At 35.7% G+C, this 115343-nt stretch carries 126 protein-coding genes, 1 tRNA gene and 2 pseudogenes (1 of these 129 cut by a window edge); 120 read left to right on the forward strand and 9 right to left on the reverse strand.

Going from position 1 to position 115343, the window contains the following annotated elements; genetic code table 11:
• The 3 genes from DWW68_RS06235 to DWW68_RS06245 form a co-directional block, all read right to left on the reverse strand.
• Positions 1 to 897: the 5' portion of a toprim domain-containing protein gene (locus DWW68_RS06235; protein ID WP_067536870.1), read on the reverse strand. Its footprint begins 84 nt before the window's first position; the window shows 897 of its 981 coding nt (coding positions 1–897); its start codon is at positions 895 to 897; the stop codon falls past the left edge of the window.
• 77 nt (positions 898 to 974) lie between these two features.
• Complete coding sequence (locus DWW68_RS06240) at positions 975 to 1847, reverse strand: DUF6017 domain-containing protein (protein WP_005361053.1); 873 nt, start codon at positions 1845 to 1847, stop codon at positions 975 to 977.
• A gap of 29 nt (positions 1848 to 1876) precedes the next feature.
• Positions 1877 to 2398: a DUF5720 family protein gene (locus DWW68_RS06245; protein ID WP_005361050.1), complete on the reverse strand. Its 522-nt coding sequence runs from the start codon at positions 2396 to 2398 to the stop codon at positions 1877 to 1879.
• A 257-nt stretch (positions 2399 to 2655) separates the two neighbouring features.
• Here DWW68_RS06245 and DWW68_RS06250 point away from each other — a divergent pair.
• From DWW68_RS06250 to DWW68_RS06295, 9 genes and pseudogenes are all read left to right on the forward strand, one after another.
• Positions 2656 to 2982, forward strand: a pseudogene (locus tag DWW68_RS06250) (site-specific integrase); the annotation flags it as partial.
• Positions 2966 to 3955, forward strand: a complete 990-nt coding sequence (locus DWW68_RS06255) for an AAA family ATPase (RefSeq protein WP_117468399.1) — start codon at positions 2966 to 2968, stop codon at positions 3953 to 3955. The pseudogene DWW68_RS06250 and the gene DWW68_RS06255, both read left to right, overlap by 17 nt.
• A 115-nt stretch (positions 3956 to 4070) precedes the next feature.
• A complete protein-coding gene (locus tag DWW68_RS06260; RefSeq protein WP_330384890.1) occupies positions 4071 to 4304 on the forward strand; it encodes a complexin-2 in 234 nt (77 codons plus the stop codon).
• A gap of 150 nt (positions 4305 to 4454) precedes the next feature.
• Positions 4455 to 4682: a DUF5348 domain-containing protein gene (locus tag DWW68_RS06265; RefSeq protein ID WP_117754055.1), complete on the forward strand. Its 228-nt coding sequence runs from the start codon at positions 4455 to 4457 to the stop codon at positions 4680 to 4682.
• Positions 4683 to 4902: 220 nt separating this feature from the next.
• Positions 4903 to 6324: a plasmid recombination protein gene (locus DWW68_RS06275; RefSeq protein ID WP_118224604.1), complete on the forward strand. Its 1422-nt coding sequence runs from the start codon at positions 4903 to 4905 to the stop codon at positions 6322 to 6324.
• Between the two features lie 3 nt (positions 6325 to 6327).
• Entirely contained in the window at positions 6328 to 6702 is a 375-nt protein-coding gene (locus tag DWW68_RS06280) for a TnpV protein (RefSeq protein ID WP_118589737.1), read from the forward strand.
• A gap of 98 nt (positions 6703 to 6800) precedes the next feature.
• Positions 6801 to 6992, forward strand: a complete 192-nt coding sequence (locus tag DWW68_RS06285; protein ID WP_008373533.1) for a DUF6019 family protein — start codon at positions 6801 to 6803, stop codon at positions 6990 to 6992.
• Positions 6993 to 7029: 37 nt separating this feature from the next.
• The gene (locus tag DWW68_RS06290) at positions 7030 to 7350 is read left to right on the forward strand and encodes a DUF3784 domain-containing protein (protein ID WP_008373534.1); all 321 of its coding nucleotides are present in this window, start codon (positions 7030 to 7032) and stop codon (positions 7348 to 7350) included.
• Positions 7351 to 7500: 150 nt separating this feature from the next.
• Positions 7501 to 8442: a helix-turn-helix domain-containing protein gene (locus tag DWW68_RS06295; RefSeq protein WP_033126102.1), complete on the forward strand. Its 942-nt coding sequence runs from the start codon at positions 7501 to 7503 to the stop codon at positions 8440 to 8442.
• Between the two features lie 649 nt (positions 8443 to 9091).
• Here the strand turns inward: DWW68_RS06295 and DWW68_RS06300 are convergent.
• From DWW68_RS06300 to DWW68_RS06315, 4 genes are all read right to left on the reverse strand, one after another.
• Complete coding sequence (locus tag DWW68_RS06300; protein ID WP_118589736.1) at positions 9092 to 10147, reverse strand: site-specific integrase; 1056 nt, start codon at positions 10145 to 10147, stop codon at positions 9092 to 9094.
• Between the two features lie 489 nt (positions 10148 to 10636).
• Positions 10637 to 11008 carry a hypothetical protein gene (locus DWW68_RS06305; RefSeq protein WP_118589735.1) on the reverse strand — a complete coding sequence of 124 codons (372 nt, stop codon included), beginning with the start codon at positions 11006 to 11008 and terminating at the stop codon, positions 10637 to 10639.
• 12 nt (positions 11009 to 11020) lie between these two features.
• Positions 11021 to 11245, reverse strand: coding sequence for an ImmA/IrrE family metallo-endopeptidase (locus DWW68_RS06310; protein ID WP_118589734.1), 225 nt, complete (start codon positions 11243 to 11245; stop codon positions 11021 to 11023).
• Positions 11246 to 11407: 162 nt separating this feature from the next.
• Positions 11408 to 11794, reverse strand: coding sequence for a helix-turn-helix transcriptional regulator (locus tag DWW68_RS06315; RefSeq protein ID WP_118589733.1), 387 nt, complete (start codon positions 11792 to 11794; stop codon positions 11408 to 11410).
• A 159-nt stretch (positions 11795 to 11953) separates the two neighbouring features.
• Here DWW68_RS06315 and DWW68_RS06320 point away from each other — a divergent pair, with 159 nt between their 5' ends.
• The 62 genes and pseudogenes from DWW68_RS06320 (at position 11954) to DWW68_RS06610 (ending at position 56601) form a co-directional block, all read left to right on the forward strand.
• Entirely contained in the window at positions 11954 to 12205 is a 252-nt protein-coding gene (locus DWW68_RS06320) for a helix-turn-helix transcriptional regulator (protein WP_243053098.1), read from the forward strand.
• A gap of 87 nt (positions 12206 to 12292) precedes the next feature.
• Positions 12293 to 12514, forward strand: a complete 222-nt coding sequence (locus tag DWW68_RS06325) for a helix-turn-helix transcriptional regulator (RefSeq protein WP_118589732.1) — start codon at positions 12293 to 12295, stop codon at positions 12512 to 12514.
• A gap of 469 nt (positions 12515 to 12983) precedes the next feature.
• On the forward strand, positions 12984 to 13199 hold the full coding sequence (locus DWW68_RS06330) for a helix-turn-helix transcriptional regulator (protein ID WP_118589731.1): 216 nt from the start codon (positions 12984 to 12986) through the stop codon (positions 13197 to 13199).
• A 416-nt stretch (positions 13200 to 13615) separates the two neighbouring features.
• Complete coding sequence (locus DWW68_RS13595) at positions 13616 to 13789, forward strand: hypothetical protein (RefSeq protein WP_186840534.1); 174 nt, start codon at positions 13616 to 13618, stop codon at positions 13787 to 13789.
• A 19-nt stretch (positions 13790 to 13808) separates the two neighbouring features.
• Positions 13809 to 14036: a hypothetical protein gene (locus tag DWW68_RS06340; RefSeq protein ID WP_118589729.1), complete on the forward strand. Its 228-nt coding sequence runs from the start codon at positions 13809 to 13811 to the stop codon at positions 14034 to 14036.
• A 35-nt stretch (positions 14037 to 14071) separates the two neighbouring features.
• Positions 14072 to 14209 carry a hypothetical protein gene (locus DWW68_RS13420; RefSeq protein ID WP_158576817.1) on the forward strand — a complete coding sequence of 46 codons (138 nt, stop codon included), beginning with the start codon at positions 14072 to 14074 and terminating at the stop codon, positions 14207 to 14209.
• Between the two features lie 9 nt (positions 14210 to 14218).
• Positions 14219 to 14476 (forward strand): hypothetical protein, encoded by a 258-nt coding sequence (locus DWW68_RS06345; RefSeq protein WP_118589728.1) that lies wholly within the window; start codon positions 14219 to 14221, stop codon positions 14474 to 14476.
• 11 nt (positions 14477 to 14487) lie between these two features.
• Complete coding sequence (locus tag DWW68_RS06350) at positions 14488 to 14781, forward strand: hypothetical protein (RefSeq protein ID WP_118589727.1); 294 nt, start codon at positions 14488 to 14490, stop codon at positions 14779 to 14781.
• Positions 14782 to 14784: 3 nt separating this feature from the next.
• Positions 14785 to 16098, forward strand: a complete 1314-nt coding sequence (locus DWW68_RS06355; RefSeq protein ID WP_118589726.1) for an AAA family ATPase — start codon at positions 14785 to 14787, stop codon at positions 16096 to 16098.
• Positions 16098 to 17237: an ATP-binding protein gene (locus tag DWW68_RS06360; RefSeq protein WP_118589725.1), complete on the forward strand. Its 1140-nt coding sequence runs from the start codon at positions 16098 to 16100 to the stop codon at positions 17235 to 17237. The genes DWW68_RS06355 and DWW68_RS06360 overlap by 1 nt, the downstream gene beginning before the upstream one ends.
• A gap of 18 nt (positions 17238 to 17255) precedes the next feature.
• Positions 17256 to 17720: a DUF669 domain-containing protein gene (locus DWW68_RS06365; RefSeq protein ID WP_118589724.1), complete on the forward strand. Its 465-nt coding sequence runs from the start codon at positions 17256 to 17258 to the stop codon at positions 17718 to 17720.
• Complete coding sequence (locus tag DWW68_RS06370) at positions 17720 to 19297, forward strand: DEAD/DEAH box helicase (RefSeq protein WP_118589723.1); 1578 nt, start codon at positions 17720 to 17722, stop codon at positions 19295 to 19297. Before DWW68_RS06365 ends, DWW68_RS06370 begins: the two co-directional genes overlap by 1 nt.
• 12 nt (positions 19298 to 19309) lie before the next feature.
• On the forward strand, positions 19310 to 21529 hold the full coding sequence (locus DWW68_RS06375; RefSeq protein WP_118589722.1) for an AAA family ATPase: 2220 nt from the start codon (positions 19310 to 19312) through the stop codon (positions 21527 to 21529).
• Positions 21530 to 21859: 330 nt separating this feature from the next.
• Positions 21860 to 22084 (forward strand): hypothetical protein, encoded by a 225-nt coding sequence (locus tag DWW68_RS06380; protein WP_118590276.1) that lies wholly within the window; start codon positions 21860 to 21862, stop codon positions 22082 to 22084.
• Entirely contained in the window at positions 22074 to 22481 is a 408-nt protein-coding gene (locus DWW68_RS06385) for a RusA family crossover junction endodeoxyribonuclease (protein ID WP_243053115.1), read from the forward strand. The genes DWW68_RS06380 and DWW68_RS06385 overlap by 11 nt, the downstream gene beginning before the upstream one ends.
• Positions 22474 to 22683: a hypothetical protein gene (locus DWW68_RS06390; RefSeq protein WP_118590279.1), complete on the forward strand. Its 210-nt coding sequence runs from the start codon at positions 22474 to 22476 to the stop codon at positions 22681 to 22683. Before DWW68_RS06385 ends, DWW68_RS06390 begins: the two co-directional genes overlap by 8 nt.
• Positions 22684 to 22725: 42 nt before the next feature.
• Positions 22726 to 22902: a hypothetical protein gene (locus DWW68_RS13330; RefSeq protein WP_158576818.1), complete on the forward strand. Its 177-nt coding sequence runs from the start codon at positions 22726 to 22728 to the stop codon at positions 22900 to 22902.
• Positions 22903 to 22906: 4 nt separating this feature from the next.
• A complete protein-coding gene (locus DWW68_RS06395; RefSeq protein ID WP_118590282.1) occupies positions 22907 to 23224 on the forward strand; it encodes a DUF551 domain-containing protein in 318 nt (105 codons plus the stop codon).
• The gene (locus DWW68_RS06400; RefSeq protein ID WP_118590285.1) at positions 23214 to 23513 is read left to right on the forward strand and encodes a hypothetical protein; all 300 of its coding nucleotides are present in this window, start codon (positions 23214 to 23216) and stop codon (positions 23511 to 23513) included. Before DWW68_RS06395 ends, DWW68_RS06400 begins: the two co-directional genes overlap by 11 nt.
• Positions 23506 to 23877, forward strand: coding sequence for a hypothetical protein (locus tag DWW68_RS06405; protein WP_118590288.1), 372 nt, complete (start codon positions 23506 to 23508; stop codon positions 23875 to 23877). Before DWW68_RS06400 ends, DWW68_RS06405 begins: the two co-directional genes overlap by 8 nt.
• A complete protein-coding gene (locus DWW68_RS06410; protein ID WP_118590291.1) occupies positions 23870 to 24058 on the forward strand; it encodes a hypothetical protein in 189 nt (62 codons plus the stop codon). The genes DWW68_RS06405 and DWW68_RS06410 overlap by 8 nt, the downstream gene beginning before the upstream one ends.
• A gap of 6 nt (positions 24059 to 24064) precedes the next feature.
• Positions 24065 to 24373 (forward strand): hypothetical protein, encoded by a 309-nt coding sequence (locus DWW68_RS06415; RefSeq protein WP_118590294.1) that lies wholly within the window; start codon positions 24065 to 24067, stop codon positions 24371 to 24373.
• Complete coding sequence (locus DWW68_RS06420; protein ID WP_118590297.1) at positions 24351 to 24662, forward strand: hypothetical protein; 312 nt, start codon at positions 24351 to 24353, stop codon at positions 24660 to 24662. Before DWW68_RS06415 ends, DWW68_RS06420 begins: the two co-directional genes overlap by 23 nt.
• Positions 24637 to 25116: a hypothetical protein gene (locus DWW68_RS06425; protein ID WP_118590300.1), complete on the forward strand. Its 480-nt coding sequence runs from the start codon at positions 24637 to 24639 to the stop codon at positions 25114 to 25116. The genes DWW68_RS06420 and DWW68_RS06425 overlap by 26 nt, the downstream gene beginning before the upstream one ends.
• 157 nt (positions 25117 to 25273) lie before the next feature.
• On the forward strand, positions 25274 to 25657 hold the full coding sequence (locus tag DWW68_RS06430; protein ID WP_118590303.1) for a hypothetical protein: 384 nt from the start codon (positions 25274 to 25276) through the stop codon (positions 25655 to 25657).
• A gap of 82 nt (positions 25658 to 25739) precedes the next feature.
• A complete protein-coding gene (locus tag DWW68_RS06435) occupies positions 25740 to 26180 on the forward strand; it encodes a hypothetical protein (protein ID WP_118590306.1) in 441 nt (146 codons plus the stop codon).
• A gap of 191 nt (positions 26181 to 26371) precedes the next feature.
• A complete protein-coding gene (locus DWW68_RS06440; RefSeq protein ID WP_118590309.1) occupies positions 26372 to 27301 on the forward strand; it encodes a hypothetical protein in 930 nt (309 codons plus the stop codon).
• A 3-nt stretch (positions 27302 to 27304) separates the two neighbouring features.
• Positions 27305 to 27754, forward strand: a complete 450-nt coding sequence (locus DWW68_RS06445) for a hypothetical protein (RefSeq protein WP_118590312.1) — start codon at positions 27305 to 27307, stop codon at positions 27752 to 27754.
• 80 nt (positions 27755 to 27834) lie between these two features.
• Positions 27835 to 28641 (forward strand): terminase small subunit, encoded by an 807-nt coding sequence (locus DWW68_RS06450; RefSeq protein ID WP_243053116.1) that lies wholly within the window; start codon positions 27835 to 27837, stop codon positions 28639 to 28641.
• Complete coding sequence (locus DWW68_RS06455) at positions 28622 to 29881, forward strand: PBSX family phage terminase large subunit (RefSeq protein WP_347497921.1); 1260 nt, start codon at positions 28622 to 28624, stop codon at positions 29879 to 29881. The genes DWW68_RS06450 and DWW68_RS06455 overlap by 20 nt, the downstream gene beginning before the upstream one ends.
• 11 nt (positions 29882 to 29892) lie before the next feature.
• Positions 29893 to 31275 carry a phage portal protein gene (locus DWW68_RS06460; protein ID WP_118590318.1) on the forward strand — a complete coding sequence of 461 codons (1383 nt, stop codon included), beginning with the start codon at positions 29893 to 29895 and terminating at the stop codon, positions 31273 to 31275.
• Positions 31275 to 33137, forward strand: coding sequence for a phage minor capsid protein (locus tag DWW68_RS06465; RefSeq protein ID WP_158576819.1), 1863 nt, complete (start codon positions 31275 to 31277; stop codon positions 33135 to 33137). The genes DWW68_RS06460 and DWW68_RS06465 overlap by 1 nt, the downstream gene beginning before the upstream one ends.
• A 6-nt stretch (positions 33138 to 33143) precedes the next feature.
• Positions 33144 to 33329, forward strand: coding sequence for a hypothetical protein (locus tag DWW68_RS06470; RefSeq protein WP_118590324.1), 186 nt, complete (start codon positions 33144 to 33146; stop codon positions 33327 to 33329).
• A gap of 52 nt (positions 33330 to 33381) precedes the next feature.
• Positions 33382 to 33702: a YjcQ family protein gene (locus DWW68_RS06475; protein ID WP_118590327.1), complete on the forward strand. Its 321-nt coding sequence runs from the start codon at positions 33382 to 33384 to the stop codon at positions 33700 to 33702.
• A 281-nt stretch (positions 33703 to 33983) separates the two neighbouring features.
• Positions 33984 to 34526: a phage scaffolding protein gene (locus DWW68_RS06480; RefSeq protein ID WP_118590330.1), complete on the forward strand. Its 543-nt coding sequence runs from the start codon at positions 33984 to 33986 to the stop codon at positions 34524 to 34526.
• Between the two features lie 17 nt (positions 34527 to 34543).
• Positions 34544 to 35737 carry a phage major capsid protein gene (locus DWW68_RS06485; RefSeq protein ID WP_118590333.1) on the forward strand — a complete coding sequence of 398 codons (1194 nt, stop codon included), beginning with the start codon at positions 34544 to 34546 and terminating at the stop codon, positions 35735 to 35737.
• 13 nt (positions 35738 to 35750) lie between these two features.
• On the forward strand, positions 35751 to 36122 hold the full coding sequence (locus tag DWW68_RS06490; RefSeq protein ID WP_118590336.1) for a hypothetical protein: 372 nt from the start codon (positions 35751 to 35753) through the stop codon (positions 36120 to 36122).
• A gap of 1 nt (position 36123) precedes the next feature.
• Positions 36124 to 36474 (forward strand): hypothetical protein, encoded by a 351-nt coding sequence (locus DWW68_RS06495; RefSeq protein ID WP_118590339.1) that lies wholly within the window; start codon positions 36124 to 36126, stop codon positions 36472 to 36474.
• A complete protein-coding gene (locus DWW68_RS06500) occupies positions 36475 to 36930 on the forward strand; it encodes a minor capsid protein (RefSeq protein WP_118590342.1) in 456 nt (151 codons plus the stop codon). It begins immediately after the preceding gene.
• Complete coding sequence (locus DWW68_RS06505) at positions 36927 to 37376, forward strand: hypothetical protein (protein WP_118590345.1); 450 nt, start codon at positions 36927 to 36929, stop codon at positions 37374 to 37376. Before DWW68_RS06500 ends, DWW68_RS06505 begins: the two co-directional genes overlap by 4 nt.
• A gap of 1 nt (position 37377) precedes the next feature.
• Positions 37378 to 37887, forward strand: coding sequence for a hypothetical protein (locus DWW68_RS06510; protein WP_118590348.1), 510 nt, complete (start codon positions 37378 to 37380; stop codon positions 37885 to 37887).
• Positions 37888 to 37949: 62 nt separating this feature from the next.
• Positions 37950 to 38360 carry a hypothetical protein gene (locus tag DWW68_RS06515; protein ID WP_118590351.1) on the forward strand — a complete coding sequence of 137 codons (411 nt, stop codon included), beginning with the start codon at positions 37950 to 37952 and terminating at the stop codon, positions 38358 to 38360.
• Positions 38357 to 38917 carry a Gp15 family bacteriophage protein gene (locus DWW68_RS06520; RefSeq protein ID WP_118590354.1) on the forward strand — a complete coding sequence of 187 codons (561 nt, stop codon included), beginning with the start codon at positions 38357 to 38359 and terminating at the stop codon, positions 38915 to 38917. Before DWW68_RS06515 ends, DWW68_RS06520 begins: the two co-directional genes overlap by 4 nt.
• Complete coding sequence (locus DWW68_RS06525) at positions 38907 to 42248, forward strand: hypothetical protein (RefSeq protein WP_118590357.1); 3342 nt, start codon at positions 38907 to 38909, stop codon at positions 42246 to 42248. Before DWW68_RS06520 ends, DWW68_RS06525 begins: the two co-directional genes overlap by 11 nt.
• Positions 42249 to 42269: 21 nt before the next feature.
• On the forward strand, positions 42270 to 42680 hold the full coding sequence (locus DWW68_RS06530) for a DUF6711 family protein (RefSeq protein ID WP_118590360.1): 411 nt from the start codon (positions 42270 to 42272) through the stop codon (positions 42678 to 42680).
• A gap of 12 nt (positions 42681 to 42692) precedes the next feature.
• On the forward strand, positions 42693 to 44528 hold the full coding sequence (locus DWW68_RS06535) for a hypothetical protein (protein ID WP_118590363.1): 1836 nt from the start codon (positions 42693 to 42695) through the stop codon (positions 44526 to 44528).
• Between the two features lie 8 nt (positions 44529 to 44536).
• Positions 44537 to 45310 (forward strand): collagen-like protein, encoded by a 774-nt coding sequence (locus tag DWW68_RS13425; RefSeq protein WP_158576820.1) that lies wholly within the window; start codon positions 44537 to 44539, stop codon positions 45308 to 45310.
• Positions 45303 to 46139: a leucine-rich repeat protein gene (locus DWW68_RS06550; protein ID WP_118590366.1), complete on the forward strand. Its 837-nt coding sequence runs from the start codon at positions 45303 to 45305 to the stop codon at positions 46137 to 46139. The genes DWW68_RS13425 and DWW68_RS06550 overlap by 8 nt, the downstream gene beginning before the upstream one ends.
• Entirely contained in the window at positions 46136 to 46312 is a 177-nt protein-coding gene (locus DWW68_RS13430) for a hypothetical protein (protein ID WP_158576821.1), read from the forward strand. The genes DWW68_RS06550 and DWW68_RS13430 overlap by 4 nt, the downstream gene beginning before the upstream one ends.
• Positions 46309 to 46815 (forward strand): hypothetical protein, encoded by a 507-nt coding sequence (locus DWW68_RS06555; RefSeq protein WP_118590369.1) that lies wholly within the window; start codon positions 46309 to 46311, stop codon positions 46813 to 46815. The genes DWW68_RS13430 and DWW68_RS06555 overlap by 4 nt, the downstream gene beginning before the upstream one ends.
• A gap of 106 nt (positions 46816 to 46921) precedes the next feature.
• The gene (locus DWW68_RS06560) at positions 46922 to 47392 is read left to right on the forward strand and encodes a phage holin family protein (protein ID WP_118590372.1); all 471 of its coding nucleotides are present in this window, start codon (positions 46922 to 46924) and stop codon (positions 47390 to 47392) included.
• A gap of 3 nt (positions 47393 to 47395) precedes the next feature.
• A complete protein-coding gene (locus DWW68_RS06565) occupies positions 47396 to 47980 on the forward strand; it encodes a peptidoglycan recognition family protein (RefSeq protein WP_118590373.1) in 585 nt (194 codons plus the stop codon).
• Between the two features lie 839 nt (positions 47981 to 48819).
• Positions 48820 to 49284, forward strand: a complete 465-nt coding sequence (locus DWW68_RS06570; RefSeq protein ID WP_021951835.1) for a DUF2798 domain-containing protein — start codon at positions 48820 to 48822, stop codon at positions 49282 to 49284.
• A gap of 79 nt (positions 49285 to 49363) precedes the next feature.
• Positions 49364 to 49576: a hypothetical protein gene (locus DWW68_RS06575; RefSeq protein WP_347497910.1), complete on the forward strand. Its 213-nt coding sequence runs from the start codon at positions 49364 to 49366 to the stop codon at positions 49574 to 49576.
• A 40-nt stretch (positions 49577 to 49616) separates the two neighbouring features.
• Entirely contained in the window at positions 49617 to 50018 is a 402-nt protein-coding gene (locus tag DWW68_RS06580) for a DUF2752 domain-containing protein (protein WP_118589804.1), read from the forward strand.
• A 221-nt stretch (positions 50019 to 50239) separates the two neighbouring features.
• Positions 50240 to 51961 carry a leucine-rich repeat protein gene (locus DWW68_RS06585; protein ID WP_158576822.1) on the forward strand — a complete coding sequence of 574 codons (1722 nt, stop codon included), beginning with the start codon at positions 50240 to 50242 and terminating at the stop codon, positions 51959 to 51961.
• Positions 51962 to 52078: 117 nt separating this feature from the next.
• Entirely contained in the window at positions 52079 to 52255 is a 177-nt protein-coding gene (locus DWW68_RS13435; protein WP_158576824.1) for a hypothetical protein, read from the forward strand.
• 160 nt (positions 52256 to 52415) lie between these two features.
• The gene (locus DWW68_RS06590) at positions 52416 to 52913 is read left to right on the forward strand and encodes a GNAT family N-acetyltransferase (protein WP_199641192.1); all 498 of its coding nucleotides are present in this window, start codon (positions 52416 to 52418) and stop codon (positions 52911 to 52913) included.
• Positions 52914 to 52929: 16 nt separating this feature from the next.
• Entirely contained in the window at positions 52930 to 53733 is an 804-nt protein-coding gene (locus DWW68_RS06595) for an MBL fold metallo-hydrolase (RefSeq protein WP_118589802.1), read from the forward strand.
• Positions 53734 to 53739: 6 nt separating this feature from the next.
• Positions 53740 to 53859, forward strand: a pseudogene (locus DWW68_RS13710) (xanthine phosphoribosyltransferase); the annotation flags it as partial.
• Between the two features lie 51 nt (positions 53860 to 53910).
• Positions 53911 to 54885 carry a choloylglycine hydrolase gene (bsh, locus tag DWW68_RS06605; protein ID WP_118589801.1) on the forward strand — a complete coding sequence of 325 codons (975 nt, stop codon included), beginning with the start codon at positions 53911 to 53913 and terminating at the stop codon, positions 54883 to 54885.
• Between the two features lie 117 nt (positions 54886 to 55002).
• The gene (locus DWW68_RS06610) at positions 55003 to 56601 is read left to right on the forward strand and encodes an MBL fold metallo-hydrolase (RefSeq protein ID WP_118589800.1); all 1599 of its coding nucleotides are present in this window, start codon (positions 55003 to 55005) and stop codon (positions 56599 to 56601) included.
• Between the two features lie 88 nt (positions 56602 to 56689).
• On the opposite strand, the gene DWW68_RS06615 is transcribed toward DWW68_RS06610, so the two are convergent.
• Positions 56690 to 57568 (reverse strand): DegV family protein, encoded by an 879-nt coding sequence (locus DWW68_RS06615; RefSeq protein ID WP_118589799.1) that lies wholly within the window; start codon positions 57566 to 57568, stop codon positions 56690 to 56692.
• A gap of 160 nt (positions 57569 to 57728) precedes the next feature.
• Between DWW68_RS06615 and DWW68_RS06620 the strand changes: the two genes are divergently transcribed.
• The 17 genes from DWW68_RS06620 to radA all read left to right on the forward strand — a co-directional run bounded on the left by DWW68_RS06620 (position 57729) and on the right by radA (position 77156).
• Complete coding sequence (locus DWW68_RS06620) at positions 57729 to 59561, forward strand: DUF2079 domain-containing protein (RefSeq protein ID WP_118589798.1); 1833 nt, start codon at positions 57729 to 57731, stop codon at positions 59559 to 59561.
• Positions 59562 to 59669: 108 nt separating this feature from the next.
• A complete protein-coding gene (locus DWW68_RS06625) occupies positions 59670 to 60953 on the forward strand; it encodes a dihydroorotase (RefSeq protein ID WP_118589797.1) in 1284 nt (427 codons plus the stop codon).
• Between the two features lies 1 nt (position 60954).
• Positions 60955 to 61872 carry an orotidine-5'-phosphate decarboxylase gene (gene pyrF / locus DWW68_RS06630; protein WP_021951847.1) on the forward strand — a complete coding sequence of 306 codons (918 nt, stop codon included), beginning with the start codon at positions 60955 to 60957 and terminating at the stop codon, positions 61870 to 61872.
• A gap of 27 nt (positions 61873 to 61899) precedes the next feature.
• A complete protein-coding gene (locus DWW68_RS06635) occupies positions 61900 to 62667 on the forward strand; it encodes a dihydroorotate dehydrogenase electron transfer subunit (protein ID WP_021951848.1) in 768 nt (255 codons plus the stop codon).
• Entirely contained in the window at positions 62667 to 63569 is a 903-nt protein-coding gene (locus tag DWW68_RS06640) for a dihydroorotate dehydrogenase (RefSeq protein WP_118589796.1), read from the forward strand. The genes DWW68_RS06635 and DWW68_RS06640 overlap by 1 nt, the downstream gene beginning before the upstream one ends.
• A 30-nt stretch (positions 63570 to 63599) precedes the next feature.
• Entirely contained in the window at positions 63600 to 64280 is a 681-nt protein-coding gene (gene pyrE, locus DWW68_RS06645; protein WP_118589795.1) for an orotate phosphoribosyltransferase, read from the forward strand.
• Between the two features lie 14 nt (positions 64281 to 64294).
• Positions 64295 to 64750, forward strand: coding sequence for a VanZ family protein (locus DWW68_RS06650; protein WP_243053104.1), 456 nt, complete (start codon positions 64295 to 64297; stop codon positions 64748 to 64750).
• Positions 64751 to 64784: 34 nt separating this feature from the next.
• A complete protein-coding gene (locus DWW68_RS06655; RefSeq protein ID WP_021951852.1) occupies positions 64785 to 65132 on the forward strand; it encodes a DUF6142 family protein in 348 nt (115 codons plus the stop codon).
• Between the two features lie 12 nt (positions 65133 to 65144).
• On the forward strand, positions 65145 to 67145 hold the full coding sequence (locus tag DWW68_RS06660) for an aminopeptidase (protein WP_118589794.1): 2001 nt from the start codon (positions 65145 to 65147) through the stop codon (positions 67143 to 67145).
• A 94-nt stretch (positions 67146 to 67239) separates the two neighbouring features.
• The gene (gene purE / locus DWW68_RS06665; protein WP_118589793.1) at positions 67240 to 67740 is read left to right on the forward strand and encodes a 5-(carboxyamino)imidazole ribonucleotide mutase; all 501 of its coding nucleotides are present in this window, start codon (positions 67240 to 67242) and stop codon (positions 67738 to 67740) included.
• A gap of 22 nt (positions 67741 to 67762) precedes the next feature.
• Complete coding sequence (gene purM / locus DWW68_RS06670; RefSeq protein WP_118589792.1) at positions 67763 to 68788, forward strand: phosphoribosylformylglycinamidine cyclo-ligase; 1026 nt, start codon at positions 67763 to 67765, stop codon at positions 68786 to 68788.
• Complete coding sequence (purN, locus tag DWW68_RS06675) at positions 68782 to 69375, forward strand: phosphoribosylglycinamide formyltransferase (protein WP_118589791.1); 594 nt, start codon at positions 68782 to 68784, stop codon at positions 69373 to 69375. The genes purM and purN overlap by 7 nt, the downstream gene beginning before the upstream one ends.
• A 106-nt stretch (positions 69376 to 69481) precedes the next feature.
• The gene (purD, locus tag DWW68_RS06680) at positions 69482 to 70753 is read left to right on the forward strand and encodes a phosphoribosylamine--glycine ligase (protein ID WP_118589790.1); all 1272 of its coding nucleotides are present in this window, start codon (positions 69482 to 69484) and stop codon (positions 70751 to 70753) included.
• A gap of 74 nt (positions 70754 to 70827) precedes the next feature.
• Positions 70828 to 72546 (forward strand): cadherin-like beta sandwich domain-containing protein, encoded by a 1719-nt coding sequence (locus DWW68_RS06685; RefSeq protein ID WP_118589789.1) that lies wholly within the window; start codon positions 70828 to 70830, stop codon positions 72544 to 72546.
• Between the two features lie 138 nt (positions 72547 to 72684).
• A complete protein-coding gene (locus tag DWW68_RS06690) occupies positions 72685 to 75168 on the forward strand; it encodes an ATP-dependent Clp protease ATP-binding subunit (RefSeq protein WP_118589788.1) in 2484 nt (827 codons plus the stop codon).
• 113 nt (positions 75169 to 75281) lie between these two features.
• Positions 75282 to 75695: a hypothetical protein gene (locus DWW68_RS06695; RefSeq protein ID WP_021951860.1), complete on the forward strand. Its 414-nt coding sequence runs from the start codon at positions 75282 to 75284 to the stop codon at positions 75693 to 75695.
• A gap of 105 nt (positions 75696 to 75800) precedes the next feature.
• Complete coding sequence (gene radA, locus DWW68_RS06700) at positions 75801 to 77156, forward strand: DNA repair protein RadA (RefSeq protein ID WP_021951861.1); 1356 nt, start codon at positions 75801 to 75803, stop codon at positions 77154 to 77156.
• A gap of 60 nt (positions 77157 to 77216) precedes the next feature.
• Here radA and DWW68_RS06705 read toward each other — a convergent pair.
• Positions 77217 to 77287, reverse strand: a tRNA-Trp gene (locus tag DWW68_RS06705).
• Positions 77288 to 77471: 184 nt separating this feature from the next.
• Here DWW68_RS06705 and DWW68_RS06710 point away from each other — a divergent pair.
• The 32 genes from DWW68_RS06710 (at position 77472) to spoIIID (ending at position 114899) form a co-directional block, all read left to right on the forward strand.
• Positions 77472 to 80495, forward strand: coding sequence for a glycoside hydrolase family 76 protein (locus DWW68_RS06710; protein ID WP_118589787.1), 3024 nt, complete (start codon positions 77472 to 77474; stop codon positions 80493 to 80495).
• A 223-nt stretch (positions 80496 to 80718) separates the two neighbouring features.
• A complete protein-coding gene (locus tag DWW68_RS06715; RefSeq protein WP_118589786.1) occupies positions 80719 to 81027 on the forward strand; it encodes a hypothetical protein in 309 nt (102 codons plus the stop codon).
• Between the two features lie 9 nt (positions 81028 to 81036).
• Positions 81037 to 83049 (forward strand): V-type ATP synthase subunit I, encoded by a 2013-nt coding sequence (locus DWW68_RS06720; RefSeq protein ID WP_118589785.1) that lies wholly within the window; start codon positions 81037 to 81039, stop codon positions 83047 to 83049.
• Between the two features lie 2 nt (positions 83050 to 83051).
• Positions 83052 to 83546 (forward strand): V-type ATP synthase subunit K, encoded by a 495-nt coding sequence (locus tag DWW68_RS06725; protein WP_021951865.1) that lies wholly within the window; start codon positions 83052 to 83054, stop codon positions 83544 to 83546.
• Between the two features lie 40 nt (positions 83547 to 83586).
• Positions 83587 to 84189, forward strand: a complete 603-nt coding sequence (locus DWW68_RS06730) for a V-type ATP synthase subunit E (protein ID WP_118589784.1) — start codon at positions 83587 to 83589, stop codon at positions 84187 to 84189.
• A gap of 11 nt (positions 84190 to 84200) precedes the next feature.
• Entirely contained in the window at positions 84201 to 85163 is a 963-nt protein-coding gene (locus tag DWW68_RS06735; RefSeq protein WP_118589783.1) for a V-type ATPase subunit, read from the forward strand.
• On the forward strand, positions 85156 to 85476 hold the full coding sequence (locus DWW68_RS06740) for a V-type ATP synthase subunit F (RefSeq protein ID WP_021951868.1): 321 nt from the start codon (positions 85156 to 85158) through the stop codon (positions 85474 to 85476). The genes DWW68_RS06735 and DWW68_RS06740 overlap by 8 nt, the downstream gene beginning before the upstream one ends.
• Positions 85477 to 85517: 41 nt before the next feature.
• A complete protein-coding gene (locus DWW68_RS06745) occupies positions 85518 to 87290 on the forward strand; it encodes a V-type ATP synthase subunit A (RefSeq protein ID WP_021951869.1) in 1773 nt (590 codons plus the stop codon).
• 1 nt (position 87291) lies between these two features.
• Positions 87292 to 88665, forward strand: coding sequence for a V-type ATP synthase subunit B (locus DWW68_RS06750; protein ID WP_021951870.1), 1374 nt, complete (start codon positions 87292 to 87294; stop codon positions 88663 to 88665).
• Between the two features lie 39 nt (positions 88666 to 88704).
• Positions 88705 to 89367 (forward strand): V-type ATP synthase subunit D, encoded by a 663-nt coding sequence (locus DWW68_RS06755; protein ID WP_021951871.1) that lies wholly within the window; start codon positions 88705 to 88707, stop codon positions 89365 to 89367.
• Positions 89368 to 89488: 121 nt separating this feature from the next.
• Positions 89489 to 90478 (forward strand): 2-hydroxyacid dehydrogenase, encoded by a 990-nt coding sequence (locus tag DWW68_RS06760; protein WP_021951872.1) that lies wholly within the window; start codon positions 89489 to 89491, stop codon positions 90476 to 90478.
• 240 nt (positions 90479 to 90718) lie between these two features.
• Entirely contained in the window at positions 90719 to 91960 is a 1242-nt protein-coding gene (locus DWW68_RS06765; protein WP_118589782.1) for a glycoside hydrolase family 16 protein, read from the forward strand.
• A 141-nt stretch (positions 91961 to 92101) separates the two neighbouring features.
• Positions 92102 to 93994, forward strand: a complete 1893-nt coding sequence (locus tag DWW68_RS06770; RefSeq protein ID WP_021951874.1) for a tetratricopeptide repeat protein — start codon at positions 92102 to 92104, stop codon at positions 93992 to 93994.
• An 11-nt stretch (positions 93995 to 94005) separates the two neighbouring features.
• Positions 94006 to 95310: a transglutaminase domain-containing protein gene (locus DWW68_RS06775; RefSeq protein ID WP_118589781.1), complete on the forward strand. Its 1305-nt coding sequence runs from the start codon at positions 94006 to 94008 to the stop codon at positions 95308 to 95310.
• A gap of 282 nt (positions 95311 to 95592) precedes the next feature.
• Positions 95593 to 97398: a hypothetical protein gene (locus tag DWW68_RS06780; RefSeq protein ID WP_118594978.1), complete on the forward strand. Its 1806-nt coding sequence runs from the start codon at positions 95593 to 95595 to the stop codon at positions 97396 to 97398.
• Positions 97399 to 97415: 17 nt separating this feature from the next.
• Positions 97416 to 97559, forward strand: a complete 144-nt coding sequence (locus DWW68_RS13440) for a hypothetical protein (RefSeq protein WP_021951992.1) — start codon at positions 97416 to 97418, stop codon at positions 97557 to 97559.
• A 335-nt stretch (positions 97560 to 97894) separates the two neighbouring features.
• On the forward strand, positions 97895 to 99910 hold the full coding sequence (locus DWW68_RS06785) for a hypothetical protein (protein ID WP_118589778.1): 2016 nt from the start codon (positions 97895 to 97897) through the stop codon (positions 99908 to 99910).
• Between the two features lie 15 nt (positions 99911 to 99925).
• Positions 99926 to 100069: a hypothetical protein gene (locus DWW68_RS13445; protein WP_158576826.1), complete on the forward strand. Its 144-nt coding sequence runs from the start codon at positions 99926 to 99928 to the stop codon at positions 100067 to 100069.
• A gap of 388 nt (positions 100070 to 100457) precedes the next feature.
• Positions 100458 to 100727: a hypothetical protein gene (locus DWW68_RS06790; protein ID WP_118589777.1), complete on the forward strand. Its 270-nt coding sequence runs from the start codon at positions 100458 to 100460 to the stop codon at positions 100725 to 100727.
• A 90-nt stretch (positions 100728 to 100817) separates the two neighbouring features.
• Positions 100818 to 101027 (forward strand): hypothetical protein, encoded by a 210-nt coding sequence (locus tag DWW68_RS06795; protein WP_021952228.1) that lies wholly within the window; start codon positions 100818 to 100820, stop codon positions 101025 to 101027.
• A 148-nt stretch (positions 101028 to 101175) separates the two neighbouring features.
• Complete coding sequence (locus tag DWW68_RS06800; RefSeq protein ID WP_118589776.1) at positions 101176 to 102057, forward strand: YitT family protein; 882 nt, start codon at positions 101176 to 101178, stop codon at positions 102055 to 102057.
• 70 nt (positions 102058 to 102127) lie between these two features.
• On the forward strand, positions 102128 to 102931 hold the full coding sequence (proB, locus tag DWW68_RS06805) for a glutamate 5-kinase (protein WP_118589775.1): 804 nt from the start codon (positions 102128 to 102130) through the stop codon (positions 102929 to 102931).
• A gap of 50 nt (positions 102932 to 102981) precedes the next feature.
• The gene (locus DWW68_RS06810) at positions 102982 to 104220 is read left to right on the forward strand and encodes a glutamate-5-semialdehyde dehydrogenase (RefSeq protein WP_118589774.1); all 1239 of its coding nucleotides are present in this window, start codon (positions 102982 to 102984) and stop codon (positions 104218 to 104220) included.
• A 132-nt stretch (positions 104221 to 104352) separates the two neighbouring features.
• Positions 104353 to 105231 (forward strand): diacylglycerol kinase family protein, encoded by an 879-nt coding sequence (locus tag DWW68_RS06815; RefSeq protein WP_021952232.1) that lies wholly within the window; start codon positions 104353 to 104355, stop codon positions 105229 to 105231.
• A 25-nt stretch (positions 105232 to 105256) separates the two neighbouring features.
• A complete protein-coding gene (locus DWW68_RS06820; protein WP_118589773.1) occupies positions 105257 to 106618 on the forward strand; it encodes a citrate/2-methylcitrate synthase in 1362 nt (453 codons plus the stop codon).
• A 2-nt stretch (positions 106619 to 106620) separates the two neighbouring features.
• Positions 106621 to 107118, forward strand: a complete 498-nt coding sequence (gene greA, locus DWW68_RS06825) for a transcription elongation factor GreA (protein WP_118589772.1) — start codon at positions 106621 to 106623, stop codon at positions 107116 to 107118.
• A 5-nt stretch (positions 107119 to 107123) separates the two neighbouring features.
• A complete protein-coding gene (locus DWW68_RS06830) occupies positions 107124 to 107747 on the forward strand; it encodes a hypothetical protein (RefSeq protein ID WP_118589771.1) in 624 nt (207 codons plus the stop codon).
• Positions 107748 to 107749: 2 nt separating this feature from the next.
• Positions 107750 to 108682, forward strand: coding sequence for a DMT family transporter (locus tag DWW68_RS06835; protein ID WP_021952236.1), 933 nt, complete (start codon positions 107750 to 107752; stop codon positions 108680 to 108682).
• A 49-nt stretch (positions 108683 to 108731) separates the two neighbouring features.
• Complete coding sequence (locus DWW68_RS06840) at positions 108732 to 109280, forward strand: inorganic diphosphatase (protein ID WP_021952237.1); 549 nt, start codon at positions 108732 to 108734, stop codon at positions 109278 to 109280.
• A 99-nt stretch (positions 109281 to 109379) separates the two neighbouring features.
• Positions 109380 to 111158, forward strand: a complete 1779-nt coding sequence (locus DWW68_RS06845; RefSeq protein WP_118589770.1) for an aminopeptidase P family protein — start codon at positions 109380 to 109382, stop codon at positions 111156 to 111158.
• Positions 111159 to 111267: 109 nt separating this feature from the next.
• Positions 111268 to 114486, forward strand: a complete 3219-nt coding sequence (locus tag DWW68_RS06850) for a CotH kinase family protein (RefSeq protein WP_118589769.1) — start codon at positions 111268 to 111270, stop codon at positions 114484 to 114486.
• Positions 114487 to 114638: 152 nt separating this feature from the next.
• Positions 114639 to 114899: a sporulation transcriptional regulator SpoIIID gene (gene spoIIID / locus DWW68_RS06855; protein ID WP_021952240.1), complete on the forward strand. Its 261-nt coding sequence runs from the start codon at positions 114639 to 114641 to the stop codon at positions 114897 to 114899.
• Positions 114900 to 115343 lie beyond the last annotated feature (444 nt).

The following is a 115343-nucleotide window of genomic DNA, read 5'->3' on the forward strand; positions in this document are numbered from 1 at the left end:
GTAATCTTTTCCCATCCGGGGAGGGTTGACACTTACCCGGATATGACGGAAACGTTTATCCTCGTGAAGCATGGTCTTGATTTTCCGGGCATTGACAAATCCGGCAAGGTCGTGGTCCATATAAAGGGTAACACGCCGTATCTCCGGGTGGCGTTCCAGGAAAGAAGTCAGCGCCACATGGGAAGTACCGCCCAAAGACAAGCGATAACCATTCCATTTCCATCCCTCCAGCTCTTGAAGTGTCGCATGGGAAAGCGCATCAATAGGAGCTTCAAAGACTGCCACATGCCGGCTGCCCGGACTTTGCGGGGGATAACAAAAGTTATATCCTTTGTCGCTGCCATAGACATCCTTTTTGAGATTGCCGCTGATACTGCGCATACAGGCAAACTTCGCTTTCCCGGAATCATCTTTCCCAACAAACACACAAACCGGTTCTCCATGATACCGGGCTTCGTAAAAAATCCCGGCTTGTAAACACTGGCGAATGACTTCTGAGCTGATCCCCCGTTTCTGCAAATAGAAGACCGCAGCGGTCGCGCAACGTCTGGCCCAGGGGAGAGCGAATGTTTTCTTTTCCGGCTCTTTTGATACCTGTATTTCTGCCGTACTTCGGTAAGCCGGTTCCTGTGGGATTTCGCCACCTACCAGAGCATGAACCGCATCCACAAGACCATATCCCCGAATCTGGATCAGGTAGTCCAGCGCATTGATACTCCGTCCGCGGCTGTTCCAGTACCAGTACCTTTTCCCGGTCACATATACCAGACTGTCATGCTCCTTATGCCGGAAATTAGGTCCATCCTGTTTCAGCACGCCGGGTTCATGGAATTGCAGGTAAGTAAACAAGTCAGCTTCCCGCGCTGCCTGAATCTGTTCTTTGGTTACGCCGGGCATAGTACCGGCACAGTGTTTCTTTTCATTGTGCTTTGCCTCCTTCCTGTGATGAAATGAAAAAAGACACCCAAAGGTGCCTAACAGCCGTACAGGTCGTGATTGACCTCGGCACGGTAATAGCTGTCCATTGTAGCCGGGGCATTATACAGCGCCGCCAGCAGATACGCTTTGATGTTTCCGACCTTCGTTGTGTTCTTGTCGATACAGTCAAAGACATACTCTAAGTGGCCGGAATTGATCTTCAGGAACCGGCTCTTGACGATTTCCCTCGGAAAATCATCTCCGGCAATGCGAATGTAAGGGCGTTTCGACAAAATCACTTCAAGCATAAGTTCAAGGGCTTCATCCAAACGTTCCCTGCCATACCGTAAGACCAGTAAGTCATATTCAATATTTTCTTTGATGATTTCACGATAGGCTTCTATCAGCTCTATCCGATCCATCCCATCCGTGCGGTTTGCCGCTTCCGGCTCTGCCGGATAGATTGATGGATAAGTTATTGATTTATCTTTTTTTGATTTTTTTGTTTTTAATGGATTAGTATTTAATTGTGCCGGATTTTCCTGTTCAGGTTCCGCCTGTTTAGGTTTTGCCTGTTCTGGTTTTACCTGTCTTGGATTTTCCCGTTTAGGTGAAAGCCCTGTGTTTTCGGTACTTACAGGCTGCTCATGGATCGTATATTCAATGTCTCCCAACTGCCCGTTATCATAGCGGAGGCGCTGTCTGGTGAGATAACCATGCCGCTCCAGTTCCTTCAGGGCAGTAGTGATAGAATCCACACCATCCTTGCAGATATGGGCGAGTCCCTTTGTGGTATAATCCCAATCTTCCGGCAGCGACAACATAAGTGATAAAAGCCCCTTTGCCTTTAAGGACAACTCCGTATTGCGCAGATGGTGATTGCTCATTATCGTAAAGTCCTTTGTTTTCTCTACACGGAATACTGCCATTGTACCGCCTCCTTTCTTCGACTATTCCGTTACAAGGCATGATCCCTGCGGTCATAATGGAGATGACCGTCAGAGACCTTCGCATGGTTTTTCAGTTTCACTTCGCCCCGTTCCTGGCTCTCTAAAAATTTCTGATAGCCGGCATCTGTAAGGAACAAGCGCATCTTATCGCCTTTGTCGCCAACAGGGGAATCGTAAGACAATACATCAAAGACGATCATGTGCTTTACTTCTGGATCAAAGCGTTCAAGTGCCATGATGTCATGCCCCTTCAATTTTTCTGCCCCTGATTGTTGTCTGGCCTCGGCGATCTTTTCTCCAATCGTCCGGGCTGGATAGGGCAGACGGTAATTCTTCTGAATATCTTTTACCAAGTCCATGCACTCTGCATTTGACAGAACACGAAGTTTTGCCATAAGACCTTCTGCCGCCTCCCGCTGTTCGGAATTATTTGAATACCGCACGGTCATATAAAGTTCATTCAGGATCTTTGTCTGATAATCGCCCTCCACTTGAAAGAGCAGCTTTTTTTCCATTTCGTTTAATTCCATGTGGATCTCCTTTCTCTCGAAAATGAGTATGAAAAAAGGGCGTCCACCTATAAAAGTGAAACGCCCACGGCAACCAGCGGTCAGACATAAAGCCGGACCGCTGGCACTATTAAATTTTGTCGTTAATAAAACAGCCTCCTTTTTTCTTTATAGTTTTCGTCAATTTTCAACTTGGAAAAGGAATTGAATAAAAGACGACAAACGCTCAAACCCCTTGAAAATAAAGGCTTTTTCTGTTTGTCGTTATTATACCGTAACGGCACAGTCATGCGGCATTTCTGATCAATAAGGGAGTGCAACCATTGATGATTAAAGAAAGGTTTGGACATACGGACATTCGCATTACATTGAATACTTATGGGCACTTATATCCAGATCAGCAGAAAGTGGTGGCAGATATGCTGGATGATGAAAATATAAAAAGCTCCGGAAGTACGAACAACCGGAGCAATGTGACAAATGGGGACGAATCCACAAATGTCAACCCTAGACAAGTTGATTATATCAGGGATTCTTCCAGAGAACAACAGATAATTGGCGAGAATAGTTTGAAAAATGGAGGAATTTATGGAACAGAGAAATGAGAATAAAACAGAATTGAAAATGATAAAGATGTCAGATGTCCAGTCCCAGACAGTGGACTGGCTCTGGTATCCATTTATCCCTTATGGGAAATTAACGATCATTCAGGGTGATCCGGGCGATGGAAAAACTACGCTGATATTAAATATTGCAGCGAGATTGTCTAAAGGAGAAGGTCTGGATAACGATATGAAAGTAACAGAACCAGTAAAGATTATTTATCAGACAGCGGAAGATGGGCTGGCAGATACGGTAAAACCCAGACTGGAGCTGGCAGAAGCGGTCTGTGAAAGAATCATGGTTATAGATGAAACAGAAAAATCACTTTCCATGATAGATGAGAGACTGGAAACTGCTATCAAACGGACTGGTGCGAGAGTGCTTATTTTAGATCCGATTCAGGCATACCTTGGAGGAACAATGGATATGAACCGGGCAAATGAAGCAAGGGATATGACAAAAAGATTGAGCTTGTTGGCAGAAAAGTATAAATGTGCAATTTTATTAATCGGACATATGAATAAAGCTGGTGGAAATAAAGCTGCATATAGAGGAATGGGTTCGATTGACTTTTTTGCAGTAGCCAGAAGCGTATTACTGGTAGGAAGAATAGAGGGAGAACCGGACTTAAGAGCAGTGGTTCAGATTAAAAATAATCTGGCTGCATTTGGACATTCCAAAGCATTTCGCCTGACAGAAACCGGATTTGAGTGGATAGGTGACTATGAAATCACAGCAGATGAGGTGCTTGGTGGAATTGCTCCAAAGGTAAATAAACTGGAACAGGCAAAAAAGATGCTGAGGGAACTGGCAGAAACATCAACTTCTGTGCAAAGCAGTGAAATCTTTGATATGGCAGAAGATTTGAATATTTCTAAAAGAACACTGGAAAATGCAAAAAAGGAACTTGGAATTAAGGCAAGACGAATCGGTAATTCCTGGTATTGGGATTTAAATAAAGTTAAGCCGGAATAAATTAAGGGTGCAACATTGCAGAGTATATAGAAAATGCGGAATTAAAATGCAAGGTTGCAATCTGTAAAGACATTGCAGTGTTGCGTCCTTACATAAATTGTAAGAAGGTGAGAACTTGAAAAACGTTATGATTCCAGAGGAGTTATTTGGAAAGATTATAAAATATCATTTACTGGATCAGGAACAGGAAGCAGATGATATAAGAAAAGGTCTGGAAAAAAAGCTGGATGCAATGGTAAATCGTGAGGCATACAGTAAATTCAAAACTGCGCCAACAGAAGAAGAACGGGAAAAGTTCCGGCAGGAGTATCTGGACAGAAAAGGAATGCAAGAGAGCTTTCGATGGTAACAGTTCGTGTTGATTACCTTTTTACAGGAGCGTGTCACGCCCCTGTGAGAAGTAAACAAGAAGAAAGTTGGTAAGGCGCATACGGAAAGCTGAGGCTAGACGGTGAGGTTGCTGTAAATTTGATAGTTGTGAAGAAGGGAGAACGATTCGATGAAGCAGGGAAGATTAGGATATAACAGTAGCAATGACAAATATGGGTTATTAGCCTCGGACTTATGGATTGATACGGGATTTCACTGTGGAGAAGGTCTTGAGGTGCTGGTCGATGATAAGTGGGTAAGGACAAGAATGGAGATGAATCCAGCAAGAGAATGGTATCTGGTTGGAACGCCATACTGTGGAGATCTGGAATATGTGCAGGCAAGAATATCGGAATAATTTAGTCGAGAGAGTAACGAAAGAGATAAAATAGCCCCCGGCAGGGCGCAAGGGTACTTTTGATGGACGGAACGGCTGTCGAAAGTGCTTTTTGCGTTACTTTTGACAAAAGTAACAAAACTGCCGTATCCGGCGAAGATTTCTTTTTATACTATAGCTGGTAAAGATACAAATTTATGTGCCATGTCTGGCACTGGTTTTAGAAAGTGGGGTGACGAACATGACGCTGAAACGAACAATTAGTGGTATGATCGGGACAGGTTCTCTGGCTCATAACAGAAGGGAATTTATAGCAGAAAATGTTGATTCAGACAGAGTGCAACTAAATATTTGCTATCAGAATGAGAATTTAAAAGAAGTTTATAAAGAACTGTTTGATGAAGCTGTAGAACGATATAATATCGGGAAAAGAAAAGATAGACAGATTACAAATTACTATGAAAAAATCCGGCAGGGAAAACAAGAGAAGTTGTTCCACGAAGTAATTTTTCAAATTGGAAATCGAGAAGATATGGCTGTCGGAACAGCAGAAGGAGATCTGGCTGTAAAAATACTGGATGAATATGTAAAGGACTTCCAGAAGCGGAATGCAACGTTACGGGTATTTGGGTGTTATCTACATCAGGATGAGTCTACTCCACATTTACATATTGATTTTATTCCTTATGTGACTGATTGGAAAGGAAAAGGAATGGACACCAGAGTTTCGTTGAAACAGGCATTAAAAAGTCTTGGATTTCAAGGTGGAAATAAGCATGATACAGAGTTGAACCAGTGGATGAACCATGAAAAAAAGGTCCTGGCAGAGATTGCAAAACAGCATGGCATTGAATGGGAACAGAAAGGTACTCATGAGGAACATTTGGATGTTTATAACTTCAAGAAGAAAGAGCGAAAAAAGGAAGTACAGGAGCTGGAGCAGGAGAAAGAGTATCTAACTGCAGAAAACGAAGAACTGACAGCACAAATTGCGGAATTCAGAGCAGATATCCAGATTTTAAAAGACGATAAGGAACAGGCAAGCAGGGAGAAACAAGAAGCAGAACAAAGGGCAGAGGACGCAGAAAAAGAAGTAAAAAGTCTGGAAGAGCGTCGAGATGTGCTGCAGCCGATTATGGATAATGCCAGTAAAGAAATAAAAGAATATGGAATGATTAAGACGTTTTTACCGGAGGCAGGAACATTTGAACGTGCAGTACCTTACAGAGAAAATAAAATCAAGCCATTGTTTATCAAGATGAAGAATCAGATTGCTGCATTAGCTGGAAAGGTTGTAGAACTTAACAAAACGATAGAAAGCTGGAAAAACAAATATCAAAAATCTACGGAGAAATGTGATGATATCCAAACGCAGTTAGATGATGTGCGTAAAGAAAATGGAAAATTATCAAATGATAATCAACGTTTACAAGAGATTTCGGACAGATATGACAGAGTGGTGCGTATTCTGGGAATGGAAACTGTAGAGGATGTGGTGCAGCAGGACATTAAAGAACAAAGGGCACTGGAAGAAAAACGGCGAATGGAGCAAATGCCAAAGGGAAGCGTTCTGAAACAGTTGGAATGGGCAACTCAAAAGAGCCAGATTGAAAACCAACAACGTAAGAAAAATAAAACAAAATACAAAGGATTGGAGATTTAGACTATGAAAAAACAGATTTATGATGAGAAAAATGGAATGAGCTATACGTTGCATGGAGATTACTATTTGCCGGATCTGGTTTTAAGAGAAGAAGAACCGACATATGGAAAATATGGAATGTTACGAAAGCAGTTCTTAAAAGAACACAGATCAGCAAGATATCAATACATGTTATTGACCGGAAAATTGAATGAACATCTGAATCAGATCGATCAGGAAGTCAGAGAACAGGTGGAAACGCTTATGGAACAGATGACAGAAAAACAGGGTGTAACTGAAAAATTAAAGGCACAGGATCAGATGAAGTGGGTTAGGTTAATGAATAATATAAAAGCCAGTGCAGAAGAGATTATATTGAAAAACATGGTATATGTGTGAGATCGTTCTTTTACACTTTTGTATATATTAGAATAGCACTTTAGAAAGCACTATGGTAAAATAAAGTGAAGGTAAATCGGAATTTGGAGGATTGAATTATGTGGAATGAATTAGGTATAAGTGGAGGAACCGCAATTGTTATTTTGATTGCGCTGTATTTCGTTATCAAATGGGCAGTGAAAAATGGCATCAAAGAAGCTTACAGTGCAATCACTGGAAAGAAAACTGTTGAAGATATCCAAAACGAAAAAGAGCTGAAAGAACTTGGATTGGATTCAGAAGATCAATAACTTCAAGTTTGTGGAATCGACTGAAAGGAAGCATTATATGTTCTATATTTATATTATTTTTGATTTTGCAATGGCAGTAATTATGCTTTTATTTGGAATATGGTTTTATAGGTCAAAAGGACAAGCATCCAACTTCTTGTCTGGTTATAATATGAAATCTGCAGAAGAACGAAAAAAATATGATGAAAATGCTATGTGTAAGGCATATGGGAAGAGAATGATGCTTATGTCACTTCCTTTTATTGCTGGAATGATTATAGATATTTGGTATATAGGAACTGGTTGTTTAATTGCATGGGCGATATGGTTTGTTATGTTTATTCTGTTGCTTATAGATAGACATAAAAGAGAAAGTTAATTTATAGAAAAATAGAATGTTTTCGGGGTGAAAATACCGTTTATTTGTTTTAGACATATGATGTCCGATTGAAAATTAGCGGATTCTCGTTTTATGTCGTGGTAATTTTGCTATATATTGGTAAGCTGTAAGTGGAAGAGAGGTAGAGACATGGATACAAAAAAGATTGGAGCTTTTTTAAAGCAATGTCGTAAAGAAAAGAATCTTACGCAAGAGCAGCTTGCCGAGAAGTTTGAGGTATCTGCAAGAACAGTTTCCAGATGGGAAACAGGAATAAATATGCCAGATCTCAGTATACTTGTTCAACTTGCTGAGTATTACGATGTTGAGATAAGAGAGCTCCTGGATGGAGAAAGGAGCCAGACTATGAATAAAGAGATGAAAGAAACACTGGACAAAGTGGCGGTGTATGAAGAATGGGTGAAACAAAAAGCATTAAAGGCTGGAAATCTTGCATTTGCATCAATGTTTGTGATTAGTGTGTTAGCGATTATTATTCAGATGTTATTAACGGTGGATATTCGCTTGGTTTTAGGAGAGACAGCAACTGCTTTGGTAGGAGGAATTCTGTATGCTTCTATTATGGTGTACAATGGAATATGGGATAAATGTTTGCCCAAAAGTGCTACTATATGGCGCGATTTTTTCACCAGTGTGATATGTGCAGGAATTTTTACAGTCATCTATGGCATATGTTTATTTAGAATGGGAGCTACAGAAACACAGGTAACACGATTAGCAGTGGGATTTCTGATTGGTATTACTATTGTGGCATTTATTGTTCTTAGGCTCTTGGCATTTATTAATCGAAAAAGAAACCAGAATTCGTCAAATGTTCAGGAGAAAAAGGAAACTTCCATATCTAAGGCAGAATGGACAAAAATTTATAATGCACAGAATATAGTAGAGACAGAACAACTCGTAGAAATGTTAAAGCAAAATGGAATAGCAGCTTTTTCACAGGAAGCAGGTGCGAATGTTGCAATGCATGGGGCACCTGGATTTGGAATATATGGTGTGGATATATTCGTGAAAACCGATGATGCAGAGAAGGCAGTACAGTTGATCAAGGAGATTAATAACCAAGAATGAAGAAAATTTTTGACATTTTCACACATGCGTGCTAATATGATTATAGAAAAAGAGTGCTACCGATAGACGGTTAGTCCGATATATGTTTTGACAAAAATTGCCGCTTAGTTTACCAGACCAGGGCGGCTATTTTTGTGGTTTATTATTATCCTTGCCAAAGGTATATCCAAGACCAAAGCAGGTTAAGCCGAAGCTCACTACTGCTATAAAATCAACAATACTCATGGCTTAGCCCTCCTTTCCAGTGGATTCTCTTTCGAGTTTCTATGTAATCAGAGGGTCACAGTCCCTCTGCTGAAGGACTAACCGCCTACCGTTATGATAGCACCCATGTTTCGATTATAACAGTCAAGGTGGGAATCTGCAACCGGAAAGTTGACAGCTCATGAAAATCTGGCTGTGATACCGTTTTGATACTAAAAAATGAAGAGAACAGAAATATAGCGTAGAAATCCTATAACACAGGACAATAAAGACACGAAAATCACAGAAAATAATGAGATTTTAAGAACCTCACAAACGTGAAGGTGGTAGAACAGTAGGTTCAGGTAAGGTTGCTACAATTATCGAATAATACGATATGTTGGCGAATAGCCTATAAATAAAGGGACTTAGGAGCTTTTCCTAAGTCCTTTTTCTTTTAGTGGTACTAAAATGGTACTACTTTGTTTAACTTTTCTGCTAACTCATCAGCTCTGGAAGGGTATAAATGACTATAAGTGTTAAGGGTAGTTTCAACTCGTTCATGCCCTAATCTTTCAGAAATCAGTAATGGATTAATACCCATATCAATTAGTAAACTTGCATGTGAATGTCTAAAATCATGTACTCGTATCTTTTTTAGTCCTGCCTGTTCACTTTTCTTTTTGAGTTCCTTATAAAGAATAGCTTTGGTATATGGAAAGACACGGTCGGTCATCTTATAGCCATAAATTCTTTCAATATAATTACTTAAATCTTTAACCAGTAATTGGGGAATAGTTATTTCTCTGTTACTCTTAGGTGTCTTGGGTGAAGTAACATTGACTTTTCCACCTTTGAAATTTACAGTCTTATTAATTCTAATTATCCCATTATCTAAATCCAAATCATTATATGTTAGTGCTAATAGTTCTCCTATACGCATTCCGGTGTAATATAAAGTTTGAAACATTGTATACTTTGTAATATCATCAACAAGTGCAATAAACTTAAAATATTCTTCTTTAGTCCAGAATGTTATTTTGTTTCGTTTTCTTTTCCCCATACTTCCAGCTAAATGACATGGATTTTCTTTTAAATTATAAAATTTTACAGCAAAGTTTAAAGTAGCAACAAGCAGGTTGTTCATTCGTTTAAGGTATGCATCCGAATATCCCTGGGAAATCTGTTTATTTTGCCATGCCCTTATATCAGCAGGAGTTAATAAATTAATTGGTTTATTGCCCAAATATGGAAGTATTCTATTGTTCAATAAATGTTTATGACCATCATAAGTTACTTCTTTTAGTCTGGTTTTTATGTCTTTTAGATATAATTGAGCTAGTGAGTTTAAAGTCATATCAGGTTCGCCCTGCATTTGCAGCAAAAACTCACGTTCCCAATTAACAGCATCTTTTTTTAGTTTGAAGCCACGTTTCTTTTTTTGCTTTTTTTCTCCTGTGTAATCAATGTAATAAGTTTTCACATAGTAAGTGTTTCTAGTTTCATCTTTAAAAACTGCCATATTGTATCTCCTTTCTTCCCTAAAAAGGATATAAAAATAACACCCAGCATTTGACCAGGTGCTCCAAAAATGATACAATACAACTTGTCTAGGGTGGTATTTATATCACTTGTGGAGCTGGTCGTTAGCGGCTGGCTCTTTTTTATGTAGTTTGAATTATTTATTAGATAACGAAAAAGACCCCACATTACTGTGAGGTCCCAAATTTAATAATCAATAACAATTAATGCCCTATAGGCTACATTTTAATTGTAACTAGATTATACTATATTGTATGCTCACAGTCAAGAATCCTTAAACCCCTCGAATTCGAGGGGGTAAAAGAAAAAGGCAGGTAACCGAAGCTACCTGCCAACGTTAGACCAAATTATAAGATGGGCGGCGTATCCATCATCTCAGGTACTCTTACGAGTGCGTCGGGAGCCTTTCCGACCTTTATAATTCAGTTTCAGTCTTATTTTATGTAACTCGATTATAAATTATTAAATACTATTTGTCAAATTTTTTTAATCTTCCGTTTTTTAATCTATGTTGCAGTTTGGAATTTGTTATCGTATGTAAAGTTGCAACATATAAATAGTCTTTGGAGACATCAAGTTTGATACCAATCTGAATATTTGCATCAAAAATCTTTACTAACTCAAAACTTTTTTCCTTTTCGTTAGGATTAATACCTATATAGTCGGGAAAGGAAATGATTTCTTCAAGTTTCGATAAGTAATCTATACATTCAGGGTGTCTTTTTTCTATATGCTTGACTAAGCCCTCCGATTTGTATATATAATCATAACCAGATATAAATTCATAATATTCCGAAAATATATTAGGAGTGTTAATAATAGGTTTTATATTATTGTTCATATATTATTTCCTTTAATGAGCTATTAACTCTAAATAACCAACGTTTAATCCCTTGTTTAGAAAATCTCCATTTTCAATATGTTTAAGTTCGTGGAAATAAGTAATTAACCACTGACTTTGTGAATGACGACTGTTTATATAGATTGTGTAGTAATCGTCCGCAGGGTCGTAACCAACAAATCCTTTTATACTAATTGGCATATCAACAAAAAGAACTCTAAAGTTATCACCTCTCATTTGTATCTCACCCCTTTTTCATTTATGTCCTTGATTGAAAAACTCATTGCAACAACTTTTCAGAAATCACAATGATTTTGTTGCGTTAACTTTTTCAATTAAGGGTTTTCATTTATGTGATATGTTAATTTTAATATTTATGCTGTCCAATAATCAGGACTTCTATAATTCTCCTTTAAAAGCCTTAACCATAGATATTACTTTTTTCATATCTTCTGGTGAGCAATCTTTTGTTGTGTCAAACAGTATTTTTAAATCAGGATTATCAAATATCTCCTGAGCTAATTGCTGCGTTTCAGGATTGGTATAGTAGGATTCTTCCTCCTGGTTGGATTTATCTTCAATTAAGTCGGATTTATTTATGTGAAAATAATCAGCAAGAGCTTGAACCTTCCCCATACGAGGAATAGCGATTCCTTTACACCAGGTATTAAATGTTTGTGGTGAAACACCTATTTTAGTAGCTATTTCAAGTTGCGTTTTTCCACTTTTCTGAATATAATTATTTAAATTTTTTGAAAAAATTATTTTTTGCATATCTTCACTCATATAAATCACTTCCTTTCGTTTTATATATTAACATAATACAATTTAATTTTATTCTAGTCAACAAAAAAACAAAAAAAATTTGATTTCGGTATTGACATCAAATTAAATTTGATTTATTATATAGGAGTAGCAAGGAGATAGCAGGAAAGGAGAAAAGAAATGGAACATGAAGAAATGAATTTAAAGGAAGGAGTGAAAAAGGTGGCTGAAATACAAATAAGCCTTGCAGCAGCTAGAGTAAATGCTGGGATGACACAGGAAGATGTGGCAAGAGAAATGCACGTTTCAAAAAATACAATAGTAAATTGGGAAAAAGGAACTTCTGAACCATCAATTAATCAGGGGAAAGAGTTAGCGTCTTTATATAATATTCCATTAGATTATATTTTTTTACCTTGCAAATCAAATTAAATTTGATTAAAGCAAAAATATTCAGTAAGAAATTTCCAGAATATAGCATTGAATATCTATTTAAAACAGAGTAGGAGGTAATCGAAATTGGAAGTTGGAGTGAAAATCAAGGAATATTTAGAAGAAAAAGGAATAACACAAACGTTTATTAGCAGAAAAACTGGTATTGAACTTCCGAAGTTAAATTTGGCACTTAATGGGAAAAGAAGAATTACACTTGAAGAATATTCATTAATTTGCGGTGTGTTGAAATTGAATACTGATTTTTTCTTAAAACCACGTTTACCTGATGAAACAAAAAACTGCTAGGAGCTCCATTCCTAACAGTTTGATGCTAAATTTTTTAACCCTATGTACTTTGCAGGTTTTCACCACACTTAATGGAGCTAAGCGTTTCTATTAAGTACTCCGTCACTTATGCAGTTTTAGTTCAGCAATAATTTTGTAATAAGATTAGTGGCCCATTAGTTGACGGATTGAGAGGAATATCCAGTACGGTGAAGCATTTTTAACGAGTGCCGTCTCTTGCGTTTAACCTCTTCTCTGAGTAAGTAACGCCGTACTAATTATTGCATTTAACGCCAGTTTAAAATGTTTTGGCTACCATTTTTGCGACCTCAAATTTCGGGAACAGGGCAAAGTCAAAAGCTTGGTCAATATGATCAACTCCTTTCTTGCCCGATATGGGTAAGAAAATATTAACATTATCTAAATAAAAATTCAAGTTTTCAAAATAAAGAAAAAAGTGTCTTAAAAAGACACAAGAAAGGAGAAATTAATGAGGTATTCATTAAAAGAACTACGTGCTAGAAAGGGATTAAGTCAGTTAGAAACGGCAGAAAAACTCGGTGTTTCTGTACAAACTTATAATGCTTGGGAAGCTGATTTTGGTATGGTTAAAGTACGTAATGCCGTAAAAATAGCTAATTTATTCGGAGTAAAGGTTGATGATATTTTTTTTAACATAGAACCCGAAAATAATTCAAGTAAATAAGAAAAAGGAGTAAAGATGAAGCAAGGAGCAACAATGGATAGTCAAAAAGAAATCATAATCTATGGGTTGTGCTAGGACGTAATTAATAATTGTGATGGATTGCTTCATCAAAATGTAAGTAGGAATAGGATTGCTTAAAAAGTAAGAAATTGAAACAATCTTATATCCATTCTTTTTAAGAATTTGCATCTCTTTTAAAGAATTAACATATTTTCTATCCATGATATCACCTCCTCTCGAGGTTTAGTCACAGCCCATATTAATATCAAAACGAAAGGAGCAAAGGAAGGATACAGACAACCATTAGGATACCAACAGAGCTACACGTAAATCTTAAGGAATTGGAGAAGAAAAGAGGTTTGACAGTTAATGCGTTAATTATTCAGGCTTTATGGAAATTATAGGAGGTGAGTAATATGCCTGAAAAACAATTTATGGGAGCAAAGGATATTGCTCAAACAATGGAGTGTAGTCTTTCATTTGCATACAAAATAATTAAGCAGATGAATGCAGAATTGAAAGAGAAAGGCTACATTACAATGTCAGGCAAGGTTCCAACTAAATATTTTAATGAAAGATTTTATTCATAGAAGGGAGTGATTGAATTAGTTGAAAGTAATAGATTTAATCAAAGGTATAACAGACAGTGAAACATTATCGTCAATGATGATTGATTTAGTTAATGAAGCACCAACAATTGATAAATTAACACCGATTTTGGAAAGAGAGTTAACAGAAGAACAGCTACAGACAATTAAGTCCATAGCTGATTCTGGAAATTATCCATTATCTTTGATAAAGGGAGAAATAGCAAAAGACAACAGACAAGTAGTGTAAATCATAATATATAGAAAGGAGTGATGGAGGAACATATGGATGTGTTAATTTATGTGAATTATCAGGGCAAGGAATATTGCTGGGATGATTTGTCAAAAAGTCAACAGAAAGAATTTACAGAAAAGTTAAACCAACAGACAGCAAATCAGTTGGGATATGTAAAAAGTAATTAGGAGGAAAAAATGATAAAAGCAGATGGAGCAGAGGTAATTATTAAAGGCACTCCAGAAAAAATAATGGCAGAAACAGTGTTGATATTGAAATCAGTTAAAAGTGGTCTGGTTGAAGTGCTGGGTGAAACAAATGGTGAGAAAGCATACAAAGATATGTTGGAACTTTCAAACATGACAGAGGATGAAATTGAGGAAAAAGTCAAAGGAGCAAAGAGAAAGCTTTCCAACATGATAGCGGAAAATTTTTTGAAGTCTTTAATGGAATAATGGAGGATACAATGCAGCAAAGATTAGAAGTAAGAGAAATAAAAGAAGAGCCTGACGTACAAAATATACGGTCAAGCTCTAACAAAAATAAACCAATTACAGATTATCACAGATTGAGCGAAAAGTACAGAGTTGCTAACAGATACAAAAATATAATGATAGGAATTGTTACTGCACTTGTGATGTGGTACAACGACTGGATTTGTGTTGAAAGTATTCCACTAAGACTTCTATATGCAGGTGGAATAGTGTTAGTAATGAGTTTTTTGTGTGGAGCAGTTGATGAAATATTAATGGAGGAATAATAGATGGATAGTATAAAAATAAACAGTTTGGAATTGGAAAATGTAAAGAGAATTAAGGCAGTTAAATTAGAGCCAACGGAAAACGGTTTAACTGTAATAGGTGGAAACAATGGCCAGGGTAAAACATCAGTACTTGACAGTATAGCATGGGCTTTAGGTGGAAACAAATTTAAACCATCAAGTCCTGAAAGAGATGGTTCGGTCATTCCGCCAAATTTACATATTGAGTTGAGTAATGGTTTGGTGGTTGAAAGAAAAGGAAAGAACAGTGACTTAAAGGTAACGGATCCAAATGGAAACAAAGCAGGTCAGTTGTTGTTAGACACATTTATTGAAGAATTAGCATTAAACTTACCAAAGTTTATGAATGCCAATGATAAAGAAAAAGCAGATACATTATTAAAAATTATTGGTGTTGGAGACACTCTTTATGCATTGGATGAAGAAATTAAGACATTAGTAAACGAAAGGCTCTTGATTGGGAGAGTTGCTGATCAGAAAAAGAAATACGCTGATGAACAGCCATATTATGATAATGTCCCAAGTGAATTAATTTCACCTCAGGAGCTTATCAGACAGCAGCAGGAAATACTCGCCAGAAATGGAGAAAATCAGAAAAAACGTGAAAAGGTAAGTTTATATGAAGCACAGGTAAGCTTAAAGGATGCATCTGTTAAGCAGCTTGAAGGACAGATTACTGAACTTAGTATTAAAATTGAAGAAGTAAGAAAAGAAAAAGCAGAGTTGGAGCAGAACCTTGCAATAGCTAAAACTGATGCATTAACACTTCAGGATGAATCAACAGCAGAACTGGAAAACAATATTGCAAACATTGAAGAGTTAAATCGTAAAATAAGAGCAAATATGGATAAGGAAAAAGCTGAAGAGGATGCAAAAGTCGAAAAGACCAAGTATGATGCATTAACCACACAGATTGAAGACAAGAGAAAGGAAAGAATTAATCTGTTAAATAATGCGAGTCTTCCACTTCCTGAATTATCAATTGAAGATAATGCATTGACCTATAAGGGACAGAAATGGGATAACATGTCAGGTAGTGAACAGTTGAAAGTAGCTACTGCCATAGTAAGAAAATTAAATCCTAATTGTGGTTTTGTTTTAATAGACAAGCTTGAACAAATGGATGTAAACACTTTAAAAGAATTTGGACAGTGGATTGAAAAAGAAGGCTTGCAGGCAATTGCAACAAGAGTTGGCGCAGGAGACGAATGTTCAATCATTATAGAGGATGGATATTCAAACAATATTGACAAGAAAGAAGAATCCGTACCGAAATTTCAGGAAGGAGTATTTTAATGGAAATTATCAGAGGAAAGATTAAAAGTGCAAAAAAAGTAGTAATTTACGGACCTGAAGGAATTGGTAAATCCACATTTGCCGCACAGTTTCCGGAGCCACTATTCATAGATACAGAAGGCAGTACGGCAGAATTAAATGTTGCAAGAACAAAAAGACCCTCAAGCTGGACCATGATTATTGAACAGATAAAGGAAGTAATGAATACACCCGGTTTATGCAAAACATTAGTCATTGACACTATTGACTGGGCAGAAAATCTTTGTGTTGAGCATGTGTGCCAGGCAAGAGGCAAAAAGGGAATTGAAGATTTTGGTTATGGTAATGGATATGTGTATAGCAAAGAAGAATTTGGAAGATTTCTTAATCTTTTATCTGATGTTAAGGATAAAGGAATCAATGTTGTATTAACAGCCCATGCGCAGTTAAGAAAATTTGAACAGCCGGATGAACTTGGAGCATATGACAGATGGGAGTTGAAGCTGGGGAAGAAAACGGCATCTCAGACGGCACCATTGATTAAAGAATGGTCGGACATGTTATTGTTTGCCAACTATAAGACAATTGTGGTTGCCACAGACGACCAGGGAAAGAAGCATAAAGCGCAGGGTGGAAAAAGAGTGATGTATACAACCCATCATCCTTGTTGGGATGCAAAAAACAGATATGATTTACCTGAGGAGACAGCATTCGATTATTCAGTTATTGCGCCAATTATTGAATCTTCTTCATCTGTAAAGGAAGAAAATACTGTATCAACACAGAATGTTAATATCAATAATTTAAATATTAATAACACAAATGTGTCAAAGGCAAATGATAATAAAGTAAGCGAACCTAAGAAATCGACATCAGTACCCGCAAATGAAAATAAAACAGCTGACTTAGGCTCAGATGCCATGAGAAAGTTGAATGATTTGATGGTGGCTTATAACGTTAATGAAAAGGAAATTCAGGAAGCGGTGGCAAGCAGGGGATATTACCCGATTGATACACCAATACAGAATTATGATGAAGGTTTTGTTAATGGCTGCCTGGTTGCAGCATGGAATCAGATATATGCAGTTATTAAAAAAACAAAAGAGTCCAGAGGAGAATTTGTTAGTGCAGAACAAAGTGAATTACCATTTAATTTTTAATAAAAGGAGGAAAGAGAAATGTCAGAAGTAATTGAAAGAGAATTAGGATGGGATGATGAAATAGAAAAGGATGGTCCGGAGTTTGTTTTGCTTCCCGAAGGTGATTATTCTTTTGAAGTAGTAGGATTTGAAAGAGCAAGACATAATGGAAGTGAAAAATTGCCAGCGTGTAACAAGGCAGTTTTAACAATCAGGTTGACATCTGATGATGGAGAAAAATCAACAACAATTAAACATAACTTATTTTTACATAGTAAGACAGAAGGAATGTTATGTGCCTTTTTTACTGCCATAGGACAGAGAAAAAAGGGAGAAAAAATAAACATGAACTGGAATCTCGTAATTGGCTCTAAAGGTCGTTGCAAGGTAGGTATTCACAGTTGGAAAAATGATAAAGGTGAAATCAATCAGTCAAATCAGATAAAACAGTTTTATGAGCCAACACCTGAAACAGCAAGCGGATGGAAGCCGGGACAGTTCTAATGGAATTAAGACCGTATCAGAAAGAATCTATGGAGTCTGTTTTTGAACAGTGGGAAGAAGTTGATAGAACATTATTGGTTCTTCCCACCGGATGTGGCAAAACAATAGTGTTTGCAAAAATTACTGAACAATGTGTAAAGGGTGGAAAAAGGGTTCTTATTTTGGCTCACAGAGGGGAGCTATTAGAACAGGCGGCAGATAAAATAGCAAAAACAACAGGACTTGGATGTGCAACGGAAAAAGCAGAGCAGTCAAGTTTGAACACATGGTACAGAATTGTAGTTGGCTCAGTGCAGACATTAATGAGAGAAAAGAGACTTAATCAGTTTGATAGAAACTATTTTGATGTGATTATCATTGATGAAGCACATCACTGTATATCAGACAGTTATCAAAAAGTATTGCAATATTTTAGTAATGCAAAAGTTTTAGGAGTAACAGCAACTCCTGACAGAGGAGACATGAAAAACCTTGGTTCTTACTTTGAATCACTGGCATATGAATATTCACTGCCAAAGGCTATTAAGGAAGGTTATTTATGTCCAATTAAAGCACAGACTATACCACTTAAACTTGATTTGTCAGGTGTAAGTCAGCAGGCAGGAGATTTTAAGACGAGTGACATTGACACGGCATTAGACCCATACTTATATCAAATTGGTGATGAAATGAAAAAATACTGTATAAACAGAAAAACTGTAGTGTTTTTACCTTTGGTTAAAACAAGTCAGAAGTTCACACATATTTTAAATGAATTGGGATTTAGTGCAGTTGAAGTAAATGGTGGAAGTGATAACAGAACAGAGGTTTTACAGGACTTTGATAACGGAAAATACAACGTGTTGTGCAATTCAATGCTATTAACAGAAGGTTGGGATTGTCCAAGTGTAGACTGTGTGGTTGTATTAAGACCAACAAAAGTAAGGGCATTGTACTCACAGATGGTTGGACGAGGTACAAGACTTTATGAAGGAAAGACGGAATTATTGCTTCTGGATTTCCTTTGGCATTCTGAAAGACATGAGTTATGCCATCCTGCACACTTAATCAGTGAAAGTGAAGAAGTAGCAAACCAGATTACAAAAAACATTGCTGAAGCAGGTTGTCCGGTAGATTTGGAAGAGGCAGAAGTTAAGGCACAGGAAGACGTTGTGGCACAGAGAGAGGAAAGCCTTGCTAAACAGCTGAAAGAAATGCGAAACAGAAAAAGAAAGCTGGTGGATCCACTGCAATTTGAAATGTCAATACAGGCAGAGGACTTAACCAATTATGTTCCGGCTTTTGGCTGGGAAATGGGACCCGCTACAGACAAGCAGGTAAAAACATTGGAAAAATTGGGAATATATCCTGATTCAATAGATAACGCAGGAAAAGCAGCAAAAATTTTAGACAAACTGGATAAGAGACGAATGGCAGGATTAACTACTCCTAAGCAGATTAGATTTTTAGAGAGTAGAGGATTTTTACATGTTGGAACATGGCAGTTTGATACAGCCAAACATCTGATAGACAGAATAGCGGCAAATGGTTGGAGGATTCCAAATGGAATTGTACCACAAGAGTATATTCCACAATAAGAGGATTTAGTGATGGAACAGCGATATGATTTATTAGAATTAATTAAATATATAAATCCGGCAGATTTGGAATACCAGGAATGGGTAAACGTTGGCATGGCTTTGAAAGAATCAGGTTATACAGCTAATGATTGGGATTCATGGAGTAAAGCTGACAGCAGATATCACCATGGAGAGTGCTTTAGAAAATGGCAGTCTTTCCATGGTAGCTCCAGTCCTGTTACAGCAGGAACTATCGTTCAAATGGCACGTGAAAACGGATGGGAGCCTAAAAGAAATGATTATGAACTTGATTGGGATGGAACTATTGGCAGCAAAGAGGATATGGTTGTTATCCAACAGGGATGGGTTGAAGGTAAAGAAATAAAGGAACCTAAAAACTGGAATCCGGTTAAGGAGCTTACAACGTATCTTGAAACATTGTTTGATTCTACCGAAAACGTAGGATATGTAACACAGACTTGGGAAAAGGAAGGCAAATTTTTGCCGACTAAGGGGTGCTGGGATCGAACTTCAGGAAAGTTGATTCAGGAACTGAACAAGTGTAATGGTGACATATGTAAGGTAATTGGTGATTATAACGATAAAGCAGGTGCGTGGATAAGATTTAATCCACTTGATGGAAAAGGTGTAAAGAATGATAACGTATCAGATTACAGATATGCCTTGGTGGAGTCTGATGTAGTGGAACTGGAGAAACAAAATGCAATCATTAGAGAATTGGAATTACCCATTGCCTGCCTGGTATATTCAGGTGGGAAAAGTCTTCATGCAATAGTAAAAATTGAAGCCACTGACTATACAGAATACAGAAAAAGAGTTGAATATTTATATGCGGTATGCAAAAAAAATGGACTTACTGTAGATACACAAAATAAAAATCCAAGCAGACTGTCAAGAATGCCCGGAGTAATCAGAAATGGCAAAAAACAGTTTTTAATTGATGTAAATATTGGAAAGGAATCATGGGAAGAGTGGAAGGAATGGATAGATGGAATCAATGATGATTTGCCAGACCCTGAAAGCCTAAGTGAGCAATGGGATAACATGCCCGAACTTGCACCACCTTTGATTGACAATGTATTAAGACAAGGGCACAAAATGTTGATTGCAGGTCCATCAAAAGCAGGAAAGTCTTTTGCATTAATAGAAATGTGTATAGCAATTGCTGAAGGCAAAAAATGGCTTGATTGGAAGTGTGCAAAGGGAAAGGTAATGTATGTGAACCTGGAGTTGGACAGAGCCTCATGTCTTCACAGATTTAAAGACGTATATCAGGCATTAGGATATGAGCCCCAAAATCTGTCAAATATAGACATTTGGAACTTAAGAGGTAAATCAATACCTATGGACAAACTGGCTCCTAAACTGATAAGAAGAGCAGCTAAAAAGAACTATATAGCCATTATTATTGACCCTATTTATAAAGTTATAACAGGTGATGAAAACTCAGCTGATCAGATGGCTAAATTTTGCAATCAGTTTGACAAGGTATGCAATGAATTGGGATGTGCGGTTATATATTGCCATCACCATTCAAAAGGTGGCCAGGGAACTAAAAAATCAATGGACAGAGCTTCAGGCAGCGGGGTGTTTGCGAGAGATCCTGATGCATTATTAGACCTGATTGAATTGGAAACTAATGACGATTTGATATTAAACAAAACCAATAATGCCATGTGTGATGTTATTGTACAGTATTTAAACGAAAAAGTTGATAACTGGGAAGATTTCATTTCACAGGATGATATGTGCAGTAGTGCACAAATGAAAGCAAAAGCGGAAAGACTATTAACACCGGCACAGTGGAAAGAACTCACAGAAAAATTGACTGTAAGAGTAAGTCAGGTGGAGCATATGAGTGCTTGGAGAGTGGAAGGAACTTTGCGTGAATTTAACAAGTTCCAACCTGTTAATCTATGGTTTGATTATCCAAGGCATGTAGTGGATAAAACAGGAGTTTTAAAAGATATTAATCCGGACGATGTTAATCCTAAACAGACATGGAAAAAGAACTTTAATAAAAACAAAAAAACACCGGAAGAAAGAAAAAAGGAAAGAATACAATCATTAGACCAGGCATTTGAAAGTTTAGCAACGTTTAATGAGGATAATACAGTTGACATAACATCATTGGCAGATTCAATGGGAGTAACTGAAAAGACCATCAGAAACAGACTAAAAGAACATGGTGGATTTTGGATAGACGAAGGGAAAGTTGGCAAAAAATAGGTGTCAGGGAAAGGAAAATCTCGGAGAAATTTCCCGAGAATTTCCCTGACCTTTTGGAGGGAAAAAGTCGATAAACACCGAGAATTTCCCTCAGAGGGAAAAAGTCGGTAAATTCCCGAGAATTTCCCTCAGAGGGAAAAAGTCGGTAAATTCCCGAGAATTTCCCTCAGAGGGAAAAAGTCGGTAAATTCCCGAGAATTTCCCTAGGGAAATATATATTACTACGTAATACGCGAGAAAAATTTCCCTCGTCAATGGGGAAAGTAGTTGTGCGTTAGCTTTCGCACAACAACTCCTTCCCCTGACATTGACAAAAAGGAGTTGAGTAGAGTGAGAAGTTTGGACTACACATTTTTGAAAACGGCAAAGGTAATGCCACCACTAAGACATAAAAACAGAACCGGTGATTTTGATGTGATGAACAGTGACGTGTGCGAATGGCTTATTAACATTCCTGAAGTAAGGCAAAAAGTTTTTGACATGGCAATTAATAAAAAATATATCAAGTACAATAGCAGCACGGGAAAATGGGAGGGTGCGGACTATGGCAAATAAATGTGAGTTTTTTATGCCAATGGTTCCACCGACTAAAACTTATCAGGAACATAAAGTTGCAGTGGTTAATGGTAAGCCTGTTTTTTATGAACCACAGGAACTAAAAGAAGCTAAGAGTAAGCTGATGGCATATCTGGCAAAAAATGTTCCGGATAAAAAATTTAACAGAGGAGTAATGTTGGTTGTTAAGTGGTTATTTCCCAAAGGTAGTCATAAAAACGGTGAGTACAGAACAACAAAGCCTGATACCGATAATTTACAGAAAATGTTAAAAGACTGCATGACTAGTTTGAATTTTTGGGAAGATGATTGTTTGGTGGTATCAGAACACGTTGAAAAGTTTTGGGCAGACCTTCCGGGAATATATATCCTGATACAGGAGGTGCAAAATGAATAAATTTATAACAGTTTACAACATTATGCTATTTGTTTGGCATGCGGTGTCAGAATACAAAGATAGGGATATATCTGATGATGCAGTATGTGAAGAAATGGTAAGAGAGTTGAATGGCATTTGTAGAGCGTATCCAGAAGAACATGAGAAATCATTGGTTAGGACAATTGCAACAGCAATAATGGAATACATATACGAAAAATAGACTAAGAGATAAAAATGTTAAGAAATGTTAAGGAGTGAGAGAATGACAAATGGTGAAAGAATCAGAAAGATGACAGATGAAGAATTAGCAGTAACATTAATGTGTCCAGCAGAGTATGATATGGCATTCAATAGACGAGAGGTCTGTGAAGGCAATATGAATAGAAATTGTAGACAATGTACATTTGATTGGCTAACAGCAGAAGAAAGCGAGGAATAAATAAATGAAAGAAGAATATTTCAATAAAACAGTGGGAGTGGTCATGGCATCACTCCTGCCACAAAACGAAAAAAGAGAACTGATTGATTCAATTAGGGCAATGGAAAAAGAAACAAAAAACAACGGATGGATTCCGTGCAGTGAAAGACTGCCTGAAGACGGAACAAGGGTTATAGCTTGTTTTAAGCACGGACTTGTAACGGAATTGAAGTATAAATCAGCCGGAATATTTGAAGGAATAAATGAATATGTGGCAGAGGTTATAGATGCCTGGATGCCACTACCAGAGCCATACAGAGAGGAGCAGGAAGATGGAAGATAGATTAAAAGAATTAAAACGTGAATTATGGAGTGAAGCTCAAGACGTGCTTGGTGATGATTATGTAGATTATTATTTAGCAGAAGAATGTTGCGATAAGGCATATAGAAAAGCAATAGATGATATGTTTGCTAATATCATGAACATTACAGAAGCAATGTACAAGATAAATGAAGAGAAATTTTATAATTTACATCAGAAAAAATACAAACATTACAACAGTGCAATTAAAGATATTTGGAATGAATTGGATAAGTTGAAAGAGGAACTGAAAGGAGAAGAGGATGAGTGATAATTTAGAAAATGCTATATCTAAGAAACCGGATAAAATTAAAGTAGATGAGTTAGGAATAATAGTCACTGGCAGTGTCGAAGAGCCTTATTATAGCTTAAAATATCATATACCAGGTAATAACTATTATAATATAGGGTTTAGTTCCTATTGTTTACAGACAGTGATTAGATTTAGGGATGAGTACTTTATCTTAGTTCCAAAGGAAGAAGTAGAAGTTGTAGATGTGAAGTTATTTAAAGAGAAGCTGGAGGAGTATGCAGTAGGTCAATGTACTTCATTGAGAATGGAACAAGTAGAAATAAGTATTGAAAGAGTGTTAGACCTTTTAGAAGAATGTAAGGAGGAGCAGGAAGATGAATGAGGAAGTAAAAAAAGAAATTAACCTAATTCTAAATCTGCTAAAAGGCTCATTGACACAGAATGAGGTGTCTATGGGATTTGATAACGAAACGGAAAGCCTAATGTTTTTTGATACAGCAACTTACATTAAAGAACGTAGATTTGACGGATTTAGGGTTAAGTTAGAGGAGTTAGTGAGGTGATTAGGAATGAATATTCTTAGGCTATTAATTGGATTATTTACAGGCATTGGAATAGTTGTTGTACTTTGTATAATTGAGCAGATAGTAATTAATATCAAAAACGAGATAAAAGATTATAGAGCAAACAAAACAAGAATTAAATGCTTATGCAGACCCCATGTTTATGCATTACATTCAATTTGGGCGGGCGAGGAAGCAGAATTCATATGTACAAAATGTGGAAAGGAAAAGAGGTTAATTGTTGAGCCAAAATCTTTTTATGAATTTTTCAGGAAAAAGGAGAGTGAACAGAATGAGATTAATAGATGCAGATAAAATAGACTTTAATGAAGTATTTGTGGGAGCAAGTAAGTTTGCAGAAGATACAAGACAAGCAGGAAAAATGCTTATTGATGCACAGCCAACAGCCTATGACGTGGATAAGGTTGTATACGAAATCAATAATAAAATACAGGAATTAGACGATAAGCAAAAACTTTTTATAGAAAATGGATTGTTTAATATGGCTGATAAAATGGCAAGCAAAATAGGGATATACATAGAATGTCGGGAAATAGTGGAAAAGGCAGGTGAAGAAGATGTTAGTACCCGCAATTTTATATAAAGAGCAAATTACAAAGGAATTTCAGAAATATCTATACACAACCGACATGATGTATGTGACTGGCTGTTTAGAGAACTGGATTCCTAATATAATTGAATGTCCGGATGAAGGTAGGTTTCAGTATGCAATAGTAGATGAAAATGAAAAACTAATTGGATATTTAGGTTATTCAATAGATTACTACGCGTCAAGAGCATACAACTTCGGACTATTTTCATTCGATAGAGGAAATCTTACTGTTGCAAGAGATACATTTGATAAGTTAGAAGAATTAGTAAATACATTACATAGAGTTGAATGGAGAGCTATTAGTGGCAATCCAGCTTGTAGAGGATATGATAATTTTATCAAGAAATATAATGGTAAGAAGCATATATTAAGAGATGCCATTAAGGATAAAGACGGTAATTATCATAACGATATTATTTATGAAATTGTGAAGGAAGGTGATTAGATGAGAGCAATAAACATACTGCTTATAGCTTGGGTTATGGTCTTATGGATCTTAATTAAGTCTAAGGGCAGAGATTAAGAAGAAAGGTACATTGACAATTGAATATTGGTAGTTTGGATGGTATAATCTAGGTATTAATTGCGAAAGAGGGGGAAATATGTCATTAATAGAAAATATTAAAAGCATAACAAAGACAGTATCTGATGCAGGGAACCATGAGTTGTATCAAAAACTTGAAGAGGTTAGTAAAGAAATATATGAGTTAAGTTTGGAAAATATGCAACTCAAAGAAGAATTGAGGATATTAAAACAAAAGCAGGATGAAAATATGGAAAAGGTTTTCAAAGATGGGGCGTATTATTTTGGAAACGAAGGACCTTATTGTACAAATTGTTATGACGATTTAGGCAAGAAGATTAGAGTACATGAAGAAGATGATAACATGGGAATAATATATAATACTTGTCCAAAGTGTAAATTTCGTTCTATAAAACAAAAATATCCATGCAAGCCTGTTCTCCTTGACACAATAACATTTTAATAATCATTATAACTGATAAATACGCAACCAACTACCAGTATTCGGTGGTTGGTTTTTTTATGCAGAAAAATAAGAGAAAGGATTGAAGAGGTTGGAAGATAAGAAAATAACAGCAAAGGAGTACCTGGGGCAGGTTAGACATATGGAAATGCAGATAAGAGACCTTCAGGATGAAATAAAAAGGCTTAAGGAGCTTGCAGTGGGAATTAGTGCATTGAATTGTGATGAAAAGGTTTTAAGCAGTGTTTCACAGGATAAAATGGCTAATACCGTGTGCGAGATAGACGAAAAAGTACGTGAACTGGATGAAAAGGTAAGGGAATTTGTGAGAATACGTTCAAAGGTTATGGAGACTATACATATGCTTAGAAACGACGAATATGAGCACATTCTGTACAAACGCTACTGCCTGATGAAGAAATGGGAAGAGATAGCATTGGAAATGAACATTTCATATAGGCATGTTCTAAGGCTGCATGGATTAGCCTTGGTTGAAATCGAGGAAATATTAAAGTTGTCATAGAATGTCACATTGACCCGTGCTAAAATAGTATTGTGATAATTTGATAGATGACATTTTTGTTTCGTCTTGATGGTTTCCCCCTAGTATTTTATATTTTTTTCATGAAGGAACGGTCTTTTGGCTGTTCTTTTTTGTTGTATTTTGTCAGCTTATGGGATATGATGAAAGAAAATACTGGGGAGGGATTCAAAATGGCAAAGGAAAAGAGTACAGTATCTAGAAGTATATATTATTATGATGCAATAATGTACCATAGAGATTCAAAAGGAAATTTGCAACGTTCAAATAATAAGGCAGGTAGTATAATAAGCAGTGTTTTTTCGCAAATTAAAAAAATGCAATTAGATAACGATGATGACATTATGATAAAAGTAAAATCAGGAAATAAATTGTTTATGATTATCGATAATGATTCAGAAAATAGGATTGATTTTAGGATTGTTTTAAGTAGAAGGGATATTATACCGTTCGTAGAAAAGGATGGAAAGTTAGAGAGTTTAACGAACTATATAGATAAAAATCAGAATATAGCAGAAATAACGCATGGTGTATATTTTAAGGAGTATGGAGTATTTGGAATTGAATATAATTTTAATGGAGCCAGATCATCAGCAATACCTCAATATTTTATGGAACAATCTAATTTAATAGAATATATGCAACTATCAAATATATTGAATATGGATGCATATTTGAAATTGAATACAAAAAAAGACTATAGTTTGTTTGATATTACAATAAGGAATAATTCTATACTTCACAATAAATTAATGGAAAGGACATCTATATTTGCTGTGAAGGAAAAATTTGATGAAGTTGAGACATATGAAATTATATTGCGAAAGAGGAAAACAAAAAAGAATGGATATAAGGGATTTAATTTACCTATGTCGTATGGTTTATTAGAAGAAATATTAAAAAAAGATAGAGAAGATATAGAAAAATTTAGAGTTAGTCAAGATAAAATATCAGAAAATATTGATTTACTATCAGACAAATTTGTAAATAAAGTAACATTTGTTAAGGAAAAGAATCGATCTATTGATTCAAAAAATATGTATGAAAATATAAGTTCATATTTTGAGTTGGTAGTATCAGAAAATTGTGAAAAGGTGGAATAAATTATGAGCAAGTCTAGATGCATCCATATTATGGATAAGCTTTTGATAAGTTTAACACCAATTGTAGTTGCTTTAGTAAGTGTGAGTATGTTAATACCAAAGAACAAGATAGGGTTAAAAGAAGGTATTGATAATTGTAAAATGATGCTCGATATATGGGGCGTGATGTTAGGATTTGTGATTACAGCATTATCAATTTTATTAACCATTCATGAAAATAGATATGTTAAAATGTTAATTGATACAAAGCACTACTCAACGGTTTTATTCTCGTATGCCTTTTGTTGCATATACTTGTTTATTGCAGTTATTGTATCTATTATTTTGATTTATGGGGGAATATGGAATGATGAGATTTATATATTGTTTAAGATACTAATTGTAACGACAATTACAAGTTTAGGAATTGCGTTGTTTTTTATGTTTAAAATAATTTTTAAAGAAAATAACTGAAGATTAATTGGCAAAGTTGAAAGACACCTTAAAGGTGTCTTTTTTGATGCGTAAAAATTTGAAATGAGAGAGGTGGTGTTGTGAGCAATGAATTAAAAAAATATGAACAGGCAGAAACAGACTATATGAATGGTCTGAAATATAAAGAAATAGCAGAAAAATATAGTGTATCAATTAGCACTGTAAAATCTTGGAAGACAAGATACAACTGGAACCGAAAAGGGCAAAAAAGTACGCGTACAAAAAAGAAAAAAGTATGCATACAAAATAATACCTCTTTTGAAGAGGTGGAGCAGGTAGTTGACAGTGATAATTTAACAGATGAACAGAGACTATTTTGTATCTATTATATCCGGTGTTTCAATGCAACCAAAGCATATATGAAAGCCTATGGTGTTAAATATAATGTTGCAGCAGTTTCAGGTTGCAGGTTGTTGCAAAAGGAAAAGATAAGAAAATGTATTACTGAATTAAAACAAAACAGATTAAACAGGGAAATGTTATCAGAAGAGGACATTTTTCAAAAATATATGGATATTGCTTTTGCAGATATTAGTGAATATTTGGATTTTGGAAGTGGAGAAGGCATAAACTTTGGAACATTAAAAAATTCTCAGGAAGTGGATGGAACGCTTATAAGCGAAATTAAAATGTCCCATGGGAAAACAGAAAGTGTATCAGTAAAGTTATTAGACAGAATGAAAGCATTAGACTGGTTATCGGATCATATGGATATGGCAACACCGGAACAAAGAGCCAGAATAGATTTATTAAATGTTCAGGTAGATAGAGCTACAGGTAGAACAAATCAGGGAGAACTATCCAAAGTTGATGAATTGTTAATGCAAATTAAGAAGCAGGCAGGTGATGTTGATGGTTCTAAGTGATAAACAGATGGAGTTTGTTAGGAACGCATATCACCGATACAACATAAAGACCGGAGCAACACGTTCAGGGAAGTCATATATGGATAACCTGTATACTATTCCATCAAGAGTTAGAGAAAGAATAGGCAAAGATGGACTGAATGCAATCATAGGAGTTTCCAAAGGAACTATTGAAAGAAACGTTCTGCAACCAATGAGAGAAATATATGGGCCGAACATTATTGGAGACATAGGCTCAAATAACATTGTAAGCATATTTGGAGATTATGCTTATTGCCTGGGTGCTGAAAAAATAAGTCAGGTATCAAAGCTTAGAGGTTCGTCACTAAAATATGTTTATGGTGATGAAGTTGCAGAGTGGAACAAAGAAGTATTTGAATTATTAAAGTCACGTATGGATAAGCCTTACAGCTGCTTTGATGGTGCATGTAACCCGGATAATCCAAATCATTGGTTTAAGAAGTTTCTGGATTCTGATGCAGATATATATTGTCAGCAATACACAATATTTGATAATCCTTTTCTACCAAAGGAATTTGTTGAAAATCTGTGTAATGAATATAAAGGCACTGTTTATTATGACAGATACATAAGAGGTTTGTGGGTTGCAGCAGAAGGGGCAGTATATAAGTTGTTTAATGATGCACAGGCACAGATACCTAATCCATTTAAGATTTATGAAAAACCATTGAACATAATGGAAATCAACATAGGTGTTGACTTTGGTGGAAGTGGTTCGGGACATGCGTTTTGTGCCACAGGTTATACAAGGGGGTACATGAACATTGTGCCATTGGTATCCGAATGGGTGGACTGTTCACAGAATGATATAGACCCGGAAAAGCTTGGAAAGTTATTTGTTGACTTTTGCTTAAAGGTTTTAAATCTGTATGGATTTATTACACACGTGTATTGTGATAGTGCAGAGCAGACATTAATAGCAGGCTTAAGAAGTACAGCAAGAAAGAATGGATTAGGCTGGTTAAGAATAGAAAATGCAATGAAGATACCAATTAATGACAGAATAAGATTTGTTCAGAGAATGATGGGACAGGGCAGATTAAAATACATGGGACAGCATTGCAGGTCATTGGAAAATGCTTTATGTGGAGCATTATGGAATCCGAAGAATTTAACAGAAGATGAACGATTAGATGATGGCACAAGTGACATTGATTCACTAGATGCCTTTGAATATACATTTGAAAGAGATATTAGTAGATTTATCAGATATGAATAGAGGTGTAAGGTATGAGATTTTCAAATATGGTTTCGCAAATAGGAAAGGTATTAAATAAAAATTCCCAAACACCGGTTGATTTATCCTATCTTACAGCAATGGCAGGATACATTGAATTATGGAGTGCAATGTATGAGGGTAAATCACCCTGGTTAAAAAAGAATGATGAAAATTGTAATCTTCCTGCAAGTATAGCACAGGAAATAGCAAGATTAGTTACTCTTGAGCTTAAGAGTGAGTGTACCGGAAGTGAAAGAGCAGACTACATAGAAAAATATTATGCAAAGGCTTTAGAAAGCTTAAAAAAGTATGTGGAATATGGATGTGCTAAAGGTAGCTTAATATTTAAACCATACGTAACTGCAAATGGTTTAGCAGTTCAGTACATACAAGCTGACTGCTTTTTCCCTATATCATTTGATGATTCAGGAAACATAACAGACTGCATTTTTACAGAGCAGTTTAGAAAAAACAAGAAAATTTATACAAGGCTAGAAAGAGACATTATAGAAGATGATACTTTAACAATTGAAAATATGGCTTTTGTAAGTTCAAATCCTGAAATATTGGGAACACAGGTTGAAATTACAGCAGTTGATAAGTGGAAGATGCTGGAGAATGAAGTCAAGTTCAAGAATGTAAGCAAGTTACCATTTGGCTTTTTTAAAGTACCTTTGGCAAACACAGTAGATTCCACATCACCAATTGGGGTTTCTGTGTATTCCAAGGCAATTGATTCAATAAAATTGGCAGATGAAAGATATTCACAGATTGATTGGGAGTTCGTTTCAAAGGAAACAGCAATACATATTGCAGAAAGTTTATTAAAACTTAATAAGTCTACAGGCAAATTTGAGTATCCAGGTGGAAAAGACAGATTATATAGAGAAGTAGAATACAGTTCAGGGGCAACAGATAAACCATTGCTTGACGTATATTCTCCTGACATAAGAGACCAGAGTTTTTACAATGGATTTAACAATCAACTAAAGCGTGTAGAATTTGATTGTAATTTGGCTTATGGAACGCTTTCAGATCCAAATAATGTGGATAAGACAGCAGAAGAAATAAAAACAAGCAAGCAACGCTCTTATTCAATGGTTTCAGACACACAACTTGCGTTGCAGAATGCTTTAAATGGTTTAATAGTCGCTATGGACTTCTGGGTAAGCATATATGGATTAGCTCCTGAAGGGAAAATTAATACTTCATTTGAATGGGACGACAGCATTGTTGTGGACTCAGAAAAAGCACGTTCTACAGATAGAGCAGATGTGGCAATGGGTGCAATGTCATTGGTTGAATACAGAATGAAATGGTATGGAGAGACAGAAGAGGTGGCAAAGCAAAAAATAGCCGGTCAGCAGGAAGGCACAACAGGAGATGATGAATAGTGTACAAATCAGATGAATTGGAACTTTTTCCGAAAAATATCGAGAATATATATACAGCATTAGAAAATGAAATAATGTCGGATATATTAAGACGAATAATTGAAACCGGGGAAATAACAAGGACTGCAGATTGGGAGTTAAGCAGACTGTATGGTATGGGAAAATCAAAAAGTGAGATAAAAAAGCACATTAAAGAAGCTTTAAATATGACAGATAGTGAAATAGAGGTGCTTTATTCGGATACCTTGAAAGAGGGATATTTAAGGGATAAAACTTTATATGAAGCTGTAGGTCAGGATTTTATCTCATTTGATGATAATGTGACTTTGCAACAGCTAATAACTGCAACTAAGAAACAGACAACAAATGAATTAAAAAACATTACAAAGACAATGGGATTTTCCATTCAGCAACCAAACGGAAAGAAACAGTTTCAGACAGTTGATGATTACTTTAAGAAAACAATGGATAATGCTGTAATGCATACATTAAATGGAACTTTTGATTATAATTCCATAATTAGAAAAGTAACTGATGAAATGACGAAAAGCGGAGTGAGAAGTATCAATTATGATTCAGGAATATCCACAAGAATAGATGTTGCAGCAAGAAGAGCGGTTCTTACAGGATTAAATCAGGTAACAAGTAAAATAAGTGAGGATAATGCAAAAAAACTGGATACAAAATTTGTTGAAGTAAGTTGGCATTCAACCGCAAGGCCTACTCATCAGGTATGGCAGGGAAGAGTATTTTACTGGGACAAGGATAATCCGAACGCTGAAAAACAGAAAGACGGAGTTCTTTATAAGTCATTTATTAAGGAAACAGGTTACGGTGAGGTGGATGGACTTTGTGGAGCAAACTGCCGACATACATTTTATCCGTTCATTCCCGGCATTTCAGTTAGAACATACACGGATGAACAATTGGAAGAATTAAACAGGCAGGAAAACGAGAAAAAAGAGTACAATGGCAAGGAATATAACAAGTATGAAGCTACTCAATATCAACGCAGGCTTGAAACATTGATGAGAAAATACCGTCAGGATATTAAGTTATTAAAAGAATCAGGATTAGCAGACGATTCGGATGAAGTAATAGCTGCACGGTGCAGATACCAGACAGTATCGCAAAAATATAGTGATTTCAGTAAAAAAATGGGATTGCGGGAGCATAGAGACAGAGTTAATGTTGATGGACTGAAGAATATTGGAAATACAAAAATAAAAAAGGATAGTTCTGGGGAGCAATTATTTAAACCGGTAAATTTAGATAAGAATAATGTTTTTGAGGTAGATAGAGGCAGAGTTAATATATCAACTTATAAAATTTTAACTGCGGAAAACAATATATATGTTTCTAATAATGTCAGACTTAAACCTAAAGAGCTGCATACAATTGATTTGAGTATAACTGAATCATTACAAAAATTAAACATAGCAGATCAGGATAATTTGCCAAGAGTTTTAATTATAAATAGTTCAGAAATGCAAACAGGAGCCTTGGCATCATATAATCCGGTTAAAAATGAACTTTATGTTGATAGAGCAGTAGGTAACAGATTAAAACTGCTGGAATTACAAAAAGATGCTGCAAGCCCTAAAAATGTATTAAGTACATATGTGCATGAATACATACATTGGATGGATGCACAATCTTATAGAATAGGACATGGTGAAATAATTGATAGCAGTGAATATCTTTATTGGATTAGGCATAAATCAAAGAAAAAGATTGATAAACTTATTGAGAAAGGTTACAATGTTAATAACATAAGTAATTATGCTTCGGACAACTTTGATGAAGGAAAGTATGATGAAGTGTATACGGAATACAGAGTTAAGCAGTTATTAGGAGAGTGATTCTATATGATATTACCAAAAACACCAGAGATGGAAAGAATATGGAGTGAAATAGAACAATATCTGTGTTTTTCTAATGAAAAAGGCTATGAAGTTATTGAAGGCTCACCAGAGGGAACATCTGAAAAGTTAGAGGAATACAGGCGTTTAAGGAAAGAACAATGGGATTTCGCAGAAAGCCTAAATTCCTAGATACCACCAAGCAAAAGGCTGGGTGGTATTTTTAGTTTCAAAAGGAGACAATATGGATAATTTCAAAGCAGTATACAAGATTCTGTCAACATTGGAAAAAGCAATGGATTTGCCTGAATTTGACATATCAGTAATTGACCATAAAGCAATTGGAGTATCAAAGGAACGTTGGTCACGTTACATAGAGATGATGGCTGATGTTGGTTATATCAAAGGTGTAAGAGTTGGCACAAGCATAACAGGAGAAACCATTGTTGAGTATGACAATATGAGAATTACCTTAAAAGGTTTAGAATACTTGCAGGAAAATTCAATAATGAGAAAAATCTATAATGCAGCCAAAGGCATTAAGGAGATAACACCGGGATTATAAATTTAATAATTATTAATTAAGGACTTAGAGATAGGTTCTTTTTTTATACCCTAAAAACAACAAAAGGAGGTACATCATGGTAACATCAGTACAGATTACATTGATTATATGTGTCACGGTTTTGTTGCTTACACTAACCGGAAGAAAAAACAAATAATAAAGTAAATCAGGCAGTCGAAAAGCTGTCTTTTTATATGGTCCTGAATAAGACGTAAAAATGTTCAGAATATCAAATGTATGTGACGCAACCACGTAAAAAGCGTAACGGAAAGGATGTAAAAATGAAAAGAAAATTCTTAGAGGATTTAGGAATTGAAAAGGAAGCTATTGAAAAAATCATGGCTGAAAACGGAGCTGATATCGAAAGAGCCAAGGGAGATACTGAGGCCTTGAAAACGCAGCTAAATGAAACTCAGGAGAAACTTAAGGGTTTTGAGGGAGTAGATGTTGCAGAACTTAAAGGTAAAATTACAGACCTTACAAATGAGATTGCAACAAACAAAGCTGATTATGAGAAGAAGATAGCAGACAGAGATTTTAATGACCTGGTAAAGGGTATTGCTAGCGAATACAAGGCCAGAGACATTAAGGCAGTAATGCCATTTCTTGATGTTGAGGCTCTCAAATCAAGCAAGAATCAGGACAAGGACATAAGGGCAGCATTTGACGGAATAGTTAAGGAACAGAGCTATTTGTTTGAATCCAACAAAAAAGTACCTTATGTAGTTAGTTCAACACCGGGACCAATGCAGGGTGGAACTGATCCTGATGACAAAAAAGCAAGAGCAAATGAAGCATTTAGAAGCTTATTTGCAAGAGATTAAAGAAAAGGAGATAAAAAATGTCAGTAAATATTATTAACAGAGAAAATGCGGAAGCACTTATCCGTGAACAGATTGTAGATGCTATTGCTCAGGATGTACCAAAGTCATCATCATTTATGGCTATGGCGAAGAAATTACCTAACATGACATCTAAACAGACACGTATCAGAGTATTAGACTTTTTACCTACAGCATATTGGGTAAACGGTGACACAGGAATGAAGCAGACTTCAAAGCAGGCTTGGGATAATGTATGGTTGACAGCAGCAGAACTTGCAGTAATTGTACCTATTCCGGAAGCAGTTCTTGATGATTCAGAATTTGACATTATGGGAGAGGTTACACCAAGAGTAATTGAAGCTATTGGCCAGAGAGTTGATAGTGCTATTATCTTTGGTGAAAACAGGCCGGCAGAATGGCAGAATGATATTATTACATTAGCAAGACAGGCAGGCAACAACGTTTCACTTGGTTCAAATCCAAATTATTATGACAAGATTCTTTGTGAGGACGGAGTATTTGCAAAGGTTGAGGATGACGGCTATTCAGTAAGTGGTGTTATTGCATCTACTAACATGAAGGCAAAATTAAGAGGAATCAAGGATAGTACAGGACAGCCTATCTTTGTTAAGTCAATGCAGGACGCAACATCATATGCTCTTGATGGAACACCAATGCAGTTTCCTGTTAATGGAGCATTTAACAAGTCCATTGCACAGTTAGTAGCAGGAGATTTCTCTCAGGCTGTTTATTCAATTAGACAGGATATTACAACAAAGATTTTAACAGAAGGTGTTATTCAGGATCCAATAAACAAGGAAATAGTGTATAACCTTGCACAGCAGGATATGATTGCCCTTAGAGTAGTATTTAGAATAGGTTGGGCACTTCCAAATCCTGCAACACGTATGGATGAGGACAGAGTTGGATGTCCTTTTGCTTATCTTGAACCGGCAACAGCTGTTACAACACAGACTGTAACGTTTACTGTTAAGGATGATAATTCAAAATCACCGGCTGCTATTTCAGGTGCAAGAGTAAATGTTAATGGTTCAAACATTAAAACAAATGCATCCGGAGAAGCTGTGTTTAACCTTAGACCGGGTACATATCCATATTCAGTAACCTGCAAGGATAAGGTTAAGGTAACAGGAACCGTTACTGTCGCAAAAGAAGCAGTTACACAGGCAGTAACAATGATTGCACAGTAAGGAAGTGGTGAAAGTGTGGTACACATCATATGACTATTATGCAAATGAATACTGTGGAGGAGCACCGGTGGTAGATTCCACCGGGTTCCGTAAACTTCTTCTTGAAGCACAGAGCCTTATTGACATGTATACATTTAACCGCTTAAAGAAAATGACGGAATATGGCGAGGAGATACAGAACTGCTGTTGTGAATTGGTAGAGATTATTTCTGATTATCAGGAGAGAAAGAATGAAAATCCCTCAAATATATCAAGTGAGAAGATAAAAAATTATTCCGTTACATATGAATCTTCCGAAAATATTAGCCAAAGATATGAAAGCAATAAAAAGAAAGTTATATTTAAATGGCTTGCTAACAGTGGCTTATTGTACAGGGGGTATTAATATGTTGACAAATGGAGTAATAACTCATTTTGAAAAGTTGGTTGGATACAGAAGTAAAACATATAAAGCTTACTTTGAAAAGCAGGATAACTCCAAAAACTCAAAAGATGGTGAGAAAGCCTCTCATGCATTGTTTGTGGCTGTGCCAACACTAAAAGAATTGCCATTTCAGAACGGGGATTTGATTGTAATAGGCAAATGTTCGTTAAAGATTGATAATACGTCAGAAAAGGCAAAATCAGACAGCTACAGACAATTAAGAAATAACTGTAAGGTTTATACTGTATCATCTGTTGAACCATGTCTTTTTGGAAGCAAAAGAATGTGGCATTACGAGTTAGGATGTGATTAGGTGAAGAATGAAATCAGGTTAAATGATAAGGACTTTTACAAGGCAATGGAGGAAAAGAGAAAGCTTTTTGCTGTTGGCGGTCCGATTCAGCAATTTATAGACAGTGAAGTATTAAGGCTAATGGTTCCGTATACACCAATGGATACAGGAGCAATGATACAATCAGCAATAGCCGGTACTGTTATTGGAAGTGGCAAAATAGAATACAATTCACCATATGCAAGATACTTGTATTATGGCGAGGTTTACGGTCCTAATATTCCCAAAAAGGAAAATGGAATAATTGTGGGATATTGGTCACCACCCAAAAAGCAACCGACAGGTAGACCTCTTACTTATTCAACAGAGAGACATCCGTTAGCAGGCAAGCTGTGGTTTGAGAGAATGAAAGCAGACCATAAGGACGATATTTTAAAGGGTGCTATTGCTATAGCAATGGGAAGGAGTTCTAATTGAATATAATTGAACTTGTAAAAGAGTTATTAACTAATTATCCGAAAATGAAGGAGTTTACTAACAAAATACACATTGATTTTACAAGAAATGAACCCTCTGACTTTGGTTTATCTTCAACGGGAGATACAAAGATAAAGGAAGACATACTTGGAAATCAGACAAGGAAGCATAATTTTGTGCTGTATGCTATTAATCAGGCATTTAATGACTATGACAGATTAGCAAACAGCACTTTTTTATTGGAACTGTCATACTGGTTGGAATTAATATGTGAGAATGAATATGAGATAGAAGCTGTTATTGATAATAAAAAGAGAAAAGGCTTTTTAAAGTCAATTGAGTGTGCCAATGCCATGTTATTTCAGATACCAACAGGAGACATTAATGATGGCTGCATGTATCAGATACAGATATATGCAACATATACTTTAGAAAGTGAGGAGTAAAATGAAGTTAAAAAGAAGTTATCTGTTGCACTTCATAGATGCAACATTTGGTGGAACAGGAACACCGAAGTGGTTCTTACTTGGTAAGGACATTGAGGATATGTCAGTTGAATTAAATCCTGACACCAGCACTGTCAAGAACATTCTTGATGAAACATCAGTTAATGATAATGGATATGAGCCAAGTATGGATGCAGATCCGTATTATGCAAATCCTGATGATGCAATTTATGAGAACCTTAGAAACATTGCAATGAACAGACTTACAGGAGATGACTGTAAGACACAGATTCTTGAAGTTTTAATTGAAGGTGATTCAGAGGCAACACATAAGGCATGGACAGAGGATGTGATTGTAAAACCACAGTCATACGGTGGATCACAGGGAGGAATTAACATTCCGTTCAATGTTGCTTTTGCCGGCAACAGAGTGGAAGGAACAGTTACTTTGGCTAATAAGGTACCTACTTTTAAGGCAGCTTCAAGTACGGCATCACAGACCGGCAAATAAATAAAAATAAAAACGCAGAGGGGATATAAATTCCCCTTTGCAATATGAGAGGAGAAACGTAAATGCAGAGTATTAGTTTTGATGAAGGATATAAGGAGTTTTGTGTTAATGGTGATGAAAACAGAGTAGTAAGATTCAATCCGAAGGATTTTGGCATTGTAACCAGAATGCAGGATACATTATCAGATTTTAGTGATTTAGAGAAAAAGCTGAAGGAAAGCACTGAAGATACATTTGCCGGAGTTTTAAAAGAGGCAGAAGAAACAGTTTATGAAAAAATGGATAAGATTTTTAATTCAGACGTTCATGATATTATATTCAATCATCAATCACCCCTTGCACTTGTAGGTGGTGAATTTTTATTTATGCGTGTAATAAATGCAGTTATCCCAATAGTAGAATCAGAAGTGAAAAAGGAAGTCGCTGAATCAGAAAAGAGAATGGGAAAATATACTAAGAGGTACGTTAAATGATAGGTGTCCTGCCAAAATCAATAGAAGTTGATGGGACGGATGAACCAATAAGAACGGATTTCAGAGACATTCTTGTGATTTTTTCAGCATTCAACGACGAAGAGTTGTCACCACAGGAAAAATATATGGTATGCCTAACAATTCTTTATGAGAATTTTCAAAATATGAATGAAGATAATTATGAGGAGGCATATGCAAAAGCCATAGATTTTTTGACTTTAGGAATGGAAGACAAGAAAAATGACACACCTAAGCTTATGGACTGGGAACAGGATGAAGCATTAGTGTTTTCGGCGATTAATAAGGTGGCAGGGATGGAGGTCAGAGCATTGGAATATGTGCATTGGTGGACTTTTATGGGATATTACACGGCAATAGGTGAAAGCCTTTTCAGTGAGGTTGTGAATATACGTGCAAAACGGCAAAACGGTAAAAAGCTTGAAGTGAACGAAATGGAATTTTATAAAAAAAATAAGGATATGGTGGATTTGAAAATCAGGTACACCAAAGAAGAAATAAAGGAAAGAGAAGAGTTAAAGAGGATGCTTGGTATATAGAGTATCCTCTTTAGTTTTGGGTAAAAAAATGGCAGATGGATATTTAAATTTTGATACAAAAATAGACGAAACTGATTTTGAAAACACTATAAAGTCCATGAGTTCATCAACAAAAGGCTTAAAAGGAGTTTTGAAAACATTGAGCGGATACATGGAAAAGCTGTTTACAATAGATACGTCAGAATCAACAGCAGAAATTGATAAAGAAACATCTGCTGTTAAAAGGGACACAGAAGCTACAAAACAGAATGCCAAAGCTAAGGATGATATGGCTAAGATGTCCCAGTCGGCATCAGCTACGGCATCAACAGCTACTGATGGAATGTCAAGTAAGATGATGTCTCTTAATGAACAACTGCGTAAAGCAGAGCTTGAATTAGATAATGCGAAAAAGAAACTTAACGAATTTGCAAATCAGGAGATTCCAACAAGTCAGTATGCCAGCTTGGAAGCACAGGCAGAAAAATTAAAAACAAAATTGTTGGCATTGTTGGATGAACAGGAAAGATTTAAAGATGCAGGAGGTTCAGAATTTGATGTTGAATTTATAAGAATGGGCAAGGACGTTGATAAGGTGGATGAAGCTTTAAAACGTACGGAAAGCTCAATGGAATCTCTTAAGAACAATGGAAAGGCTTTTACTCTTGGGTCAGACGACACAGGAAAAATGGAAACATTACAAAACAATGTAACCAATGCAGCAAACAAGGTGGAAATTCTACAACAGAAAATGGCTGAATTGTCACAGAAAGAAGAAAGTGCAGGCAAATCAACAGGCAAGGCAACATCTCTGGTAAACAAAATGTCAAATGCAACCCAAAAATTAAATGGAAAAATGTTTGGGGCTACAAAAAATGCCGGAACAATGGGCAATACTTTGGCAAAGAAAATTAACCCTGTGCCAAAGTTAATATCAGGTGTATCAGGTAAAGTAGATAAACTTGGCAAAAAACTTGGTGGAATGGTTAAAAAAGTGTTTGTATTTTCAATGCTTACAAAGGCTTTAAGAACATTAAGGTCAGCTTTTCAGAGTGTAATAACATCTGATGATGACATGGCAAAATCATTGTCACAGATAAAAGGAAATCTTCTTACAGCATTTGCACCATTATATGCATTTGTGTTACCAGGAATAAAAGCCGTTCTTTCAGCGCTGGTTACTTTCTCTAATTATATGGCAAATGTTATGTCGGCAGTATTTGGCAAGACAATAGCACAAAGTAGTGCATTGGCAAAACAGTTATATGACAGCACAAAAGCTACAGACGGAAACACGAAAGCAACAAAGAAAAATGCCAAGGCTAAGAAGGATCAGGTCGCATCATATGATGAATTAAACATAATGCAGCAGGATAGTAGTGATGAAGACAGTTCCGCAGCAGGTGCACCTGTATTTGACACAAAAGAAGTAGGCACAGGATGGGTTGATGATATTAAAAAACTGATTAATTCCGGTGACTGGGAAGGGGTAGGTACCTATGTAGCAAACAAATTAAACAGTGCACTAAAAAGCATAAAGTGGGCGGATATTCAAAAAAGTGCCCAGGATATTGCCTCAAAGCTTGCAAGAACGTTAAATGGTTTTTTTAGTGTAATGGATTTGGCTGATACGTTAGGGAATACGGTGGCACAGGCATTAAATACCGGACTTACATTTGCATATACATTTTTAACTACGTTTGATTTTAACAAATTTGGAACGTTTATAGGTACATCTATTAACTCTTTTATTGCTAACTTTAACTGGACATTGTTAGGCAACACTATTGGTTCAGCTGTACAGGGGGCAATAGATATGGCATATGGATTTGTCACAACATACAATTGGGGAAGTTTCGCAAGCGGAATAGCTACTACAATAAATAACTTCTTTTCATCAATTGATTGGAGCAAAGCAGGACAAACTGTAGGAAAGGCAATAATAGGGATATTTAATGAAATCAGCACATTCCTGCAACAGATAGATTGGGAAGCAATTGGTAAAGATGTCGGACAGTTCCTCTCAAATATAGATTGGAATAAAATTATTAAGGATTTGTTTGGTATTATATCAGATGCAGTAAAAAGTGCTTTTGGTTTGGTAAAAGGCTCCCTGGAGGGATTGACTGATGATGGGTTAGACCCGATAGAAGCAGCATTTATAGGCTTGGGGGCAACTATTAGCGGAATTAAGCTGACAAAGTTTATTTCAAATATTGTTGACATGACAAAAAATTTAATATTAAATACGGCAGCTATTTGGAAAAATGTGGCTGCGTGGGTTGCAGATAAGGCAGAAACGTTAGCAGTTTATGCATTATTGCTAAAGGATATTGTTCAGAGAGGGTTGCAGACCGCAGCAATGGCAGCACAGACGGCAGGAACATGGCTTTTAAATGCAGCACAGACAGCATTAAATCTTGTAATGAGCATGAATCCGATATCACTTATAATTATTGCAATAACGGCATTAATAGCAGCATTTGTTTTACTCTGGAATAAGTGTGAGTGGTTCAGAAATTTTTGGATTGGATTATGGAAAGTGATTCAGTCGGCTGCAAAGACTGCATGGTCAGCCATAAAAGGTTTCTTTGTAGGGGCATGGAATGCAATAAAATCAGTGTGGAGCATGGCCGTTACATTTTTTAAAGTTATTTGGTCGGCAATAAAGATTGTGTTTGAACCGGTTGTAACGTATTTTAGAACAATATTTAAAAATGCATTAGACGCAATTATATCGGTGTTTTCAACCATTAAAGGCTTTTTCACCGGAATAATTGGAGGCATTAAGAATATTTTCAGTGGATTAATTGATTTTATCACCGGAGTATTTACAGGTGACTGGAGAAAGGCATGGAATGGAGTGAAGAAAATATTTAAAGGAGTATGGGACACATTCTATACCATAGTTAAAACACCTATAAATCTTATTATTGATGGAATTAATTTATTATGGAAAGGAATTTATGCGGCTGTAAAAGGCATTGTGGATTCAATTGGAAATGTTGCAGGAGCATTGGGAGACATTTTTGGAAAAGACTGGCATTTTAAAATGCCATCAGAACCACCTACCATTCCGAAACTTGCCCGTGGAGCAGTAATCCCACCTAGGGCACCATTTATGGCAGTGCTTGGAGACCAGAAAAAAGGAACAAACATTGAGGCACCTCTTGAAACAATTAAGCAGGCATTAAGAGATGTGCAAAGTGAAAATGGAGGTACATTAGGTGGAAGTGATGACAACATTGTTGTAAATGTGTATTTGGAGGGTGATGCAGACGGAGTATTTAATCTGGTTAAGACTGAAGCCAAAAAATATAAGAACAGAACAGGCAATACAGCATTTGCATAAGGATAGGAAGAGGTGAAACATATGGCAAAATTTGAAGGTTATCTGCTTAAATTTGGTGACACGGTTTTCCCTGAAAAATACATGGCAATAGATTCGTATGATTCAACCGACAATCAGAGAACTGAACTGAAAGCAAGCAGAAATGCAGCAAATCTATTGATTAGGCAGACGTCACCAAATTTTAAAACCAAAATTGAATTTGATTTGATAGAGGGACTGCATTTGAAACAATGGGCAGAAATTAAAGCCGTCATTGATGGTGTGACATTGTCCAGAAGGGAACGTAAGGTACAGGTTAAGTATTGGTGTTCAGAGGACTTATGTTATAAAACAATGACATCTTATATACCGGATATTAAGTTTTCCATAGCAAAACATACTGATAACGACATCATATATAAAAGCATAAGAATTGCATTGATTGAATATTAAGGAGGAGTACAATTGCTAAACGTTAGTGATAAGACCAAAGAAATATATCTTAATGAAAATATGCCAAAGTACATCACAATATCATTCCCAAATGGAGACCATGCTGATATTACCAACAGTAACATCTTAGAGGAAAGTATGAAGCTTGTACAGAGCATATGTGAGGAAAACAAGCCTATAGCTGGTGGCTGTAATTCTTCCCAGTTTGAAATTACAGTGGCAGACATTGATGAAGATTTGACTAACAAGATGATAAAAGTAACTATCAGCTTAAAGGACCCACATTACAGAGGTTTTTTTGGTGACTTAAGCAAAGAATACAATGAGGGTGATGTGGTTAAAAGTGGCAGTGGAGAATACTATGAATGCATTAAGCAGACATATGAAATACAGTCACTGGAATTTAGTACACAGGATATTCCAAATGTTGGCAAATTAAAAACGGCAATCTTAAATGACATTACAGAGTATAGTGTATTAAAGGTAAACACAGGCTCAATAGACTGGAGCAATCTTCAGATGAACATAATTCAGGCAAAAAGTGATGGTACGTCTCCTGATGTTACAACAATCACAAATGATTTTAACAGCATTATCATGATAAATAGCAAATGTACGTCAATTACCATTTCCATACAGGATAAATCATCAGATGGAAGTGCTTTAGACATTCTTATTCAAAAACTGGATGTGCGTTTACTGGTAAGTTCCGGACGTGATGAAGAGCATTGGCAGCAGTCTTACGGTTACATTGATACAAGTGATACAGACGATATTGTGTTGTTTGACGGAAAGATAGAGAGCTGTAAAAAGAAAAACGACAGACGTTTCAGGGATATAGTGGCATATGATTACTTACATTATCTTGATGAAAACAGTAACATAATAATTTCAGATTTTTTTAAATCAGGAGATTATGGACTGGTTGATTCTCATAATAAGGGCGAATGGGTACAAGGCACACTTTATAAAAAAGGAGATGTTATTCACTGCGATTACACAATACCGCAGGGTGGTTCTTCCTATTTAGACATGTCTGCATGGTATGAGTATTTACAGCCGGTAAATAAAGGACAGAGTAAATGGAATCCGTATGAGTTGTACACAGGTTACTTTGACAGTCAGTATAATATTAAGGGAAGTGAAATTTTAAAGAAATTAACAAAAAATAAGAAAGCTACTACTACGGTTAAAAAAATTAGGGACAAGCTGTTTGAATATCTTGGTGAAGTATTTGACTTTAAGCAGCAGGAAACAACATTACCAATGGATAATGTAACTCTGTGGATTAAGCCATTTTCTTCAAATATGACATTAATGCAGTTGCTTGGCTACATATGCAATTTAAATGGAGTGTTTGGCTTTTATAATCCACACACCGCACAGTTTGAATATGTTACACCACCGGGTGTTACACCTTATGAGGTTGGGAGAAATTATGACATGGATGGTGTGGAATACTCAGACAATGTATATGAATGTAAAGCATTTGACATTATTGATAGTAATGGAAATTCACTACAGGGTACAGCAGATAAGCCGTCAATGTCGGTTAAATACAGTTTTCTGCTAAAAGAACAATATACCCCCGCTGACTGTATAAGTATAATTAATTCATACATGTTAGGTCAAAACAAGCTTAAGTTTACACCAACAAAGTTAAAAATGATGGGATTACCATTTATAACACCGGGTGATGTTATAAGCTACAAGGTAAATGAATATTCACCGGATGAAGACGGAAATCTGGTTGAGACGGAAAAGACAATTACTACTGTGGTGCTTAAACGTACATTGAGTGGGATTGTGGCACTGACGGATGATATTGAAGCTAATTATGAGGAATAGGAGCAGTTATGAAGATAGAAAGAATTGATAATGTTATAAAGGTCAGATTTGACCAGGAATGCAGGCTTACAGCTCCACGGATATTTCAGTATGACCGGGGACAAAGAATAGAGTTCCTTGATATTCCTGATGGAGTTGAGGTTCAGTTTTCAAATGATGATACAGACAAAACATCAAATAAGATTATTACAGACAGTCAGGTAGAAATACCTGATTTTTTAATTGCCATGAATGGAACAATAACGGCATATTTGCAGTACATTGATGAAAACAGCCAGACCACTAAGAAGTTTCTGGTTATTCCTGTGCAGGAGAGAAAACAGCCGGAGGAATACATTTCAGAAGATGATGAGCCGGGATTTAGAGCAGACATGCAAAAGATAATGAATGATACAAAATCCATAGCCGAAGACCTCCAAAAACGAGTGGATAATGGCGAGTTTAATGGTAAAAACGGAGATGATGGAAAATCAGCTTACGAGATAGCAGTAAAAGGTGGTTATGAGGGCACAGAAAAGGAATGGCTTGTTTCTCTTAAGGGAGAACCCGGAAAACCGGGGGCAGACGGAAAACCGGGCAAAGACGGAGAACCCGGAAAACCCGGAGCAGACGGAGAACCCGGAAAACCGGGGGCAGACGGAAAACCGGGAGCAGTACCACTGTACAACGCAGAAACAAGCTATGTTGAATTTGTATCGGAAAATGACTATGAAAAAATAACAAATGAAAAAATTGAGGAATTAATCAACGACTATGTAGGTGTAGGAGGTAGCAATGACTAGCATATGGGAAATAGAGAGCCTTGTCAGGCTAAAGGACAAGCTAAAAAATATATTAATTGACAGACGTGTTGATGTATCTGATGATAACTTAAATACATTAGTGGATAAGGTAAATAGAATTGGTAATAATACAGTTTTTAATTCTTTTCTATCTGATAGTATTTCTAATTATTATAACGATGAAATTACATCATTAAAAGAGTATGCCTTTTACTGCAACAGGTCTATGGTTGGAACTATTGAGCTTCCAAATATAATATCGATAGGCATGTATGCTTTAAGTAGTATGCCAAACGTAAAAAAAATAATAGCTAATAAATTGGAATCTTTTAATGGAAATAATACTTGTTATTCTTCAAGTTTTGAAGAAATAGAATTTAGAAATCTTACAAGAGTGAATGCTAATGATTTTATTGGATGCAATAAATTGAAAAAGTTATATATTCCTAAAGTGTCCTTCAATGGAAATACTTGTATTTCTTCGACTTCTTTAGAATATGTATGTGTTAAAGCAGAAAATTATTTTGCAACAAATTCTTTGTCTGTCAAATCAAATTTGGTTATGAAGATTATAATAATAAATTACATATCGAAAGTTGTTCCATGTTCATCATTAGCAAATTTCCCCAATTACGCATTAACAGAAGGTGATTGTTACATTTATGTTCCTAGAGATTTATTAGAGAGCTATAAAATAGCAACTAATTGGTCAACTTATGCAGATAGGTTTAGAGCAATTGAAGATTATAAAAACGAAATATGTGAGGTGTTTCCGCTGTTTGAAGAAGATTATGCAGGAACTTGGGATGAAAGTGAGGTATTAGAATGATAATAACAGAAAAAACAACAATTAACGGAAAAAAATTTAAACATACATATTCCGACAAAGGAATGAAGATTAAGCGAGACAACGTCATGTATGACGAAGCATACGACCCGGTAGGTTTCGACAGAGAATATGAAGAAACAAACATCCCAATAGAAAGCGAGGTAGAAGAATGATAGCCAAAGGAATGGTTGATGCAAACGGAAATCAAATACAGTTCAAACCACCTGACTGGGAACTAATACTTGATAAAACACTGCCGGCACAGAGCAGTGATGGAACATTATTGAATTTTGAAGATTTAGTACTTGACGGAACATATAAGGAATTAAGATTTATAACTGTAATGTGGACATCAGCTTCGGGAGCAGCAATTCTGTATGTGAATAATGGTACAGAACCAGTAGTTACATTACAGGGAGTGCTTACAACAAATGCAACTTTTACTTACGACTTCATATTGCAGGATACTGACTTACCTGGAAGATACTTGCTTTTAACTGGTGAAAGAACAATGAGTGGTGCTAAAGCAATAAATTCTGAGGTAAAGAAATACCAAAATTCGGGAAGTGATGAAACAATTCCAATAGTAGCAGACATCAAAAACTTAAAACTGAAATTTGAGTCCGGCTGGACTAATACGTCAGCAAGATATGTAAGAGTATATGGCAGAAAGTAGGTGTTTTATGGAAAAAATTAGAGATGTTGGCGGCTAAAAAAATGTACCTTTAGTACAGTAATAGTGTCTTGACAAGAAAAACAATAAAGAAAAGAGGTAAAAGAATATGGATAAGGCAAATTTATTGAAGAAAATAGTGGGAGCAATAAGCAGTGTGTTGTCATCAATGCTTGAAATATTGTACATTCCTGTACTACTCCTTGTAACTTGCAACGTGGTAGATTACACAACAGGTTTAATCGCAGCTAAATACAGAGATGATGGAACTATCAGCTCATATAAGTCTTTCCAGGGGATTTTTAAGAAAATTTCCATGTGGATGCTTGTAGTTGTAGGTGTTGTGGTTGACGAGTTGTTGAAGTACACAACAGATACCATAGGGCTTAAATTTCCATTTCAGTTTTTAATAGCTTGTATAGTTGCCGTGTGGCTAATATGCAATGAATTAATATCAATATTAGAGAATATCAAGGATGCAGGTGTTAATATACCTGCTTTTTTATTGCCACTGGTTAAGAATATTAAGTCACAGACAGAAACAAGTGTGAACATGGAGAATGAGGATAAGGAGAAATAGAAAATGGCAAAGAAAAAAATAACGACTAAAAGGTTTAGAGCATCTGACAAAAAAATCTACACAATTTACAGGTATTTTGCATCTGACAACACATTTTTCTGTGCAAAAAGAAAGTTGAAAAGAGCAAACGTCAGATACATTCCTATTCACAACACAGGAAACAAGGGTAGAGACACAGCTTATGCAAATGCAAATTATTTCTATAACAATAAAAAAGTATACGCAGGAGCACATTTCATCATTGATTTAGATGGAATAATCTATCAGAGTGGAAGATTAAGTGATGCGTGCTACTCAGTTGGTGGAAATAAATATGAAAACTGCTACAAAACAGGTGGTGGTACATATTTTGGAAAATGCAATAACTATAATCAGGTATCTATTGAGTTAGCCGGTATTGTTGACAATAAACCAACTGCAAAGCAGATAGCAGCAACTAGAGCAGTGATTGAATACATTCAGAAGTATTGCAGAAAGGCAAAGACAATAATTAGGCATTTTGATGTAACTGGAAAAGATTGTCCACACAGATTTTCAGGAATAGCAAATGCAAAGGCTTGGCTGGAGTTCAAGAAGAAGATTAAATAATGTAAGGCATCAAGGAAACTTGGTGCCTTTTAGTTAGTAAAAAACTGTCAAAAAACTGCCACAAGCGAAAAGCTCCAAAAGCTTTAGCAAGAACTAAGAGTCTTGGAAAATTCAAAAAAGGTCAGAGACTTGCAATAGATAAGGTTCAGGGTAAGTTCTACCATGTGATGAGACATGATTGTTGGGTGTACAATGTAAACACAAAAACCTGTAAATAAATTGAAATAGGTTTTCACTTATAAACTTGTTTTAGGTCAAATGGTACTAAAACGGTACTAGAAAAAGTTAAAAATGCAAAAAATATGTGTAAAATGTGAATATATATCAATTAGAAACATTGAAAATAATATAAAAACATTAAAAACAATCATATCTAGTTAGGTTGCTACAATTATTGAATAATTAACGTTATCAATGAATAGAGCGCAAGCTCACTATAAATAAAGAAAACCACGGTCGTGTTTACACGAAACCGTGGTTTTCCTTTGTTTATAGGGCTCGCAGGCATTCTATGAATGACGCGAGCTTATTGATTACGCAGTAATCAATAAGATATGCTTGTGCAAAAATATAGGCATTCCCGAAATTTTAAAGAATGCACTGAATATTAAATAATAATATAGCAGATAGAGTGAAAAATAACTGTTATAATCAGAGATAAATGGTGAAAATTACGACGTAGGAATGTTGATAAATATTAAATTTAGGTATTACATTAAATAGAAAAATATGTTATACTTCCCTAGCAATTTTATTATGGTTATTATTGGAAACGCACAATCCTCCGGGATGATAACGAACAACACATTAGTTATAAGTTATCGATAGGAGGATTTTTTATGCCAAAAAACAAATTTCAGGATGTAATATTTACAATTATTATGGCTACAATGATGGTTTATGGAATGGTTGTGTATAATGTAGCACTTAATACATGCAGTGTAACAGGGCAAACATTTATTAGTGCAACCCATGAATTGCCAATTATGGTGCCTGTGGCTTTTGTATTAGAATTTTTCGTAGTGGGGAAAATAGCTAAAATATTAGCCTTTACTGTGATGAAAACAAGCGACAGACCACAGATTATAACATATGCAATTTCAATTTGCATTTGTTGTATAATGTGTCCAATAATGAGTTTGGTTGCTACCATACTGTTTAAGGAAACAAAAAGCTTTGGGACATGGATACAGACATGGGCAATGAATTTCCCAATGGCAATATGTTATCAGATGTTTTATTGTGGTCCTTTTGTAAGGCTTATATTTAGAATGATTTTTCGTGAAAAAAATCACGAATCATAAAAATGATGGCTTTACATAAAGATTGTTTACAATCAGAAACCCATGACGAAGGAAAAAATCCGAATCCTATGCAAAAGGAATGTCGTGGATAAAAACAAATGTTAAATTAGTTATGGATGAGTCAGATGAAACCATCGCTGACTTAATAACTGACGGATGTAATATGGGCGTTAAATCTTTGAATGAATATCTTAATCAGTACAAAGCCGCTGATGAGAAGACTAAAGATATTGCAAAACGCTTAGTTAATATAGAAGAGAGTTTTGCCATTGACATAAGAAAATATTTATAGTATTTTAAGCAAAAAGATAAATTATAAAGAAAGGCAAATCTTGAAAAAGGACAATAAATTAAAGAAACAAAGGATTATAATAGCAATTGTTTTTATAATAATTATTGGCTATGTGGGAGTATACTTAAAGGGCGTTCCCTGTATTATTAAATATTTCACAGGTGTTTCATGCTTAGGTTGCGGAATGACCAGGGCGTGGTTAGCAGCACTAAAATTAGATTTTTCAATGGCATTTTATTATCATCCGTTATTTTTTATGCTGGTGGTGATTTTAATTATTATACTAAATAGAAAAAGACTAAAGCCAAAAGCTTTGTCGTGTATTATATGGACTGTGCTGATTTTATTTGGCATAGTCTACATATATAGGATGTTTACACCTAATGGCATAGTGGTTTTTCAGCCGGAAAAGGGGCTGTTATATAAAATATTTAATAAATGAAGTTGCTTATTTTGGTATGTAGAATGGCAATTTATACTTTGGATGATTTCATTAAAATATGTTGGTAGGAATGATTTTACCGGCATATTTTTTTATGTAAAATCATAAGAATAAAAAATGTAGGAAATTACTCCATATAACACTTTCGTGTGATGTGGGGGAAGGTTTGCCTATGTTATTATTTTATTAACACCACAATTATTGGAAGGAGAGTGAACATTATGAAAGAAAAAATAGTTGCAATTATATTATCACTTACAATGATAATAGGTTTAGGTGGAACAATGCATACACCTGCAAATGCAGCAGAAACAAAGTCAGTATCAAAGCAGGTTAATGACATTTTAGATGCAAAAAATGCAGATGTTACGGCTAATTTTAAGGCAAATGTAAAGGGAGAGGAAGTAGCTGAACAGCTTTATAGAACTTTTAGACAGTTAGCTTTTGATTATAACAGTGATTATGGTTCATATGAAGATGGAAAATTGGTTTTAACTAAAGAAGGTGAAGCATTTTACAACCGGATGCTTAAATTAGGCATTGCATCAGGTTTAAATGAAGATGGCGAACCTATTGGAGCAGATGTTTTAGACTTAAAGGGAACAGTAAAATCATCAGTTATTGATTCACAGAATTTTAATTTAGATTTATATCTTCAGCTTGCAAAAGGAAAAAATGCAAAGGCAATTTCATTAAATTATAACAATGGAAAAATTAAAATTAATTTAGGCACATTAGTTTCATTTGTGAAGGAATATACAGGAAGAACTGTTAATGATATTTATGATGCACTGGAGATACCTGCCATAGAAGAGCTTACACTTAATGGAATAAACGAATTAAATAAATACTTAAAGTCAGAACTTGGAATTCGTGAAGTATTATCTTATACAGTGTATACAGAGGAAGATGGTGAAGACGTGGCTGATAAAATAGGATGTATTAAAGATGTGAATTATGGAGAAAAAATGTATCCAAACTTTAACATATCCAGTGAGCAGTTAATGAGTACAGGTAAAGATTTATTGGCATTGGTTCTTAATACAGCTGACTATACTCTTGGTAAATTTGAAACAAAGTCAGGTACAAAATCAACTATTAGTGTAACAGAAAAAAATGCGACAGAGTTAATCAAGAGACTTAGTCTGGCATTAGGAAACAATGCGGAAGTTATAATAAATAGTGCAGCAGATAGATTGTTTGCATTACCTGGATTTGATGAAGTAGCTAAATCATATCCAAAGGGATACTTAGATGCAGTGAAGAAAGAAATGGTTTTCCAGGTTAAAAGTATATCCAGAAACTTAGATGCCTTAACTAAGGAAGAAGAAGTGAAGGATGAGGGAGGAAACATAATTAAGTACATCCCAATTGAAAAAGCAATTGAAATGAACAAAGTCAAGGCATCTGCTAATTTTACTGCTGACACTAAGGGTAAAAAAGGTTCAAGAGATGCACTGTTTACAGGAAGTATTAAATTCGCATCAGGAGAGGGTAAAGAGGCTACATCTGTAGATATTTCATTTGATGTATCAGTTAAGGAAAAAGGAACAAAGAGTAACGATACAAAAACTTCTGTTAAGAAAGTTAAAAAGGGAGATATTGTAAAGGCTAAAAGTGGTACTTATGTAGTTACATCAACATCAAAGAAAACTGTTTCTCTTAAGGCAGCTAAAAATAAAAAGACTGTAAAAATTCCTGCAACAGTAACAATTGGTAAAGATAAATACAAGGTTACTGCAATTGGAAAAAAGGCATTTAAGAATTGCAACAAAACAAAGAAAGTAGTAATTGGAAAAAATATTGAAAAGATTGGAAAGAAGGCATTTAGCGGAATTAACAAGAAAGCTACAATTAAGTGTCCTAAGAAATCTTTAAAGAAGTATAAAAAAATGATTATGAAAAAATCTACAGGGTACAAAAAGACTATGACAGTTAAATAATCGTTAGTAAATAAAGTCGTAATCCCGGTCATTGGTGGTGTATGTGACCGGGGTTATTTTATGTAAAAATAGAAATAGTAAATGCACATACGTAGTTAATAACTGCATAAATGTATAGTGATTTATATAGATGTAAGTGGTGGAAATGTATATGAAACTTATATTGAAACGAAAAAAAGTGAAGAGTTTAGTAGTCTTGTGTACAATTGGAAAAGTGAATTTGAAAAGTTTGCTCCGACCCTTAATTATTCCATAGTTGTTGGAACGGCAGAAGAGAGAAAACAGATTAAGTGAACTCTGGAGCGAATTTGACTATCTTATGCCGGGGCTTCATTGAGTAAAGAGGAACTTCTGGAGTTATTGTCATAAAGATGTATTGCAAAAGAGTTTCAATGGAGTTACCATAAAATATACGGTATTAAGGTATAAAAGTACCGTTACAGGAGAAAGAACAATGATTAATAATATTGAATTAAGAAGATACGAAGTAAGGGATATTCCTGAAATGGTTAATATTTGGAATGAAGTTGTTAAGGAGGGAAATGCTTTCCCACAGGAAGATTTACTGACAGAAGAAAAGGGTAAGATATTCTTTGAGAGACAGAGCTATTGTGGAGTAGCAGTAAACAAAGACACAGGAAAAATACTGGGAATGTATATTTTGCATCCTAATAATGTTGGAAGGTGTGGACATATTGCTAATGCAAGTTTTGCAGTTTCATCAGAAAGCAGAGGACTTCATATTGGTGAAAAAATGGTGCGTGACTGCATACAACAGGCACACAGGGAGCAGTTTAAAATTCTCCAGTTTAATGCAGTAGTGGAATCAAATATGCATGCAATACATTTATATGAGCGAATTGGCTTCAAGCAGCTGGGAGTGATTCCCAATGGCTTCAAGGTGGATGAAGGAAAATATGAAAATATATGTGTGTACTATATAGAAGTGTAGTGGTGGGAAAAATACAATGAAAGTAATAACATTAATTGAGGACACCCCGGAGGAGATGGAGTGTGATTTTGAACATGGTTTGGCATTATATATTGAAATTCAACAGTATAAATTGTTATTTGATACGGGAGCCACAGGCAGATTTGTGGGAAATGCCGCAAAATTAGGAATTGATTTAAATGAAATTGACAAGGTTATTATAAGTCATGGGCATTATGATCACGCAGGTGGTTTGCTTAAATTTTGTGAGATAAACAATCATGCACAAATTTATATGCAAAAAAATGCAACAGAGGAATGCTATTACAAAGACACATATATAGGAATAGATAACAGAATATTGAATTTGCCGCAGCTTAAATTAGTAGATGGAAGCTATAAAATAGATGATAATTTATATTTGCTTTCTAATGTACCCACAGAAAAGAGAAATATAAAATTTCTAAGAAAAGTGGATGGAAAAATTACAGAAGATGATTTTTCCCATGAGCAAAGCCTTGTAATATGTACAAAGAAGGGAAATGCCCTTATATCAGGGTGTGCACATTGTGGAATTATAAATATTTTAGAGGCATATAAGAAGAAATTTGCCAATGAGCCAATGGTAGTAATCAGTGGCTTTCATATGTTTAAAAACGGTGGGTATACTAAAGAAGAAATAGCAAATATAGAGTCTATTGCAAAAAAATTAAACAAGATGTACACTATTTTTTATACCGGGCATTGTACAGGGGATAAAGCTTATGAGATAATGCATAAAATTATGAAAGATAAATTAAAAGCCATTCACACAGGAAAAATAGTGGAAATTAAAGAGTGATTATAAGAAAAAGGCTTCCAGCCGGGAGGTAGAACAATTAGAAATCTGGGATATCATTTAGAATCCCTTGCAATTGTAGACGGGATGAATGCAGATACCGGAGAGATAGAGTTCAGGCAACAGTAGAAAAATAAATATATGTAAAACGTAATACTATAAAATAAAACAGGAGGCAGTATGTGTACCGCAGCAACATATAAAACAAAGGATTTTTATTTTGGAAGAACATTGGACTATGAGTTTTCATATGGCGATGAAATTGCCATAACTCCGAGAAATTATCCAATTAATTTTAGACATACAAAGGCTTTAGATAATCACTATGCCATAATGGGCATGGCGTATGTTGTAGGGGAGTATCCTCTATATTATGATGCAATTAATGAGAAAGGTCTTGGAATGGCAGGGCTTAATTTTGTTGGAAATGCCATGTATCAGGAAGTTAAGAAAAATGAAACCAATGTGGCTCAGTTTGAGTTTATTATGTGGATTTTGGCACAATACTCCAATGTAGATGAGGCAAGGGAGGCGCTGTCCCATATGAATCTGGTGGCAACACCTTTTAGTGAGCAGTTGCCTTCTGCACAGCTTCATTGGATAATTGCAGATGAAAAGAGCTCAATTACAGTGGAATGTATGGCAGACGGACTTCATATATATGATAATCCCGTGGGAGTTCTTACCAACAATCCACCCTTTGATCAGCAGATGTTTATGCTAAACAATTATATGAATTTATCTCCTAAACAGCCTGAAAATAAGTTTTCAAAGGATTTGGATTTTAATGCCTACAGTCGTGGAATGGGAGCTTTGGGGCTTCCGGGGGATTTGTCATCAGCTTCAAGATTTGCCAAGGTTGCCTTTACCAAAATGAATTCCGTATCAGGAGATGGCGAAGAGGAAAGTGTCAGCCAGTTCTTCCATATTCTAGGCTCTGTTGACCAGCAAAGGGGATGCTGTGAAGTGGAAGAAGGCAAGTATGAGATAACAATTTATACTTCATGTTGCAATGCAACCAAGGGGATTTATTATTATACAACCTATAACAATCATCAGATTACCGCAGTGGACATGCACAGGGAAAAATTAGATGGGGATAAGTTAGTACGGTATCCGTTAATTACAGGAGAGCAGATAAATTATCAGAATTAACTAATTAAATCTAACACATTTGCTAAAATATATATAGCGACCTTCCGGGGAAAATGGTATAATTACTGTTATATAAATTATGTGTTTCGGATAAAATCGAATAGGGAGGTGCTAGTTATGATTCTTACATTTTTAGGAGCAGACCATGAAGTTACAGGAAGCTGTCATTTTATTCAGGTTGGTGACAAAAAGGTACTTGTGGATTGTGGAATGGAGCAGGGAAAGGATATTTATGTAAACCAGGAACTGCCGGTTTTAGCAGGAGAAATCGATTACATTTTTCTTACCCATGCCCATATTGACCATTCAGGTCTCATTCCACTGATGGTGAAACAGGGATTTAAAGGACAGGTGTTTGCTACCAGAGCTACCTGTGATTTGTGCAACATAATGCTTCGTGATAGTGCACATATTCAGGAGTTTGAGGCAGAATGGAGAAACAGAAAGGCAAAGAGGTCTGGTGAGGCACCTTATGAACCCATATACACTATGGATGATGCTGTGGCAGCCTGCGAGTTGTTAGTTCCGGTGGACTATGACAGTATGGTGAAAATCTGCGATGAAATCTCCGTGAAGTACGAGGATGCGGGACATTTGCTAGGTTCTGCCAGCATTAAGATGTTTTTAACTGAGGGAGAGGAAAAGAGAACAATTATTTTTTCAGGGGATGTTGGAAATATTAATAAACCTATTATTAAAGATCCTACGCCTATGGATGGTGCTGACTATGTTCTTATTGAATCAACTTATGGTGACAGATTACACGGAGACAGACCGGATTATGTGGGAGCTCTTGCCAGAATACTAAATGAAACCTTTGAGAGAGGTGGAAATGTAGTTATTCCGTCTTTTGCTGTAGGCAGAACTCAGGAAATGCTATATTTCTTAAGAATTATAAAAAAAGAAAACATGGTTCCCGGATTCCCTCATTTTCAGGTTTATGTTGACAGTCCTTTAGCGGTGGAAGCTACAAACGTGTTTAACAATAATATAATAGACTGTTTTGATGATGAAACCATGGAACTTATAAATCAGGGAATTAACCCACTGAGATTTGAGGGATTAAATGTTTCCGTAACAACTCAGGATTCCATTGCCATCAATGAAGATATGAAACCAAAGGTTATTTTATCGGCATCAGGAATGTGTGAAGCCGGCAGAATCAGACATCATTTGAAGCATAACCTTTGGAGGGAAGAGTGTACTGTTTTGTTTGTGGGATATCAGGCAGTAGGTACTCTTGGAAGGTCACTTCTTGAAGGCGCTAAGTCAGTAAAACTTTTTGGTGAGGAAATTGCAGTAAATGCCCACATTGAAAATTTAAAGGGAGTAAGTGGTCATGCAGACCAAAAAGGACTGATTAACTGGATGGAATCCATGATGAAAAAGCCGGATAAGGTGTTTGTCGTTCATGGAGAAGATCAGGTGTGTGATACTTTTGCAGAACTGTTAAGCAAACAGCATGGTTATGATACATATGCTCCATATAGTGGAACAGAGTTTGATTTAATATCCGGTGAGTTGATTAAAGAAGGTATTCCACAACGAATCGCTGAGAAGGCAAAGAAACGCAGGGCTAATGGAATTTACGACAACCTTGTATCAGCAGGTAACCGTCTTATGGCTGTTATTAAGAGAAATGAAGGTGGAACCAATAAAGATTTGGCAAGATTCACCAGTCAGATACAGTCTCTATGCGATAAGTGGGACAGATAAAACAGAAATTTAGAGAAGATATATAAATAGGCAGTTAGAATGTGATTTGAACACGTTCTGACTGCCTGTTTTGCTGTTGCTTGTTTAACTACAGTGTTTCATATTTTCTGATTACACCTAATCCAATAGGATGTGGGCCGGTATGTACGCCGGATACGATACCAATGGCAACATTGGTTTCAGAATTAAGTTTAACTCCAAGAGTTTCCTCTACATCATTCATAAAGCTGACACCTTCTGTTTTGTCATATCCGTATCCTACGGAAACCACGAAATTGTCTTTTCCGTTTTCATCAAGATAAGCCTTAGCTGTTGATAAAACCTTAGCCTTAAGTTTATTTCTGTTTCGTCCGATACCCCCAAGGCTGATATCTCCATCTTTCATTATAATAACAGGTTTAACGTCGATTTTGCTGGCAATAGATGCAAGCTTACCGATACGACCACCCATTTTTAAATAGTCAAGAGAACCTACTGTAAAGAAAATACGGGCGCTTGCCATTAAAGGCTCTAATTTTTTTAAAGAATCTTCAAAGGAAATTCCTGCATCACGCATTCTAACCATCTGGTCAATAATAAGAGCCTGAGTTACGGTATTTTGCTTAGAATCAATAACAGTAATGTTAGCATCAGGATTTTCTTCCTCAATCATTTCCTTTGCATTCATTGCTGAGTTATAAGAACCACTGAAAATAAGAGTAATGGTAAAGCAAACAACAGGAATACCCTTGTCAGTAAATTCCTTAAAAGCATTGTAATAGCTGTCAACACTTGGAAGGGAAGTTTTAGGGTAAACTCCCGGATTTGAAACCATTCTCTCATAACATTCATCTCTTGAAATATCTATGGAATCCCTGTAATATGTCTCTCCATCAAATGAAACTGAAAGAGGAACTATTGTAATATCGTGTTCTGCAATATACTTTTTTGACAAATCACAGGCACTGTCACTAATTATCTTATACATAGACTTGTAAAACTCCTTAACATAGTATTTAATACTACATAGTATATCATATAAAAAACATTAATCAATATTATTTTTATCAAAAAACAAAATTTTACCACATAAGTTGTAAGATATATGCTAAAATAGAGAAAAAGTTTTTATAAGTGAGGAAGGGAAAGTGAATAAAATCAAATCATTATTGCAGTATCAAAAAGAAATCATTGAAGGTTTCTTTGTAAGTGCAGTAGGAAGTTGGGCGTTATGTTCAATAATACGAGGGGCATACAGGCACATTAATGATGTAAATTTTGGAGGAGCTACTAATATTGCCATTGTCATATGTCTATTTGTGATAGGTATGGCACTTATGGCCATGCTTTATATACATAAGGATTCCATGGCAAAACTGGCTATGTTTGCTTTTGTGTATCTTTTTGTAATTTTGTGCGCATGTCAGGGATATTCCGTTTCATGGGGAGATGCATCATATTATAACCGGATTGGAAATGTATGTTTCCAAACAGTGTTGTGTGTCATTGCAGTTTTGGCATTTATGTATGTGAAAGAGGATATTTTTAATATTTTTGCTAAAATTCATTTAACTAAAAAAGAAACATGGATTGTTGTAGCTGTAATTGGTGTTTTACTCTTTGCCTTTATAGGAGTGGTTACGGTATACAGATATCTTACATATAGCAATTCAACATTTGATTTTGGTATATTTGCTCAAATGTATGAATATATGAAGCAAAAAGGAACCATCAGTACTACAGTAGAGAGAAATAAATTGCTTTCACATTTTGCAGTGCATTTTTCACCTATATTTTATATAGCGCTTCCAATATATTTTATATTTGATAACGCCATAACAGTTCAGCTTATACAGGCATTTATGGTTGCCATTCCTGTTATACCAATAGTATTACTTTGTAAACATCACAAGTTATCTAACCAGATGGCAATTGCAGTTTCACTGATATATGTTTTATATCCGGCAACAGCAGGTGGAACATTTTATGATATTCACGAAAACTGCTTTATAACATTTTTTCTGTTGATGTTAGCCTGGACAGTTGAAAAAAAGAAGAACGTTGCAGCGGTTATATTCGCAATTTTGTCATTGATGGTTAAGGAAGATGCACCGGTTTATGTGTTTATATTGGGGATATTCTTCCTGTTTTCAAAGAAGGATAAAAAACGTGGTGTTATTCTTATTGTGGCATCAGCAATTTACTTCGCTATGGCAACAGCCATAGTAAACAGCTATGGTCTTGGAATACAGGAATATAGATTTGGAAATTTATACTTTACTCAGGATGGAGGTCTTATTCAGGTATTTGAGACGCTTTTGGCTAATCCGGGTTATGCCATCAGTCAGATTATAAGAAACACAAATGATAACTCAATGGATAAAATCGGATATATCATTTCCATGCTTGTTCCTGTAGCAGCAGTGCTTTTTACAACAGGAAAGAAGTATTCAAGATATATATTACTTCTTCCGTTTATAATCATTAATTTATTGCCGACATATTTATATATGCATGATATAACATTCCAATACGATTTTAGTGTTATAGCACTTATGATGTATGCAATTATATTAAACATAGCAGATATGGATATAAACAGGGCAAAGAAACTGGCAACTGTTTCGGTAATATGTGCCAGTGTAATGTTTATGGGAAGCATTTACCAGAAGGCACCGTATTATGTATCAAGATATAATGCGGACAAGGCTACATACCAGGGACTTAACAAGGCACTGGACATGGTTCCGGAGGATGCTTCAGTATGTGCATCAGGATTTTTGGTACCACATTTGTCAAAGAACCTTATTTTATATGATCAGAATCATCTTGAAAGTGATATATATACTGATTATCTGGTAGTGGATGCAAGATATGATACTGAAAAAGAGAAGTTTAGCAATATTATAGCTTCAGGCAAGTATGAAGTGGTGTATAATGTGGACGGATTAATAACAATTTACAAAAGAACTTCAAATTAAAAGTTAGAACACATCTCTTTATATTGAAAGGGATGTGTTTTTTTGCTATACTTTTATATGGATTTTTATGCCTTTTAAAGGTAAATATATAAGAAAGAGGATTTATAGGTGTCAATACTCATAAAAAACGGACGGGTTCTTAATCCATCAGAAAATCTTGACAGTGTTATGGATATTCTGATTGATAAGGGAGTAATAGTAAAAAAAGCTTCACATATTGAAAATGAAGCGAATCAGATTATAGATGCTAAAGGCTGTTATGTAATGCCGGGACTTATAGATTTGCATGTGCATTTCAGAGATCCGGGATTAACATATAAAGAAGATATAGAAACAGGAAGCAGGGCAGCTGCTAAAGGTGGATTTACTACCGTATGCTGCATGCCGAATACAAAACCTGTAGTAGATTCCCCGGAAACAGTTAAATACATTATAGATAAGGGAAAAGCCGTAGGGCTTACCAATGTACTTCCTGTAGGGGCAGTTACCAAAAACATGGCAGGAGTTGAAATTACAGATGTAGAGGGACTAAAGGCAGCAGGAATCTGTGCCATAAGTGAAGATGGAAAGTCTGTTATGAATTCCGGTGTATATAGAAAAGCAATGAAAAATGCTAAAAAAGCGGATATTCCGGTTTTGGCACATTGTGAAGACATAAACCTTGTAGAAGGCGGAGTTATTAACTTAGGAGACAAGTCAAAGGAGTTAGGGGTTAAGGGAATAAGCAATGCAGTGGAAGATGTTATAGCCTTAAGAGATATTCTTTTAGCAAAGGAAACAGGTGCTAAATTGCATTTATGCCATTGCTCCACAAAAGACAGCGTGGAAATGGTAAGACGTGCTAAGGAAGAGGGAGTAAAGGTTACCGCAGAGGTGTGCCCTCATCATTTTTCCATGTGCAGTGATGATATTACTTCTAATGATGCTAATTTCAAAATGAACCCTCCTCTTAGAACAAGAGAGGATATGGAAGCATTAATAAAGGGATTAAGTGATGATATAATGGATGTTATTTCCACAGACCATGCTCCCCACAGTGCAGAGGAAAAGGCGAAGGATTTAGAGCATGCACCTTTTGGAATCGTGGGACTTGAAACATCTGTGGCACTTACCATAACTAATCTGGTAAAAAAAGGACATATTACACCCCTTCAGATGGCTGCAAAAATGAGTTACAATCCTGCGAAGGTTCTTGGAATTAACAAAGGAACATTAAATGAAGGAGCCATAGCAGATGTTACCATTATCAATCCAAATAAAGAATATGTTATTGACTCAAATGAATTTGCTTCTAAAGGAAAAAATACACCTTTTAATGGTTACAGGGTATCCGGAGAGGTTGAATATACGATTTTAAATGGCAATGTAGTATACAATAAAGGAGAGAAATAGAATGATTAATAAATTAGTTAAGAAAATTAAAGAAACCAATGCACCGGTAGTAGTAGGTTTAGACCCTATGATGAGTTATTTGCCGGAGCATATTACAAAAAAGGCTTTTGAGGAATATGGAGAAACTCTTGAGGGAGCAGCAGAAGCTATATGGCAGTACAATAAAGGAATTATTGATGCTACATATGATTTAATTCCGGCAGTAAAACCGCAGATAGCCATGTATGAGCAGTTTGGTATTCCGGGACTTGTGGCATTTAAAAAGACTGTAGATTATGCAAAGGAAAAAGACTTAGTTGTAATAGGAGATGTAAAGCGTGGAGATATTGGCTCCACATCAGCAGCATATGCTACAGGTCATCTTGGAAAGGTTCAGGTTGGAAGCAAAACATATTCATTATTTGATGAAGACTTTGCAACTGTTAATCCATATCTTGGAACAGATGGAATCAAGCCTTTTATTGATGTATGTAAGGAAGAAAACAAGGGATTATTTATTTTAGTTAAAACTTCAAATCCATCAAGTGGAGAGTTTCAGGACAGATTAATTGATGGAAAGCCTTTGTATGAGCTTGTTGGTGAATATGTGGCAAAATGGGGTCAGGAGCACATGGGTGATGAATACAGCTACATTGGTGCAGTTGTAGGAGCCACATATCCGGAAATGGGAAAAGTTTTAAGAAAAATTATGCCAAAGAGCTACATTCTGGTACCGGGATACGGAGCACAAGGTGGAACTGCAGAAGGCTTAAGACCATATTTCAACGAGGACGGACTTGGTGCCATTGTAAACTCTTCAAGAGGAATTATATGTGCATACAAGCAGGATAAATATGCCAAATTTGGAGAATTAAATTATGCCGATGCATCACGTCAGGCAGTTATAGATATGATTGAGGATATTAATTCAATTTTCTAGTGAAATTTTAATAAGGATGGATTAGTTATGAGAGAAAAGGAAAAAGCAGTTGTTGTCAGTCAGGAATGCATTGGTACCGGAATTTACAGTATGATAATAAAAACTAAGGCGGCAGACAGTGCAGTTGCAGGGCAGTTTGTTTCAATTTACTGTAAGGACAAAACTAAATTGTTGCCAAGACCTATCAGCATATGTGAGATAGATAAGGAAAACGGAACAATCAGAATAGTATACCGTGTTGTTGGTGGCGGCACGGAAGAAATGTCAGGCTATAAGTCAGGAGACGGGATTGAATTAATAGGACCTCTTGGAAATGGATTTATGCAGCGTGAAAATAAAAAAGCCATTTTAATTGGTGGAGGAATTGGAATCCCACCAATGGTAGGTTTGGCAGAAGCATTAAAGGATAAGGCAGAGGTTCAGATTGTGGCAGGCTACAGGGATGAACTTTTTCTTACTAAGGAATTGCAGGAAAACGGAAGTCTTTATATCGCAACGGAAGACGGAAGCTGCGGAACTAAGGGAACGGTTATTGATGCCATAAAGGATAAAGAAATACAGGGAGACGTAATATACGCCTGTGGTCCAACACCTATGCTTAGGGCGATTAAAGAATATGCCATGGAAAAAGGAATAGAGTGTCAGCTTTCATTAGAAGAGAGAATGGCATGCGGTATTGGGGCGTGCCTTGCCTGTGTGTGTAAGTCAAAGGATAAGGATGCTCATTCAAATGTAAACAACAAACGTATTTGTAAGGATGGTCCGGTATTTTTGGCAGAGGAGGTAGAACTGTAATGAACACAAAAGTTAATATTGCGGGAGTTGAATTTAAAAATCCGGTTATGGTTGCCTCAGGAACTTTCGGTTCCGGAGCTGAATACGGAGAGTTTGTAGATTTAAACAGACTTGGAGCAGTAGTTACAAAAGGTGTGGCAAATGTACCATGGGAAGGAAATCCTACACCGAGAATTGCAGAAACTTACGGTGGAATGCTTAATGCAGTGGGACTTCAAAATCCGGGATATGATTTATTTGCCAAAAGAGATATTCCGTATTTACAGAACTATGATACCAATATAATTGTAAATGTATGTGGAAGAACTACGGAAGATTACATTGACGTAGTGGAAAAATTAGGACACGAAAGTGTTGATATGTTGGAAATAAATATTTCATGCCCGAATGTGAAGCATGGTGGAATTGCATTCGGTCAGGATCCAAAGGCGGTTGAGGCTATAACCAAGGCTGTAAAAGCGGTTGCAAAACAGCCGGTTATTATGAAATTAAGTCCAAATGTTACAGACATAACGGAAATGGCAAGAGCTGCAGAGGTAGGTGGCGCAGATGCTTTGTCTTTAATTAATACATTAACAGGAATGCAGATTGATGTTGAAAGACAGAAGTTTGTTTTAGCTAACAAAACAGGAGGATTATCAGGTCCTGCAATTAAACCTGTAGCTGTAAGAATGGTATATCAGGTGGCAAATGCGGTTAAAGTTCCTATTATTGGAATGGGCGGAATTGCAAGTGCTAAGGATGCTCTTGAATTTATATTAGCAGGTGCCACGGCAGTGTCGGTAGGAACGGCCAACTTTAACAATCCAAATACCACAATAGAAGTTATTGAAGGAATTGAGGATTATATGGAAAGACATGGAGTTGAAGATATAAACAATCTGATAGGAAGTGTTAAGTAAATTGAATATTTATAATAAGGAGATTTAACAATGGAAGCATATAAGAGTGAGTTTATAGAATTTATGGTAGAAAGTGATGTTTTAAAGTTTGGAGAGTTTACACTCAAAAGTGGTAGAAAATCTCCATTTTTTATGAATGCAGGAGCTTATGTTACAGGTTCCCAGCTTCACAGATTAGGTCAGTATTATGCAAAGGCAATACACGACAGATATGGTGATGATTTTGATGTGCTTTTCGGACCGGCATATAAGGGAATACCCCTTGCAGTGGTTACAGCTATTGCATTTAATGAATTATATGGAAAAGAAATCCGTTATTGTTCAGATAGAAAAGAAGAGAAAGACCACGGAGCAGACAAGGGAAGCTTCCTTGGAAGCACTTTAAAAGACGGTGACAGAGTGGTAATGATTGAAGATGTTACAACATCAGGTAAGTCTATGGAGGAAACAGTTCCAAAAGTAAAGGGAGCAGCAGATGTTACCATTGTAGGACTTATGGTTTCCCTTGACAGGATGGAAGTCGGAAAAGGTGGAGAAAAATGTGCCCTTGATGAAGTAAAGGATCTTTACGGATTTGAAACTAATGCCATTGTTACTATGGCAGATGTTGTGGAGCATTTATACAACAGAGAATGCAACGGAAAAGTTGTGATTAACGATGAGATAAAGTCAGCAATTGATAAGTATTATGAACAGTATGGTGCTAAATAGTCAGGAGATGCAAGTTGACAAAAACAGATAGAAGAGTCAGAAATTTTGGCAGATTATTTTTTGTACTTTATATGCTTGCTGCACTTTATTTTATGTTTTTATCGGAGACCTTAGACAGGTCAATGATTAGCAAAGAGTACAGGTACAATCTTACGTTATTTAAAGAAATAACGAGATTTTGGAACATGCGGCATACCTACGGTTGGAATGTAACTATTGCGAATTTAGTTGGAAATGTTGTATGTTTTATGCCGTTTGGCTTTTTGCTTCCAACTATTTCAAAGAAGAAAATATGCAAAAACATTATTAGTGTTACTCTTTTTGCCATGCTTTTTAGCCTTGCAATAGAGACAGCGCAGCTTCTGTTAAAGGTTGGGGCATTTGATGTTGATGATATTTTCTTAAACACCATAGGCGGTTTTTTAGGTTATGTAACAATGAAGTTTACAAGGGTGCGAAAGCACATATAAAGATACATAAAAAACAGATTGAGGGTAAATATAAGTGAGAAAGAGCAAGAAAGTAAGATTAGAAGAGAAAGAAGATAAAAAAGCAAAAAAAATTCCTCTTAGAAAGTATACAAAAGGTGGAAAATCCTCTACACTTATTGCCATTGAGAGCTTGCTGGTTATTATTTTGGCAATTGCAATTTCCGTGGCAATGAAAGGAAAAGCAGGAATTTACGTAGGTCTTTTGACTTTGTTTGCTTTTATTACATCTATTGCAGGGTTTATTGTAGGGATAAACAGCTTTAAAGAAGAGAATAAATTTATGATGTATACATACATTGGAACCATTGCCAATGCAGTTATATGGCTTGGAGTTTTGGGAATGTATTTAATTTATATTTAATGAGGTGCGTGTATGGATATCGTAAGAGAACGTTATGATATGGCAATAAGCAGAATTAATGAAATTGCCGGTGAAAGTCTCATAAAAGAGCCTTATGGAGATTATTTCAGAAGAACTGCAAAGTTTATTTGTCATTTAGACAACATATATCAGAAAATAATCAGCGGTGAAATAAAAAAGTTAGAGCTTAGGGAATTAGAACGCATTAACTATGATTTATATAGTGATGTATATAATGAAAATTATAGTGAAAGCTATGCAAATCCTGAGTTCGCAGTGAAAAAGCTTGGAGATGACTATGGAAAGATGCTGTGTTTTCTGTATGAACAAATAAGGAAAACTATCGGAAATCTTTATAGAAAACAGGAAGAAATCTCAGTATCATGGTTTGAACTTTTTATAGAAATATATGTTGATTTTGAGGCTATGGAGGACATAACCGTAGATGGAGTCAGGGAAACTCTCTGTTCCTTTATGAGAGATAATACTGAGATTTTTACTGAAGCTTCAGTTGATGCCATGATTAATCCTGACAATACCTTTGCAACGGATATTGTTACAAAAAGCGACCTGCAGGACTTGAGATATTTATATTATTACGGAGAACACGTGGGATATAATGAAATAGAAATGGCAAAATATCTTAATTCATTAGATCAGGAGAAAATCGACAGTTTAGCCTTTGTATACACGGAAGGGTACAGAAAGGGATTTATTAATACCGGAAAAGATTTATCAATTAAAGAAACTGTTGATATAAGATATAATATTGGATTTGAGCGAATTGTAAAAGCGGCCATTAAAAATTTTGAAAAAATGGGACTTAAGCCGGTTATTTACCCTAGAGGATATGGGTCTACAAATTTTAACAGGCAATACTGGTTTGACCACAAGTTTGACGAAGCATTGTACTTAGATAAGGCTTATGTAAAAAGAAAACTGGAAGTTTCTAAACAGGCTTTTGAAAACAGAAAAGAAATGGCTTCTAAAATGGCAGGTCCTGCTGTAATAGAGGTGTTTGGTGAAAATCCTTTTGAACCGGAAAACAAAAAAGAGGCATATTCCCTTGACGGAAAGCAGCAGAAGCTTAAGGTTGAGTTTACCATGGAGTATCAGCAAATCATTCAGGAATATATAAAAGGGGACGAAAGAAGTTTTACCATTATAGCATTCCCAATACCGGAATTTGGTGAGAATTTCAGGGAAATGTTCGATGCCACAGTGGAAATTAACACATTAGATGAGAAAAAATATGCAAAGGTTCAGCAATGTTTAATTAATGCCTTAGATAAAGCAGTTTATGTGAAAGTAAAAGGTCAGGGCAGGAACAAAACAGATATTAAGGTTATGATGCATGAACTGGCAAATCCTGAAAAAGAAACTAACTTTGAAAACTGTCTTGCAGACGTAAACATTCCTTTAGGGGAGGTTTTTACATCGCCTAAGCTTAAGGGAACTCAGGGACTATTACATGTAAGTGAAGTTTATTTAGGAAAACTTAAATATAAAAATTTTGAAATGACCTTTGAAGATGGAAAGGTTAAAGATTATAACTGTAGCAACTTTGATAGCGAAGAGGAAAATAAAATATATATAAAAGAAAATGTTTTATATAATCATGAAACTCTTCCTATAGGTGAATTTGCCATTGGTACTAATACAACAGCTTATGCTATGGCAGGAAAGTTTGGGGCAGTGTATAAGCTTCCTATTTTAATTGTGGAAAAAATGGGTCCTCATTTTGCAGTGGGAGATACCTGTTACAGTTATGAGGAAGAAATTAAAACCTATAACCCTGACGGAAAAGAAATCGTGGCCAGGGAAAATGAAGTATCGGCTCTTAGAAAAACTGATATTTCAAAGGCATATTTCGGATGTCATACAGATATAACCATTCCTTATGATGAAATAGGTGAAATTACGGCTGTAACTAAGGCAGGAGAAGAGATTACCATTATAAAGAATGGAAAATTTGTACTTGACGGCACGGAAATGTTAAATAAACCGTTATAAGTATGATTTTTTTCTTCATAATTTGTAAGTATTATGATACAATGAAGATTGTTGAAAAAATAACATATTTATCGAAAAGAAAAAGGAGAGCAAAATGTCTAAAGTAGGTATTGTAATGGGCAGTGATTCAGATCTGCCGGTAATGAGCAAAGCAGCAGAATTCCTTGATAAGATGGGAATTGATTATGAGATGACCATTATTTCAGCTCACAGAGAGCCGGATATATTCTTTGAATGGGCAAAAGGTGCAGAAGAAAGAGGAATTAAGGTTATAATAGCAGGAGCAGGAAAGGCAGCTCATCTTCCTGGAATGTGTGCAGCATTATTCCCAATGCCGGTTATTGGTATACCTATGAAGACTTCTGATTTAGGAGGAGTTGATTCACTATATTCTATCGTACAGATGCCATCAGGCATTCCTGTGGCTACAGTTGCCATTAATGGGGGACAGAATGCAGGAATCCTGGCAGCAAAGATTCTTGCCACATCAGATAATGACATTTTAAATAAACTAAAAGATTTCAGCAGGGAGATGAAAGATTCTGTTGTTGAAAAAGACGCCAGGTTAAAAGAAACCGGATACAAGAATTATTAGAGAAAACAAGAAGGAGTTTAATATGGATTACAAGAAGGCAGGAGTAGATATTGAAGCAGGATATAAGTCAGTTGAATTAATGAAAAAGCACATTAAGGAAACAATGAGACCGGAAGTGTTAGGTGGTATTGGTGGTTTTGCCGGTGCATTTGACATGGGCAAAATTAAAGGAATGGAGGAACCTGTTCTTTTATCAGGAACTGACGGATGTGGTACAAAAGTAAAATTAGCTTTTGTTATGGATAAGCATGACACAATAGGAATTGACTGTGTTGCCATGTGTGTTAATGATATTGCATGTTCAGGTGGAGAGCCTTTATTCTTCCTTGATTATATTGCATGTGGAAAGAACTATCCTGAAAAGATTGCTACTATTGTAAGTGGTGTGGCAGAAGGCTGTAAGCAGTCAGGGGCAGCACTTGTAGGTGGCGAGACAGCAGAACATCCAGGACTTATGCCGGTAGATGAATATGATTTGGCAGGATTTGCAGTAGGTGTGGTAGATAAAAAGGATTTAATTACAGGAGAAAACATTAAACCGGGAGACAAGCTTATTGGTATTGCTTCAACAGGTGTTCACAGCAATGGATTTTCCCTTGTAAGAAAAGTCTTTGACATGACAGAGGAAACTCTTAATACATATTATGATGAATTAGGAAAGACATTAGGAGAGGCATTAATTGCTCCTACAAGAATATATGTTAAGGCATTGAGAAATGTTAAGGATGCAGGAGTTAAAATAAAGGGATGCAGCCATATTACAGGTGGCGGATTCTATGAAAATATTCCTAGAATGTTACCTGATGGCGTAAAGGCAGTAGTTAAAAAGGACAGCTACAAGGTTCCTGCACTTTTTGACCTTCTTGCAAAAGAGGGAGATATTGCAGAGGAAATGATGTACAATACTTTCAATATGGGTATTGGCATGGTACTGGCAATTGATGAAACAGATGTAGAAAAGACAATGGAAGCATTAAAGGCAGCAGGCGAAACATGTTATGAATTAGGATATGTTGAAGCCGGAGAAAAAGGTGTTGAATTATGTTAAGAGTTGGAGTTTTAGTTTCCGGTGGAGGAACAAACCTTCAGGCAATAATTGATGCAGTTAAAAGTGGAGACATTACAAATGCTTCAATAGAAGTAGTTATTAGTAATAAAAAAGATGCATATGCCCTTACAAGGGCAAAGGAAAATGGCATAGCAGCTGAATCAGTATGTATAAAGGATTTTGAAAGCAGGGAAAAGTTTAATGATGCTTTAATAGAAAAGATTGATTCATACAATTTAGACCTTATTGTATTAGCCGGATTTTTAGTTGTGTTGCCGCCTGAACTTATTGCAAAATACAGAAACAGAATTATAAATATTCATCCGTCTTTAATACCATCATTTTGCGGTAACGGATTTTATGGATTACATGTTCATGAAAAAGCGTTAGAAAGAGGTGTTAAGGTTACAGGTGCCACGGTGCATTTTGTAGATGAAGGTACAGATACAGGTCCTATTATTTACCAGAAGGCTGTTGAAGTATTGCCGGGAGATACACCGGAAATTTTGCAGAAGCGTGTTATGGAGCAGGCTGAATGGAAGATTTTACCAAAGGCCATCAACGACATAGCAAACGGAATTATTTGAGGAGGAAACGTTTATAGAAAATGAAGAAGTTCATTTTTAGGAATGTTTCCGACGAATTGCCAACCACCGAAGGTAGGAGGCGTTACATATTTAAGGAGAGACAAAGATGAAAGTTTTAATTGTTGGAAGTGGTGGAAGAGAGCATGCTGTTGCAACTTCAGTTGCAAAAAGCAGCAAAGTTGATAAGATTTACTGTGCACCGGGAAATGCAGGAATCGGACAGATAGCTGAATGTGTTAATATTGGTGCAATGGAATTTGACAAGTTAGTTGACTTTGCAAAGGAAAATGAAATTGATCTTACGGTAGTAGGAATGGATGATCCTTTAGTTGGTGGTATAGTTGACAAGTTTGAAGAGGCAGGACTTAGAGTGTTTGGCCCAAGAAAAAATGCTGCAATACTTGAAGGCTCAAAGGCTTTCTCAAAAGATTTAATGAAGAAATATAATATTCCTACAGCAGGATATGAGAACTTTACTTCACCTGAGGCAGCAATGGAATATCTTGAAACTTCCAAGTATCCTATAGTTCTTAAGGCAGACGGGCTGGCTCTTGGTAAAGGGGTGCTTATCTGTCAGACAAAGGAAGAAGCTATGGATGGTGTTAAAGAACTGATGCTTGATAAGAAGTTTGGTAATGCCGGAAATACTATTGTTATAGAAGAATTTATGACAGGACGTGAGGTTTCAGTTCTTTCTTATGTAGATGGAAAAACAATTAAAATTATGACATCAGCACAGGATCATAAACGTGCAAAGGATGGTGATAAGGGACTTAACACCGGAGGAATGGGAACATTCTCACCAAGTCCGTTTTACACACCAGAAGTTGATGAATTTTGTAAGAAATATATATATCAGGCAACCGTTGATGCAATGGCTTCTGAGGGAAGAGAATTTAAGGGAATTATTTTCTTTGGACTTATGCTTACTGAAGATGGACCAAAGGTACTTGAATACAATGCAAGATTCGGTGATCCTGAAGCACAGGTAGTTCTTCCAAGAATGAAAAATGACATTGTTGATGTTTTTGAAGCATGTATTGACGGGACTCTTGATAAGATTGAATTAGAGTTTGAGGATAATGCAGCAGTTTGTGTCGTTTTAGCCAGCGACGGATATCCGGTTTCTTATGAAAAGGGCTTTGAAATCAAAGGATTGGAAAACTTTGAAAACAAAGAAGGATATTATGTTTTCCATGCAGGAACTAAATTATCTGATGGGAAAATAGTTACTAATGGAGGTCGTGTCCTAGGTGTTACAGCTAAGGGAGCTAACCTTAAAGAAGCAAGAGCCAACGCATATGAAGCAACAAAATTAATTGATTTTGAAAATAAATATATGCGTAATGACATAGGAAAGGCTATAGACGAGGCATAATTGTCATATAATTAAGGTTTAAGAATAAATAATAAAAGATACACAAGAATCTTTTGTAAAAGGATGGTAATGATATGATGAAAATTAGAAATCTGTGGGTAACGGTTGTAACTTTATTTGTTTTAGTTATTGGAACTGCTACATGTGTAAGTGCAGACCAGGCAACGGATTTGTCTTCACTAAAGGTATATGCAGTAGATGCAGCAGGAAATAAGACAGAAGTTAAGATGAATTTTAATTCAACTACTTATACGTATAATCTTACAGTGTTGTCTACTACTGAAAAAATTCAGATAGAAGCAGTGCCGGCTGATTCCACATCTAAAGCTGTTGTTGAAAAAGAGTGGGCAAACACAAAGATGGATACAGGAAAAAACTTAACAGAAGTATCTGTAACATCAACAAGTGGAACTGTTCAGAAATATACTTTGAATACAACAAAGCTGACTGCTGATGAAGATGAATCATATAAGGCAGAAAATGGAGATGGTTCAAATACATCTGACACTCCGAAAACAGACAGCAGTTCTAAGGAAACAACGGTAAAAGTAGGAAAGAAACAGATGAAAATATCTTCATCTTTTCCAAAAGCAGATATTCCTGACGGATTTACAAAGTCAAGTGAAAAATACAATGATAAGAAGTATACATGTATCAAAGGCGAAGTAAAGAAAATCACTGCATTTTACCTTTATAATGATGATACAAAGGGATTTTATATATATGACAAGGATAAAGATGTATTTTATCCAATGTATAATATAAAAATCAAAAGCAGAATGTATACCATTGTAAAACCGGAAAAAACAGATGGTATTCTTAAGAATTATGACAAGAAGAAAATAACAATAGTTGATAATGAAGTAAATGCCTGGGCATTAGATGAAGAGCAGGGAATGTATTTAGTTTATGCCATGAACTGGAATGGAGAAACAAATCTTTACTGCTATGATGATAATGAGAAGTGCTTCCAGAGATATTTAGTATCAAATGATGCAAATAATCAGTCAGAGGCAGCAGCTAAAGCCTATAATAACCTTGAAAAAGATTATAACAAGCTTGTGGAAAAATATAATATTTTCTTAAAAGTTATGTGTGGATTGGTTGTTGTTATAATTATTTTGATTTTCCTGTGTATTAACATTGGTTTAAACAAAAAGGAAAAGAGGATTAAGAAAGACAAAGACAACAATTATAAGCCTGATGTAGAGGAAACAAAAGAAGAGAGTCCTAAAAAGAAAAAGAAGAAGTCAAAGAAAGAAAAGAAGGCAGAAGAGGAAGAAGATATAGATAATATTGATTCTGAAGAGCCTTTAGAAGAAATTGAAGAGCCTGTAGAGGAATTTATTCCGGAAGATATACAGGAGAATGTGCAGGAAGACAATGAAGAGGCTCCTACATTTAACCTTGAATCAGATGAGCTTACACCGGAAGAGGAAGATGATTCATCAAAGTTCTTTGGAAGAGATGTTATGACAAGAACTTATGGTGACCAGCCTACTTTTGGTTCGGATTTAGAATCTGATGAAGGATTTTACGGTGGAGAAGATGATGAAGACGGAGAAGTTTTCATTGATATTACAGAGGATGAAACCGTAGAAGAAATTCCTGAAACTGTAGAAGATAATCAGGAGAAAGCACCGGAGACAATTTCAAAAGAAGAAAAAATTGAAAATGATACAAAGGCAGCTCAAAAAGAAACGGAAGAAGATATAAAAGAAACATTAAAGTCCATGCTTGCTGATGATGAAGAAGAGGACGATGATGATTTTGAATTTATTGATATTAATTAATAAGTAGCAGATAATAACAAAGGAGTGATTCTAACAAAAATACAGGTTAGAGTTACTCCTTTCTTAAAAAACAGTTTAAATATTTGACATAAATAATGGTTATACTTTATATCTGACAATAATATGGAGGAAGAACAGATGGGAAAATATGTTTTTACGCAACAGGCTGATAGGGCATTAGCCTATGCTAATTATATTGCTCACCTTTGTAAAATTAAATATATAGGAACAGAACATATTTTAGCCGGTATGTGCAGAGTGGCAGACAGTGTTACGGCTAAACTGCTTAGTCACTACAAATTCACATATTCAGATGTTATCGGGTTTATGGAAGCAGGTTATGACGTGGATATTAAGGCGAAGGACGTTATACCGGATAAAAGACAGTTAGAATATAATTATAAAGCTAATTTAATATTGGAAAATGCCTATAGTGAAGCTAATATGCAGGGACTTAAGGAAATAGGAACCGAGCATATTTTAATGGCAATGGTTACAGATAGAACATGTGAAGCCGGCAAAATACTTACCAGTTATGATGTTAATACAAAGAAAGTATGCATGGATATATTAAGGCTTTGTGGTCGCAGTCAAAGTGAGGCAAAGAAGTATTTTAAGGATGACAGAAAAGGAAATGGCAGACAAAGCAGAAAAACAGCCTTGGAAAAATACGGAAGAAATCTAACTGAAGAAGCAAGAGAAGGCAAGTTAGACCCGGTTATAGGCAGGGATATTGAAATTCAAAGAGCATTGCAGATACTTAGCAGGAAAACAAAGAACAATCCTTGTTTAATTGGAGAGCCGGGAGTTGGAAAAACAGCTATCGTTGAGGCAATTGCCACAAGAATTGTGGAGGGAAAAGTTCCAAAAAACATGGAGGACAAGGAAATCATAAGTCTTGATTTAACCGGCACCGTGGCAGGGGCTAAGTACAGAGGAGAATTTGAAGACAGATTAAAAAGTATCATAGATGAAGTTGAGGCAGCAGGAAATGTAATAATATTTATTGATGAAATTCATATGATTGTAGGGGCAGGAAGTGCTGAAGGCTCAATGGATGCTTCTAATATATTAAAGCCTTCCCTTACAAAGGGAACTTTGCAGGTAATAGGTGCCACAACTATTAATGAATACAGAAAATATTTTGAAAAGGATGCTGCTTTAGAAAGAAGGTTCCAGCCAATAACAGTAGAAGAACCAACTAAGGAGCATGCAATAGAAATTCTTAAAGGCCTAAGAAAGTCCTATGAGGATTTCCACAAAATAAATATTACTGATGAAGCCATTGAAGCAGCGGTAAAACTGTCAATGAGATATATTAACGACAGAAATCTGCCGGATAAGGCAATTGACTTAATAGATGAAGCCTGCTCAAAGAAACGTATTCATGAGGATCCGAAGCCTAAGGCTATTAGAAATAAAGAGATACAAATAGCTGAACTTAAATTAGAATTGGATATGTATGTTAGAAATGCTGATTTTAGTACAGCAGCAGAAATTAAAAAGAAGCTGGACAAATTAGAAAACAGGGTAAAGATTGAAAATGAAAAGTGGGAATTATCAGAGAAGGAAAACAGACAGAAGATTACTGACAGGGAAATTGAGGATATAGTATCAATGTGGACCGGTATTCCTGTTACTAAATTAGAAAAAAATGAGCAAAAGAGACTTCTTAAACTGGAAGAAGTTTTGCATAAACGAATGGTAGGACAGGATGAGGCAGTAAGTGCCGTGGCAAAAGCCGTAAGAAGAGGTCGTGTAGGACTTAAAAATCCTAACAGACCTATAGGTTCATTTTTGTTTTTAGGGCCTACAGGTGTGGGAAAAACAGAGCTTTCAAAGGCTTTGGCAGAAGCTGTTTTTGGCACCGAGGATTCCATTATCAGAATTGATATGTCTGAATATATGGAAAAACACAGTGTCTCAAAAATGATAGGTTCACCTCCGGGATATGTGGGATATGATGAGGGCGGTCAGCTCAGTGATAAGGTAAGAAGAAATCCTTATTCTGTTATTCTTTTTGATGAAGTGGAAAAAGCCCATCCGGATGTATTTAATGTACTTTTACAGGTGTTAGATGACGGTCATATTACAGACTCAAAGGGTCGGAAAGTAAGCTTTAAGAATACTATTATCATTATGACAAGTAATGTGGGAGCAAACAGAATTGTGGATCCGAAAAATTTAGGCTTTGGTGTTGTAAATGACGAAAAGAAGGACTACGAAAAAATGAAATCTGACGTTATGGAAGAAGTTAAGCTTATGTTTAAGCCTGAGTTTATCAACAGAATTGATGACATAATAGTATTCCATTCTCTTACTGAAAAAGAGGTTAAAAATATCGTAGGCATAATGCTTAAAAATCTGGCAAAACAGATAAAAGAGCAAATGGCAATAGAACTTAAATTTACGGAGACCTTAAAAAATATGATAGCTAAGGAAAGCTATGACAAAAAATTCGGAGCAAGACCACTTAGAAGGAAAATTCAGTCAAAGGTGGAGGATGCTTTAGCAGAAGAGGTGCTTTCCGGCAATGTAAATAACAATGATAAAGTTACTGTTTCATGTAAAAATGGAAAGGTAACCTTTAAGGTGGACAGGGAAAATAAGCAGGAAAATTAATTGAAAAAAAGTTATAAAAAATTCATACTTTTTTCGCAATTATTTGTAGTTTTATGGTACAATGTTCATATCTAGAGAAAGGTCACCAAAGTGACAGTGAACAGGAGGATGAAATGGCAACAGTCAAGGAATTAATCAAAAAAGAAAGTAACGGATCAATTAGTTTTGGTAACTATGATTTACCGGAAAAGAAGAAACTTGCAGATTTTGAGGTAGCAGGTGACTTGTATAAGGTAAAGACATGGAATGAAATGACAAAATTAGAAAGAAACGGAACTTTTGTGTATGAATCAATTCCGGGAACAGCAGTAAATGTTTTTAAAGAGACAGCAGATGAAGTTACTTTCTTCGTTGAAGGTACAGGACAGACACAGATTACATTAGAATTAGAATCAAACAAGGAATACAGTGTGTTTGTGGATGACAAGGATTTAGGCGTTTCTAAAACTGATGTTGGAGGAAAGATTACATTTGACGTTGACTTGCAAAAAGGCAGCATGACCGTGGTTAAAGTTGTAGCTGCATAAACAGGTACGAAATTAACGAAGCTGTTGTATTAATGTGAATATAATTTTGCATTAGTACAGCAGCATTGTTTTTTATATAATAAACTAATTGGGAAAAGGAAAAATATGGCAAAATCAGGAAAAACAGTATTCTTCTGTAAAGAGTGCGGATATGAATCCTCAAAGTGGATGGGAGTGTGTCCGGGGTGCAGGGAAGTAGGCACTTTTGTGGAAGAATTGGTTAAAAATAACGGTAAGCAGACAAAAAGAAGTCTGTTAAACAGCAAGCCTGTGGCTATTAATGAAGTTACGGCTAATGATGAAGAAAGAATAACTACGGGATTTACTGAATTAGACAGGGTTTTAGGTGGCGGAATAGTTCCCGGAGCACTTATTTTGGTAGGGGGAGATCCGGGAATAGGAAAGTCCACACTTTTACTTCAGGTATGTAGAAATATGTCAGGGGCAGGAAAAAACATACTTTATATATCAGGAGAAGAGTCCTTAAAACAAATAAAACTTAGAGCTAACAGAATGGGAAAGTTTAGTGACAATCTTAAGCTGCTTGCAGAAACCAGTCTTGACTCCATTGAAAGTGTGATAACAGAGGTAAAGCCTGATGCAGTGGTAATAGATTCCATTCAAACCATTTTTAGGGAAGACATTAGTTCGGCTCCGGGAAGTGTAAGTCAGGTAAGGGAGTCAACTAATACTCTTATGCAAATAGCGAAGGGAAATACCATTCCCGTTTTTATAGTAGGTCATGTAACAAAAGAAGGCGTAGTGGCAGGCCCAAGAGTCCTTGAACACATGGTAGATACTGTACTTTATTTTGAAGGGGACAGACATGCTGCATATAGAATTATAAGAGGCGTAAAAAACAGATTCGGTTCCACAAATGAAATAGGTGTTTTTGAAATGAGAGAGGATGGGCTAAAGCAGGTGCTTAATCCTTCTGAATTTATGCTTTCAGGAAGACCGGAGGATGCATCAGGTTCTGTGGTGGCATGCCTTATGGAGGGAACAAGACCTATATTAGTAGAGGTTCAGGCACTTATATCCCATACTAACTTTGGAATGCCAAGAAGAACATCTGTAGGTACTGATTACAACAAGGTTAATCTTCTTATGGCAGTTATTGAGAAAAAAATGGGAATACAAATGGGAGATTATGATGCCTATGTTAATATTGCAGGAGGAATGAAAATAACAGAGCCGGCTCTTGATTTAGCTTTGGTTATGGCATTAATCAGTAGCTACAAAAACCGTCCCTTAGATTCTAAGACCATTGTTTTTGGGGAAGTAGGCTTAGCAGGAGAAGTAAGAGCGGTGTCTCAGGCACAGCAAAGAGTAATGGAAGCAAAAAAACTGGGATTTAAAAGATGTATTATGCCTGAAGTATCTGTGGGAAATTTGAAAAATACGGAAGGAATTGAATTAGTTGGTGTAAGAAATATAAATGAGGCAGCTAATGTAATATAAGCTGCCTAAAAAGAAAAAGTTCTGAATACCTTTAAAAAGGACTCAGAACTCTTTAAATAGCAGGGGTGGTAGGAATCGAACCCACCTCTGGAGTTTTGGAGACTCTTATTCTACCGATGAACTACACCCCTATTTGCAATTTTGCACAACAAAGATATTTATACCATAATTAGATTTCACTGTCAAGAAAAATATGTCATATTTTTGTGAAGTTATGTCATATTTCTTTCAGGGATATCATATTTTAGGTTTAATTGTTTGGAAAAATTAAATGTGTTATGTTGAATATATATAAAAAGTAGGAGGTATACATTTATGAAAAAAAGATTAATGATATTGTGTCTTGCTGTTGCATTGATTATAACATCATTGCCGGGACAAAACGGTTTGAAAAATGTGAAGGCGGAAGATGAAGGAGCAATTAATGACGGAGTATATGTTATTCAATCGGTCTATAACCAAAAAGCAATAACCCAGACAGATGTATCAAATTATTATGCTGATTGCGTTGTATGGAATACTGATGCCCTAAGTGACTTAGCGAGATTTAATGTAAAGAAAGAAGGAGAATATTATACATTTACAAATACTGTTACGGACAAAACTATGAAAATAACAGGAAAAAGTAATGGTGATAAGCTGGATTTTAATGGAAATGATGGTACGGATATTTACAAATGGAAACTGGTTCCTATAACAGAAGGCAAATATGAAGGTTGTTATTATATTGTGTCTGCTGTAAAAAACGACAACGGTGAGGAGGAATGTGCGGAAATTATCAGTGATGATGACAAAAGGGATAAAGATGGTGCTCAGGTTCGTTTGTGGACTAAAGCAAAAAGTATAGATTATGAACCGAGACAAATATGGAAGTTAAAAAAGACCAGTGTGGAATATAATGGATTTACAGAGGAAATGAATGACACCATGGTAAATGCGTTTAAAGATTACTATTATAAATACTATGAAAAAACAGGGTATATGACATTTCATAGTAGTGATGATGGTTTTTGGGGAGAGGCAGAAATAATGGAAGCACTTCTTGATGGCTATGAAACAACAGGTAAAGCAATATATAAAGATATGTTTGTTACAACTTATAAAGATTTTATAGCAACCAACGGAGAAGATTGGGCATGGAAGGATTGGAATGACGATTTGGCATGGGCAGTCTTGGCATCGGTTAGAGCATATATTTTGTTTGGTGATGAACAATACTTAACATATGGTAAACATAATTATGATTTAATGTACGAAAGAGCAAATAAGAGAAGCGACGGAATGCTTATATGGAAAATGAATCATGAGAATGATGATACAACATCCTGTATTAATGGACCTGCAACAGTGGGGGCATGCTATCTGGCTGAAGCAACGGGGGATATGTCTTATTATGAAAAAGCAAAAAAACTGTATTCAGCCTGGAGAAACAGTTCTATGTATGTACGAGAAGGAGAGGAAATAGGGCATGTCTGGGATACAATGCATGAATACTGGTGCTCAACATATAATCAGGGGACATTTATTGGAGCGGCAACAATGCTTTATGAACACTTTGGAGACAATAGTTATTATGAAGATGCCTGCAATGCTGTAAATCATACAATGAAAGCTTTGTGTTATAACAATATATTAATTAAGGAAGATGCATATATCACAGACAACTCAAAAATGCGTGGAATTTTAATGAGATATTTAAGAAAGTTCATAGTGGATTTCAACAGACCGGAATATTTATCATTCTTCCGGGATAATGCAAAAATAGCATGGATGAATAAAAACTCAAAGAATTTGCAATGGTGTGTATGGAATAAGAAAACATCAGAAGATGTAACATGGGAATGCTACACAGCGTATAATGCCATATCTCTTATGGCAAATATGCCTACATATTCTGACAGACTTGAAAGAGATGCATATTCACTTATAGAAGCAGAGGATATGGACTATACTAAAGGTTTGATTTCTGAAAACAGTGATAACACCAGTGGAGGAAGAAGTCTGGGTGGAATTAATAGTGGAGATTACACTGCATACTATAACGTTGATTTTGGAAAAACAGGATGTTCAAAAGTTAAACTTAGATATTCAAGAAAAACAGAAGATGCAGAAAAAAAGGGGAGAATAGAAATAAGGCTTGGTTCTACAAATGGAACCATAATTGCAAGTGTTCCATTAGATAATACAGGTGACTGGAGTGATTGGAGAGAAATTTCTGTTGATACAGCAAGAGTAAAGGGTGTACAAAATTTATATGTCATTTTCAAGTCAGATACTGAACATGTATGTAATTTGGACTATATACAGTTTGAAAAGGCAACAGATAATTCCCAGGGATATATGTTTCTTTATTCAGAGTCTAATGATAAATATGCCCAGTTGAAAAATGGAACAAAAGATACAACTATTTTAGCAAGAAGTACCAGTAGAGGAGATTGGGAGCAAATAGGTATAGTTAATAATTCTGATGGTACAGTTTCATTTAAGTCTTTAGTTACTGAAAAATATATAAGGGCAGCATATGGCTCAAATGGATATTATATTACTGCAAATGCAGATACCATTGATGATGAGTCAAAATTTATAGTTGAAAACTTAAATGAAGAATCAGATGATACATCGGTGGCAATAAAATCTGTTAAGACAGGTAAATACCTGTTAGTTGACCCTGAAGATGAAGAAATGTATATTCTGGCTAATGCAGATAAAGTGACAGGAAATCAAGAAAAATTCAGGTTTTTAACAGCAGATGGAAGCAAAATTTTGCCTAAAGGTGCAATATATAATATTGTAACAAGCCCTGAACTAAAAATAGAGGGATACCAGATAAGTACAACATTAGGAGGAATAAGAACTATTGCGTCTGTTGAACCCAAAATAAATGAAGAACAAGTTGTAAAGTGGGGATTTATTTATGGTGTGTCAGAAGTAGACGGTATAAAAACCAATATTAAGGAATCAGAGATGGTCGTTAATAGTAGTAATAAATATATTGCAAGCTTTGAATCTACCGCTAATGGAACTGCTGCACAAAAATTTGGAGAATCCGATACGGCAACATACTATGTAAGAACAATAAAGTTCGGAGCATTTTCCACTAAGGAATTTACATCAAAGTATATGGTCAGGGCATATGCCGTACTGGATGATGGTACCTATGTATATGGAGACAATATTTCACAATATTCTATTTACGATGTTGCAAAAAATCTTTATGAAAATGTAAAGATGAATACAAAGGAAGCTCATGCCTATCTTTTTAATAAAATAGTTAAAGTTGTTAATAAGGATGCAAAAGAAATAGATTATGATTGGGGAAATACAATAGTCACTCCGTAGTCATAAAAGGAATAAAAAAAGGACTTTTACGCATAATTGTTTTAGGAAATAATTCATAAAAACAATTATGTAAAATAGTAATAAAAGCATACAAAATACGAAATAGTAAAAATATACAACAACTGTTATAAAATGATACTTGTATATAATTATTCTATGATATATCATACTTGATAAGAAATGAAATTATAAAGACAATGTGGATAGAAAGGAGGAGCCTGTATTGATTAAAGAAACCGTGGATGCAATTAGAATTGCAGAGTCAGATGCTGAAAAAACGGTAATGACGGCAAAGGATAATGCAATGAACATGAAAAATGACATTAAGATAAGGGCACAATCATATAGGGAAGAGGAAACAGATAAAGTGAAAGATAAAGCCCGCAGGGATATGGAAGAAACCATTAAAAGTTGCAGCGAGGCAGACAGAGAATTTAATGCAGAAATTGACAAGCAGGTAATAAAACTAAAGGAAGAGGCAGCAGAAAGGCAGCCAGAGGCAGTAAAAGCTGTAATTGATGCATTGTTTTAGGAGGTTTTTATGGCAGTTTTGCAAATGCAAAAAATTAATATATGCGCAATGAAAGCAAACCGGAAGAAAATTCTTGAGCTACTACAAAAACGTGGTTGTCTGGAGATAATTGAAAAGGATAAGGAAGATGAGGTTTTTACTAAAACCAATACGGCTACCCAGATTTCAATTTTTGAAAGGAATGTTTCTTTAGCTGAAAATGCCTTGGAAATTTTAGATATGTATGCACCTGAAAAGAAGTCAATGTTATCTTCTCTAGAGGGGAAGAAACAGATATCTGATTCGGAATATTTAAAGACAATTAGCGACCAACAGGAAATAATGTCTTTAGTGAACAGGATTATTCAGCAAAAGAAAAATCTTGATGAAAAGGAAAGTCAGATTGCAAAGTATCAGGATGAAATTAAGGCATTAAGCATATGGAAAAATCTTGATGTTCCAATGAATTATCAGGGAACAAAGGATACGGTGTTTATGTTAGGAAGTATCTTAGGAAGTTACACTCAGGAGATTTTAATTTCAGAAATTGAAAAAATAGAAGAGTTTCCAAAGGAAGTATATATTCAGGTAGTAGCTGCTGATAAATTCCAGACATACATTACCTGTATATGTATTAAGGACAAGACGGAAGAAACGGAGAAAGCGTTAAGGCAGCTGGGATTTACCAGGCCTCAGGTGGTGGCACATCACACGCCGGCTGTTTCAATTAAAAACAGAGGGAAGCGCATTGAAAATTTATACAGCGACATAGCTGAAATTAAGTCTGAACTTGCCCGGGAGGCATTAAGCAGACAGTCAATAGAAAGTGTTTCAGACTATTACACTGTAAGGGCTGATAAATACCGGGTTGTAGGAACCATTCTTCAGTCAAAGCACACGTTTTTTGTTAGTGGATTTATTCCGGTGAAAAAATCGGGAAAGTTAATTGAGGAGCTGGAAAAAAAGTTTGTTGTGGCTATTGATACGGAAGAGGTAGGGGAAGATGAAGATGTTCCCGTACTTCTTGAAAATAATAAGACTGCTGCGGCAGTGGAGGATGTGGTAACATCCTTCGGATATCCGGGCAAAAACGAAATCGACCCCACAGCCATTACGGCATTTTTCTATTATGTACTATTCGGTATTATGCTAAGTGATGCAGCCTATGGTTTAATAATATTTCTAGGTTGTCTGTTTGCACTAAAAAAATATCCGGGAATGTCACCAACCATGGAAAAGACTCTTAGAATGTTTAAAAACTGTGGAATTTCCACATTGGTATGGGGCATATTATTTGGCGGATATTTTGGAGATGCAATACAGGTTATTGCCAAAACTTTTTTTGACACCACAATAACCATTCCGGCATTATGGTTTGAACCTATAGAAAAGCCAATGGAAATGTTAATATACTGTATGATTTTCGGGATTATACATTTATTTACAGGACTGGCAATAAAGGGATACCAGCTGCTTAAGCAAAAGTATGTAATGGCATTTGTGTGTGACGTGGTTTTATGGTACGTGTTCTTAATAGGACTGATATTGCTATTAGTTCCAACATCATTATTTGCATCCCTTTCAGGAACAACAATAGTTTTTCCGGCAGGTATAAATATGCTGGCAAAGGTAATGGCATTAGGTGGAATGTTGGGAATACTTTTAATGGCAGGAAGAAGGGCAAAAAATCCTATAAAGAGACTGTTATTAGGAGCCTACAGCCTTTATGACACAACCAGCTGGCTCAGTGATTTGTTGTCATATTCAAGACTATTGGCATTAGGACTTGCCACAGGAGTAATTGCAAAGGTTATTAACACCATGGCAGCCATGGGAGGAAAAAGTATAGGCGGAGTTATACTTTTTATAGTGGTATTTGTATTTGGTCACACATTTAACCTGGCAATTAATCTTTTAGGTTCCTATGTTCACACCAACAGATTACAGTACGTTGAATTTTTTGGAAAGTTTTATGAAGGCGGAAGCAGAGAGTTTAAGCCTTTTAAGGAAAATACAAAATACATTAATGTAAAGGAGAATTAATTATGACATTTGGAGATTTTTTTGAAAATTTAGGATTATTTTATGCATTATTAGGTGCAGCTTTAGCAGTGTTAATGGCAGGTGCAGGTTCAGCCATTGGTGTAGGTATAGCAGGAAGAGCGGCGGCAGGAGTTATGACTGAAGACCCGTCAAAGTTTGCTAAGGTATTAGTTATGCAGTTACTTCCGGGTACTCAGGGACTTTACGGATTATTAATCGGTTTCGTTACATTATCAAAAATCGGAATCATTGGAGGAACTTCCGTACAGGTATCATCTCTTCAGGGACTTGAAATACTTGCGGCATGTCTTCCAATTGCAATTGTAGGTCTTATTTCTGCAAAGGCACAGGGAAAAACAGCAGCAGCAGGTATCGGAATTGTTGCAAGAAGACCTGAACAGTTTGCAAAGGCAATGTTATTCCCTGCAATGGTTGAAACATATGCTATTTTAGCACTTCTTATTTCATTCCTGGCAATTAACGGAATTTCATTGTAGGAGACGGTATTAAAGGAGATACGTTGAAAAGGAGAAGTGTATGAGTGGATTAGACAACATTGTGCAGGAAATTCATTCTCAGGCACAGAAGGAAGCAAACCGGATTTTAAATGAAGCTGAAGAATATTGCAACGAGTATATGGATGGTATAAAAGCTGACGTAGCAGTACAGGTAGAACAAATCAATAAAAAATCTTTAGCTGACAGAAAGTTATATGAGGAAAAAACAAAATCCGGTGGTGAATTTAGAAAAAGAAAAACCATACTTATGGCAAAACAGAGCTGCATTAATGAAGTAATTGAAAAAGCAGAAATGACTTTTTTAGAACTTGAAAGTGAAGAATACTTTAAACTAATGCTTGAATTATTTAAGGCTAATGTAACATGTGAAAAGGGGAAAATCCTGTTTAATGAAAAGGATTTAAGCCGGATGCCTCAATGGTTTAAGGATGAAATTAATCAGGCAGCAAAGGAAAAAGGCGGAGAAATTAAAATAAATGAAATGCCTGAAAACATTGATGGAGGATTTATTTTAACTTACGGTGATATTGAAGAAAACTGCACGGTAAAATCTCTGTTTATGGCAAATTCAGATAAGCTTAAAGATGTTGCCAATAAAGTATTATTTGGTACCGGAAATTAGGAGGTAATGCCATGGAAAAGGATTATACTTACGGTGTTGCCAGAATAAGGGCATTAGAGGGAAAGCTATTTTCTGATGATGATATGACGGCACTGTTGCAGTGTAGTGATTACAGTCAGTGCATTGCATTTCTAAAGTCCAAGGGCTGGGGAAATGGTGCAGATTCTTTAGAGAAAATGATTTCCATAGAAAAAAAGAATACATCTAAACTTATAAAAGAATTATCAGATGACAGTAATGAAATGGATATTCTTATGATAGGTGACGAGTATCATAACCTAAAGGCGGCAATTAAGCAGGTTTGTACAGACAGTAATAATGACAATATTTTCTATGAAGGAACTAAATTGTCTCCGGAGATTATTATGGAATCCATAAGGCAGGGAAAGTATCAGAAACTACCTGAAAATATGGAAAAGCCGGCTAAGGAAGCGGCAGATACATTGATTCAGACAGGAAGCGGACAGATATGCGATGTAATAATTGATAAGGCAGCTCTTGAGAAAATAAAGGAAATGGGAGAAAATTCCGAAAGTAAGTTAATTAGAAAATATGCCGATACGACAGTTACCATTGCTAATATAAAAATTGCAGTAAGATGTGCCGCCACAGGCAAAAACAGTGATTTTGTAAAAAAATGCGTTGTTAGCTGTGACGGAATAAGCATAAGGGATTTAGCAGCATCAGTAGATGGAGGCATGGAAGGTGTGTGTACTTATCTGGAAAGCACAGGGTTTAAAGATGGGGTAGATGCACTAAAGAAATCCATGTCAGTGTTTGAATGCTGGTGTGATAACAAAATTGTCCAATGTATTAAATCCGAAAAATACAATTCCTTTACTGTAGGCCCAATTATAGCCTATGCCATAGCAAAGGAAATGGAAATTAAGACCATAAAGATAATTTTAACATGTAAGTTAAATGGATTTGATAACGGGTTTATCAGAGAAAGAATGAGGGAAATGTATGTATAAGGTAGCAGTAATGGGTGATTATGACAGCATATACGGATTTAGTGCCTTAGGAGTTGATATATTTCCTTTAGATGACAAGGTTTTGGCAATAAAGGAACTTAGAAGGTTAGCTGATAATGAATATGCAATTATTTATATAACTGAATCATTAGCGGCAGAAATTTCCGAAGAAATAGACAGATACAGGGAAAGAGTAACCCCGGCAATTATTTTGATTCCCGGTGTACTTGGTAACACCGGAGAAGGTGTTTCAGGAGTCAAGAAATCAGTGGAACAGGCAATAGGCTCTGACATTGTATTTGGAAATAATTAGAAAATGTTGACAGGTAACCTGATGACAGGAAAGGAAGAAGCATGGAACATAGCAAGGGAATTATTAGAAAAGTAGCAGGACCTTTGGTAATTGCTGACGGAATGCGTGATGCTAACATGTTTGACGTGGTAAGGGTCAGCGATAAAAAATTAATAGGTGAAATAATAGAGATGCATGATGACCGGGCATCTATTCAGGTATATGAGGAAACGTCAGGACTTGGACCGGGAGAAGAGGTTGTATCCACCGGTGCACCAATGTCTGTTGAGTTAGGTCCGGGATTAATAGGCAGCATATATGATGGTATACAAAGACCTCTTGATGACATTATGAAGGTTTCCGGAAATCTTTTAAAGAGGGGAGTTCAGGTTCCGTCACTTAAAAGAGAATTAAAATGGGAATTTGTTCCTACGGCAAAGGTAGGAGATATGGTTGAGGCAGGAGATATTATTGGAACCGTACAGGAAACTGCCGTAGTTACACAGAAAATAATGGTTCCATATGGAATTAAGGGTGAAATCGTAAAAATAAACGGAGGAACCTACGATGTAACTGAAACCGTTGCAGTAATAAAAACTTCAGATGGTGAAAAGGAACTTACATTAATGCAGAAATGGCCGGTAAGAAAAGGCAGACCTTACAAGAGAAAGAAGGCACCTAATAAACCTCTTATTACAGGTCAGAGAGTTGTTGACACACTGTTTCCTATTGCAAGAGGTGGTGTGGCAGCAGTTCCGGGACCATTTGGAAGCGGAAAAACAGTTATACAGCATCAGCTTGCTAAGTGGGCTGAGGCAGATATTGTAGTATATATCGGCTGTGGCGAGCGTGGAAATGAAATGACGGATGTTTTAAATGAATTTCCGGAGTTAAAGGATCCTAAAACAGGACATTCCCTTATGGAAAGAACGGTTCTTATTGCCAACACATCAGATATGCCTGTAGCAGCCAGAGAGGCTTCCATATATACAGGTATAACCATTGCGGAATATTTCCGTGATATGGGATATTCAGTAGCCCTTATGGCTGATTCCACTTCAAGATGGGCAGAAGCCCTTCGTGAAATGTCCGGACGATTGGAAGAAATGCCTGGTGAAGAAGGATATCCGGCATATTTAGGTAGCCGTCTTGCCCAGTTTTATGAAAGGGCAGGGGATGTGGTTACCCTGGGAAAAGAAGGAAGAGACGGGGCATTATCAGTTATCGGTGCCGTATCACCTCCGGGAGGAGATATTTCAGAGCCGGTATCCCAGGCAACCCTTCGTATTGTAAAAGTATTCTGGGGTCTGGATTCTAATCTGGCATATAAGCGTCACTTCCCGGCAATAAACTGGCTTACAAGCTATTCCCTTTATGTAGACAGCATAGGTGGATGGTTTACGGAAAATGTTAATAAGAACTGGCTTACTTTAAGACAAAAGTTAATGAGTCTTTTACATGATGAGTCAGAACTGGATGAAATAGTAAAAATGGTAGGTATGGATGCATTATCTGCACCGGACAGACTAAAAATGGAAGCTGCCCGTTCTATTAGAGAGGATTATCTTCATCAAAATTCCTTCCACGAAGTAGACACATATACGTCTCTTAAGAAACAGGAGATGATGATGGAATTAGTAATTGGATTTTATGAGAAATCTAAGGAGGCATTGGACAATGGAGCAGATGTGGAAGCTCTGATAAAAATGCCTGTCCGTGAGGCAATCGGACGTTTTAAATATACTCATGAGGATGAGCTTGATAAAGAATTTGCAGAAATAAACGACAGACTGGATATTGAGATTGCCAATACTTTAAAGAAGGAGGAGTTCTAATATGCCAAAAGAGTACAGAACCATACAGGAAGTTGCCGGACCTCTTATGTTAGTAAGGGACGTTTCAGGAGTAACTTATGATGAATTAGGTGAAATAGAACTGGCAAATGGAGAGGTAAGACGATGCAAGGTTTTAGAGGTAAACGGAAGCAATGCATTAGTTCAGCTTTTTGAAGATTCAACAGGTATTAACCTTTCAAACAGTAAGGTAAGATTTTTAGGACGAAGCATGGAACTTGGAGTGTCAATGGACATGTTAGGAAGAGTATTTGATGGTCTTGGAAATCCCATAGATGACGGTCCGGATATTTTACCTGATGAAAGAAAGGATATTAATGGTATTGCCATGAATCCGGCAGCAAGAAATTATCCTTCAGAATTTATTCAGACAGGAATATCTGCCATTGACGGCTTAAATACATTAGTAAGGGGACAGAAGCTTCCTATATTTTCCGCATCAGGTCTTCCTCATGCCAATTTGGCAGCTCAGATTGCAAAACAGGCAAAGGTAGTAGGAACAGATGAGCCTTTTGCAGTAGTTTTTGCAGCAGTGGGAATTACCTTTGAGGAATCAGACTTTTTTGTCAACAGCTTTAAGGAAACAGGAGCCATTGACAGAACTGTAATGTTTATGAACCTTGCCAATGACCCGGCAGTTGAACGTATTGCCACCCCTAGAATGGCACTTACAGCAGCAGAATATCTTGCCTTTGAAAAGGGAATGCATGTACTGGTAATTATTACTGATATTACTAACTATGCAGATGCCCTTCGTGAGGTATCTGCAGCAAGAAAGGAAGTCCCTGGAAGAAGAGGTTATCCGGGATACATGTACACTGACCTTGCCACACTTTATGAGCGTGCAGGCCGTCAGAGAGGAAAAGACGGAAGTATAACCATGATTCCTATTCTTACAATGCCTGAGGATGACAAAACCCATCCTATTCCTGACCTTACAGGATATATAACGGAAGGACAGATTATTTTAAGCCGTGAATTATATAGAAAGGGAATTACACCACCTATTGATGTATTGCCTTCACTTTCACGATTAAAGGATAAAGGTATAGGTGAAGGAAAAACAAGAGCTGACCACAGTAATGTAATGAATCAGCTGTTTTCTGCCTATGCAAGAGGTAAGGATGCCAAGGAACTTATGACAATTTTAGGTGAGGCAGCGTTGTCTGATATTGACCTTATTTATGCTAAGTTTGCAGATGAATTTGAGAAGGAATATGTTTCCCAGGGATATGATACAGACAGATCCATAGAGGAGACAATGAATGTAGGCTGGAAACTTTTGTCAATGCTTCCAAAATCAGAATTAAAGCGTATTGACGAAAAATACCTTGATAAATACTATATTAGCAAGTAGGACATATAACGGATTTGTTAATGAAAGGTGGGAAGTTTTATGGCATCTACACGTGTAAATCCAACGAGAATGGAGCTTACAAGGCAAAAAAAGAAGCTTATGTCTGCCACAAGAGGACATAAACTGTTAAAGGATAAACGTGACGAGTTAGTAAGACAGTTTATGGATATGATAAAGGAAAATATGAGGCTCAGACTTAAAGTTGAAGAGGGACTTAAAAGGGCAAACAGGGAGTTTGCCGTGGCCAGGGCAGGAATGAGTGAAGAGGTTTTAAACACAGCCCTTATGGCTAATAATAAGTCGTTGGAAATAAAGCAGGATTACAAAAATATAATGAGTGTTGACATTCCACAATTTTGTGCTAAAACTGAAATTGGCGGAAGGGATATATATTCTTATGGATATGCTTTCACTGCCGGGGATTTAGATGATGCAGTATACTCATTGTCTAATGTTTTTTCTGATATGATAAAGCTTGCTGAAATAGAAAAATCATGTCAGCTTATGGCATCGGAAATAGAAAAAACAAGACGAAGGGTAAATGCATTAGAACATGTAATAATTCCTCAGGCTTTGGACAATATAAAATATATAACCATGAAATTAGATGAAAATGAGAGAAGTACCCAGATTCGTTTAATGAAGGTTAAGGATATGATGTTAGAAGAAGCAGTGGAAGCCAGACGGAAAGAGGATATGTAAGTATCTATATGAATATTATGTAACAATTAATGGCGGAGCTTTTGCTTCGCTATTTTGTGTTTTCTGATATCTATAAAACTTCCATATGGTATGTTATGTTTTAAAAGGAGGTAATAAATACATGAAAATTTTATTTTATGACACAAAAAAATATGACAGGGAATCCTTTGATAAAATAATCCCTGAATATAAGGACATTCAAATAGAGTATGCAGAGGAAGATATAAGTGAAAGAACTGCAAAATATGCAAAAGGATATGATGCCATATGTGCTTTTGTAAGTTCTGATGTAAGTGAAAAAGTATTAAAAATATTGAAAGAATGTGGCGTAAAGTTAGTTCTTATGCGTTGCGCGGGATACAATAACGTGGATGTAGGGGCTGCAAAAAAATATGGAATTACGGTGTTAAGAGTTCCGGGATATTCACCGGAAGCTGTGGCAGAGCATGCCATGGCATTAGCCCTTGCCAGTAACAGACATATTCACAAGGCATATATTAAGGTCAGGGAAAATAATTTTAGCCTTGTGGGACTTACGGGAATTAATTTTTATGGAAAAATAGCAGGAATAATTGGAACAGGAAAAATCGGAGCGGCAATGTGTCGTATTTGCAGAGGATTTGGAATGAAGGTTATGGCATATGATATTTACAAAAATCCGGATTTGAATTTTGTGGAATATACGGATTTAGATACAGTATTAGAAAAAAGCGACTTAATTTCCCTACATTGTCCACTGACAGATGATTCTTATCATATGATAAATAAAAAGACTATTAAAAAAATGAAGGACAACGTGGTCTTAGTAAATACATCAAGGGGGGCTTTAATTGATACTCAGGATTTGATACAGGGAATAAGGGAGCACAAATTTCACAGTGTAGGTCTTGATGTATATGAAGAGGAAACTAAGAATGTTTTTGAAAATAGGGAAGATGATATATTAGAGACATCCATAACATCAAGACTTTTGTCGTTTCCAAATGTAATAGTTACTTCTCATCAGGCATTTTTAACAGAAGAGGCACTAGAGGCAATAAGCTACACAACTTTAGAGAATGCCAAATCTTTTGAAATGGGAAATCTTATTGAAAACAATGTGGTGAAGTAATGTTAAGCTGTTTAGGGATTAGAGAAATTGGCTGGCAATGAAGTAATCCGGATATCAGAGGTGGCAAAATTTTGTTCTGCTTACATCATAAACGAACACAGACACCGGTGCCATAAAAGGTGTAAAAATTTTATAATTGGTTAGCATATTTTAGACACTGTTGAGAATAAAAACGTTATTGTGTAATATGAAAGTGAACATAAAAAGGTTTTCATTTATTATACAATGGAGGTTTAACATATGAGAAAGGCATTAGCAGTTATAGCTACAATGGTGGGAATTTTGGCAGCAAGCACCGGTGTAAGTGCTTCATATAATCAGGACACACTTACTATTGATCCAAGTGACATGAAGTTAATATGGTCGGATGAGTTTGAAGGAGATGCACTTAATACAAACAACTGGACTTATGAAATTGGAAATGGAAACTGGGGTTGGGGAAACAACGAACAGGAATATTATACAAGTTCCACAGATAATGTATATGTAAACAACGGAACTTTAAAAATATCTGCAAGAAAGCAGTCTGTAGGTGGAAAAAATTACACCTCGGGACGTATTAAAACAGCAGGAAAAGTGGAAGTGGGAAACGGCTACGTTGTAGCAAAAATCAAACTTCCTTCAGCAAAAGGTATATGGCCGGCATTCTGGATGTTAGGAACTAACGGACAGACATGGCCTATGTGTGGTGAAATTGACATAATGGAATCCATAAATACCAACCAGTTCCCATATGCAACAATGCATTGGACAACAGTGGCAGCACCTACAAAGGATCATTATGAAAGTAAGTTCCCGACAGCATACGGTTTCCCGAATTTTGATAAAACCCAGTGGCATACATACGGCGTTTACAGAACTGACGACAAAATAAGAGTATTCTATGATAATCAATTAATAGGTTCTTATACATATGTAGCCGGAATGGAAGAATTAAAAGATAATTACTATATGTTATTAAATGTGGCAGTAGGAGGAAATTTAACTTCTAATCAATTGCCTGCAACATCAGCACTTCCGGCAACAATGGAAGTAGACTATGTAAGATATTACAGAGACAAGACAGCTCAGGATATTGCTGACGAAAAAGAGCAGGCAGCTAAGGAAGAAGCAGCAAAGAAGGCTGCTGCAGCTAAAGCAGAAGCAGCAAAGAAGGCTGCTGCAGCTAAAGCAGAGGCGGAAAAGAAAGCAAAGGCGAAACCGGCAAGGGCTACAGTTAAATCCATGAAAAATGTAAAGGGAAGAAAAGTAAGCCTTACCATTAAGAAGATAAAAGATTCCAAGGGATATCAAATCAGATATTGCGACAATAAAAGATTTCAGGGCTATATACAAAAAAATACTACAAAAACAAAGTATACGTTAAAGAGACTTGAAAAGAAAAGTACCTGCTATGTTAAGGTAAGAGCATATAAGGTATATAAAGGCAAAAAGATATATGGAAGCTGGTCAAAGGTTAAGCATGTAAAAATTAAAAAATAAATTATTTTAAAATCTCATACAAATTTTTATACACCCTAAGTGTTGGAGCAGATATCAACATTTGGGGTGTATTATTTTGTCAAATGTGATACAATAACCATTGATACTATAATCTTAAAAATATTATTATTGGAGACTAATATGGAAGAAAAGATGAATGAAAATATTATAGAAGATACTGCAAATCAGCAGGAAAATAGTGCGGAAGCTTTAAGTAATTCAGAAAACATAAATAATTCGGAAACGAACGACAATAAAGTTTCACAGTCTGAAGGCTTAAAGCGTTATGAAAAAATATTAGATTTAAAAGAGAATTTATGGACATACGGAAGTCCTGTTTTGTTTGAAACAGGAGAGCTTGAGCGTGATACCGTAAGCAATAAGAACAGACTTACCCTTAAGTTTACCAATATTTATGAAAAGACAATCAGGGATTTAAATATAACTGTATATGCCAGTGATAATGAGGGCAATGCAGAAGAAATTCAGCATAAGTATGGAGCTTTAGGACTTAAGTATTTAGAATCAAAGGGCAAAGCTGCAAAGATAACTGTTTCAAATGAAGCAGCAGAGAAATTTGTAATAAAAATAGACAGTGTTGTTTTTGAAGACGGAACAGTATGGAATAAAAAAGAGGCAATATGTGAATCGGTAGGGGTACTTGATGATGTGGAAGTGTTTGCAAAGGCAAAGCTTAAGGACTATGAAGACAGCTATATTTCAGCAACGGAGGATGTTGAAAAGGACGATTCAGCAAGCATTGCCAATGGAATAGAGATATTTAAGAGAATTTACTGGTATATGAATACAGCAGAGTTGCTTAATGATGCCAAAAGAAAATATGCCATAGTAAAGCAGAATGAGGAAAGAAAGCAAAACAGTGAAAGCAGACGTGTAAACAGAAAAAAGGCGGTTCGTAAGAGATATATTACGGCAGCAATTATAATTGTGATTATAGCAGGATTAGCAGCAGTGGCTGTTATGACTTACTTTATTCCTAATAAGAAATATACGGCAGCTAAAAAGTTAATTAACAATAAGAATTATGAAGAGGCTATAAATTCCTTTAATGAACTTAACGGTTTCTTAAAAAGTGAGGAATATTTAGCCCAAGCATATTATAATCTGGGATTAAATCAGTTAGATAGTGAAGATGAAAATAAGGCAACTGAGTATTTCAAAAAAGGGTATAATTCTGACAAAAACAGCAGATATGGAAAAATGTGCGGAGCATTTTTAGATTATTATGCAGGTGCCACGGCATTGCAAAGTGAAGAATATGATAAGGCAATGGATTTATTTAAGTCAAGCAGCAATGCGGCAGCAGATATGAATCTGGTTAATAGGGCAAGTGCCGGGATGGCAGAAATTTATTACCTCAAAAAAGATTATGAAACAGCATGGAACACAATTAAAAATGTGTATGCAAAGGATAAATCTTACGAAACAGAGTACGGGACATATGGATATGGCTATGCTAAAGCTTTAGTAGATAAGGGCGATACAAAAAACGGCATGGAAATATACAATAGTGTATCTAAGTATACCAAGTCAGAGAACCTTAATGAAAGTGTTTATAAGCAGGCTGTAAAATTAGGAGAACAGGGAAAAATTTCTGAGGCAATGAAACTCCTTGAAACAATTAAGAAGAGCTACAAAAAAGCAGGAACACTTTATAGTAAAATGAGCAGCTTTAACAGTAAGGTTAAATACTGGGTAGGCACATGGAAACATACGGGAAAAGTCAATGGAGAAAAGAAGATATATAAGATATATATTTCACAGGTTCTCTACAAGGACGAAATGTGTCTTAGAATTATAGATAAGAATAATGACTATCTGGGATTTGATACAGTTATAAGTACCAAAAATAAGGTAGATTCAATATTAATTGGAACTTATCAGCTGAAATTCAGATTAAGAGCTAATCATAATCAGAGGTTCACATATACTTTAAAGGGCGGAAAGAAGATGGTAAGACAGCTTAAATATAACGGAGAAAAATTTAGTACCCGTTATGGAAAAATAAAATAACAGGAGTTTAAATGAAAATAAAAATTAAAAGAATAATATGTCTTATTATTGCTACTGTCATATTATGTTCTCCAATGGAGAATGTAACATGGTGTAACAATAACGTTTATGCTGACACAATTAGCAGGAATGCGATTGATGAGATTTCCACTATGAAAACAAGGGAAAAATTAATCCTTGTTGAAAGAAGAGAAAGACTGTATTCAGGAAACAGGAAAACCTCTTCATATAAGTCAGTTGTTGAAGCAGCTACAGGTTATAGAAAACAGCTGTTAAATCATCAGTATGAAGTAAACGCATATGTTAAATCAACGAATGCTGTTCCGGCAGAAGTGTTTGATGAACTGGAGAGTCAGGCATTTAAAGTCACATCAAAGGGTGACGAAGGGGATTACATGTATTGGGATATAGACAGGGAATACCCTTCCTATACACGTTATACAAGAAAAGAAAAAAAGAAAATCTACTATTATTATCACTTCAGGACTGAAGTATGGTATCTCACTACTTTAGAGCAAAAAAAGCAGGTAGATGCCAAGGTGAAAGAAATTATAAGCCAATTGGAAATTACAGAAGAAACTACAGACTATGAAGTAATTAAAATGGTATATGATTATGTGTGTGAACACGTAAAATATTCTGATAGCACAGTTGATGAAATCGTATATACATCGTGGTCAGCCTTGTTTAGGGGAAATGCAGTATGTCAGGGATATGCCCAGCTGATGTACAGGATACTTAAGGAATTGGGAATATCTGTAAGAGTTATTGCAGGTTTTGGAAGTCGTAATGTGCGCCATGGCTGGAATATTGTAAAGCTTGGAGATTACTATTACAATCTTGATTCAACCTGGGACGCTGAACTAATACAAAATGGAATAAAATATCGTTACTTTTTAAAAGGAGATAATTTTAATAAACATACCCGCTTAGAAGAGTACAAGACTATGGAGTTTTACAATGTTTATCCCATGGCTCAAAATGAGTATAATGTTGAACCTTTGGGATATTCACTTAAAACCCGGTCGGCCTTTTTTGCCGTCAAAAAAGCAAAATTTAAGAAAGTGGCAAGGAAAAAGGTTACTTTTGTTGCAGTTACCGGGGCTAAGGGATACCAGATTCAGTATGCAACAGATAAGAAATTTAAAAAAGGAAAAAAAACAGCAGTAACGTCGAAAGTATATTTTAAGCCGAAAAATTTAAAAAAGAAAAAGAAATATTATGTACGTTTTAGGGCATATAAGATAATTAATGAAAATAAGGTTTACACCAACTGGTCATCAGTGAAGGAGGTAAAGAGATACGTATGTCGATGATACTAGTGGAAAGACCGGGAAGAAATATAGTTGGATTTGCAAAAATGGTTAAAAAAATATGTTTATTTTATGATAAAATAGATTTAAAGGTTCTATAGGAGTTTGTTTGATACTCGGCTATTATACTTTCAGATAACTAAAAAAATATAAAAATGATACTTTTATAAAAAAAAACACCTAATCGGTTTTTATTTAATATGCTAAAATGGAAATAGGGTGATTGAACGAAAAAAAGGAGGAACATCATCTGAAAAAAAGTTGAGTTATAGAAAGGAGTATATGATGAAATTAAGTAATTCAATGAAAAAGTTTTTTGCTTATGTTTGTGCCATAGCTATGGTTGTCAGTTCAATGGCATTTTATGGACAGACATCGGTTGAAGCAAGTGGAAGTGCTGCTGTAGAAGGAAAAATTTACACAGTTACAGACGGCGATGCTACTATTGTAGGATTTACATGTCAGGGAATATTTGACAAGGCAAGAATCCATTTTGCATGGGGTACAGAAGTAGATGCTGCTTCTATTACAACAACAGTAAATGGAAAAAGTGTAAAAATTGACGGAACAAATGCCCATGGTATGTTTATTCCTTTATCAGAGGTAAGCACATTGGCAGTGGGAGAATATCAGATAGTTGTTAGCGCAACAGCTACAGAAAATTCAGCTACTGTTACAGGAAATGCAACATTAAAAATCGAAGATGAAGGTGAAACAACAACAAGAGATCCTTCAGTAAAGGTTTGGAAAGACTTAGGGGATGGATTCTCATATGACGATTCAACAACAGCATCAGTTATTAATATTCAGCAGCCGGATTGGTCGCCTGAAAAAGGTATATATGTAAATGTACCGGCAGGAATCAGCTCAGTTGCAGTTAATGGAAAAACAGGTGATGAAGTTGCAAAAATTCAGGGAGCAGGAGTTATTGTTTTCATTTCAGCAATGACAAAGAAAACAAACACTGTTGAAATTGAATATGCAGGCGGAAAAGCAACTGTTATTGTAAAAAATGAAAATGGAACAGATGGTGGTGATACACCAATAGAAACACCTACAGAAAAACCAACAGAAACACCTACAGAAAAACCAACGGAAACACCTACAGAAAAACCAACGGAAACACCTACAACACAGCCTACAGGAGAAGCTAACTGGGTTGAAATTGCAGGAAGTGATGATACTGCATCATATTATTATGATAAGGCAAATATGACAGTAAATGAAGTAGTAAGCATTCAGCAGCCTGGCTGGTCACCGGCAATGGGTATCTATATGAATGTGCCATCAGGAATTAGTGAAGTATCAGTAAACGGTGTTAAAGAAAATGTAGCAACAATTCAGGGTGCAGGAGTTATTGTATATCTTTCTGCTTTAACTCAGGAAATAAACGAAGTAGAGATTACTCATGCTCTTGGAACAGCTAAAGTTTCTATCAAAAAAGTTGAAAAGGCACAGACAGTAAAACATTCAGTAACAATTAATGGAAATAAAGTTGCAGAAGTTGAAGACGGAAGCACTTATACATTAGGTGATGCACAGTACGGATACTATACAGATGGTAAGATTTATAAACCGGGAACCGTACTTACAATAACAGGCGATATTGCCCTTACTTCAATTGACAGCCTTTCAGTAGATATGGCAAACGGTGCAGCTATTAAGCTTTCAACACCGGCAGGACTTAAGTTCCAGGCAAAGGTTTCATCAAACAATGGAGAAGCTGTTAAATCAGATGCTATTAAGGAAGGTATGTTAATTACGGCAAATGATATATATGAAAATAATTCATCTGCTTTAGACTTGACAAGCCCATATGCAATGCTTAATATTGTTAATGAAGGTTGGTTTGACGAAAGCGCAATGACATATTGCGGAGCAGTAGCTAATATTTCAGAAGCAAACTATACAAGAGATTTCATTGCCAGAGCATATGTAACCATTACATATACTGACAATACATCAGTAACTGTTTACTCAGGAATGAGTCAGACAAGAAGCGTAAGCTATGTAGCATCAGCAGTTAAGGCTGCCGGATATCCGGGAATTGCTGCATCAGAAATACCTGTAGTTGACTCATTTATAAAATAATTATGGGAGGAAACACAATGTCAGAGAAATATATTAGTCCAAAGGCAGAAGTAGTAGAGTTTGATACAAAGGACGTTATTACTACAAGCCCTGATAACAATTTTTCAGCTGATACATCAGGTTCAGCAAATCAGGGTGAAGGTTGGTCAGGACTTTACTAAAATTAACTGAATAATTTGATTTATGCTAAGGCGTTCGGTATTTTCCGGACGCCTTTTAAAGTGCCGGAATTAACACTCTATGTAACACGTAATCAGGCAAAAGAATGGGTTTGAGAGTAATAAAAATAAAATAAAATTAAGAAAGAAAAACATTTTTATTCTTTATAAGAAATCAAAATATCCAATGTTTTAAGGGAAAAACGTAAATAAAAATGGTTTTATATACAAAATATACTAAAAAAAATAAAAAATCTTTTATAATTTGGGACGATTGCATATAAAAAATCCCTCGGTTATAATATTAATGTATAAAAATTGTGAAAGGAGAGTTTGAAATGAACAAAACTTTAAAGAAAGTTCTTTCAGTTGTATTATCACTGGCTATGATTTTTACATCTGTTACAGTTTATAACACAACTGCAAAGGCAGCTGACGAAACGGAATCAGCTACGCAGGAAACTATTGACGTAGATGCCATTAATGACTGGACACAAATAGGAACAGCAAAAGACGGAGATAAGGCATATATTTCAAAGGCGGCTCTTGCAAAATTCGGAAATGAGGGGCTTAGAGGCTTTTATGATGCAGGAAAGACTGTAGGATGGAACATAAGCACATATATGAATTCAGTACCGGTTTTCGGGTTTGTTGCAAAAGACGGAAATCCTTCATCAGTTATTATTGACGGAGTGAGATATTTAAATGATGCAGGCAACACAAAGGCATATGTGGGAAATGACTGTGTATATATCAGTCAGGATACCTTAGCCGTTCCTGCTGGGGAAAGTGAACATGTATTTATAATTACAGCAGAAGGTTCAGGTACAGGAACATTTGCATTAAAGATAGTTAAGCTATCTGATCCTACAGATGCATCTTCAGTGGATACATCAGCATGGACAGAATGCCCGGCAATAGGAGCTAACGCATCTTTAGTATCAGGAACATATTATTTAGATACAGCCAACTATACAGCAAATGTAAACTCAGCTATTTGGGGTACAGTAGGTGTTGCTGCTGATACACCGTACCATGGCGAAGTTGACAATTGTAAAATAGAAGGTGGAGCTTTTACATTTGCAGTTTCAGGAGCTGTAGGACAGCCGGTTGGAGCTGTTTGGATTAACGGAAAAAGATATTTAAACGCTTCAGAAATGCTTCATGTCCGTGGAGATTCTGTTGAAATAGCTTTAAGTGCATTTAAAGAAGGAATTAACTACTTTGCTATTGAAGGTGCTGCTCAAACAGTAACTTTTGCAGTTAAGTATGTACCTGCACAGGCAGAGGTTGCTCCGGATCAGACTTTAGGTGAAGTAACTGATTACACAAAGGTTTGTGACAAAGATGGTAACAATGATTTATCAACAGAAGGAACAAGATATTATGTTTCAGAAGCTGTTAGAAATCAGTATATCAACTACATCGATTTATTTGGTATATTTACAGACCATGCTACAGCAAACTATCACCCGGCAGGATGCACATTAACAGGTGCAGCTTATGTATCATCATATCCAAGTGTTGCCGGAAAGATTAAATCAGTATGGATTGACGGAGTAAAATACACATCAGGAACAGATGAATGTTACATTGAAGGAGATCAGGTTCACCTTGCACAGAGCTTATTTGCACTTCCAAGTGGACAGGATGAAAAAGTATTTGCAGTAACAGTCAGAAGTTCAGAAAAAGACATTACATATGGTGTTAAAGTTGCAAAGGTAGCTAAATTTGATGTAACAGTTGACGGACAGACAACAGAAGTTGCTGACGGTGATACATATACACTTCCTGCTGATGCTGCTTACGGTTACTATTCAGATGGCAAGATGTACAAGTCAGGAACAGCAATTAAAGTTACAGCAGATATGACATTTACTTCAGTAAATACACTTAATGTAGTTGCAGCAAATGGTGCAGCCGTAAAGACTTCTACTCCTACAGGACTTAAGTTCCAGGCTAAAGTTACAACAGATAATAACGAAGCTGTTAAGTCAGATGCAATCACAACAGGTATGTTAATTACAGCAAATGACCTGTTTGAAAATAATGATTCAGATATGTCATTAACAAGCGCTTACAAAGTTCTTAACATTGTAAACGAAGGATGGGCTAATGCTGATACTCTTACATATTTTGGTGCAGTTGCTAACATTGTTGAAGCAAACTACGAAAGAGATTTTGTAGCAAGAGCTTATATAACAGTTACATATACTAACGGAGAATCAGTAACATATTATTCAAATGTTGCTGAAAAGAGAAATGTAAGCCAGGTTGCTTCAAGAGTAATAGCTGATGCTAACAACGGCCTTAGTGCTGATGAGTTAAACGTAGTAGCTTCATTTATTAAATAACAGGGGAGGATTAACATGAGAGAAGTATATACAAGTCCTGAAGTTGAATTAGTAGATTTTGATACAAAGGACGTTATTACTACAAGCCCTGATAACAATTTTTCAGCTGATACATCAGGTTCAGCAAATCAGGGTGAAGGTTGGTCAGGACTTTACTAATTAATATTAATTAAAAACTTACAACACCGTATCTGTGACTAAATCATGGATGCGGTGTTTTTTTGGCTCTTTGTCAGGCATGGGGGAATCCCTTATATATTTTTTTATACGATACAAATATTATACATATGGCAGGTATAATATCCTACGGAATAGTGTGTCGTATAACAATGATAAGCAGTTAAGATAGGGAACAAACACAGGAAAAAAATATATGTATGGGAGGTAAAATGGTGGATGTAAAACTACTTAATGAATTATATTTTGAAACGGAATATATGAAATTACTTCATATATTCCTTATGATTATGGGATGTATTTTGCTGTTATTATCAATATTTACAAAGGGAATATGTCTCTTATTATTTCATGTGTTTTTGCAGTGATAATGACAGTAAGAATGGAGAGAACACAGAGAGATAGAAATATTATTCATATGTATTATATTTTCGTTAGTGCGGTAATGGCTTTGTGCGGATTATTATCGGGTCCGGATTGGGTATATGGTTACATTGGTTCGTGGCAGGATTTCTTTTTGCCACTGTTGGGTGTGGAATATGGCATAGAAGTGGTTACTGTTGGTTTACTTCTTCTGGTTTTGTTGTGCATTGGATGTGGGTTGCACACATGGACAAAGAATAAAAACAGTGATAATTAATTTCCAAGATGGATATTTTATGGTATAATCTACTGACATAGGAATAATTTTATTAGCCCTTTTAACAATTAGAAAACAGGAGGTATTACCATGAGTGATAAAGAAAAAATGATAGATGACATTGTAGCAATGTTAGATGGAAGTATAAAGAAAGGGGACGGACACATTAATCTTAAGGTTGATGAAAATGTTGAGTCCTCAAAGAGAAAGGAAGTAATAAGAGGATGTGCAGACTGTTCAATTAATCCTATGCCATGCTGTGCACCAACAGAAGAACTTCCGGGGGATGACGAAATTTAACAAAAAATGAATAACAGCCTGTAAATAAGAGAAAATAGTAATGAATAAATATGATGTAAGTGGCAAAAGCATAATTGCTTATTTGTGCAAGCACAATTGCAAGTGGCAAATTTTGTTACTTACATCATAAATTTTAAAAGGAATTACTATGAAGCAAAAGCAGGTTGTTAAAAAAATATTCAGATATGTTTTCATTACATTTACTGCTGCCTTGTATGCAGTGGGAATCGCATTATTTTTAAATCCCAATAATTTGGCACCGGGAGGAATATCAGGAATTGCCATTATATTAAAAAAGATGTTCCCGGGACTTCCGGGAGTGGGAATGCTTATTTTATTAATAAATATTCCAATCCTGGCAGTGGGAATTAAAAAGTTTGGAATTAAATTTATTTTGTCAACAATGTATAGTCTGATTGTATCATCAGTGTTAATAGATATTCTTCCAATAGTTTTTAATGTTAATGGTGTTACAGATAATAAAATGCTGGCATCTGTTATTGGAGGAGCTACATTTGGACTGGGAATGGGATTAATGTTCAGATTGGATACCACAACAGGAGGGTTGGACATTATTGTAAAAATAATAAAACAAAAGAAACCCCATTTAAAAACGGGACAGATATATTTTTTGTTGGATGTGGTTATTTTGGCAGCGTCAGCCATGGCATTTAAGGATGTGGAGGTGGCGTTGTATGCGGCTATTGCCATTTATGTGTCCACGGTGGTTATGGACAGGGCAATATACGGAGGAGATGAAGCCACTCTTGTATATATAATAAGTGAAAAAAGAGAACTTATTGCCAGACGCATGATGAAGGAAGTAAATGTAGGAGCCACCATGATTCAGGCAAAGGGTGCATACAGTAACGAAACTACGGAAGTGATTATGTGCGTAATGAAGAAACAGACATTGGTTAAGGTAAGAAATATACTAAAACAAACAGACAGTGGAGCCTTTATGATAGTATCTTCGGCAAATGAAGTGTTTGGACAGGGATTTAAAGACCATTTTAAGACAGAAATATAAAGCATAATGTTTACAAATGAAGGCAGTTGTTCTAAAATAAGTGACATAGTGCTTATTTTGGGAGGAAGTTATGGCAACATTAAAAGACGTAAAGAGAATTGTTATAAAGGTGGGAACATCTTCTTTAACACACAGTACGGGAAAAACAAATATAAGACAAATGAAAAGACTAGTGACAGTTATATCCGATATAATTAATTCAGGCATTGAAGTAGCATTGGTATCCTCAGGTGCCATTGGTGTAGGTGTGGGGAAATTAGGTCTTAAGGAAAGACCGGTTACCACAGCAGGAAAGCAGGCAGCAGCTACTGTAGGACAATGTGAACTTATGTTTATGTATGACAAGATGTTTGGAGAATACGGTCATAAGGTGGGACAGTTCCTTGTTACAAAAAGAGATGTTGATAATTTGGAAAGCAGAGATAATCTTATAAATGCCTTTGAGAGAACCCTTGAATTTGGTGCTATACCGGTTATTAATGAAAATGACGTTGTAGCTGTAGAAGAAATAGTTTATGGTGACAATGATAATCTTTCAGCCATAGTGGCAAAGCTTATAAAGGCAGATGCTTTGTTTATACTTACAGATATAGATGGGTTGTATGATGCCAATCCGAATGAAAATGAATATGCAAGAATAATACCGGTTGTAGAGGAAATAACTGAGGGATTGTTTGAACTTGCCGGTGGAAAAGGCTCAAAATTTGGAACCGGTGGTATGATAACTAAACTTCAGGCGGCGCAGATTGCAACGGAAGCGGGAATAGATACTGTTATTATGAACGGTGGAGATCCGGAGAATTTATATAAAATATTAGAAGGACACCAGGTAGGAACCTTCTTCGTAGCAAAAGACAAAGAACAGTCACGCTAGGCATGGCTGTTTTTCTTTAATAAGAAATGTTAATAAAGGGAGGAAAAATAATGCTTACGGAATTAGGAAAGAAAGCAAAAGAAGCAGAAAAAACATTAATGATAGCTACCACGGAGCAGAAAAATAAGGCTCTAAAATACATTGCACAGGCATTAATTGAAAATGCAGATGAAATAATACAGGCAAATACCATTGATTTGGAAAATGGGAAAAATAATGGAATGTCAGAAGCAATGCTTGACAGATTAAAGTTAGACAAAGGCAGAATTAAAGGGATGGCAAAGGGCGTTGAGGATGTTGTTTTACTGCCGGATCCTGTGGGAAGGGTTTTAAGTGAAACTACAAGACCTAACGGACTTAACATAAAAAAGGTATCTACACCTTTAGGAGTTATAGGAGTTATATTTGAAGCAAGACCTAACGTAACCTCAGATGCGGCAGCTTTGTGCTTAAAGTCAGGAAACACCGTTATTTTACGTGGAGGAAAGGAAGCAATAAATTCTAACAGAATCATTGCTAAAACAATGAGAGAGGCTGTAAAAAAATCAGGTCTTAGTGAAGACGTTATACAGTTAGTGGAAGATACATCAAGGGAAAGCGCTAATGCCCTTATGCAAATGAATGAATATGTGGATGTGCTTATACCAAGAGGCGGTGCAGGACTGATACAGGCAGTTGTAAAAAATGCAACAGTTCCGGTAATTGAAACCGGAGTGGGAAACTGCCACATATATATTGATAAGGATGCCAATGTGGATATGGCAGCTGACATAGTATATAATGCCAAAACTAACAGGGTGTCAGTTTGTAATGCAGCAGAAAGTTTGCTTATACATAAGGATATTGCAAAGGAAGCATTGCCGAAAATAAAGGCAAAATTAGATGAAAAATCTGTGGAACTTTTTGGAGATGAGGAAGCAGTTGATATAGCGAAGGGAATAGAGAAGGCAACGGAAAGGGACTGGGGAACAGAATATCTTGACTACAAAATGTCTGTTAAAATAGTAAATTCCTTAGATGAAGCCGTGGATCATATTTATAAATACAGTACAGGTCACAGCGAATGTATAGTTACTGAAAATAAGGAAGCTGCTGAGGAGTTTTTAAACAAGGTAGATTCAGCAGCAGTTTATGTAAATGCCAGTACAAGATTTACTGACGGAGGAGAGTTCGGTTTTGGAGCAGAAATAGGTATTTCCACTCAGAAGCTTCATGCAAGAGGACCTATTGGATTGCCGGAATTGCAGTCTTTTAAATACAAGATATATGGCAACGGACAGGTGAGATAGTTTTACAATATATGTATATTGTCCCAAATAGATACAGGGAAGAATTGCAGTTCACAGTTTCTTAATTTTTAATTAATACAATGAAAGTAAAAATATTGTAGAATATTGAATAATTTATACGAAGGAGTATTCATGAAAAAAATATTATTTATTGTTAATCCGAAAGCCGGACTGAAGAAAAATAAGAATTTTATAGATGATGCTGTATGGGTTTTTGAAGAGGCAGGATACAAAGTAGGAATTAAATATACAAAACGAAGAGCAGACGGAACCAACATTGCCATAAAATACGGAAGTGAAGTAGACCTTGTGGTATGTATGGGAGGAGACGGAACATTAAATGAAGTAATTCAGGGATTGATTGAAGGAAATGTAAAAACACCTTTAGGATATATTCCGGCAGGTTCTACTAATGATTTTGCCAATAGTTTAGGATTAGAATCTGATCCTAAAAAGGCGGCTAAGTATATTATATCTAATGAGGCAAGACCTCTTGATATAGGAGATTTTAACGGACGACATTTTGTTTATACTGCATCAGCAGGAATTTTTACTAAGACCTCATATTCAACACCTCAGGAATTAAAAAACAGATTAGGACATTTTGCCTACATTCTTCGTGGTGCAAGAGAATTATTTCACATAAGAAAGTTACGCCTGAAAATTGAACTTGATGATAAAACCTATGTGGGAAAATATATTTTTGTGGCAATAAACAATGCTACAAAAGTAGGTGGCATAATGAAGTTAGACAAGGATTTAGTGGAATTTAACGATGGTGAATTTGAACTGATGCTTATTGAGTATCCAAGAGACTTTGCAGAGTTTGTAAGGCTTTGCGGTCAGGTACTTTTACAGAAATTTACAGGAAAAATCACTTTGGCACAGATAAAATCAGCAAGAATTACCGATTGCTCAGACATAGACTGGTCTCTTGACGGTGAGAAGGAAAAAGGAAGGGCAGTGGTAAACTTTAAGGTTTTACATGACGCTATTAACTTTATATATTAATAATTGAGAACAGAAAGGGGATTTTATGGCATTAAAGAGAGAAGATGTTAAATTATTTGCGGAAAATAAGGCAAAGGTGTGTAAAAATAATGACGGCGTAGACAGGGAGTTATTTACGGAATATGGTGTAAAAAGAGGACTTCGTGATTTAAATGGAAAGGGTGTATTAACAGGAATTACCAATATTTCAAGAGTTGAGTCTTCAGAAATAGTTAACGGAAAAAGTGTTCCCTGTGAAGGAAAATTGTATTTCAGAGGGTACAAAATCCAGGATTTAGTTAAGGGATTTATGGATGATAAAAGATTCGGTTTTGAAGAGGTAGCATATTTACTTCTTTTTGGTGAATTGCCTAATGAAGACGAGTTAAATGAATTTAAGGAAATGCTGGCATATTCCAGAAGGCTTCCAACAAATTTTGTAAGAGATGTTATTATGAAGGCACCTAGCGAGGATATTATGAATTCCCTTACAAGGAGTGTACTGACATTAGCTTCTTATGATAAAAACGTGTCAGATACATCATTAGAGAATGTAATAAGACAGTGCATTCAGTTAATAGCAGTGTTCCCTATGCTTTCAGTGTATGGATATCATGCATATAATCATTACAAGAAAAATCAAAGTTTATATATACATAGGCCAAAGGATGATTTGTCCACCAGCGAAAACTTATTAAGAATGTTAAGACCTAACAAAAAATATACGGAGTTAGAAGCAAAGGTTCTTGATTTAGCTTTAGTTCTCCATATGGAACATGGAGGCGGTAATAATTCAACCTTTACCACAAGAGTTGTTACATCATCAGGTTCTGATACATATTCAACTATAGCGGCGGCGTTGTCTTCCTTAAAGGGACCAAGACATGGAGGGGCTAATATTATGGTAGTTAAAATGTTTAAGGACATTAAGGCTAATGTATCAGACATGAAGGATGAAAAAGAGGTTAAGGAGTATCTTAGAAAGATACTTAACAGGGAAGCCTTTGATAAAAAAGGGCTTATATATGGAATGGGTCATGCGGTATATTCCATTTCTGATCCAAGGGCAGAAATTTTTAAGAGTTTTGTAGAAAAGCTTGCCCATGAAAAGGGAAGAGATGATGATTTTGCCCTGTATAGCATGATTGAGACTTTAGCACCACAGGTTATTGGTGAGGAAAGACAGATTTACAAAGGCGTTAGTGCCAATGTGGATTTCTATAGCGGACTGGTTTACAGTATGTTAGATATTCCGGAGGAATTATTCACGCCGATGTTTGCCATTGCAAGAATTGTGGGATGGAGTGCACATAGAATAGAAGAGTTGGTAAATGCGGATAAAATCATGAGACCTGCATATGTTAGCATATGTGATTATAATGATTATAAGAGCATTGATGAAAGGTAATTATGAAATTAACAAATAGTGATATTGAAAAAATAAAAGAAGAAATTGAACATAGAAAGTTAGTTGTAAGACCTAAGGCAATTGAAGCCGTTAAGGAGGCAAGAGCTCAGGGAGATTTAAGTGAAAACTTTGAATACCACGCAGCTAAAAAGGATAAAAATAAAAATGAAAGCAGAATCAGGTATTTAGAGAAAATTTTAAAAACAGCAACTGTTATTTCTGATGAATCAAAGGATGATGAAATAGGATTAAACAAAACTGTGGAGATTTACTTTGAGGAAGACGATGAAACGGAGAAGTTTAAAATTGTAAGTACCATGCGGGGGGATTCCGTTAAAGGAAGAATCAGCAATGAATCTCCTATAGGAAAGGCACTTATGAAACATAAAGTTGGAGACCGGGTGGAAATAAAGGTAAACGATAATTACAGTTATTATGTAGTGGTAAAATCCATAGAAAACACCGGTGAGGAAGACACAGACACAATAAGGAGCTATTAATAGTTATGTTAAAAATATTTACCAGTTATACTCCCGGGGCAGGGAAAAGCTATGCAATGATGGAGGAAGCAATGAATGAAAGCCGAAATGGGAAAAAGGTCGTTATTGCTTTTATTAACAAACAGCATAGGGATTCCTCTAAAATGCCTTTTGAATGCAATGAAAATGTTACTATTCATCCTCTTAAAGGAAGAGAGAGCATAGAAGAAATAATAGAAATGAAACCGGATATTGTGGTTTTAGATGAGCTGGGAATGCGAATTGGAAAGCATACATTTTTGTATAATGTGGCAGAGTCATTTATAAAAAACAATATCAGTGTTTTGACTTCTGCTAATTTAAAAAGATTTGAGGAAGTGAATCCTATATTTAGAAGTGCAACAGGGGTAGGGATAAAAACAACCATTCCAAACCGCTTTATAAAAGGGGCAGATGAGATAGTTTTTATTGACAGAGAACCTGAATTAATGATAAAGGATTTTAAGGAGGGAAAGCTTTTTGGAGAGCGGTATATGAATTCCCGAATTATGAATAAAAACTTTGAAGAAAATACCCTTAAGACATATAGGGAGATAAGCCTTGATTATTTAGAGAAATATAATAACGTAAGAATTATACAAAGAGATTGATTATGAAAGAAAAAATGACAAAAACCCCTGTGGTAGTTTTTTTGGCAATGATATGCTGTCTGCTATGGGGGTCGGCTTTTGCCTGTATAAAAATCGGATATAAATTATTTAATATTGAAAGCAAAGATACAATGTCTCAGATATTATTTGCGGGAAACCGTTTCATTCTTGCAGGCATCATGGTTATAGTTACTTTTAGTATTATGAACAAAAAAATCATAAAACCGGCACAGCCTGAAAGAATTGCTACCTTAAGTCTTTTTCAGACAGTTTTACAATATGTTCCTTTTTATGTGGGATTAGCCCACACAACAGGAGTAAAATCCTCTATTATTAACGGTTTAGGAGTTTTCTTTACAGTGTTAGTATCCTGCCTTTTGTTTAGACAGGAAAAACTAACAGGTAAAAAGATGATAGGAACCATATTGGGATTTTTAGGAGTTGTAATAGTAAATGTTGCCGGAACATCCGTTGATTTGGGAGTAAGCTTCTTAGGAGAAGGTCTTATTGTACTATCAGCTTTATCATCGGCGTTTTCCTCTGCATTTATTAAAAAATTCTCCAAAAACAGTGATGTGGTAATGCTTAGCGGATATCAGTTCTTTTTCGGTGGAGTGGTAATGACGGTTATAGGTCTTCTTTTTGGAGGAAAATTAAGACCTGAGGGATTTGCGGGTATTTTACTATTGATTTATATGGGATTTATTTCAGCGGCAGCTTATACATTGTGGAGCATTTTACTTAAATACAACAATGTATCAAGGATTACGGCATATAAATTTATGAATCCTGTATTCGGGGTACTGCTGTCATTTCTGTTTTTGCATGAAAACAGTCATATGGAGGTGCAGATTATAATTGCATTAGCTTTAGTATGTGCAGGAATATATATTGTAAATGCCGGTGATTTGAAATATAATAAGTCTATTAAGTAGTATGAGAATCAAAAATGATTCTAACGTAAAAATTAATCAGGAGGGTTTTATGAATATTATGCATGACATTAATCCGGAGAGAATTACACCTTCGGATTTTATCGCAACTATTGAAATTAGTAAGGGAAGCAAGAAAAAATATGAATTAGATAAGGAAACAGGACTTATTATATTAGACAGAATATTGTACTCATCAGTACATTATCCGGCTAATTATGGTTTTATCCCAAGAACAATTGATGAGGATGGTGACCCGTTAGACGTACTGGTATTATGTTCTGAGCCTATAGAGTCCATGTCTTTGGTAAGATGTTATCCTATAGGTGTTATGTACATGGTGGATAGTGGTGATATGGATGATAAAATAATTGCCATTCCTTATGGTGATCCTACATACAACTGTTATACAGACATTAATCAGTTACCGGCTCATATTTTTGAGGAAATCAGGAATTTCTTTAATATATATAAGACATTAGAGGGAAAAGAAACAAAGGTAGATGAATTTGGCGGGCCTCTTGATGCTGCAAAAATCATTTACAAATGTATTGATATATACAATAAAACATACGGTATAGAGAACAATTGCATCAAATAGTATTATAATATTTAAGATAAAGTGTATTTGCATTAAGAAACTGTTAGGTTTTTATGTGCGACTACACTTTTCTTGTTTGTTATAAGGGAAGGTTTTAATATGACAGTAAATAACAGAATAAAAAGATTAAGGGAAATAATGAAGGAAACAGCAGTGGATGTATATGTAGCACCTACCTGTGATTTTCATGGCTCCGAGTATATAGGGGATTATTTTAAAACAAGAGAGTTTATAACGGGTTTTACAGGCTCTGCAGGAACAGCGGTAATCACCATGGAAGAGGCGTGTCTGTGGACTGATGGAAGGTACTTTCTTCAGGCAGAAAATCAATTGAAAAATACTGAAGTTAAATTAATGAAATCCGGAGAAGCAGGAGTTTATACAGTATATGAATATATTAAAAATATTGCAAAAACAAATATCACTGTAGCCTTTGACGGAAAAATGATGTCTGCTGATATGGCAGAAAATATAAGAAATATTGAAAATGTAACAGTGGATGGTCATTTGGCTTTAATAGATAAAATATGGGAGGACCGTCCGGAAATCAGCCATAAGCCAATATGGAAGCTGGATGATAAGTATACGGGAAAAAATACAGCTACTAAAATAAGTGAAATAAGAAACATGATGGAGGAGAGAAGGGCAGATGTTTTACTTCTTTCAGCCTTAGATGAAGTGGCATGGACTCTTAATTTAAGAGGCAATGATATAATGTATACGCCTGTATTTATGGGATTTTTGATTATAACCAAAGATGAGGTTAATTTTTACGTTAATAAAATTCAGTTACAGGACAACATAGAAGAATACTTAAAAGAATGTGATATCAAAATACGGGATTATGGCATCGTGTATGCAGATTTAGAAAAAATAAGAAAGAAAAGAATCTGGCTTGATAAATCCAGCGCCAATTATGCTGTCATAGAATCAATTAATAATGATAATAAAATAATAAATAAGCTGACTCCTGCCTTGCAACTTAAAGCAGTTAAAAATGAAGCGGAAATAGAAAATGAGAAAAAAGCTCATATTTTAGACGGTGTGGCAATGACAAATTTTCTGTACTGGCTTAAAACCAATGTGGGAAAGGAATATATGGATGAACTGAAGTTAGGAGACAGGCTTGAGGATTTTAGAAACCGGGCAGAAAGCTATATTGAGCCAAGCTTTGCCCCCATTGTGGGATATAACGAACATGGTGCAATAGTACATTACAGTGCCACAAAGGCGTCTAATGTAGTTATAAAAAACGAAGGTATTGTACTTATAGACAGTGGTGGACATTATTTGGAGGGAACCACAGACATTACAAGAACCATAAGTTTAGGAAATGTTACGGAAAAAATGAAAAAAATGTATACGGCAGTGCTTAAGGGACACTTAAAGCTGTCAGGGGCAATATTTAAAAAAGGCTGTAGCGGAACGACTCTTGATTATATTGCAAGAAAGCCTCTATGGGATATGGGACTTGATTATAATCATGGAACCGGACATGGAGTTGGTTATCTTTTAAGTGTTCATGAGGCACCTAATGCCATTAGATACAGAATAATGAAAAATCCAGAATTAAATCCTGTATTTGAGCCGGGAATGATAACGTCAAATGAACCGGGAGTTTATTTAGACAATGAATTTGGAATACGAATTGAAAATCTTATTTTGTGTAAAGAGAAGGAAAAAACGGATTTTGGAGAATTTCTATGCTTTGAAAATCTCACCTATGTTCCTTATGATATGGAATTAATTGACATGGACATGTTAGATGGAAAAGAAAAGGAGATATTAAGAGAGTATAACCAAATGGTGTATGAAAAATTGTCCAAACATTTACAGGAAAATGTTAAAAAATGGTTAAAGAAATATCTCAATTGTTAAAAAAACAGTATTGTAAGTTTTTGTATATAGTGCTATCATCAGTGTTATCAAAATTGTATCACAATTGATGATAGCATTTTTTTGCCTATAAGGCAGAAGGGAGAGGTATATGAGAAAGGGAATGAAAAAGCTATGCAGTTCTGCCCTTAGCATTCTGTTAGCTTTGTCCATGGTAGTTCCGGGAGCAGGCGTTTATCACACAAATGTTAAAGCAGATGATGTTGTAGAAAAAACACAAACCGGAAATGATAACGGAAAGGATGACGGAAAAAGTATTAAAGGTGATTATTTCAGACAAAATATGGCAGTTTTGCTTAAGAATAATCAGCTAAAGACTAGCAATTCAGAAGTTACCCTTACTGAAAATGAAAAGGGAAAGGGTGTTCTTGTTTCAGGAAAAGATAAGGATATTTTAAATAGTGAAATCACAATTGATAAAAAGTTGAATTTTGACGGAAAAATTGTAGGAAGATTAAGTCTTGACGCCATAGCCGAAAGGGGAGGCGATATAACCGTTGGAGTTTTCGTTGATGGTGGAAGCAAACCGGTTGGAACTTTTAAATTATATAAACAAAGAAAGAAAAATGACTGGACATACACAAAGGACAGTTCAATTGATGTGTCAGAATTAAAACTTACAGGAGAACATACAGTTTCCCTTAAAGTATTATCTACATCAGCATCTAAGGTAAACTTCCTTATAAGAGCTGTGGAATTTGTTGAAAGTACCGTTCCTGTAATATACTTTAATATTAATGAAGAAGATGGAACTATTGCAGAAATGAATGCTTCAAGTGACCATTCAGTAGAGTGCTACGGGAGTATGACCATAAAGGTTCCGGATGGCTTTGTTTCTGAGTATACAGGCAAGGAAGTAACAGGTGGAACTTACAATATGGAATACATAAGAGGACGTGGAAATTCTACATGGGCTACTCCTAAAAAGCCATACAAGATTAAGCTTGATAAAAAAGCAGACCTTCTTGGAATGGGAAAGAATAAACACTGGGTATTGCTTGCTAACTATTATGATAACAGTCTTCTTAGAAATAAGATTACATATTGGTTAGGACAGCAGCTTAATATGGCATTTACTCCTAAAAGTGAACCTGTAGATGTTGTGATGAATGGAGAATATTACGGAAGTTATTTCCTGTCGCAGCAGGTAAGGGTAGGTAGCACAAGAGTAGATATTGATGATTTGGAAGAGTCGGAGGAAACAATGAACTCTACGGATTCTGCCATTATATCAGGAGGATATTTGCTGGCACTTTCTCCATATGAGAGAATTGAACATCAGACATTTTCAACTAATAATAATGTTGAATTTAAGTTAGAAAGTCCTAAGTTTGAAGATTATTACAATGAAACACAGTTTAATTATATAAAGGATTATGTTCAAAAAACGGAAGATGCAATATACGGAAAGAATTTCAAGGATTCTAATGGAACATCCTATACGGAATATATGGATTTAAATGCAGCAGTATATTATTACTGGATGCAGGAATTCTCCATGAATGGGGATGGATTTGTTTCTCCAAGTACATATTTGTATAAACCAAGAAATGGAAAATTATATTTTGGGCCTCTTTGGGACTTTGATTATGTTGCCTGGGGTTCAACAGAATATTCCGGAAACTCTGTTACAGGCTGGAGCCGAAACACAAATATGTGGTTTGACAAATTGTTTGAAGATAAAACATTTGCCCGGGCTATAGTTGATGCATGGCCGTCAATAAAGGAAAAAGTTAATGAACTGATTATGCCGGGTGGTCAGCTTGACAAATACAAAGATGAGATGGTTAAGACAGCAGCATATAACTTTGAAAAATGGGGAATGTCAGATTTAGGACAGGATGATATGGAAGAAGATTCTAAGGGAAATAATTATCTGACTTACGACCAGGAAATAGAAAGGTTAAGAGGCTGGATAAAGGAAAGAACAGAATGGGTTGATAAGAATGTAGCATCTATTGTTCCACAGCCTTGTAAGGTTAAGTTTATGGCGGACAATAAGGTCATTGCTACAAAGGATGAATACATTGGAAAAACTATAAGCAGTTTTCCAACGGCACCTAAGAAAAAAGGCTATGTTTTTGTAGGATGGAATGCTCATTTCCATATGAATTTTAAAGAGTATTTAAGTTACATAGGTAGTACGGAAGAGGATTTGTCGGAATTTATGGAGCCTGAGGAAATAAAGAATCTTAAAAAGAACGGCTATGATTTTGACGGTGAATTTTCATCATCAGATATATTAGTTAAAGATACTACCCTTACTGCTAAATACATTTCTGAAAGGGAATATGTTAAGGAAAGAAAGATTATATTAAACAGAAAATACATGATACTGAACCAGTGGAGTGATGAAGGGGAAATAAAGGCAACAGTTATTCCTTTTGATGCAACAAACAGCGAAATACAGTGGTCATCATCTAATCCGGAAGTGGCAGAGGTTATGGATGGCAGTGTAACTCCTATAAAATCGGGAGATACAATAATAACAGCTAAAACCGCTAGTGGATTAACAGCTACCTGTAAAGTACATGTATGTACTGATGGGGAAAGCGACGAAATGCCTATGGAGGCATATTATGAATTTCCTGAATATGATTACACTATAGGAGTAAACGAATATAAGGATTTAGGAGTTAAATATCAACCGGAGAATGCAGTATTTGATGAAAACTGCAAATTCCTTGTGGGAGATGATTCTGTTGTTGAAGTAAGTGATGGAGGCGTGGTTTATGGATTAAAGCCGGGAACAACCACAGTATATGCTTATACAAATAATGGAGATCCTATCAGATGTCAGGTAACAGTTGTTGACAAAAAAACAGCAGCTATTGGAAATGTATATACAGTTAAAAACTGCAAATACAAGGTTTTAACTAATAAAGATAAAAATAAAACTGTTATGTGTGTAGGGGCAAAGAACAGCAAGGTTAAAGCCGTAAATATACCTTCTAAGGTTAAAATTAAAAATGTCACATATAAGGTTATAAGCATAAAGGCAAAGGCATTTGCAAAAATGAAAAAATTAAAGAAGGTAACAATTGGTAATAATGTTTCCTTTATTGGAAAGTCAGCTTTTTATAACTGCAAAAATCTTACAAAGGTATATATTGGTAAAAAGGTAGAAATTATTTATCAGAACGCCTTTAAGGGAGATAAGAAACTTAAGAACATAACAATTAAGGCTAAAAGAGCTAAAATTAACAAAGGAGCTTTCAGCAAAATTTCAGGTAAGTCAGTATTTAAGGTACCTAAAAACTGTAAGGCATACTATAAGATTGTATTGGGAAAAAGCAGAAATATAAAATAATGTGGAAATACCATTTAGAAAGTATAAGACACACTAAAAAAGATGATATAAGAACTGTCATGGGAGTAAAATACTGTGGCAGTTTTTAATTTTTCATAACATAAAAAAACATTGCATAAAATGTACAAAGTATAAGTTGTATAGAGGTTTTTTTGAAAGAATATATTGAAGAGAGGGTACTTGAAACATCTAATTACATTGTAGAAAACAATTCCACGGTAAGACAGTGTGCCAGACAGTTTGGAATCAGCAAAAGCACAGTACATAAAGACGTATCTGAACGTCTTCCGCAAATTAATCAGAGACTGGCAATTAAAGTAAGAGAGGTGTTAGACAAAAATAAAAAAGAACGTCACATACGTGGCGGTCTTGCAACAAAGGCTAAATATGAAAAAAATAAAAGCCTTAACTGATAAATCAGTAAGGCTGTTGTTTACGGGGGACCTAGTGGGAGTTTCACCCACTAGGTTGAGTATGAAAAACTTAAAATACGCCATTATAGGGTATGACGTATACAAACTATATGCACAAGTTCTTAGCACTCGCAAAAAGTACTTAATAACTCGTACATTGTTTATAATAAAGGGTACTTATGAACAAAATATGAACGGAATGTAAAAGAATATCGAAAAAAGACGAAAAATACAAAAAAACATGAAAAAAAATAAAAAACAGGTTGAAAAAGGACGATTTATCTGAAAAGGAAGGCAAAAAAATGGAAAAACATATCTAAAAAATGGAAATTTTTTAAAAATAAAACATATACAGAATGGGAAAAAGTTGTTATACTTTAGTTTAGTATGGATATTCTAAAATATATATAAGGATGAAAACAAAATTTTTTACACATAAGGAGC

Source organism: Eubacterium sp. AF16-48 (assembly GCF_003479405.1).
Taxonomy (GTDB): Bacteria; Bacillota; Clostridia; order Lachnospirales; family Lachnospiraceae; genus Eubacterium_G; species Eubacterium_G segne.

Coding starts and splice junctions, on each gene's coding strand:
- DWW68_RS06570 (WP_021951835.1), top strand. CDS start 48,820: ATGCCAAAAAACAAATTTCAGGATGTAATATTTACAATTATTATGGCT.
- DWW68_RS06815 (WP_021952232.1), top strand. CDS start 104,353: ATGAAAAAAATATTATTTATTGTTAATCCGAAAGCCGGACTGAAGAAA.
- pyrE (WP_118589795.1), top strand. CDS start 63,600: ATGGAAGCATATAAGAGTGAGTTTATAGAATTTATGGTAGAAAGTGAT.
- DWW68_RS06770 (WP_021951874.1), top strand. CDS start 92,102: ATGGAAGAAAAGATGAATGAAAATATTATAGAAGATACTGCAAATCAG.
- purN (WP_118589791.1), top strand. CDS start 68,782: ATGTTAAGAGTTGGAGTTTTAGTTTCCGGTGGAGGAACAAACCTTCAG.
- DWW68_RS06690 (WP_118589788.1), top strand. CDS start 72,685: ATGGGAAAATATGTTTTTACGCAACAGGCTGATAGGGCATTAGCCTAT.
- bsh (WP_118589801.1), top strand. CDS start 53,911: ATGTGTACCGCAGCAACATATAAAACAAAGGATTTTTATTTTGGAAGA.
- DWW68_RS06785 (WP_118589778.1), top strand. CDS start 97,895: ATGAACAAAACTTTAAAGAAAGTTCTTTCAGTTGTATTATCACTGGCT.
- DWW68_RS06775 (WP_118589781.1), top strand. CDS start 94,006: ATGAAAATAAAAATTAAAAGAATAATATGTCTTATTATTGCTACTGTC.
- DWW68_RS06305 (WP_118589735.1), bottom strand. CDS start 11,008: ATGAACAATAATATAAAACCTATTATTAACACTCCTAATATATTTTCG.
- DWW68_RS06255 (WP_117468399.1), top strand. CDS start 2,966: ATGGAACAGAGAAATGAGAATAAAACAGAATTGAAAATGATAAAGATG.
- DWW68_RS06295 (WP_033126102.1), top strand. CDS start 7,501: ATGGATACAAAAAAGATTGGAGCTTTTTTAAAGCAATGTCGTAAAGAA.
- DWW68_RS06520 (WP_118590354.1), top strand. CDS start 38,357: ATGATAGGTGTCCTGCCAAAATCAATAGAAGTTGATGGGACGGATGAA.
- DWW68_RS06300 (WP_118589736.1), bottom strand. CDS start 10,147: ATGGCAGTTTTTAAAGATGAAACTAGAAACACTTACTATGTGAAAACT.
- DWW68_RS06635 (WP_021951848.1), top strand. CDS start 61,900: ATGAGAGAAAAGGAAAAAGCAGTTGTTGTCAGTCAGGAATGCATTGGT.
- DWW68_RS06555 (WP_118590369.1), top strand. CDS start 46,309: ATGATAGCCAAAGGAATGGTTGATGCAAACGGAAATCAAATACAGTTC.
- DWW68_RS06385 (WP_243053115.1), top strand. CDS start 22,074: ATGGCAAATAAATGTGAGTTTTTTATGCCAATGGTTCCACCGACTAAA.
- DWW68_RS06695 (WP_021951860.1), top strand. CDS start 75,282: ATGGCAACAGTCAAGGAATTAATCAAAAAAGAAAGTAACGGATCAATT.
- DWW68_RS06800 (WP_118589776.1), top strand. CDS start 101,176: ATGAAGCAAAAGCAGGTTGTTAAAAAAATATTCAGATATGTTTTCATT.
- DWW68_RS06310 (WP_118589734.1), bottom strand. CDS start 11,245: ATGAGAGGTGATAACTTTAGAGTTCTTTTTGTTGATATGCCAATTAGT.
- purD (WP_118589790.1), top strand. CDS start 69,482: ATGAAAGTTTTAATTGTTGGAAGTGGTGGAAGAGAGCATGCTGTTGCA.
- DWW68_RS13440 (WP_021951992.1), top strand. CDS start 97,416: ATGTCAGAGAAATATATTAGTCCAAAGGCAGAAGTAGTAGAGTTTGAT.
- DWW68_RS06575 (WP_347497910.1), top strand. CDS start 49,364: ATGTCGTGGATAAAAACAAATGTTAAATTAGTTATGGATGAGTCAGAT.
- DWW68_RS06360 (WP_118589725.1), top strand. CDS start 16,098: ATGGAAATTATCAGAGGAAAGATTAAAAGTGCAAAAAAAGTAGTAATT.
- DWW68_RS06240 (WP_005361053.1), bottom strand. CDS start 1,847: ATGGCAGTATTCCGTGTAGAGAAAACAAAGGACTTTACGATAATGAGC.
- DWW68_RS06835 (WP_021952236.1), top strand. CDS start 107,750: ATGAAAGAAAAAATGACAAAAACCCCTGTGGTAGTTTTTTTGGCAATG.
- DWW68_RS06550 (WP_118590366.1), top strand. CDS start 45,303: ATGACTAGCATATGGGAAATAGAGAGCCTTGTCAGGCTAAAGGACAAG.
- DWW68_RS06750 (WP_021951870.1), top strand. CDS start 87,292: ATGCCAAAAGAGTACAGAACCATACAGGAAGTTGCCGGACCTCTTATG.
- DWW68_RS06395 (WP_118590282.1), top strand. CDS start 22,907: ATGAAAGAAGAATATTTCAATAAAACAGTGGGAGTGGTCATGGCATCA.
- DWW68_RS06485 (WP_118590333.1), top strand. CDS start 34,544: ATGTCAGTAAATATTATTAACAGAGAAAATGCGGAAGCACTTATCCGT.
- DWW68_RS06330 (WP_118589731.1), top strand. CDS start 12,984: ATGAGGTATTCATTAAAAGAACTACGTGCTAGAAAGGGATTAAGTCAG.
- DWW68_RS06615 (WP_118589799.1), bottom strand. CDS start 57,568: ATGTATAAGATAATTAGTGACAGTGCCTGTGATTTGTCAAAAAAGTAT.
- DWW68_RS13420 (WP_158576817.1), top strand. CDS start 14,072: ATGGATGTGTTAATTTATGTGAATTATCAGGGCAAGGAATATTGCTGG.
- DWW68_RS06515 (WP_118590351.1), top strand. CDS start 37,950: ATGCAGAGTATTAGTTTTGATGAAGGATATAAGGAGTTTTGTGTTAAT.
- DWW68_RS13430 (WP_158576821.1), top strand. CDS start 46,136: ATGATAATAACAGAAAAAACAACAATTAACGGAAAAAAATTTAAACAT.
- DWW68_RS06350 (WP_118589727.1), top strand. CDS start 14,488: ATGCAGCAAAGATTAGAAGTAAGAGAAATAAAAGAAGAGCCTGACGTA.
- DWW68_RS06375 (WP_118589722.1), top strand. CDS start 19,310: ATGGAACAGCGATATGATTTATTAGAATTAATTAAATATATAAATCCG.
- DWW68_RS06720 (WP_118589785.1), top strand. CDS start 81,037: ATGGCAGTTTTGCAAATGCAAAAAATTAATATATGCGCAATGAAAGCA.
- DWW68_RS06370 (WP_118589723.1), top strand. CDS start 17,720: ATGGAATTAAGACCGTATCAGAAAGAATCTATGGAGTCTGTTTTTGAA.
- DWW68_RS06585 (WP_158576822.1), top strand. CDS start 50,240: ATGAAAGAAAAAATAGTTGCAATTATATTATCACTTACAATGATAATA.
- DWW68_RS13595 (WP_186840534.1), top strand. CDS start 13,616: ATGCCTGAAAAACAATTTATGGGAGCAAAGGATATTGCTCAAACAATG.
- DWW68_RS06780 (WP_118594978.1), top strand. CDS start 95,593: ATGAAATTAAGTAATTCAATGAAAAAGTTTTTTGCTTATGTTTGTGCC.
- DWW68_RS06470 (WP_118590324.1), top strand. CDS start 33,144: ATGATATTACCAAAAACACCAGAGATGGAAAGAATATGGAGTGAAATA.
- DWW68_RS06365 (WP_118589724.1), top strand. CDS start 17,256: ATGTCAGAAGTAATTGAAAGAGAATTAGGATGGGATGATGAAATAGAA.
- DWW68_RS06420 (WP_118590297.1), top strand. CDS start 24,351: ATGAGATTAATAGATGCAGATAAAATAGACTTTAATGAAGTATTTGTG.
- DWW68_RS06590 (WP_199641192.1), top strand. CDS start 52,416: ATGATTAATAATATTGAATTAAGAAGATACGAAGTAAGGGATATTCCT.
- proB (WP_118589775.1), top strand. CDS start 102,128: ATGGCAACATTAAAAGACGTAAAGAGAATTGTTATAAAGGTGGGAACA.
- DWW68_RS06245 (WP_005361050.1), bottom strand. CDS start 2,398: ATGGAATTAAACGAAATGGAAAAAAAGCTGCTCTTTCAAGTGGAGGGC.
- DWW68_RS06475 (WP_118590327.1), top strand. CDS start 33,382: ATGGATAATTTCAAAGCAGTATACAAGATTCTGTCAACATTGGAAAAA.
- DWW68_RS13425 (WP_158576820.1), top strand. CDS start 44,537: ATGAAGATAGAAAGAATTGATAATGTTATAAAGGTCAGATTTGACCAG.
- DWW68_RS06400 (WP_118590285.1), top strand. CDS start 23,214: ATGGAAGATAGATTAAAAGAATTAAAACGTGAATTATGGAGTGAAGCT.
- DWW68_RS06760 (WP_021951872.1), top strand. CDS start 89,489: ATGAAAATTTTATTTTATGACACAAAAAAATATGACAGGGAATCCTTT.
- DWW68_RS06685 (WP_118589789.1), top strand. CDS start 70,828: ATGATGAAAATTAGAAATCTGTGGGTAACGGTTGTAACTTTATTTGTT.
- pyrF (WP_021951847.1), top strand. CDS start 60,955: ATGATTAATAAATTAGTTAAGAAAATTAAAGAAACCAATGCACCGGTA.
- DWW68_RS06840 (WP_021952237.1), top strand. CDS start 108,732: ATGAATATTATGCATGACATTAATCCGGAGAGAATTACACCTTCGGAT.
- DWW68_RS06610 (WP_118589800.1), top strand. CDS start 55,003: ATGATTCTTACATTTTTAGGAGCAGACCATGAAGTTACAGGAAGCTGT.
- DWW68_RS06275 (WP_118224604.1), top strand. CDS start 4,903: ATGACGCTGAAACGAACAATTAGTGGTATGATCGGGACAGGTTCTCTG.
- DWW68_RS06735 (WP_118589783.1), top strand. CDS start 84,201: ATGGAAAAGGATTATACTTACGGTGTTGCCAGAATAAGGGCATTAGAG.
- DWW68_RS06790 (WP_118589777.1), top strand. CDS start 100,458: ATGACAGTAAGAATGGAGAGAACACAGAGAGATAGAAATATTATTCAT.
- DWW68_RS06660 (WP_118589794.1), top strand. CDS start 65,145: ATGGATATCGTAAGAGAACGTTATGATATGGCAATAAGCAGAATTAAT.
- DWW68_RS06410 (WP_118590291.1), top strand. CDS start 23,870: ATGAATGAGGAAGTAAAAAAAGAAATTAACCTAATTCTAAATCTGCTA.
- DWW68_RS06725 (WP_021951865.1), top strand. CDS start 83,052: ATGACATTTGGAGATTTTTTTGAAAATTTAGGATTATTTTATGCATTA.
- DWW68_RS06390 (WP_118590279.1), top strand. CDS start 22,474: ATGAATAAATTTATAACAGTTTACAACATTATGCTATTTGTTTGGCAT.
- DWW68_RS06740 (WP_021951868.1), top strand. CDS start 85,156: ATGTATAAGGTAGCAGTAATGGGTGATTATGACAGCATATACGGATTT.
- DWW68_RS06320 (WP_243053098.1), top strand. CDS start 11,954: ATGGAACATGAAGAAATGAATTTAAAGGAAGGAGTGAAAAAGGTGGCT.
- DWW68_RS06640 (WP_118589796.1), top strand. CDS start 62,667: ATGAACACAAAAGTTAATATTGCGGGAGTTGAATTTAAAAATCCGGTT.
- greA (WP_118589772.1), top strand. CDS start 106,621: ATGAAATTAACAAATAGTGATATTGAAAAAATAAAAGAAGAAATTGAA.
- DWW68_RS06460 (WP_118590318.1), top strand. CDS start 29,893: ATGAGATTTTCAAATATGGTTTCGCAAATAGGAAAGGTATTAAATAAA.
- DWW68_RS06415 (WP_118590294.1), top strand. CDS start 24,065: ATGAATATTCTTAGGCTATTAATTGGATTATTTACAGGCATTGGAATA.
- DWW68_RS06565 (WP_118590373.1), top strand. CDS start 47,396: ATGGCAAAGAAAAAAATAACGACTAAAAGGTTTAGAGCATCTGACAAA.
- DWW68_RS13445 (WP_158576826.1), top strand. CDS start 99,926: ATGAGAGAAGTATATACAAGTCCTGAAGTTGAATTAGTAGATTTTGAT.
- DWW68_RS06795 (WP_021952228.1), top strand. CDS start 100,818: ATGAGTGATAAAGAAAAAATGATAGATGACATTGTAGCAATGTTAGAT.
- DWW68_RS06425 (WP_118590300.1), top strand. CDS start 24,637: ATGTTAGTACCCGCAATTTTATATAAAGAGCAAATTACAAAGGAATTT.
- DWW68_RS06355 (WP_118589726.1), top strand. CDS start 14,785: ATGGATAGTATAAAAATAAACAGTTTGGAATTGGAAAATGTAAAGAGA.
- DWW68_RS06345 (WP_118589728.1), top strand. CDS start 14,219: ATGATAAAAGCAGATGGAGCAGAGGTAATTATTAAAGGCACTCCAGAA.
- DWW68_RS06530 (WP_118590360.1), top strand. CDS start 42,270: ATGGCAAAATTTGAAGGTTATCTGCTTAAATTTGGTGACACGGTTTTC.
- DWW68_RS06480 (WP_118590330.1), top strand. CDS start 33,984: ATGAAAAGAAAATTCTTAGAGGATTTAGGAATTGAAAAGGAAGCTATT.
- DWW68_RS06495 (WP_118590339.1), top strand. CDS start 36,124: ATGTTGACAAATGGAGTAATAACTCATTTTGAAAAGTTGGTTGGATAC.
- DWW68_RS06290 (WP_008373534.1), top strand. CDS start 7,030: ATGTTCTATATTTATATTATTTTTGATTTTGCAATGGCAGTAATTATG.
- DWW68_RS06595 (WP_118589802.1), top strand. CDS start 52,930: ATGAAAGTAATAACATTAATTGAGGACACCCCGGAGGAGATGGAGTGT.
- DWW68_RS06510 (WP_118590348.1), top strand. CDS start 37,378: ATGAAGTTAAAAAGAAGTTATCTGTTGCACTTCATAGATGCAACATTT.
- DWW68_RS06560 (WP_118590372.1), top strand. CDS start 46,922: ATGGATAAGGCAAATTTATTGAAGAAAATAGTGGGAGCAATAAGCAGT.
- DWW68_RS06850 (WP_118589769.1), top strand. CDS start 111,268: ATGAGAAAGGGAATGAAAAAGCTATGCAGTTCTGCCCTTAGCATTCTG.
- DWW68_RS06745 (WP_021951869.1), top strand. CDS start 85,518: ATGGAACATAGCAAGGGAATTATTAGAAAAGTAGCAGGACCTTTGGTA.
- DWW68_RS06440 (WP_118590309.1), top strand. CDS start 26,372: ATGGCAAAGGAAAAGAGTACAGTATCTAGAAGTATATATTATTATGAT.
- DWW68_RS06810 (WP_118589774.1), top strand. CDS start 102,982: ATGCTTACGGAATTAGGAAAGAAAGCAAAAGAAGCAGAAAAAACATTA.
- DWW68_RS06285 (WP_008373533.1), top strand. CDS start 6,801: ATGTGGAATGAATTAGGTATAAGTGGAGGAACCGCAATTGTTATTTTG.
- purM (WP_118589792.1), top strand. CDS start 67,763: ATGGATTACAAGAAGGCAGGAGTAGATATTGAAGCAGGATATAAGTCA.
- DWW68_RS06845 (WP_118589770.1), top strand. CDS start 109,380: ATGACAGTAAATAACAGAATAAAAAGATTAAGGGAAATAATGAAGGAA.
- DWW68_RS06280 (WP_118589737.1), top strand. CDS start 6,328: ATGAAAAAACAGATTTATGATGAGAAAAATGGAATGAGCTATACGTTG.
- DWW68_RS06430 (WP_118590303.1), top strand. CDS start 25,274: ATGTCATTAATAGAAAATATTAAAAGCATAACAAAGACAGTATCTGAT.
- DWW68_RS06820 (WP_118589773.1), top strand. CDS start 105,257: ATGGCATTAAAGAGAGAAGATGTTAAATTATTTGCGGAAAATAAGGCA.
- DWW68_RS13330 (WP_158576818.1), top strand. CDS start 22,726: ATGACAAATGGTGAAAGAATCAGAAAGATGACAGATGAAGAATTAGCA.
- DWW68_RS06755 (WP_021951871.1), top strand. CDS start 88,705: ATGGCATCTACACGTGTAAATCCAACGAGAATGGAGCTTACAAGGCAA.
- DWW68_RS06730 (WP_118589784.1), top strand. CDS start 83,587: ATGAGTGGATTAGACAACATTGTGCAGGAAATTCATTCTCAGGCACAG.
- DWW68_RS06765 (WP_118589782.1), top strand. CDS start 90,719: ATGAGAAAGGCATTAGCAGTTATAGCTACAATGGTGGGAATTTTGGCA.
- DWW68_RS06710 (WP_118589787.1), top strand. CDS start 77,472: ATGAAAAAAAGATTAATGATATTGTGTCTTGCTGTTGCATTGATTATA.
- DWW68_RS06445 (WP_118590312.1), top strand. CDS start 27,305: ATGAGCAAGTCTAGATGCATCCATATTATGGATAAGCTTTTGATAAGT.
- DWW68_RS06455 (WP_347497921.1), top strand. CDS start 28,622: ATGTTGATGGTTCTAAGTGATAAACAGATGGAGTTTGTTAGGAACGCA.
- DWW68_RS06830 (WP_118589771.1), top strand. CDS start 107,124: ATGTTAAAAATATTTACCAGTTATACTCCCGGGGCAGGGAAAAGCTAT.
- radA (WP_021951861.1), top strand. CDS start 75,801: ATGGCAAAATCAGGAAAAACAGTATTCTTCTGTAAAGAGTGCGGATAT.
- DWW68_RS06315 (WP_118589733.1), bottom strand. CDS start 11,794: ATGAGTGAAGATATGCAAAAAATAATTTTTTCAAAAAATTTAAATAAT.
- DWW68_RS06265 (WP_117754055.1), top strand. CDS start 4,455: ATGAAGCAGGGAAGATTAGGATATAACAGTAGCAATGACAAATATGGG.
- purE (WP_118589793.1), top strand. CDS start 67,240: ATGTCTAAAGTAGGTATTGTAATGGGCAGTGATTCAGATCTGCCGGTA.
- DWW68_RS06405 (WP_118590288.1), top strand. CDS start 23,506: ATGAGTGATAATTTAGAAAATGCTATATCTAAGAAACCGGATAAAATT.